This is a genomic window from Micromonospora sp. CA-248089 (assembly GCF_050948515.1).
Lineage (GTDB): Bacteria > Actinomycetota > Actinomycetes > Mycobacteriales > Micromonosporaceae > Micromonospora.
This window is the reverse complement of sequence record NZ_CP192016.1, coordinates 3,797,959-3,912,282: the sequence shown is the minus strand read 5'-3', so window position 1 is coordinate 3,912,282 and position 114,324 is coordinate 3,797,959. Positions and strand designations below refer to the sequence as shown.

At 72.9% G+C, this 114,324-nt stretch carries 102 protein-coding genes and 2 pseudogenes (2 of these 104 cut by a window edge); 44 read left to right on the top strand and 60 right to left on the bottom strand.

All coding sequences use genetic code 11. The features are described from left to right. The 4 genes in view from ACQP26_RS18580 to ACQP26_RS18565 are tightly spaced (each overlapping or abutting the next) and all read right to left on the bottom strand, a layout consistent with a single transcriptional unit that may run on beyond the window. Positions 1-233, bottom strand: the 5' portion of a protein-coding gene (locus ACQP26_RS18580; protein WP_269705449.1) for a lysine N(6)-hydroxylase/L-ornithine N(5)-oxygenase family protein. The gene continues 1,027 nt to the left of window position 1, outside the view; only the first 233 of its 1,260 coding nucleotides appear in the window; its start codon is at positions 231-233; its stop codon lies off the left edge, out of view. Beyond that, positions 230-1,276, bottom strand: a complete 1,047-nt coding sequence (locus ACQP26_RS18575) for an NAD(P)/FAD-dependent oxidoreductase (RefSeq protein ID WP_269705450.1) — start codon at positions 1,274-1,276, stop codon at positions 230-232. Before ACQP26_RS18575 ends, ACQP26_RS18580 begins: the two co-directional genes overlap by 4 nt. After that, positions 1,269-2,627, bottom strand: a complete 1,359-nt coding sequence (locus ACQP26_RS18570; protein WP_433493498.1) for a class I tRNA ligase family protein — start codon at positions 2,625-2,627, stop codon at positions 1,269-1,271. The genes ACQP26_RS18575 and ACQP26_RS18570 overlap by 8 nt, the downstream gene beginning before the upstream one ends. Beyond that, positions 2,620-3,000, bottom strand: coding sequence for a cupin domain-containing protein (locus ACQP26_RS18565; protein ID WP_433493497.1), 381 nt, complete (start codon positions 2,998-3,000; stop codon positions 2,620-2,622). Before ACQP26_RS18565 ends, ACQP26_RS18570 begins: the two co-directional genes overlap by 8 nt. Positions 3,001-3,315: 315 nt before the next feature. On the opposite strand from ACQP26_RS18565, the gene ACQP26_RS18560 reads away from it, so the two are divergent. Further along, positions 3,316-4,224, top strand: coding sequence for an NB-ARC domain-containing protein (locus tag ACQP26_RS18560; RefSeq protein ID WP_281577499.1), 909 nt, complete (start codon positions 3,316-3,318; stop codon positions 4,222-4,224). Between the two features lie 49 nt (positions 4,225-4,273). On the opposite strand, the pseudogene ACQP26_RS18555 reads toward ACQP26_RS18560, so the two are convergent. The 3 genes and pseudogenes from ACQP26_RS18555 to ACQP26_RS18545 form a co-directional block, all read right to left on the bottom strand. Next, positions 4,274-4,947, bottom strand: a pseudogene (locus tag ACQP26_RS18555) (pyridoxamine 5'-phosphate oxidase family protein). Between the two features lie 65 nt (positions 4,948-5,012). Beyond that, entirely contained in the window at positions 5,013-5,786 is a 774-nt protein-coding gene (locus ACQP26_RS18550) for a DUF2470 domain-containing protein (protein WP_433493496.1), read from the bottom strand. A 152-nt stretch (positions 5,787-5,938) separates the two neighbouring features. Then, positions 5,939-6,235: a DUF1540 domain-containing protein gene (locus ACQP26_RS18545; RefSeq protein ID WP_091416833.1), complete on the bottom strand. Its 297-nt coding sequence runs from the start codon at positions 6,233-6,235 to the stop codon at positions 5,939-5,941. Between the two features lie 589 nt (positions 6,236-6,824). Here ACQP26_RS18545 and ACQP26_RS18540 point away from each other — a divergent pair. Then, positions 6,825-7,424, top strand: coding sequence for a VanZ family protein (locus tag ACQP26_RS18540; protein ID WP_433493495.1), 600 nt, complete (start codon positions 6,825-6,827; stop codon positions 7,422-7,424). A gap of 124 nt (positions 7,425-7,548) precedes the next feature. Here ACQP26_RS18540 and ACQP26_RS18535 read toward each other — a convergent pair whose 3' ends face one another. Then, entirely contained in the window at positions 7,549-10,269 is a 2,721-nt protein-coding gene (locus tag ACQP26_RS18535) for a sugar-binding protein (protein ID WP_433493494.1), read from the bottom strand. A 524-nt stretch (positions 10,270-10,793) separates the two neighbouring features. Here ACQP26_RS18535 and ACQP26_RS18530 point away from each other — a divergent pair. The 7 genes from ACQP26_RS18530 (at position 10,794) to ACQP26_RS18500 (ending at position 19,377) form a co-directional block, all read left to right on the top strand. Then, entirely contained in the window at positions 10,794-11,942 is a 1,149-nt protein-coding gene (locus tag ACQP26_RS18530; RefSeq protein ID WP_281577504.1) for an ROK family transcriptional regulator, read from the top strand. Between the two features lie 195 nt (positions 11,943-12,137). Then, positions 12,138-13,190 (top strand): extracellular solute-binding protein, encoded by a 1,053-nt coding sequence (locus ACQP26_RS18525; RefSeq protein WP_269705462.1) that lies wholly within the window; start codon positions 12,138-12,140, stop codon positions 13,188-13,190. Positions 13,191-13,251: 61 nt separating this feature from the next. After that, a complete protein-coding gene (locus tag ACQP26_RS18520; protein ID WP_269705463.1) occupies positions 13,252-14,325 on the top strand; it encodes an ABC transporter ATP-binding protein in 1,074 nt (357 codons plus the stop codon). Then, positions 14,322-16,070 (top strand): ABC transporter permease, encoded by a 1,749-nt coding sequence (locus ACQP26_RS18515; RefSeq protein WP_269705464.1) that lies wholly within the window; start codon positions 14,322-14,324, stop codon positions 16,068-16,070. Before ACQP26_RS18520 ends, ACQP26_RS18515 begins: the two co-directional genes overlap by 4 nt. After that, the gene (locus ACQP26_RS18510; RefSeq protein ID WP_269705465.1) at positions 16,058-16,879 is read left to right on the top strand and encodes a creatininase family protein; all 822 of its coding nucleotides are present in this window, start codon (positions 16,058-16,060) and stop codon (positions 16,877-16,879) included. Before ACQP26_RS18515 ends, ACQP26_RS18510 begins: the two co-directional genes overlap by 13 nt. Positions 16,880-16,927: 48 nt before the next feature. Further along, positions 16,928-18,382 carry an argininosuccinate lyase gene (locus tag ACQP26_RS18505; RefSeq protein ID WP_269705466.1) on the top strand — a complete coding sequence of 485 codons (1,455 nt, stop codon included), beginning with the start codon at positions 16,928-16,930 and terminating at the stop codon, positions 18,380-18,382. A 95-nt stretch (positions 18,383-18,477) separates the two neighbouring features. Continuing rightward, entirely contained in the window at positions 18,478-19,377 is a 900-nt protein-coding gene (locus ACQP26_RS18500) for an ROK family protein (protein WP_269705467.1), read from the top strand. A gap of 70 nt (positions 19,378-19,447) precedes the next feature. Here ACQP26_RS18500 and ACQP26_RS18495 read toward each other — a convergent pair whose 3' ends face one another. From ACQP26_RS18495 to ACQP26_RS18445, 11 genes are read right to left on the bottom strand one after another with little or no spacing between them, the layout of a single operon-like run. Beyond that, positions 19,448-20,197, bottom strand: a complete 750-nt coding sequence (locus tag ACQP26_RS18495) for an enoyl-CoA hydratase (protein ID WP_269705468.1) — start codon at positions 20,195-20,197, stop codon at positions 19,448-19,450. Next, positions 20,194-22,308: an acyl-CoA dehydrogenase family protein gene (locus ACQP26_RS18490; protein ID WP_433493493.1), complete on the bottom strand. Its 2,115-nt coding sequence runs from the start codon at positions 22,306-22,308 to the stop codon at positions 20,194-20,196. The genes ACQP26_RS18495 and ACQP26_RS18490 overlap by 4 nt, the downstream gene beginning before the upstream one ends. After that, complete coding sequence (locus ACQP26_RS18485) at positions 22,305-23,033, bottom strand: co-chaperone HscB (protein ID WP_269705470.1); 729 nt, start codon at positions 23,031-23,033, stop codon at positions 22,305-22,307. The genes ACQP26_RS18490 and ACQP26_RS18485 overlap by 4 nt, the downstream gene beginning before the upstream one ends. After that, a complete protein-coding gene (locus ACQP26_RS18480; protein ID WP_269705471.1) occupies positions 23,030-23,824 on the bottom strand; it encodes a CoA transferase subunit A in 795 nt (264 codons plus the stop codon). Before ACQP26_RS18480 ends, ACQP26_RS18485 begins: the two co-directional genes overlap by 4 nt. After that, complete coding sequence (locus ACQP26_RS18475; protein ID WP_269705472.1) at positions 23,821-24,639, bottom strand: SDR family oxidoreductase; 819 nt, start codon at positions 24,637-24,639, stop codon at positions 23,821-23,823. Before ACQP26_RS18475 ends, ACQP26_RS18480 begins: the two co-directional genes overlap by 4 nt. Next, positions 24,636-26,039 (bottom strand): 3-hydroxyacyl-CoA dehydrogenase NAD-binding domain-containing protein, encoded by a 1,404-nt coding sequence (locus ACQP26_RS18470; protein WP_269705473.1) that lies wholly within the window; start codon positions 26,037-26,039, stop codon positions 24,636-24,638. The genes ACQP26_RS18475 and ACQP26_RS18470 overlap by 4 nt, the downstream gene beginning before the upstream one ends. Then, positions 26,036-27,202, bottom strand: a complete 1,167-nt coding sequence (locus tag ACQP26_RS18465) for a thiolase family protein (RefSeq protein WP_269705474.1) — start codon at positions 27,200-27,202, stop codon at positions 26,036-26,038. The genes ACQP26_RS18470 and ACQP26_RS18465 overlap by 4 nt, the downstream gene beginning before the upstream one ends. After that, positions 27,202-28,536, bottom strand: a complete 1,335-nt coding sequence (locus ACQP26_RS18460) for a phenylacetate--CoA ligase family protein (protein ID WP_269705475.1) — start codon at positions 28,534-28,536, stop codon at positions 27,202-27,204. The genes ACQP26_RS18465 and ACQP26_RS18460 overlap by 1 nt, the downstream gene beginning before the upstream one ends. After that, positions 28,533-29,171, bottom strand: coding sequence for a TetR family transcriptional regulator (locus ACQP26_RS18455; RefSeq protein ID WP_433493492.1), 639 nt, complete (start codon positions 29,169-29,171; stop codon positions 28,533-28,535). The genes ACQP26_RS18460 and ACQP26_RS18455 overlap by 4 nt, the downstream gene beginning before the upstream one ends. Beyond that, positions 29,168-29,998 carry a cyclase family protein gene (locus tag ACQP26_RS18450; protein WP_269705477.1) on the bottom strand — a complete coding sequence of 277 codons (831 nt, stop codon included), beginning with the start codon at positions 29,996-29,998 and terminating at the stop codon, positions 29,168-29,170. The genes ACQP26_RS18455 and ACQP26_RS18450 overlap by 4 nt, the downstream gene beginning before the upstream one ends. Next, entirely contained in the window at positions 29,995-31,149 is a 1,155-nt protein-coding gene (locus tag ACQP26_RS18445) for an acyl-CoA dehydrogenase family protein (protein WP_269705478.1), read from the bottom strand. The genes ACQP26_RS18450 and ACQP26_RS18445 overlap by 4 nt, the downstream gene beginning before the upstream one ends. A gap of 215 nt (positions 31,150-31,364) precedes the next feature. Between ACQP26_RS18445 and ACQP26_RS18440 the strand changes: the two genes are divergently transcribed. Beyond that, on the top strand, positions 31,365-32,132 hold the full coding sequence (locus tag ACQP26_RS18440; RefSeq protein ID WP_269705479.1) for an enoyl-CoA hydratase-related protein: 768 nt from the start codon (positions 31,365-31,367) through the stop codon (positions 32,130-32,132). A gap of 9 nt (positions 32,133-32,141) precedes the next feature. Then, positions 32,142-32,771, top strand: coding sequence for an enoyl-CoA hydratase/isomerase family protein (locus ACQP26_RS18435; protein ID WP_433493491.1), 630 nt, complete (start codon positions 32,142-32,144; stop codon positions 32,769-32,771). Positions 32,772-32,824: 53 nt separating this feature from the next. Here the strand turns inward: ACQP26_RS18435 and ACQP26_RS18430 are convergent, their stop codons facing one another. The 6 genes from ACQP26_RS18430 to ACQP26_RS18405 form a co-directional block, all read right to left on the bottom strand. Continuing rightward, positions 32,825-33,244 carry a GlcG/HbpS family heme-binding protein gene (locus ACQP26_RS18430; protein WP_194799006.1) on the bottom strand — a complete coding sequence of 140 codons (420 nt, stop codon included), beginning with the start codon at positions 33,242-33,244 and terminating at the stop codon, positions 32,825-32,827. Between the two features lie 41 nt (positions 33,245-33,285). Beyond that, positions 33,286-34,491 carry a CaiB/BaiF CoA transferase family protein gene (locus ACQP26_RS18425; RefSeq protein ID WP_269705481.1) on the bottom strand — a complete coding sequence of 402 codons (1,206 nt, stop codon included), beginning with the start codon at positions 34,489-34,491 and terminating at the stop codon, positions 33,286-33,288. 46 nt (positions 34,492-34,537) lie between these two features. Next, the gene (locus ACQP26_RS18420; RefSeq protein WP_269705482.1) at positions 34,538-35,557 is read right to left on the bottom strand and encodes an ABC transporter permease; all 1,020 of its coding nucleotides are present in this window, start codon (positions 35,555-35,557) and stop codon (positions 34,538-34,540) included. Next, entirely contained in the window at positions 35,554-36,480 is a 927-nt protein-coding gene (locus tag ACQP26_RS18415; RefSeq protein WP_433493490.1) for an ABC transporter permease, read from the bottom strand. The genes ACQP26_RS18420 and ACQP26_RS18415 overlap by 4 nt, the downstream gene beginning before the upstream one ends. A 61-nt stretch (positions 36,481-36,541) precedes the next feature. Beyond that, complete coding sequence (locus ACQP26_RS18410; RefSeq protein WP_252447969.1) at positions 36,542-37,648, bottom strand: sugar ABC transporter substrate-binding protein; 1,107 nt, start codon at positions 37,646-37,648, stop codon at positions 36,542-36,544. A gap of 44 nt (positions 37,649-37,692) precedes the next feature. Continuing rightward, positions 37,693-38,538 (bottom strand): ATP-binding cassette domain-containing protein, encoded by an 846-nt coding sequence (locus ACQP26_RS18405; RefSeq protein ID WP_269705486.1) that lies wholly within the window; start codon positions 38,536-38,538, stop codon positions 37,693-37,695. Between the two features lie 336 nt (positions 38,539-38,874). Here ACQP26_RS18405 and ACQP26_RS18400 point away from each other — a divergent pair, with 336 nt between their 5' ends. The 13 genes from ACQP26_RS18400 to ACQP26_RS18340 all read left to right on the top strand — a co-directional run bounded on the left by ACQP26_RS18400 (position 38,875) and on the right by ACQP26_RS18340 (position 50,117). After that, positions 38,875-39,984, top strand: coding sequence for an amidohydrolase family protein (locus ACQP26_RS18400; RefSeq protein ID WP_433493489.1), 1,110 nt, complete (start codon positions 38,875-38,877; stop codon positions 39,982-39,984). Then, a complete protein-coding gene (locus ACQP26_RS18395) occupies positions 39,981-40,358 on the top strand; it encodes a metal-sulfur cluster assembly factor (protein ID WP_269705488.1) in 378 nt (125 codons plus the stop codon). Before ACQP26_RS18400 ends, ACQP26_RS18395 begins: the two co-directional genes overlap by 4 nt. Before the next feature lie 270 nt (positions 40,359-40,628). Further along, positions 40,629-41,837, top strand: a complete 1,209-nt coding sequence (locus ACQP26_RS18390; protein ID WP_269705489.1) for a substrate-binding domain-containing protein — start codon at positions 40,629-40,631, stop codon at positions 41,835-41,837. After that, on the top strand, positions 41,834-42,610 hold the full coding sequence (locus tag ACQP26_RS18385; RefSeq protein ID WP_269705490.1) for an ATP-binding cassette domain-containing protein: 777 nt from the start codon (positions 41,834-41,836) through the stop codon (positions 42,608-42,610). The genes ACQP26_RS18390 and ACQP26_RS18385 overlap by 4 nt, the downstream gene beginning before the upstream one ends. Further along, on the top strand, positions 42,607-43,704 hold the full coding sequence (locus ACQP26_RS18380) for an ABC transporter permease (RefSeq protein ID WP_281577513.1): 1,098 nt from the start codon (positions 42,607-42,609) through the stop codon (positions 43,702-43,704). The genes ACQP26_RS18385 and ACQP26_RS18380 overlap by 4 nt, the downstream gene beginning before the upstream one ends. Then, entirely contained in the window at positions 43,701-44,741 is a 1,041-nt protein-coding gene (locus tag ACQP26_RS18375; protein ID WP_151498808.1) for an amidohydrolase family protein, read from the top strand. Before ACQP26_RS18380 ends, ACQP26_RS18375 begins: the two co-directional genes overlap by 4 nt. Continuing rightward, positions 44,731-45,030, top strand: a complete 300-nt coding sequence (locus tag ACQP26_RS18370) for a NifU family protein (protein ID WP_052166116.1) — start codon at positions 44,731-44,733, stop codon at positions 45,028-45,030. The genes ACQP26_RS18375 and ACQP26_RS18370 overlap by 11 nt, the downstream gene beginning before the upstream one ends. Beyond that, positions 45,027-46,235 (top strand): CaiB/BaiF CoA transferase family protein, encoded by a 1,209-nt coding sequence (locus ACQP26_RS18365; protein ID WP_281577514.1) that lies wholly within the window; start codon positions 45,027-45,029, stop codon positions 46,233-46,235. The genes ACQP26_RS18370 and ACQP26_RS18365 overlap by 4 nt, the downstream gene beginning before the upstream one ends. A 10-nt stretch (positions 46,236-46,245) precedes the next feature. Then, positions 46,246-46,677, top strand: a complete 432-nt coding sequence (locus tag ACQP26_RS18360; RefSeq protein WP_135240666.1) for a GlcG/HbpS family heme-binding protein — start codon at positions 46,246-46,248, stop codon at positions 46,675-46,677. Then, the gene (locus tag ACQP26_RS18355; protein ID WP_433493488.1) at positions 46,674-47,558 is read left to right on the top strand and encodes a hydroxymethylglutaryl-CoA lyase; all 885 of its coding nucleotides are present in this window, start codon (positions 46,674-46,676) and stop codon (positions 47,556-47,558) included. The genes ACQP26_RS18360 and ACQP26_RS18355 overlap by 4 nt, the downstream gene beginning before the upstream one ends. Next, the gene (locus ACQP26_RS18350) at positions 47,555-48,706 is read left to right on the top strand and encodes a CaiB/BaiF CoA transferase family protein (RefSeq protein ID WP_269705495.1); all 1,152 of its coding nucleotides are present in this window, start codon (positions 47,555-47,557) and stop codon (positions 48,704-48,706) included. Before ACQP26_RS18355 ends, ACQP26_RS18350 begins: the two co-directional genes overlap by 4 nt. After that, on the top strand, positions 48,703-49,452 hold the full coding sequence (locus ACQP26_RS18345) for an SDR family NAD(P)-dependent oxidoreductase (RefSeq protein ID WP_269705496.1): 750 nt from the start codon (positions 48,703-48,705) through the stop codon (positions 49,450-49,452). Before ACQP26_RS18350 ends, ACQP26_RS18345 begins: the two co-directional genes overlap by 4 nt. A 29-nt stretch (positions 49,453-49,481) precedes the next feature. Beyond that, the gene (locus ACQP26_RS18340; protein ID WP_013286904.1) at positions 49,482-50,117 is read left to right on the top strand and encodes a GntR family transcriptional regulator; all 636 of its coding nucleotides are present in this window, start codon (positions 49,482-49,484) and stop codon (positions 50,115-50,117) included. A 58-nt stretch (positions 50,118-50,175) separates the two neighbouring features. On the opposite strand, the gene ACQP26_RS18335 is transcribed toward ACQP26_RS18340, so the two are convergent. From ACQP26_RS18335 to ACQP26_RS18215, 25 genes are all read right to left on the bottom strand, one after another. Further along, entirely contained in the window at positions 50,176-51,036 is an 861-nt protein-coding gene (locus tag ACQP26_RS18335) for an HpcH/HpaI aldolase/citrate lyase family protein (protein WP_433493487.1), read from the bottom strand. A gap of 10 nt (positions 51,037-51,046) precedes the next feature. Next, complete coding sequence (locus ACQP26_RS18330) at positions 51,047-52,510, bottom strand: dihydroorotase (RefSeq protein ID WP_194799022.1); 1,464 nt, start codon at positions 52,508-52,510, stop codon at positions 51,047-51,049. A 22-nt stretch (positions 52,511-52,532) separates the two neighbouring features. Further along, a complete protein-coding gene (locus tag ACQP26_RS18325; RefSeq protein WP_433493486.1) occupies positions 52,533-53,939 on the bottom strand; it encodes an MmgE/PrpD family protein in 1,407 nt (468 codons plus the stop codon). Beyond that, entirely contained in the window at positions 53,932-54,771 is an 840-nt protein-coding gene (locus ACQP26_RS18320) for a cyclase family protein (RefSeq protein ID WP_269705500.1), read from the bottom strand. The genes ACQP26_RS18325 and ACQP26_RS18320 overlap by 8 nt, the downstream gene beginning before the upstream one ends. 31 nt (positions 54,772-54,802) lie before the next feature. Further along, positions 54,803-56,002: a CaiB/BaiF CoA transferase family protein gene (locus tag ACQP26_RS18315; protein WP_135240659.1), complete on the bottom strand. Its 1,200-nt coding sequence runs from the start codon at positions 56,000-56,002 to the stop codon at positions 54,803-54,805. Then, positions 55,995-56,852, bottom strand: coding sequence for an IclR family transcriptional regulator (locus ACQP26_RS18310; protein ID WP_269705501.1), 858 nt, complete (start codon positions 56,850-56,852; stop codon positions 55,995-55,997). The genes ACQP26_RS18315 and ACQP26_RS18310 overlap by 8 nt, the downstream gene beginning before the upstream one ends. Before the next feature lie 45 nt (positions 56,853-56,897). Continuing rightward, the gene (locus tag ACQP26_RS18305) at positions 56,898-57,887 is read right to left on the bottom strand and encodes an EamA family transporter (protein ID WP_269705502.1); all 990 of its coding nucleotides are present in this window, start codon (positions 57,885-57,887) and stop codon (positions 56,898-56,900) included. Next, complete coding sequence (locus ACQP26_RS18300) at positions 57,874-58,338, bottom strand: Ohr family peroxiredoxin (RefSeq protein ID WP_433493485.1); 465 nt, start codon at positions 58,336-58,338, stop codon at positions 57,874-57,876. The genes ACQP26_RS18305 and ACQP26_RS18300 overlap by 14 nt, the downstream gene beginning before the upstream one ends. Further along, positions 58,335-59,162: an alpha/beta fold hydrolase gene (locus ACQP26_RS18295; RefSeq protein WP_269705504.1), complete on the bottom strand. Its 828-nt coding sequence runs from the start codon at positions 59,160-59,162 to the stop codon at positions 58,335-58,337. The genes ACQP26_RS18300 and ACQP26_RS18295 overlap by 4 nt, the downstream gene beginning before the upstream one ends. Then, the gene (locus ACQP26_RS18290; protein ID WP_269705505.1) at positions 59,159-60,523 is read right to left on the bottom strand and encodes a M20/M25/M40 family metallo-hydrolase; all 1,365 of its coding nucleotides are present in this window, start codon (positions 60,521-60,523) and stop codon (positions 59,159-59,161) included. Before ACQP26_RS18290 ends, ACQP26_RS18295 begins: the two co-directional genes overlap by 4 nt. Before the next feature lie 36 nt (positions 60,524-60,559). After that, positions 60,560-61,306, bottom strand: a complete 747-nt coding sequence (locus ACQP26_RS18285) for an SDR family NAD(P)-dependent oxidoreductase (RefSeq protein WP_269705506.1) — start codon at positions 61,304-61,306, stop codon at positions 60,560-60,562. A 100-nt stretch (positions 61,307-61,406) separates the two neighbouring features. Continuing rightward, positions 61,407-62,267 (bottom strand): ABC transporter permease, encoded by an 861-nt coding sequence (locus ACQP26_RS18280; protein ID WP_013286892.1) that lies wholly within the window; start codon positions 62,265-62,267, stop codon positions 61,407-61,409. 12 nt (positions 62,268-62,279) lie between these two features. Further along, positions 62,280-63,059: an ABC transporter ATP-binding protein gene (locus tag ACQP26_RS18275; RefSeq protein ID WP_269705507.1), complete on the bottom strand. Its 780-nt coding sequence runs from the start codon at positions 63,057-63,059 to the stop codon at positions 62,280-62,282. Positions 63,060-63,135: 76 nt separating this feature from the next. Beyond that, positions 63,136-64,245, bottom strand: a complete 1,110-nt coding sequence (locus ACQP26_RS18270; protein ID WP_281577524.1) for an ABC transporter substrate-binding protein — start codon at positions 64,243-64,245, stop codon at positions 63,136-63,138. 132 nt (positions 64,246-64,377) lie between these two features. Beyond that, entirely contained in the window at positions 64,378-64,764 is a 387-nt protein-coding gene (locus ACQP26_RS18265) for a hypothetical protein (RefSeq protein ID WP_433493484.1), read from the bottom strand. Further along, positions 64,764-65,075: a hypothetical protein gene (locus ACQP26_RS18260; RefSeq protein WP_091417013.1), complete on the bottom strand. Its 312-nt coding sequence runs from the start codon at positions 65,073-65,075 to the stop codon at positions 64,764-64,766. Before ACQP26_RS18260 ends, ACQP26_RS18265 begins: the two co-directional genes overlap by 1 nt. After that, complete coding sequence (locus ACQP26_RS18255; RefSeq protein WP_269705511.1) at positions 65,075-66,151, bottom strand: class I SAM-dependent methyltransferase; 1,077 nt, start codon at positions 66,149-66,151, stop codon at positions 65,075-65,077. The genes ACQP26_RS18260 and ACQP26_RS18255 overlap by 1 nt, the downstream gene beginning before the upstream one ends. 63 nt (positions 66,152-66,214) lie before the next feature. Further along, complete coding sequence (locus ACQP26_RS18250) at positions 66,215-68,242, bottom strand: FAD-dependent oxidoreductase (protein ID WP_269705512.1); 2,028 nt, start codon at positions 68,240-68,242, stop codon at positions 66,215-66,217. 486 nt (positions 68,243-68,728) lie between these two features. After that, entirely contained in the window at positions 68,729-69,313 is a 585-nt protein-coding gene (locus ACQP26_RS18245) for a TetR/AcrR family transcriptional regulator (RefSeq protein WP_269705513.1), read from the bottom strand. A gap of 60 nt (positions 69,314-69,373) precedes the next feature. Then, the gene (locus tag ACQP26_RS18240) at positions 69,374-70,099 is read right to left on the bottom strand and encodes an ABC transporter ATP-binding protein (RefSeq protein ID WP_269705514.1); all 726 of its coding nucleotides are present in this window, start codon (positions 70,097-70,099) and stop codon (positions 69,374-69,376) included. After that, positions 70,096-71,226, bottom strand: a complete 1,131-nt coding sequence (locus ACQP26_RS18235) for an ABC transporter permease (protein ID WP_269705515.1) — start codon at positions 71,224-71,226, stop codon at positions 70,096-70,098. Before ACQP26_RS18235 ends, ACQP26_RS18240 begins: the two co-directional genes overlap by 4 nt. A 135-nt stretch (positions 71,227-71,361) precedes the next feature. Then, complete coding sequence (locus ACQP26_RS18230; RefSeq protein WP_433493483.1) at positions 71,362-71,787, bottom strand: DUF6069 family protein; 426 nt, start codon at positions 71,785-71,787, stop codon at positions 71,362-71,364. Then, positions 71,780-72,247 carry an SRPBCC family protein gene (locus tag ACQP26_RS18225; RefSeq protein ID WP_433493482.1) on the bottom strand — a complete coding sequence of 156 codons (468 nt, stop codon included), beginning with the start codon at positions 72,245-72,247 and terminating at the stop codon, positions 71,780-71,782. Before ACQP26_RS18225 ends, ACQP26_RS18230 begins: the two co-directional genes overlap by 8 nt. Next, the gene (locus tag ACQP26_RS18220) at positions 72,201-72,581 is read right to left on the bottom strand and encodes an ArsR/SmtB family transcription factor (protein ID WP_269705518.1); all 381 of its coding nucleotides are present in this window, start codon (positions 72,579-72,581) and stop codon (positions 72,201-72,203) included. The genes ACQP26_RS18225 and ACQP26_RS18220 overlap by 47 nt, the downstream gene beginning before the upstream one ends. 145 nt (positions 72,582-72,726) lie before the next feature. Beyond that, positions 72,727-74,094, bottom strand: coding sequence for an extracellular catalytic domain type 1 short-chain-length polyhydroxyalkanoate depolymerase (locus tag ACQP26_RS18215; RefSeq protein WP_433493481.1), 1,368 nt, complete (start codon positions 74,092-74,094; stop codon positions 72,727-72,729). A 237-nt stretch (positions 74,095-74,331) separates the two neighbouring features. On the opposite strand from ACQP26_RS18215, the gene ACQP26_RS18210 reads away from it, so the two are divergent. Next, complete coding sequence (locus ACQP26_RS18210) at positions 74,332-75,300, top strand: PaaX family transcriptional regulator (protein WP_281577530.1); 969 nt, start codon at positions 74,332-74,334, stop codon at positions 75,298-75,300. Between the two features lie 9 nt (positions 75,301-75,309). Here ACQP26_RS18210 and ACQP26_RS18205 read toward each other — a convergent pair whose 3' ends face one another. Continuing rightward, positions 75,310-75,984 (bottom strand): 4'-phosphopantetheinyl transferase family protein, encoded by a 675-nt coding sequence (locus ACQP26_RS18205; RefSeq protein ID WP_433493480.1) that lies wholly within the window; start codon positions 75,982-75,984, stop codon positions 75,310-75,312. Positions 75,985-76,086: 102 nt separating this feature from the next. Here ACQP26_RS18205 and ACQP26_RS18200 point away from each other — a divergent pair, with 102 nt between their 5' ends. Continuing rightward, positions 76,087-76,566, top strand: coding sequence for a hypothetical protein (locus tag ACQP26_RS18200; RefSeq protein ID WP_269705522.1), 480 nt, complete (start codon positions 76,087-76,089; stop codon positions 76,564-76,566). A gap of 30 nt (positions 76,567-76,596) precedes the next feature. Here ACQP26_RS18200 and ACQP26_RS18195 read toward each other — a convergent pair whose 3' ends face one another. Beyond that, entirely contained in the window at positions 76,597-78,180 is a 1,584-nt protein-coding gene (locus ACQP26_RS18195; protein WP_269705523.1) for a ricin-type beta-trefoil lectin domain protein, read from the bottom strand. Between the two features lie 517 nt (positions 78,181-78,697). Between ACQP26_RS18195 and ACQP26_RS18190 the strand changes: the two genes are divergently transcribed. The 3 genes from ACQP26_RS18190 to katG all read left to right on the top strand — a co-directional run bounded on the left by ACQP26_RS18190 (position 78,698) and on the right by katG (position 82,559). Continuing rightward, positions 78,698-79,696: a glycoside hydrolase family 11 protein gene (locus ACQP26_RS18190; RefSeq protein ID WP_269705524.1), complete on the top strand. Its 999-nt coding sequence runs from the start codon at positions 78,698-78,700 to the stop codon at positions 79,694-79,696. Between the two features lie 134 nt (positions 79,697-79,830). Then, entirely contained in the window at positions 79,831-80,286 is a 456-nt protein-coding gene (locus ACQP26_RS18185; protein ID WP_269705525.1) for a Fur family transcriptional regulator, read from the top strand. Continuing rightward, complete coding sequence (gene katG / locus ACQP26_RS18180) at positions 80,283-82,559, top strand: catalase/peroxidase HPI (protein ID WP_433493479.1); 2,277 nt, start codon at positions 80,283-80,285, stop codon at positions 82,557-82,559. Before ACQP26_RS18185 ends, katG begins: the two co-directional genes overlap by 4 nt. A gap of 76 nt (positions 82,560-82,635) precedes the next feature. Here the strand turns inward: katG and ACQP26_RS18175 are convergent, their stop codons facing one another. After that, positions 82,636-83,649 (bottom strand): AraC family transcriptional regulator, encoded by a 1,014-nt coding sequence (locus ACQP26_RS18175; protein WP_433493478.1) that lies wholly within the window; start codon positions 83,647-83,649, stop codon positions 82,636-82,638. 192 nt (positions 83,650-83,841) lie between these two features. Between ACQP26_RS18175 and ACQP26_RS18170 the strand changes: the two genes are divergently transcribed. Then, positions 83,842-84,477 (top strand): hypothetical protein, encoded by a 636-nt coding sequence (locus ACQP26_RS18170; RefSeq protein ID WP_433493477.1) that lies wholly within the window; start codon positions 83,842-83,844, stop codon positions 84,475-84,477. 300 nt (positions 84,478-84,777) lie between these two features. Continuing rightward, a complete protein-coding gene (locus ACQP26_RS18165) occupies positions 84,778-86,994 on the top strand; it encodes a carbohydrate-binding module family 20 domain-containing protein (protein WP_269705529.1) in 2,217 nt (738 codons plus the stop codon). Here ACQP26_RS18165 and ACQP26_RS18160 read toward each other — a convergent pair. The 4 genes and pseudogenes from ACQP26_RS18160 to ACQP26_RS18145 form a co-directional block, all read right to left on the bottom strand. Then, entirely contained in the window at positions 86,975-88,246 is a 1,272-nt protein-coding gene (locus ACQP26_RS18160) for an MFS transporter (protein WP_433493476.1), read from the bottom strand. The genes ACQP26_RS18165 and ACQP26_RS18160 overlap by 20 nt on opposite strands. Positions 88,247-88,322: 76 nt before the next feature. Beyond that, positions 88,323-88,795, bottom strand: a pseudogene (locus ACQP26_RS18155) (hypothetical protein). Positions 88,796-88,830: 35 nt separating this feature from the next. Beyond that, the gene (locus ACQP26_RS18150; RefSeq protein ID WP_269705532.1) at positions 88,831-89,019 is read right to left on the bottom strand and encodes a ribonuclease; all 189 of its coding nucleotides are present in this window, start codon (positions 89,017-89,019) and stop codon (positions 88,831-88,833) included. A 41-nt stretch (positions 89,020-89,060) separates the two neighbouring features. After that, positions 89,061-89,870, bottom strand: coding sequence for a hypothetical protein (locus tag ACQP26_RS18145; protein ID WP_269705533.1), 810 nt, complete (start codon positions 89,868-89,870; stop codon positions 89,061-89,063). A 112-nt stretch (positions 89,871-89,982) separates the two neighbouring features. Here ACQP26_RS18145 and ACQP26_RS18140 point away from each other — a divergent pair, with 112 nt between their 5' ends. Both ACQP26_RS18140 and ACQP26_RS18135 read left to right on the top strand, forming a co-directional pair. Further along, positions 89,983-92,643, top strand: a complete 2,661-nt coding sequence (locus tag ACQP26_RS18140) for a cation-translocating P-type ATPase (protein WP_433493475.1) — start codon at positions 89,983-89,985, stop codon at positions 92,641-92,643. Between the two features lie 33 nt (positions 92,644-92,676). Then, on the top strand, positions 92,677-93,555 hold the full coding sequence (locus ACQP26_RS18135; RefSeq protein WP_269705535.1) for a universal stress protein: 879 nt from the start codon (positions 92,677-92,679) through the stop codon (positions 93,553-93,555). 49 nt (positions 93,556-93,604) lie between these two features. Here ACQP26_RS18135 and ACQP26_RS18130 read toward each other — a convergent pair whose 3' ends face one another. Both ACQP26_RS18130 and ACQP26_RS18125 read right to left on the bottom strand, forming a co-directional pair. Then, positions 93,605-93,904, bottom strand: a complete 300-nt coding sequence (locus ACQP26_RS18130) for an STAS domain-containing protein (protein WP_269705536.1) — start codon at positions 93,902-93,904, stop codon at positions 93,605-93,607. Then, entirely contained in the window at positions 93,901-98,049 is a 4,149-nt protein-coding gene (locus ACQP26_RS18125) for a SpoIIE family protein phosphatase (protein WP_269705537.1), read from the bottom strand. Before ACQP26_RS18125 ends, ACQP26_RS18130 begins: the two co-directional genes overlap by 4 nt. Before the next feature lie 312 nt (positions 98,050-98,361). Here ACQP26_RS18125 and rph point away from each other — a divergent pair, with 312 nt between their 5' ends. From rph to mmsB, 7 genes are all read left to right on the top strand, one after another. Continuing rightward, the gene (gene rph, locus ACQP26_RS18120; protein ID WP_433493474.1) at positions 98,362-100,956 is read left to right on the top strand and encodes a rifamycin-inactivating phosphotransferase; all 2,595 of its coding nucleotides are present in this window, start codon (positions 98,362-98,364) and stop codon (positions 100,954-100,956) included. A gap of 48 nt (positions 100,957-101,004) precedes the next feature. Then, positions 101,005-101,373: a MerR family transcriptional regulator gene (locus tag ACQP26_RS18115; protein ID WP_269705539.1), complete on the top strand. Its 369-nt coding sequence runs from the start codon at positions 101,005-101,007 to the stop codon at positions 101,371-101,373. 42 nt (positions 101,374-101,415) lie between these two features. Beyond that, a complete protein-coding gene (locus tag ACQP26_RS18110; RefSeq protein ID WP_269705540.1) occupies positions 101,416-102,510 on the top strand; it encodes a 12-oxophytodienoate reductase in 1,095 nt (364 codons plus the stop codon). Positions 102,511-102,680: 170 nt separating this feature from the next. After that, a complete protein-coding gene (locus ACQP26_RS18105; protein ID WP_269705541.1) occupies positions 102,681-104,057 on the top strand; it encodes an endo-1,4-beta-xylanase in 1,377 nt (458 codons plus the stop codon). Between the two features lie 195 nt (positions 104,058-104,252). Beyond that, complete coding sequence (gene chvE, locus ACQP26_RS18100) at positions 104,253-105,392, top strand: multiple monosaccharide ABC transporter substrate-binding protein (protein ID WP_433493473.1); 1,140 nt, start codon at positions 104,253-104,255, stop codon at positions 105,390-105,392. A gap of 81 nt (positions 105,393-105,473) precedes the next feature. Then, positions 105,474-107,012, top strand: a complete 1,539-nt coding sequence (mmsA, locus tag ACQP26_RS18095) for a multiple monosaccharide ABC transporter ATP-binding protein (RefSeq protein ID WP_269705543.1) — start codon at positions 105,474-105,476, stop codon at positions 107,010-107,012. After that, complete coding sequence (gene mmsB, locus ACQP26_RS18090; RefSeq protein WP_269705544.1) at positions 107,009-108,259, top strand: multiple monosaccharide ABC transporter permease; 1,251 nt, start codon at positions 107,009-107,011, stop codon at positions 108,257-108,259. Before mmsA ends, mmsB begins: the two co-directional genes overlap by 4 nt. A gap of 59 nt (positions 108,260-108,318) precedes the next feature. Here the strand turns inward: mmsB and ACQP26_RS18085 are convergent, their stop codons facing one another. Next, a complete protein-coding gene (locus tag ACQP26_RS18085) occupies positions 108,319-109,974 on the bottom strand; it encodes a glycoside hydrolase family 27 protein (protein ID WP_269705545.1) in 1,656 nt (551 codons plus the stop codon). Between the two features lie 639 nt (positions 109,975-110,613). On the opposite strand from ACQP26_RS18085, the gene araB reads away from it, so the two are divergent. The 4 genes from araB to ACQP26_RS18065 form a co-directional block, all read left to right on the top strand. Beyond that, on the top strand, positions 110,614-112,296 hold the full coding sequence (gene araB, locus ACQP26_RS18080) for a ribulokinase (RefSeq protein WP_281577546.1): 1,683 nt from the start codon (positions 110,614-110,616) through the stop codon (positions 112,294-112,296). Then, positions 112,293-112,964 carry an L-ribulose-5-phosphate 4-epimerase gene (locus ACQP26_RS18075; protein ID WP_433493472.1) on the top strand — a complete coding sequence of 224 codons (672 nt, stop codon included), beginning with the start codon at positions 112,293-112,295 and terminating at the stop codon, positions 112,962-112,964. The genes araB and ACQP26_RS18075 overlap by 4 nt, the downstream gene beginning before the upstream one ends. Before the next feature lie 96 nt (positions 112,965-113,060). Next, positions 113,061-114,056, top strand: coding sequence for an ABC transporter substrate-binding protein (locus ACQP26_RS18070; RefSeq protein WP_269705548.1), 996 nt, complete (start codon positions 113,061-113,063; stop codon positions 114,054-114,056). A gap of 72 nt (positions 114,057-114,128) precedes the next feature. Continuing rightward, a protein-coding gene (locus ACQP26_RS18065; RefSeq protein WP_433493471.1) for a sugar ABC transporter ATP-binding protein crosses the window boundary here: on the top strand, positions 114,129-114,324 show its beginning. Its footprint extends 1,346 nt past the window's final position; the window shows 196 of its 1,542 coding nt (coding positions 1-196); it begins with the start codon at positions 114,129-114,131; the stop codon falls past the right edge of the window.

The following is a 114,324-nucleotide window of genomic DNA, read 5'->3' as shown; positions in this document are numbered from 1 at the left end:
ACCAGGTAGTTGAGGAACGACAGCGGGTGGGTCGGGTCGTAGAGCGAGACCAGGTCCTTGACCCAGCCGGTCTGCATGCGGACGCCGCTGTGCAGCATCCCGTCGTGCCAGCCCGGCCGGTCGCGGGCCTCGAACAGCGCGATGTCGTGCGGCGCGAGGGTGTCGTACATCGCCGCGAGGCTCAGGTTCGCCGGCCCGGCGCCGATTCCCACTGTGTGAAAGGTCTGCGTCATGAGTCTGCCTCTGTCTGGCCGTGGGGGACAGGGATCGCGGTTCGGGTGTTCAGCAGGGCGGTGGCGGCGAGCCGGCTGGCGGCCAGGACCGTCTTGGCGGCACCGCCGCTGCCGCCGGTGAAGGTGTGCACGGCACCGGTCACGTGGCGCAGCGCCAGGCCGGCGGGTTCGCTGTAGCAGTCGGCGGCGCTCACCGGCGACCCGGCCGGCCGCGGGTCGAGCCCGGGCAGCCGCCGCGCCGCCACGGTCAGGACCCTTGCCGCCAGTGCGGCGTCCGGTTCCGGGGCCGGCGGGTCGACGTCCCACCTGTTGCTGGGCAGCCCGAGGAGGAGGCGTCCCGGACCAGCCGGCCGGCCGTAGAGGCCGCTCGACTCGTCCACGAAGCACGGCAGGTCGTCGCGCCCGGTGGCGTAGCGGGCGTACTGGATGTGCTTGGTCCGCAGCGTGGCCGGCATCCCGGCGGCGCGCAGCAGGCGCGGGGTCCAGGCCCCGGCGGCCACGACGACGAGGTCGCCGGTGAGCCGGCGGCCGTCGACCAGCTCGACCACCCCGTCGCCGAGGCGGGCCACCGGTGTCGGCTCGGTCCGGCCCAGGCCACGCAGGACGGTCCGGCGCAGCCGATCCGGCTCCAGGTAGCCGGCCCGGCCCTCCCAGATCCCCACCGTGCCGTCCGGGAGCCCGGCGAAACCGAACCGGCGGGCGACCTCGTCCCCGGTCAGCGTCTCGGCGCCGTCCACGCCGGCCGCCGACGCGGCGTCGAGGAGGTAGAGCGAGCCGGTCCGCCGCCACCCGGCTGCGGTCGCGAGGGACGAGTCGGCCAGCAGTTCGGCGAGGCTCGCGGCGGCGAGGGCCCGGGCGGCCGGGTCGGGCTCGAAGGCCCGCACCAGCCCGCCGGAGGCGGCCGTCGCGTCGGCGGGCCGCCCGTGCGGACCGCCGTCGTGCGGACCGATCAGGACCGCGTCGGCGCCCGCGTCCCGCAGCCGCCGGGCGAGCAGGACGCCGCTGATGCCCGCGCCGACGACGAGCACGCGCGGCTCACCCATCAAAGCCCGCCGGTTCCGCGCCGCCGACGACGCCGAGCAGCCGGGCCGCCCGCTGCGGCGCACCGGGGTACGCGGCCAGCGCCGCCCGCACCGCGGTGGCCGGGTCGAAGTGCTCCGGCCGCAGCGCCTGCTCGCCGCGCGTCAGCTCGGTGTCGGCCAGGACGCCGTCCAGGCCGGGGACGGCGCCGGCCAGTGTCGCGGCGTACCGGGCGGCGAACGCCTCGTACGCCTCCGGCCGGAAGTCCGACTCGTAGCTGTCCGGCCGGTCCCAGCTCAGGAACGCCCGGACCACCGCCGGGTCCTCGGTGGACAGGAACTCGTGCGCCCAGATCGCGTGCTCGCGGCTGGTGGAGAACTTGGCGCCGGTGAGGCGGTAGAACTCGTTGACCACCAGGCCGGTCGGCCGGTCGGGCAGCCCGGCGGCCAGGTGCACCGCCGGGATGAGCAGCGCGTAGTAGAACGCGTTGTCGAGCCCGAGGAAGATCCACTGCTCGTCCACGTCCCGCCACGCGTCCAGGTACCCGGCCAGCGTGTCCGCGTCCGGCCGCAGGTGGCGGGCGGGCAGCACCAGGTTGGCCAGCGCCATCTCGGCCCAGACGTCGATGCGCAGGCCGTCGTCCCACGCGATGCCCCAGTCCGTCGGGTACGCCAGCGGCACCTCCGGCAGCCCGCCGTCGAGGTACGACGCGACGAGACGCCGCAGCCGGGGCGGCAGCACCGCGCGGGACCAGAATTCGGCGAGTCGTTCCCGGTGGTCGTCGAGCCGGAGCACCGGGACCGTGTGCGTGACCGGCTCGGGTGCCGCGTCGCAGCAGGTCGACCGCGCGTCGACGAGGTTCGCGGCGGTGCAGAAGCCACCGCACCCCTCGCAGGTGCCGCCGTTCGCGCCCGCGCCGCAGACCGGGCAGCGCCCGCTGACCCGGACGTGGTGCAGGGTCCGCCCGCAGGCCGCGCAGGCGCCCAGCGACACCGGGGCGACCTCCACCACCTTCGCCTCGACCAGTTCGGTGAGCAGGCCGGCCACCGCCCGGCGGTAGCCCTCGTCGGCCAGCGGGTCGGCCATGACGTCGTACCGGATGCGGGCGGCGCGCAGCGCGGCGTGGATCGACGACCCGTATCGGGCGACGGTGTCCGCGGGGGTCTCGCCCAGCGCCTGCGCCCGGGCGAGCACGTAGTTCTGGTGCGCGTCCAGCCCGCACTGGGTCACCACCGGCCGGCCGGCGGCGCGCAGCGCGCGGGCCGCGATGTCCCCGGCGACGTACGGACCGCTGAGGTGCCCGAGGTGCAGCGGCCCGTTCGGCGTCGGTGGCGGCGTCACCACCAGCACCACGCCGGAGGCGGCGTCAGTCACGGCCGGCTCCGTCGTCCACGCGGGGCTGCGCCGCCTCGTCGGGCCGGGGCATCCAGTAGATGCTGAGGATGGTGAGCGGCTGCTCCGGCGAGGGGTTGTGGATGACGTGCCGTTGCTCGGGTTCGAGCAGGATCACCCCGCCGGTCGGCACCTCGACCTTCTCGCCGCCCGCCTCGTAGATGGCCGTGCCGCGGGTCACCACGGCGAACTCGACCTCGGGGTGGATGTCCTCGCTGCTGCTGCCACCGGGCGGGATCACGCACCACATGGCGTCGAACGGCAACGGGCCGAGATCGCGGTACTGGGTCCAGCGGCCGATCCGGATGCCGTACTCGTCGGTGAGTTCGGCGGTGTCGCTGACGTACCTTCGCATGTTCGTCCTCCTGGTCGGCGCGCTGCCCTCCGGGCCCACGCCGGACGGTTCTGAGGTTTGCGGAGAGTGACCGGAAGTGCTGCTTCTGCGACGCTGCACCGATGCCGGGAACGGCCCGTCTCGTCGACCGTCGATTCGACTCCGGTCGATAGCGTCGGACCCACTGTGGACTTAACCTCGCTTGGCCAACAGGAGCTTCACCGGCAGATCACCGGCAATGTCGCTGCTGACTGCCCGCTCAGCGGTCGCGGCGTCGGTGGTCCACGGTCACGAATCCACCAGAACCGGTACGGAGACGACGCTGTGATCGGCTACATGGATACGCTGGGTCATGAAATCGCTACCGCGCGGCGGCTGGCCAACCTCACCCAGGAGGAGCTGGCCGCCCGCACCGGGCTGAGCGTCCGGAGCATCCGCAACCTGGAGTCGTCGCGGGTGACACGTCCGCGGCCCGCGACCGTCCGGCTGCTCCGCGAGGTCCTCGGCCTGCCCACCCACCCGGCGCCGTCGGCCCGGATCCGGCCCATGCAACTGCCGCTGGAGGTTCCCGGCTTCACCGGCCGTTCGACACAACTGCGGCAACTCGACCGGCTGCTCGACGGCGGGCCGAGGCGGATGTCGAACGTGGTGGTGTGCGTCCTGTCCGGCCGGTCCGGGATCGGCAAGACGGCGCTGGCGCTGCGCTGGGCGCACCGGTCGGCCGCCCGGTTCGCCGACGGGGTGCTGCACGTCCAGCTCGGTGGCAGCGACCCGGGCGGCCCGGCGGTGGCGCCGGCGGAGGCACTCGGCGGTCTCATCGAGGCGCTCGACGTACCCGGTGGGGTCCCGTGCGGCCCGGCGGCGCGCACCGGGCTCTACCGCAGCGCGCTGGCCGGGCGCCGGATGCTCATCGTGCTCGACGACGCCCGCGACGCCGACCAGGTGCGGCCGCTGCTCCCCGGCGTACCCGGCTGCATGGTGGTGGTGACCAGCCGGAAACGCCTCACCGGTCTGGTCGTCGGCGAGGCCGCGTGCCCGGTCGTGGTCGACGAGCTGGCCGCCGGCGAGGCGTGGGACCTGCTGGCGGCCCGCCTCGGCGAGCGTCGCCTCACGGCCGAACGCGGGGCGGTACGGGAGATCATCGCGCACTGCGCGGGCGTGCCCCGGGCGCTGGCGGTGGTGGCCGCCCGCGCGGCGGTCCAGCCCCGGCTGCCGCTGGCGGAGGTGGCCCGTCAACTGCGGTAGGGGACCGGCGGATCGGGGCGGTCGCGTGGCGGCGCGGCCGCCCCGGCGGTCAGGCGCGGTCGGCGCGGGTGCCGGCGCGCGCGGCGACGTGTGCGGCGCCGTCGCCTCCGGCGGCAGCGCCGGGTCGGTGAGCGGCTGTTCCCAGCGCGCGACCAGCGGAAGCTCGCCGGCCCAGAGCCCGAGGGCGGCGTCCGGGCTGTCGCCGTCGTCCGGCGGGCCGCTGCGCGTCTTCACCGACGCCTCGGCCAGCGGCAGCGCCAGCAGCGCGGTGGCCGCCAGTTCCCGCCGGTTCGGCCGGCGGGCGTGGTCCCACTGGCCGGGGGCGACGTGCTCGGTGAGCAGCCGCAGGCCGTGCAGCTTCTCGTCGGCGTCGGTCACCCACCGGGGCCGGCCGTAGATCATCGCGCTGCGGTAGTTGATCCCGTGCTCGAACACCGAGCGCGCCAGGACCAGGCCGTCCACCACTGTGACTGTCACGCAGACCTCGGTGTCGGTGGTGAGGCTCCGGCTGGCCACCGAGCCGTGCAGGTAGAGGTGCCGGTCGTCGAAGCCGTAGACGGTCGGCACCACCATCGGAGCGTCGTCGACGAGCACGCCGAGGTGGCAGACGAAGGCGGCCCGGAGCACGTCGAACAGGGCGGCGCGGTCGCGGCGCCCCTTCTCCTTCATCCGGCGCAGGGTGGTGCGCGGTGTCGCGGACAACCGCCCGTCGGTATCGGTCATGACTGATCTCCTGTCGGCCCCGCCGTTTCTACCGGCTCCGGCCGCGGTCCTCAAGGGCCGTGGGGTCAGCCGAGCAGCGTCCGCAGCGCCTCGGCCAGGCCGGAACCGGCGGTGACCGGGCGGGCGAAGGACAACCGGGTGTCGGCGTGACCGTCCGGCCGCTCCGTGCGCAGCACGATGCCCTCGGCGTCGAGCGCGACCGGGACGATCCGCGTCGCACCGGCGGCGTCGACGAGCGCGCCGAGCCGGTCGAGGACGTCGCGGTGGCACCGCGTCAGGTGCGCGAGGTGGGCCGCCTCGTCGACGGCGATCGGATCCGGGCGGGCGGCACGGTACGCGCCGAGGTCCATCGCGACGGGATCGGCGGCCCGGTCGAGGACGACCTCGTCCGGCGCGATCGCCCACAGCGCCACCGGGGGCAGGTCGAGCAGCGACATCACGGTGGCCGGGTCGCAGGAGTCGAGGGCGGCCGGGTCGAACCGGCGGGCGGTGCCGAGGATCCGCAGCCGGGCGCGCACCCGGGAGCGCACGGCGACCGGGGCGAGGTGAGTCACGTCGAGGCGTACCGCGCCGGTGTGGCCGCGCGCGGCCACCAGCAGGCCGCCGGTGCGGCTCATCGCGTCGACAGCGAGGACGACCGTGCCGTCGGGGAGGACGGCGTGGGCGGAGAGGAGGTCGGCGGTGCTGTCGCCGAGTGTCAGCCGCAGCGAGGAGGCAGCGCTCAGCACGCACCGGGCGGCGACGGCGTCGCGGGGTGTGGAGGTGACCGCCGACGGCCCGGCGGCGACCGGGGTGACACCGGCCGACGGGGCCGGGCGCCCGGCGGGGTGCAACGCCATGTCTGTCTCCTCGGCCGGGAAGGGGTGAAGTCGGCCCAGGTCAGACGGTAGTAGGTAAGGCTTACCTGTGCAACGGCGGGTGGGGTGCCGAAGACGCGGTACGGGTCACGACGGTGACCGTCGTGACCCGTACGGGCGTGCTGTCCGATTTGTCAGGCGGGCTGGTAGGTGAGGCAGTCGCTGACCGTGGCGCCCGGGCCCACCGTGATCGACTCGGCGGTGCAGGCGAGGTTGGTGTTGTAGACGCACTCGGCCCGCGCGCACGCGCCAACCGCGCCGGTGACCTCCTTCATCCCGCCGCTGAGCGACGACTCGACGAACGTCGCGCAGGAGGCCGCGTCGGCGGTCGCCGCCACGGTGATCGCGGGAGCGTGACAGCCGCTGTCGTTGAAGCTGCACGCGGTGGCGGCGCATTCACGTACCGGCGGAGACTGCAACAGGGTCTTCATGGTGCCTCCAAGTCATGCGGGCCGGCGGACGGAAAGGCCGGCCTCGTGGTGCTCGAATGCCATCTCGTATTTGCCGTGCGGCCCGGTGCTCAAACCCGTCGGCCGCCAGTGAGGATCATGCTCACCTTAACAACGGAATGCGCGGTAGGCAGCCGTACGGTGCCGTTTCCGCGCCGAATTCCTTTGGACGAAGATAAGGCTAACCTTTGTTAGGTGAGTCTTTCTTGACTCGCCGCCACGGCGGGTGCCGGCGCGCGTCAGCCACCCGTCAGACCCGGATTGAACTGCTCGGACGCCGCTGTCGCTCCGCTCGCGGTCGGTGCGCCGGTGACGGAGTGAGCGAGCGCGTGACGACGGCGATTCCGCCCACGGCCGGCGCCATTCGGGTCGCCGCCGGAATGAGCCCGGGAAATCAACGCAACGGCCGGGACTCGGGCCGGCCCGGTGGTCGGAATGCGAATCCGGTGGCCGGAGGCGCAGGCTCCGCATTCGCGATGTCCTCCGGGCGGGGGTCCCCCGTCGGCGTGGTCGTGGCACCCTGAGCGGATTGCGGGCCCGGCGGACGCGGGGCGGGACGGGTGGAGACGGCGTGATCGAGGGGTGGCACGGCTGGTTCGGCACGATCAACGGGGTCGTGCTGCTCACGGTGGCCGCGTTGCCGGCGGCCGCGCTCGTGGTGTGGGTCCTGGCCCGGCGGCGCGGCGGCACGCGGCCGGCGTGGCGGCGGTCGCTGGCCGAGGTGGGCATCGTCTACGGGACCGTGCCGTGGGTCTGGCTGATCATGCTGCCGGGGGACGGCGCCGGCGTGGTCCCCGGCCGGGTGAGCCTGGTGCCGCTGCGGGACCTGCTCACCGTCCTCGCGGGCGGGCCGCTGACGGTGACGGTCCAGATCGTCGGCAACCTGCTGGTGTTCGCGGCGCTCGGGTTCCTCGCCCCGCTGCGGTTCGCGGCGCTGGCGTCGGTGCCGCGGATCCTGGCGCTGGCGGCCGGCTGCTCGGCCGTGGTCGAGGTGGCGCAGTACGTCCTGCGGCTGGACCGGGTGTCCTCCGTCGACGACGTCCTGCTCAACACCGCCGGCGCCGGGCTGGCCGCGCTGGCGTCGCGCCGCTGGTGGCGCGAGCCGGCCGAGGTGCAACCGGCCGCGACCGGTCCCGGGGCCGGCCCGCTGAGCGGGGCGCGGCCCGGGTAGCCGGGACGCACGATGGGCCGGGACGCACGATGGGCCGGGACGCACGATGGGCCGGGACGCACGATGGGCCGGACCTGCCGGCCCGGCCCATCGCGTGCGTCAGGTCGACGCGATCAGTATCCGCTCAGGAGATCTTCTTCGCCAGAGCGGTGGTGGCGCCGCCGTGCTCGTACGAGACGAGCAGCGAGGTGCCGGCCGGGAGCGACCCGCTCAGCGGCAGGACGAGCGTGCCGTCCTTCCGCAGGCTGGCCTGGGTCTGCGCCACGACCTGGTTGCCGTCCCAGAGGAAGGCCCGGGCGGTGCCGGCCTTCTTCACCTGGAGCTGGACGGACACCTTGCTCGCGTTGCGGGTGACCTTCTTGATCTTCACGGTGTTGTCCGCCAGCTTGGCGTAACCACCCGGTGCGACCCCGTCCGACACGGACTGCAGCAGGGTCTGCGGCGAGTCCACGCTCAGCGCCGCGGTGTCGGGCATGATCGGAGCCTTCGGCGCCGACGGCTTCGCCGGCAGGTCCGGCAGCAGCGCGTTGCCCCAGCGCCACGGGTCGGCCCGTACGCCGCTCCAGGTCGACCAGCCGACCCGGGTCTGCGAGCTGAGGTCCTGCGTGTCCGAGTCGTTGACCAGGATGTTCAGGCCCATCCGGCTCGGGTCGATGGTGTCCGGCAGCACGCTGAACGGAATCTTGACCTCGATCCGGTACCCGGTGTACGGGTTGCTGGTCACCACGGAGGCGATCTCCACACCCGGCGCGGTCTCCGGGCCGCCTTGGTGGTTGTCCCGCTCCCGGGCGAAGCACGGCGGGTTCCCGTTGGCCGGGTCGTTCGTGGCCGGGAAGAGCGCCATGTTGAACACCGTGGACGTGTTCGCCGAGTTGCCGCGCGGGTCGATGCCGAACTCGATGTTGTCGTTGCGCCGCGGACGCTTGCAGTCCTCCGGCGGCAGGACGGTGCCGAGCACGTCATCGGTGATGTTGAAGATGGCGTACAGGGCGTCGTCGGTGTGGGTGAGCTGGGCGGTGCCGGAGATGTCCGACGCCGGGGCGGCGGTGCCCTCCCAGCGGGTGGAGATGTCGATGACCTCGCCGGTGTACTCGTGGTCGTGACCGTGACCGTCCACCGTCGGCGCGGTGGCGGCCTTCGGGATCGTGGTGGTCGGCACCAGGTTGAACGCGCCCGGCTCGTTCGCGCTGCCACCGGTGTAGCTGGTCTCGATCTGCACCCGGTAGGCGCCGTTGTCCGGGGCCCGGTTGGCCGTCGGCAGCGACGTGTCGGTGTTGGTGACGGTGAACGTCACCGAGGTGGTGGCGCCCGGCTGGAGCCCGCTGTACGGCACCTGCTGCTCGGCCACCGAGAAGCCGGCGGGGACGTTCAGCTTGACCGCGCCGGACTCGACCCGGGTGCCGTGGTTGGTCAGGTTGACCTTGACACTGCGGGTGCCGCCACTGGAGATGTTCAGCAGGGACTCGATGAGCGCGTCGAGCTGCTGGGTCTTGTTGCGTACGGTCCAGGCGCGGAAGTCGGCGATCTCCTCCAGCGGCTCCAGGGTGCCGCGCACCGGAGCGGTGCCCTGCACGCGGGCGCTGCTGGTGCCGCTGCCGTCCTTCTTGCTGGTCAGCGTGGCGTCGAGCTTGAAGCGGGTGCCCACCTCGACCTGCGCGGGCGGGGTGACCGTGAAGGTCTTCACGACCTCCTTGCCCGGCGTGAGCGTGCCGACGTTGCCGTTACCGGTCACCGTCCAGCCGGCCGGGACGTCCAGGGTGACCTTGGCGCCCGGGATGGCCTTCTCGGCGTAGAGGACGGTGTCCACCTTGATGGGCTGGCCGCCGACGGCCTCCCAGGTGCGCGGACGCACGTGGACCTCGGTGCCCAGCGGCAGGCCGCCCGGGGCACGCAGGGTGGCGCCCTGCAGCGCGCCGGTGCCGGCGCCCACGTTCGGGTCCGGGTACGGGGTGCGGGTGTCGATCAGCGTCAGCCGGTTGCAGCCGATGGCGTCCGGGTTGGTCGTCGGGAAGGAGCTGTTGCCCCAGCCCTGCGACACGTACTCCCGGCGGGCCCAGGTCTGGACCGTGTTCCACCGGTTGCCGTCGTGGCGCGCCGACTCGTAGCCCTGCCAGGTGCCGAAGATGACGTTGCTGGCCTCGGCCGGCGTGAACGTGGTCTCGCAGGCGGGGCCGTTGGTGCCGGTGGTGCCGCTGCCACCGGTCTGGAAGATGCGGGAGACCCGCCAGGGCTCGAGCCCTTCCTTCTTGATCTGCTCCGGGAACGCCTTCGGGTCGGCCGCCGCGTAGAAGGCCTCCACGGCCAGCATGGCCGCCTTCTGGTGGTTGCCGTGGTTGCCCTGGGTTGCCGAGGGGTTCATCGTGAGGATGACCTCGGGCTTGGTGGTCCGCAGGACCCGCACGATCCGGGACAGCGTCTCCTGGTGGCCCCAGACCTCCTCGGTCAGGGGAGCGCTGGCGGTGTACCAGAAGTCCAGCGCGTCCAGGTTGTAGATGTGCTCGATGCCGGCCCAGCCGACGGCCTTGCGCTCCTCGGCCTCCCGCAGGATGCCGAGTTCCGGGCCCTCCTCGAGACCGGTGGCGTTGCCACCGCCCTCGCCGCGGGTGGTGGTGATGACGCCGGCCTTCATGCCGTGATACTCGTTCCAGTATCCGAGCATGCCGAGCTGGCCGGCCTCGTCGTCCGGGTGGGCGCCGATGAACATGATGTCCAGGTCGACCGGCTTGTCGGACTTCTTGGCCTGGGGCTTCGGTGCTGCTTGCTGGGGGTTGGCCTGGGCCGGAGTGGCCAGGCCCAACGACAGCAGACCGCACATGGCGATCGCTGCGCTGGTGCGCCATCTCATGGGCATACCTCTTCGTCTCGAAGCGAGAGTGCTGCGGCTGGGGACGGTCGGCCCGGCACGGGCCGGCTGACACGTGGCTCGTGCCGGGCCGTGATGCAGACAGCTGTCCACTGAGGACCGTCAGATCCTCGTGGGTCGTGGTGCTCGACAACGGGATGGTGGTGCTCGCGCACCGTCACGGGGGTGAGCGGTTCGCACGGTGGTGACGTCGGTCTACCGGAAGGCCTTCGGGCCGTAACCTAGGGATCTTGCGGAGGCGTCGTCAATAGGCTCGGACGACTTTCTTCCTTATCCGAATAAACAATCGCCCCTGCTCAGCGCGATCACGGGGAGGTCGACAGTGACCTGTGGACAGTCTATGTCCCGGTTTGGGACCCCGATGTGAACCACAGGGCTCGTTTTTGCCTGCCATGTCGGGCTGGCCCCGGCCCGCCCCGCTTGTCGGCCGCGGAACTTTCCCTGGTCGGCGGACCGAGATCATCTCGTTACTTGACGGCAGAATTTTTTCTCACTAGGAAGAAAGTGTGTCTGACAAAGCCCCGACCAGCCCGGTCAGCCGTGAGCGGTCCCGTGAGATCAAGCGTCTCTCGGTGATCTTGGCCGCCCGGCAGGCCCGGCGGCTGTCCCGCGTGGACCTGGCCGAGATGACCGGCCTCTCGGCGGCCACGGTGACCGCGCTCGTGCGGGAACTCGTCGCCGAGGGCTACCTCATCGAACGTGGCCCCGGTGCGCCCACCACCGGCCGGCCCCGGGAGATGCTCGAGTTCAACCCCCGCGCCGAGCTCGTCGCGGCGGTGTCGCTGGAGCCGCCCCGGATCAGCTGCGAGATCGCCGACAGCGAGGGCGCGGTCATCGCGCACCGCGTCGCGCGGCTCGGCGCGAACGTGGTGGACACCGTCTGCGAGTTCGTCCTCGACCTGGTCGGCGACAACCTGCCCTCGCTGCGCGGCGTCGCGATCGCGGTGCCCGGCGTGTCCAGCAACGGCGCGGTACGCCTCGCGCCGTCGGTCGGACTGGTCGAGGCGTGGCCGATCGGCGAATCCGTGCAGCGGCGGCTCGGCGTACCGGTGGTCGTCGACAACGACGTCAACCTCATGGCTGCCGGCGAGTGCGTCGCCGGCGCCGGCGCGGACGTGGCGAACCTGCTGCTCATCCACGTGGCCGACGGCATCGGCGCGGGTCTCGTGCTCGACGGCAAGGTCCGCCGCGGTGCCAGCGGCGCCGCGGGCGAGGTCGGCTTCCTGCCGCTGGGCGGCACCGCCGAGCGCCGCTACAGCGGCGTCGGCGAGTTCGAGGCCCGGTGGTCGGTCAACGCCGTCGCGGAGCGGGTCGTCGCGCTCAACCCGGGCCGCCGGCCCGAGTCGCCGGTACGGGAGCTGAGCCGGCTCGCCGCGACGTCGGAGCCCGCCCGCGCCTACCTCGACGAGGTCCTCGGCGCCTGGGCCGGGCTCATCCTCTCCTGCGCCTGCGTGGTCGACCCGGGGCTGGTGCTGCTCAGCGGCGCCGCCGCGGAACTCGACGACGCGGCCCTCGACCAGCTCCAGAATCTCGTCTCCGCGCGGACCCCGGCACCCACCGAGGTGCGCCGGGCCACCCTCGGCGACCAGGCCGTGCTGCACGGAGCGATCAGCTACGCGCTCTCGGCCGCGGTGCCCCGACCCTCGCTTCCCTGACCGAAACCGCCCCCGACGCCCCCGACCCCGACACCCCACCCGCACCCACCACCCACCTCACCGACGCCGTCGCGGCGACCGCGTCCGTACCCACGGACGGCCGGTCGCGGCGCGATGCGTCGCGCCCCGGTCCGGGCGCGACGCGCTGATCTTTCTTCCCGCTTCCGATAGTTCCCCCGCACAGTGGAGGTACCAATGAAACGTCGTTTGGCCCTGGCCGTCGCGTTCAGCGCGCTGCTGGCCGTCAGCGCATGCGGCAGCAGCGACGACGACAAGGACGCCGGCTCCTCCGGCTCCGCGTCGGCCGAGAAGGTCGTCATCTACAGCGCCCGTGACAAGTCGGTCACCGACTACGTCGTCGAGCAGTTCACGACCAAGAACCCCGAGTACAAGGGCAAGGTCGAGGTGCTCAACATGGGCGCCCAGGAGGTGCTCGAGCGGGTCCGCGCCGAGAAGGCCAACCCGCAGGCGTCGGTCTGGTGGGGCGGCACCCAGCAGGGCCTCGCGGCCGGCGCGTCCGAGGGCCTGCTGGAGTCCTGGCAGCCGTCGTTCGCCTCGAAGATCGACGCGCGGTACAAGGACGCCGAGGGCCGCTGGTTCGGCGAGATCCTGCTGCCCGAGGTCATCATGTACAACAACAAGGCGCTGACCCCGGAGACCGCGCCGAAGGACTGGGACGACCTGGTCGACCCGAAGTGGAAAGACAAGATCATCATCCGGGACGTGGCCGCCTCCGGCACCATGCGCTCGATCTACGCCTCGATGATCCAGCGCTACACCCCGGACGGGTCGAACCCGCAGCCCGGCTACGACTGGCTGCGCAAGCTCGACGCCAACACCGTCGAGTACGCCGCCAACCCCAGCGACCTGTACCTGAAGATGTCGCGTGAGCAGGGTGTGGTCAGCGCCTGGAACCTCCAGGACATCCTGCTGCAGGCCAACGAGAAGATGCCGTTCGGCTACGTGATGCCGGCCTCGGGCGCCCCGGTGCTCGTCGACGGCGTGGCCGCGGTCAAGGGCGGCAACAGCGAGGGCGCGAAGAAGTTCCTCGAGTTCCTGTTCGACGACTCGCTGCGGGCCAGCCTGGCCAAGGACTACTTCCAGATCCCCGCTGTCGACATCGCCGAGAAGCCCGAGTGGCTGACCAAGCTCGACCTCAAGCCGATGAACGTCGACTGGGACGTGATCGGCAAGAACGAGACCGCCTGGATCACCCACTGGAACGCCCAGATCAAGGGCAAGGGCTAAGACGCTCGGAACCGGGTCGTGCTCCGGCACGGCCCGGCTTCGTCCTGGAAGGACCCACGAAATGATCGATGTCCGACTGACGGCGGTCAGTAAGCGCTTCGCCAAGTCGAGCGACTCCGCGGCGGTCGATGACGTCACCGTCACCATCGGCGCCGGCGAGTTCTTCACGCTGCTCGGACCGAGCGGTTGTGGCAAGACGACGACGCTGCGCATGGTGGCCGGCTTCTACTTCCCGACCTCCGGTCACATCCACTTCGGCGACGACGACGTCACGCACTGGACGCCCAACAAGCGGGACACCGGCATGGTGTTCCAGAACTACGCGCTGTTCCCGCACATGACAGTGGCGCAGAACGTCGCGTACGGGCTCAAGGTCCGCCGGGTCTCCCGCGCCGACCAGGCCCGCCGGGTGGAGGAGGCGCTCGCCCAGGTGCACCTCGCCGGGTACGGCGACCGGCGCATCGACGCGCTCTCCGGCGGCCAGCAGCAGCGCGTGGCGCTGGCGCGGGCCCTGGTGATCCGTCCCCGCACCATGCTGCTCGACGAGCCGCTGTCCAACCTCGACGCGAAGCTGCGCGAGGAGACCCGCGCCGAGATCCGGCGCATCCAGCGGGAGAGCGGCACCACCTCGATCTACGTCACGCACGACCAGGCCGAGGCGATGGCGATGTCGGACCGGATCGCGGTCATGGAGTCCGGCCGGGTCCAGCAGGTCGGCACCCCGCACGAGGTCTACTACCAGCCCGCGAACGCGTTCGTGGCCCGGTTCATCGGACGCAGCAACGTGCTGAGCCTGCCGGTGACCGGCGCGACGGAGCAGCGCGTCCAGGTACGCCTGCCCGGCGGCGCCACGATCGAGGTGGGTGCCCCCACCGGACACGGCCTCACCGAGGGCGACACCGCACTGGTCTCGGCCCGCCCCGAGCACATCGCGCTCGGCGGCGACGACGACACGGCGGCCATGCGCGGCCGGGTCAGCCACGTCGAGTTCACCGGCATGGCCACCCACGTCACCGTCGACGTCGACGGCGACGAGGTGATGGCCGCCCTGGTCGACGCGCCCGCCGGGATGGCGCTGGGCGACGTCGTGGGCCTGCGGCTCGTACCGGAGCGGCTCTGGGTGGTCAAGCCGTGACCGCGGCGACCCCGACCGCCCCCGGCTGGGCGGCGGCCCTCGGCCGGCGCCTGGCCGGCGGGGCGAACTCCCGATGGTTCCCCTACCTGCTGGTGCTGCCGCTGGTCCTGGTGCTGTGGGGCTTCGTCGTGCAGCCGATGTTCGCCACCTTCCGGGAGAGCGTCAGCGCCAACGGCACCGACAACTACCTCCAGTTCCTCTCCTCCTCCGGGGTGGCCCGCGAGTCGCTGTTCACCTCGCTGTTCATCTCCGCGGCGAGCGTGCTGCTCTGCGGCATCGTCGGCGTGGCGATGGCGTTCCTGCTCAAGCGGTTCCACTTCCGCGGCCGGCGGCTCATCGAGGCGTTCATCCTGGTGCCGGCGGCCCTGCCGCCGCTGATCGGTGCCGTCTCGTTCCAGCTGCTCTACAGCAACATCGGCATCGTGCCGCGCGGCCTGCAGGCGCTGCTCGGCACCGACAAGCCGGTCCTGGCCTTCGACGGCATCGCCGGTGTGCTCGTGGTGCACACGTTCACCATGTACCCGTTCTTCTACCTGGCCGCCTCCGCGGCGCTGGCCGGAATGGACCCGTCGGTCGAGGAGGCGGCGTACAACCTCGGCGCGGGCCGGGTACGCGTGTGGCGCACCGTCCTGCTGCCGATGCTCACCCCCGCGCTGATCTCGGCGTCGCTGCTGGTCTTCATGACGTCGCTGGCGTCCTACACCGCGCCACTGCTGTTCAACGTCAGCCAGACCATGACGATGCAGATCTACATCAACCGCACCAACGGCGACCTGCCGATGGCCTCGGCGTACGCCTCGGTGCTCGGCATCGTCTCGATCATCTTCCTGCTGGCCATGCGCTGGTACGAGGGGCGGCGCAACTACCAGTCGCAGTCCAAGGGCGTCTCGGCGGTGCGGCGGGAGATCACCAACCCGATCGGCCGCTGGCTCGCCCCGCTCGCCTCGGTGCTGGCCACGCTGGTCCTGCTCGCCCCGGTCGGCGCGATCGCGCTGGTCGCGTTCTCCGCGGACCGGTCCTGGACGACCGAGGTGCTGCCGCCGACGTACACGTTCGAGAACTTCGTGACCATCTTCACCGACCCCAAGGCGTTCCAGCCGATCCTCAACTCGGTGCAGATGAGCCTGCTCGCGGTCGTCGGCTGCGTGGTGATCGGTGTGCTCATCGCGTACGCGGTGCGGCGGCTGACGTTCGTCGGACGCGGCCTGCTCGACGTGGCCGTGATGATCGCCTGGGCGCTGCCCGGCACGGTCGTGGCGATCAACCTGATCTCGGCGTTCAGCACCGGCAACGCGTTCAGCTTCGGGCAGGTCCTGGTCGGCACGTTCTGGATCCTGCCGCTGGCCTACTTCGTGCGGTTCCTGCCGATCGTGTTCCGGTCCAGCTCGGCGACGCTGGCGCTGATCGACCCGTCGCTGGAGGACGCCGCGCGCAACCTCGGCGCGTCCTGGCTGCGCGCGTTCTACACGATCACCGTGCGGCTGATGCTGCCCGGTGTGCTCGCCGGCGCGCTGCTGGCGTTCGTGCACGGCGTCGGCGAGTTCGTCGCCTCGGTGCTCATCTACACCTCGTCGACGGTGCCGATCTCGGTGGCCATCAACAACCGCATGTACAGCTTCGAGCTGGGCACCGCGGCCGCCTACGGCATGCTCCAGGTGCTGCTCATCTTCGTGGTGATGTGGTTCTCCGGACGGCTGGAGAGCAGCCGGACCGCGACCCGGAGGGCCGAGCAGTGGACGAACTGATCGAGCGGTGGCGGACCGGGGGAGGGCTGCTCCCGGTCACCCGGGTGCCCGGGCACGCGTTCGCGGCCGTGACCGAGGCGGCCGACCTGGCGGTGCTGCCGGTCGGGGCGGTCGAGTGGCACGGTCCGCACCTGCCGATCGGCACGGACCTGATCCTGGCCGAGGGCTTCGCCGGGGAACTGGCCACCGGGTCCGCCCGGGCCGTGCTCTACCCGGCCGCGCCGTACGCCGCCTGCCCGGGCCAGACCCGGCCGTGGCCGGGCACCGTGGCGCTGCGGCCGGAGATCGCCGTCGGCTACCTCGCCGACGTGCTCGGCGGCATCGTCGAGGCGGGCTTCCCCCGGGTGCTCGTGGTCAACGGGCACGACGCCAACATGTCCACCGTCCGTGCGGCGATGGAGTGGGTGTCCGGCCGGCAGCGGGCCAGCATGATGCTGGTCAACTGGTTCCAGCTCCTCGGCCCGGACGAGACCGCCGACATGTTCGGCGAGCTGCCGGCCCGGGGGCACGGCGGCGCGTACGAGAGTTCCGCGGTGCTCGGCTTCGACCCGGCCGCGGTGCGCCTGGACGCGGCGCCGGACCTGCCGCCGAAGCCGAAACTTCCCACCCCGTACCCGTACGTGCTCGTCGAGTCCCGGCCCGACCCCTGGCAGGGCTGGTCGGGCCACATCTCGCTGGCCGGCGAGGAGGCCGGCGACCGGATCCGCGTCACCGCCGGCGCACGCCTGCGTGAGCTGGTCGAGGCGTGGCTCGCCGCGCCGCTGCCCGGGCCACCCGGCGCCGACGGCGAGGACCAGACGACCGGATGAACCACGTGCGGCACGCCGCACGACAACGCACCACCTCGGGAGGCCACCATGAGCTCGTCACTGACCGTCTACCAACAGCACCATCTCCGCGTCGTGTTCGACCACCACGTCGCAAACCTCTACCCGGCGATGGTCACGGCCAGCAAGGCCCACGTCGTCATGCTCGCCGAGCAGGGACTGATCTCCGACGAGGCCGCCGCGACGATGCTGCGCGGCCTGGTCGCCCTCACCGGTGACCGGCCCGAGGAACTGGAGTACGACGGCAGCGTCGAGGACGTCTACTACACGCTGGAGAAGCGGCTCGCCGCCGCGGCCGGCATCGAGGTGTCGCAGCTGAGCGTGCAACTCGCGCGCAGCCGCAACGACCTCGACGCCGGCGTCTTCCGGATGGTGCTGCGCGACCAGCTGCTCCAGGTGCTCGACGCCCTGCTGGCCACCGGCCGTACCGTGCTGGACCGCGCGGACCGGCACGCCGACGTGGTGATCATCGGGTACACGCACCGCCGCCCGGCCCAGCCGACAAGCATCGGGCACGTCTTCGCCGGCTACGCCGAGGCGCTCGCCGGCGAGGCGGCCGCGTACGCCGACCTGCTGGACGAGATGAACCGCTCGCCGCTGGGCTCGTGCGCCTTCGCGGGCACCGACCTGGACATCTCGCCCCGCCGGCTGGCCGACCTGCTCGGCTTCGACCAGCTCATCGTCAACTCGTACGAGGCGGTGGCCGGCGCCGACCACCTGGTCCGGGTCGCCACGCTCAACGCGCAGGCGCTCGCCACCGGCGCCCGGCTCGCCCGCACGCTGATGGACTGGCTGAGCTGGGGCTGGGTGGTCACGCCCGGCGAGTTCACCCAGGGCAGCAGCATCATGCCGCAGAAGCGCAACCCGGTGGTGCTGGAACACCTCGTCTCGATGGCCGGCGCCGCCGCGGCCGACGCCGCGAGTGTGCTCAACAACGTCGGCGCCGCCTGGTGGGAGGACTCGAACAACGCCACCACCGACGTGCAGGCCCGGCTCTGGGACGGCGACGACCGGGCGTACCGGTTCTTCTCCCTGCTCGGCGGCCTGATCGCGAAGCTGGACCCGCAGCGCCCGCCGTCCGGCGAGGAGATCGTCGCCTCCGGCGCGACCACCACCGCCGCGGCCGACGCGCTGGCCCGCCACGGCGTGCCGTTCCGGGGCGCCCACTCGCTGCTCGGCCGGCTGGTCCGCGGCGGCGCACCCGCCGGCTGGACCGAGGAGTCGGTCCGGTCCACCGCCGCCGACCTCGGTCTGGCGCTCGACGACGCCGCGGTACGGGACCTGCTGGCCGCCGCGGTCCGCCCCGAACTCGTGCTGCGCCGCGCCCAAGCCGACGGCCCCGGCGAGGCGGCCGTCCGGGACCAGGTCGGACGACTGTCTACAATGCTCGACGCGGTGCAGGAGCGGGCGCAGACGTTGCGCGAGCGGCTGACCCGTGCCGACGCGGCTCTCGCCGAGGCGGTCGCGGCGAGGGTAGGCCCGTGACAGGGCGGCAGACGCAGCTGGCCGTGGTCGCGGACGTCGTGTCGCGGCGACCACGTGATCTGGACCGACGGCCCGAAGGGCGATCTGACATCACCATGGAACGACCGGCAATTCCGCGCCTGCTCGGCATCGACTTCGGCGGCACCAAGATGGCCATCGGCGTGGGCGACACCGACGGCCGGCTGCTCGTCTCCGAGCGGCTGCCCACCAATGCCGAGCAGGGCGCGCAGCAGGCCCTCACCCGGGCGCTGGACCGGGCGCGCGAACTCGCCGAGCAGACCGGCGGCACGCTGGTCGCGGCCGGCGTCGCCTCGCCCGGCGTCGTCCACGACGACGGCATCGAACTGGCGCCGAACGTGCCCGGCTGGGAGCAGCTGCGGCTGGCCGACGCGGTCCGCGCCCACCTGAACCTGGCGCACGTGCGGGTCACGAACGACCTGAAGGCCGCCGCCTATGCCGAGCTGCGGCTCGGTGCGCTGCGCGACGCCGATCCGGGGCTCGTCGTCGGGCTGGGGACCGGGGTGGCCGCGGCGGTCACCGTCAACGGCGAGGTGCTTCCGGGCCGCCACGGCGCGTCCGGCGAGATCGCCTACGGACTGACCGATCTCAGCTGGCCGCCGCGCCTGGAACCGATGCTGGAGGCGACGTTCTCCGGCCGGGCCCTGGACGAGCTGGCGCAGCGGCTCGGCGTGGACGGCCGGGCGGCCGGCCTGTGCGCGGCGGCGGAGCAGCCCGGCCCGGTACGCGAGCAGCTCCGCCTGCGCGTCGACGAACTGGCCCGCCAGCTGGTCACCTGCTGCCTGCTGCTCGACCCGCAGCGGATCGTGCTGGTCGGCAGCGTCGCGGGCAACGACCTGGTGCGGGAGTTGCTGACCGAGCGGCTCACGCACACGCTGCCGTACCCGCCGGAGGTCGTGCTGTCGGACTTCGCGCAGGACGCCGCGCTGCTCGGCGCGCTCGCCCTGGCGACCGAGGCGCAGCCCGCGGTGGTCTGACCGCGACCACCGGGAGACGCCGCCGGGCGGGGCGCACGCAGCGCCCCGCCCGGTCCGGTTCCCGGCCGGCTCACCTGCGGAAGGCGGCCACCGCCTCCTGGATCGCCGGCCCGGTCGCCGAGGACGCCTGCGCCCACGACTCGAACTCCAGGGCGGCGGCGAAGTCGGCCGTCTCCGCGGTGCGCACCGACGTCTTGATGTCGCGGGCCAGCGCCGGGTCCAACGCCGCCCACCGTCGGGCGCGCTCGTGCGCGGCGGCCAGCGGGTCGTCGGCGAGCGTCGCGGCGAGCCCGACGCGTACCGCCTCAGGTCCGTCCACGCTCCCGCCGTCGAGCAGCAGTTGCAGGGCGCGTTCCGGGCCCAGCGCCCGGGTGAGGAACCAGGTGCAGCCCCCGCCGGGGTGCAGGCCGAGCTTCGTGAACGAGGCGATCAGCTTCGCCTTCGGCCCGACGATCCGGGTGTCGCAGGCGAGCGCCAGGTTCAGCCCGGCGCCCACCGCCGGTCCCTGCACGGCGGCGATCGTCGGGATCGGCAGCGCCCGTACCCGCAGGAAGCTGTCGTAGACGCGGTGCAGGTCGGCGCGGATCTCCGCGACGCCACGGCCGGGCTCGCCGAACAGGGCGGGCAGGTCGGCGCCCGCGCAGAACGCCGTGCCGGCGCCGGTGACCACGAGCGTCCGGGCGTGCCGGTCGGCCGCCACCTCACTGATCGCGTCGCCGAGCGCGTCGCGCATCTCGGCGCCGATGGCGTTGCGCCGGTCCGGGTCGTTGAGCGTGAGCGTCCAGCGCCCGTCCTCGTTGTGCAGTTCCACGGTGCTCATGACTTCGCCTCCTGCTCGGTCAGCCAGGACCAGACGGCCGCGCTGCCGCGCGGCACCAGCGCCGCGCCGAGCGAGGCGGCCCAGAACTGCTGGGTGCCGTTCTCGTCCCGCCAGGACCAGAGCCTGCGGGTGGACAGATGCAGCGGGTGCTCGCGGGTCACGCCCATCGCCCCGTGCAGTTGGTGTGCGCCGCGCGCCACCAGCGTCGCGGCCCGCCCGGTGAGCACCCGCGCGGCGGCGACCCGCAGCGGGTCCGGGCCGGTCAGCGCGGCGTCCAGCGCGGTGCCGGCCAGCAGCGTGTGCGCCGTCATCCGGGCCAGCGTCTGCCCGACCGCCTGGAACGCCAGCAGCGGCCGGCCGAACTGCTCCCGCGTCGTCACGTGCTGCCGGGTGTGCTCCACGGCGGCCTCGAGCGCGCCGGTCAGCGCGGCGGCGGTCAGCAGCGCCGCCTCGGCGCGTACCGTCGCGGCGGGCGCGACGCCGGTGAGCCGCACGCCGTCGGTGACCGGCACGTCGAGCGTCACGTCGTCGCGCGGCTCGGCGGCCAGGTTGCGGCCGGGCGTGACCCGGACGCCGGGGTGGTCGGCGGGTACCGCGAACGCCTCGTCGCCCGCGTACACCAGCAGTGTGCGCGCGACGGCGGCCCACGGCACGCGGGCGGCCGTGCCGCGCAGCCGCCCGCCGGTCACCGCGATCCCGTCGCCGGTGACCACCGTGGCGACGCCGTCGGGCAGGCCACGGCCGGCGGTGGCGAGCTGCCGGGCGGCCAGCACGGTCTCGGCCAGTGGCAGGGAGACGCCGTGGCGGCCGAGCCCACGCACGAGCGCCACCAGGTCGGTGAGCGTGCCGCCGGAGCCGCCCGCGCCCTCCGGCACCGACACGCCGGTCCAGCCCAGCCGGTGCACTGTGGACCAGAGCGCGGGCAGGCCGTCCGGGTCGCCGCCGTGCCCGCCGAGCACGTCGTCGGCCAGCTCCCGCAGCTCGTCGCCGCCGTGCCGGGGCGCCCGGGCGGCGCCCTTGGCGATGATGGTGCGCAACACCTCGGTGGTGCCGCCGCGGATGGAGAAACCCGGCGCGGCCAGCAGGCCCTGGGCGAGCAGCCCGGCCGGTCCGTCGCCGTCGGGGTCGGGCTCGACGTCGAGCACGGTACGGGCGATCTCGTTGACGTCGGCCTCGAACTCGGTGCCCAGGTCCTTCAGCACCGCCGCCGCGTGCACCGGGGCCTGCCCGGCGTCCAGCTCACCGGCGATCCGCCAGGCCAGCCCGCGCAGCCCGGCAAGCCGGGCCAGCGCCGTACCCAGCGCGGCGTCCGCGTCGCGCCGTGCGGCGCACGCGTCGACGGTGGCGGCCAGCAGCGGGTACGTGCTGAGCACCCGTTCCATCCCGCCGCGTTCGAAGGACAACTGCTCGGTGACCTGCGTCCAGCCGTTGCCGGCGGTGCCCAGCACGTGGTCGCCGTGCACCGGCACGTCGTCGAAGACGACCTCGTTGAAGTGGTGCTCGCCGCGCAGGTCGACGATCGGCCGGACGGTCACGCCGGGCGCGGACATGTCCACGATCAGCTCGGTCAGCCCGTCGTGCCGGTCGTCGCCGGTGCCGGTGCGGCACAGCACGTAGGCGTGCGTGGACCGGTGGGCGTGGCTGGTCCAGATCTTGCCGCCGGTGAGCCGCCAGCCGTCGCCGTCCGGGCGGGCCGTGGTACGCACCGAGGCGAGGTCGCTGCCGGACTCGGTCTCGCTCATGCCGAGGCAGAACGTCACCTCCCCGGCGGCGATCGCCGGCAGGTACCGCTCGCGCAGCGCGGGGGAGCCGTACCGCAGGACGGCCGGGCCGATCTGCCGGTCCGCGATCCAGTGCGCGGCCACCGGCGCCCCGGCGCGCAGCAGCTCCTCGGTGACCACCAGCCGCGCCCGGTTCGAGCGGGCCTGCCCGCCGTACTCGCGCGGCCAGGTCAGGCCGATCCAGCCCCGCTCCGCCAGCGCGCGGCTGAACTCCGTGTCGTACGAGCGCAGCCACGCGTCGCACACCGGCCGGAACCGGTCGCCGTCGCGCCACTCGCCGACCAGCTCCCGCACCTGCCGGCGCAGCTCACCGAGATCGTCGTCAGTCATCCTCTGTCCGTTCCCTTCGCCACTGAGTAGCCGCGCTCGGCGGCCCGCCGCAGCACGCCGACGGCCGCGGCGCGCTCGGTCGCCGCGACCGGCGGTCGGGGGACCGCGTCGTCGACGGGTACGCCGAGCGCGGTCAGGTGGGCGCGCAGCACGTCGCCGTCCGCGGTGACCTCCTCCAGCCGCGGATCCGCGCCGAGCCGCACCACGCCCCACCGGGTGTGCAGCCGCACCAGCGCGTCCGGTGCGGGCGCGGCGGTCACGTGCTCGACCGCGCGCACGATCCGGCGCGGGTCCCGGGCGCCGTGCAGCAGCACCAGTTCCCGCGCCGCCGCCGCGATGTCGGCGGCGCCACCGCCACCGGGGAGCCGTACCGTGGGCCGCTCCCGGGGGCCCAGGTACGACGAGTTGATCCGGCCGCGCAGGTCGACGTTGCCGGCGTCGAGCACCACCCGGTCGAACCGGTGGCGCATCGCCAGCAGCACGTCGGCGGTGCCGCCCAGCCAGCCGAACCCGCCGGCGTACGCCGGGTAGTCGGTGGTGCTCGTGGGCACGTCGGCGCCGGCCCGGTGCGCGCTGGCGCCGGCCTCGAAGACCTGGCTGAACGGTTCGCCGGGCAGCGCGTACGCGCACTGGCCGGCCAGCACCGGCCAGTGGAAGCCGGTGAACACCCAGCCGCCGCGCCGGAACTCCCGCGCCGCCCGGACCAGGAAGTCCGCGGTGCTCACCGCACCTCCTCGGCCAGCCACCGCCGGAAACCGTCGGCGGTGGCCGAGCAGCGGGTGTACCGCTCGTACGCCCGCACGTCGCGCGGGTACCGGCCGACCGCGCCGTCGGGGCGTACCGCGCCGGGGTGTTCGACCACCGCGTCGACGAGCAGCCCGGGGATGCTGATCCCGGCGGCGCGTACCGTCTCGGCGTCGGTGACCTCCTCGGCGACGAGCACCGTGCGGCGGGCCGCCTGGGCGGCGACGAGCACCTCACCCAGCGGGCCCCGGATCACCCCGTTGCCGTCGGCGTCGGCCAGGTCGACGTGGACGAACGCCACATCGGGCCGCTCGGCCCGGACCACCCGCGCCGGCCCGAACGCCGAGTCCACCCGGGACAGCCGGCCCCGGCTCCAGTCCTCGTCCACGTAGCCGGTGCCGGGCAGGTCCGGCACCGGCATGAACGGCACCCGCCAGGCGCCCGCGGTGAGCGCGGCGGTGAGCAGCCCGAGGCTCAGCTCGTGCAGCGTCACGCGGGTGTCGCCGTCCTGCGCGGCCCGCCGGAAGTTCCAGGCCGGCGCCGGGCCGACCGGGCTCCAGCAGTGGCCGTACGTGGCCGAGCGCAGCACCCCCGCGCCGAGCAGCTGGTCCATCAGCAGCCCGCCGGAGGCGATCACCACGTCCACGTCCCGGATCCGCTGCCGGATCATCTCGTGCCCGACGGCGAACAGTTGCGCGCCGAAGTTGCCCAGGTAGACCCGCCGGCCGGGGCGTACGTGCTCGGCCACGACGTCGGCGAGGGCGCGGCTCACCGGTACGCCTCCGCCAGCATGTGCAGCCCCGGGCCCAGGTGCGCGCCGCCGTCGAGCTGGACGAGCTGGCCGGTCATCATGGCGGCGGCCGGGCCGGCCAGGAACGCCACCAGCTCGGCGACCTCCTCGGCGCGGGTCGGGCGGCGCAGCGGCGTGGCCCGGTCCACCAGGTTGTCCCGCACGTGCCGGTCCGCCTCCGCGTCGAGCGCGGCGGTGAGCACCGTACCCGGCCCGAGGCAGTTGAGCCGGATGCCGTCGGCGGCCCACTCCAGGGCCAGCGTGCGGGTCAGCCCGAGCACGCCGGCGCGGGCCGCGACGGCGTGCGCCATGCCCTGCCCGCCGCGTTCCACACCGGACAGCGACATGTTCACCACCGCACCGCGGCTGCGCCGCAGGTACGGGTACGCGGCGGTGGTGAGTTGGAAGACGCTGGTGAGGTTCAGGTCGACCACCGCGGCCCAGCCGCGCGCCGAGATTCGCGCGGCGGGGGCGAAGAACTGCCCGCCGGCGTTGTTCACCAGCAGGTCGATCCCGTGGGCGTCGCCCACCTCGGCGACGGTGGCGGCAGCACGGGCGTGGTCGCGGACGTCGCAGACCGCGTACGCGTATCGGCCGTCCCCGCCGTTGGCCAGCTCTCCGGTGGCGGCGAGCGTGTCGGCGTGCCGCCCCAGCCCGGTCACGTGGGCGCCCAGCTCGACCAGGCGTACCGCCACCGCCCGGCCGATGCCGCTGCCGGCGCCGGTGACCACCGCGTGCCGTCCGGCGAGCACACCCGGGCGCAGCACGCGCACGTCGCTGTCGTCCTCGCGCGTCACCGGGCGGCCCTCGCCTCGCCGATCGCCTGCCGCCGCAGCAGTTGCGCCGGCCGGTAGCGGGGGTCGCCGAACGCGTCGGCCATCGACCGCAGGGCCTCGTACACCGTCCCCGCCCCGGCGGACCGCAGCGTCTCGAACGGCCCGCGCGGATGGTTCATCGCCAGGCGCAACGCCACGTCCACGTCCTCGGCGGTGGCGGTGCCCTCCTCGACCACCATGGCCGCCTCGTTCACCAGGCAGTGGGCGAGCCGGTCGCCGACCAGGCCGGGCAGCGCCGGCACCCGCACCGACGGCGCGCCGAGGTGATCCAGCAGCCGGTCGACGAAGCCGGGCACGGTGATGCCCGCCACCGGGTCCTCGACGACCTCGGCGAACACGGCGTCGTCGGCGCGCCGGTGCAGCCGGATCCAGCCGACCTCCGGGGGAAGCACGTCGGCCCAGCCGGCGTCCGAGCTGTCCAGCACCACGTTCTGCCGGGCCGCCAGCCCGGCCAGCTCCGACACCCGCTGCGGGGTCGGCGCGCCGAGGCTGACCACGGGGGCCGCCGGGCCGTTCGGTTGCCCCGGCTGCCGGACCACCCGGGCGTTGGCGTCGCGTGGCGGCTCGGTGGCGTAGTCGTAGAAGCCGCGGCCGGCCGCCTTGCCGGTCAGGCCGGCCCGGACCAGGCCGCGCACCTGGGGGATGGGCCGGTACCGGGGGTCGCCGAACTCGCGCAGCGCGGTCTCCGAGGAGGCCAGGTGGGTGTGCAGCCCGGTGAAGTCGAGCAGTTGCAGCGGTCCCATCGGGTGCCCGAGCGCGCCCCGGGCGACCGCGTCCACCACCGCCGCCTCGACGCCCTGCGCGAGGAGGAGCTGCGCCTCGTAGTACAGCGGGCGGCAGACCCGGTTGACGATGAAGTTCGGCGAGTCCCGGCACACCACAGCGGTCTTGCCGAGCGACTCCACGAGCGCCAGCGCCCGCCGTACCGTCGCCTCGGCGGTGGCCGCGCCGACGATCACCTCCACCAGGCGCATCCGGGTGGGCGGATTGAAGAAGTGCAGGCCGAGCAGACGTTCCGGGGCGCCGAACGCGCGGCCCATCTCGTTGACGCTCAGCGACGAGGTGTTGGAGGCGACGAGCAGGTCCGGCCCGCCGGCCGCGGCGACCCGGGCGAGCAGGTCGCGCTTGGCGTCCATGTCCTCCACGATCGCCTCGATCAGAACGTCCGCGCCGGCGAGCGCGGTCTCGACGTCGGCGGCGGCCTCGAGGTCGCCGGTCGCGCCGTCGGCGCGGATCCGCTCCAGGCCCGCGCGGCCCAGCTCGGCGGTGGCGTCGACGACCCGGACGGTGAGCCCCGCCGCGGCGAGGACCTGCGCGATGCCCCGGCCCATCGGACCGAGGCCGACCACGACGGCGATCACCGGGTCACCCGCTCGATCACGGCGGCGATGCCCTGCCCGCCGCCGACGCACAGGCTCGCCACGCCGTACCGGCCGTCGCGGCGGGCCAGCTCGTGCAGCAGCGAGACGACCAGCCGGGCGCCGCTCTGGCCGGTCGGGTGACCGAGGGCGATCCCGCCGCCGTTGACGTTCACCCGCTCCTCGTCCAGGCCCAGCGCGCGCACGTTCTGCACGATCTGCGCGCCGAACGCCTCGTTGATCTCGAACAGGTCGATGTCGCCGACGGTCAGCCCGGCCCGGCGCAGGGCCATCGGGATCGCCTCGGCCGGCCCGACGCCCATCATCGTGGGATCCACGCCGACCGCCGCGAACCCGGCGATCCGGCCCAGTGGGGTCAGCCCGTACCGCCGTACCGCCTCGCCGCTCGCCACCACGACCGCCGCGGCGCCGTCGGCCATCTGGCTCGCGTTGCCCGCCGTGACCGTGCCGCCGTCGGTGAACGACGGACGCAGCCGGGCGAGCCGGTCCGGTGTGGTGTCGGGGCGTACCGTCTCGTCGCGGTCCAGCTCGTCCAGCGGCAGCACCTCCCGCGCCATCGCGCCGGACTCCCAGGCCCGGGCCAGCCGCTGGTGGCTGCGCGCCGACCAGGCGTCCTGGTCGGCGCGGGACACCCCGAACTCGCGGGCCACCTTCTCCGCCGTCTCGCCCATGCTCATGCCGCAGATCGGGTCGGTGCCGCCGTCGCGCCAGCCGTCCTGGAGCAGGACGTCGCCGCGCCGCACCCCGTCCCAGCGCAGCGTGTACGGCGCCAGGTACGGCATCGTGCTCATGCTCTCCGCGGCCACCGCCAGCGCCACGTCGGCCTCGCCGGACCGCACCGACCGGTGCGCGAGCTGCACCGCCTTGAGGCCGGAGGCGCACGCCATGTTGATCGTCTGTGCCGGCACCGGCACCGGTACGCCCGCCGCGAGCGAGACCTGCCGACCCGGGTTCGGGCCGTTGCCCGCCTGGCGGCAGTTGGCGACCACCGTCTCGTCCACCGCCTCGGCGGGCACCCCGGCCCGCGCCAGCGCCTCGGCGCCGGCCAGCCCGCCCAGGCGCACCACCCGTACGTCGCGCAGCGCGCCGCCGTACCGGCCGTGCGGGGTACGCACAGCGCCGACCAGGAACGCTTGCCTGTCCATCACGGAACCTTCCGCTCGGCGCGTACGACGCGCTTGCTCTTGTGGGTGCTGCGCGGCAGCGTGCCCTCGGCAACGGTCTCCACCACCGCCCGCACGGTCAGCTCGGCGCGCACGGCGTGCGCCAGCTCGCGGGCCACCCGCTGGTCGTCGCCGGTCACCTCGACGCGCAGCTTGATGCCGGTGAGGTAGCCGGTCGCCGGGTCGGTGACGTCGTCGTCGAGGACGATCAGGTACTCGCCGCAGGTGCCGGGGGTGGCGCGGACCACCTGCTCGACCGCGGACGGGAACAGGTTCACCCCGCGTACCACGAGCATGTCGTCGGCCCGGCCGACGACGCCGCCGGGCAGCCGGGCGAGCGTGCGCCCGCACGGGCAGGCCGTGCTGTCGCGGACCACCACGTCGCCGGTGGCCCACCGCACCAGCGGCGTCGCCCGCTTGTCCAGGTGGGTGAGCACCAGCAGGCCGGGGGTGCCGTCGGCCACCGGCTCGTGGGTGTACGGGTCGAGCACCTCGGCGTACGCGAAGTCCTCGGCCAGGTGGCCGCCGGCCTGTTCCTCGCACTCCCAGGCGATCGGCTGGAACTCCAGGCTGCCGTAGCCGTCGAAGCACTTCGCGCCCCACCGCTGCTCGATGTGCGCGCGGGTGGCCGGCACTCCGGCGCCCGGTTCGCCACCGACCTGGATCCGCCGCACCGGCGAGTCACGCAGCGGTGTGCCGGCACGTTCCGCGGTCTCGGCCAGGTGCAGCATGAACGACGGTGTCCCGCCGACGGCCGTGGTGCCGTACCGGAAGATGGTGTCGATCTGACGCTGGGTGTCGCCGGACCCGGCGGGCAGCAGCGTCACGCCGATGCGCTGGTAGCCGGCTGTCGCACCGAGCCCGCCGACGAACCAGGCGTAGCTGAACAGGCACTGGTACACGTCGGTGTCCCGGACGCCCTGGCTGTACGCGGCCCGCGCGTACAGGTCGGCCCAGCGGTCCAGGTCGTGCGCGGTCCACAGCACCGGGGTCGGGTTCGAGGTGGTGCCGGAGGAGAAGTGCACCCGGCGGCGGTCGGCCACCGGCGCGGCGACGGCGCTGCCCCACGGCGGGTGGGCGGCCAGGTCGGCCACGTAGTCGGCCTTGCCGACCAGCGGCAGGCGGCGCAGGTCGGCCAGGTCCCGGACGTCGCCCGGGTGGAAGCCGAGCGCGTCCCACCGGGTGCGGTAGAAGTCGCTGGCGGCGTACACATAGGACAGCTGTGCCTTCAGGCGGGTGAGCTGGTACGCGGCCAGCCGCTCGCGCGGCCACGTCTCGGCCTCGTGCCAGTGGCGCGCGGAGAACGGCCCGGTCATCGCGGGCTCCGGCGCAGCCCGCCGACGATGAAGTCGGCGTACTCGTCGGCGAGCCGCTGGCGGGTGTTGTAGTCGCCGCGCTGCGGGTCGTACCAGAGGCTGATCCAGTTCAGCGCGCCGAGCAGCGGCTTGGTGGCCAGCCGGCTGTCCACCTCGCGGAACACCCCGGCCTCGCGACCCTCGTCGATGACGTCGGCGAAGATCTGCTCGTACCGGTCGCGCATGGCGATCACGGTCTCCAGGGCCTGCTGCTGCGCCGGGGCCTCGCCGAGGCGGCGCATCTCGACCGCGCGCATCGCCACCCGCTGGAACGAGTTGCGGGTCATCATCAGCCCGGCGTGGTGGTGCGCCATTCGCCAGAGCCGGGTGGCCGGGTCGAGGCCGCCGTTGCCGGCGATCGGCTCGATGCCGTCGATCAGCTCCTGCATCCCGGTGGTGACGATGTCCAGGAAGACGTCCGCCTTGGCGCGGTAGTAGTGGTAGACGCGCCCCTTGGTGGCGCCCATCTCGCGGGCGATGTCGTCGATGGTGGTGGCCGCGTACCCGTTGCGGGTGAAGGCGGTGGCGGCCGCCTCCAGGATGTCCCGCCGGCCGGGGGCGGGCGGGCGCGTGGTGGTGTCGTCGTCGGCGCTCATGCCGCGGTCTCCGGTGCGGTGTCGGGTACGACGGCGAGCGGACGGATCGGTGACCCGGTGCCGCCCCGGATGGACAGCGGGGCGGCGATGAAGAAGAAGTCCCAGACCTCCTCGGCGGCCAGCGGCGCGAGGTTCATCGCCTCCATGATCGGCACGCCGTGGTCGACGAGCAGGTGGCAGTGCACCGCCAGCGCGGGGCTGGGCATGTGCTCGAACGCGATGGTGTCCGCGCCGGCCGCCACCACGCCGTGGTCGGTGAGCCAGCGCGCGCCGCTGACGTCCACGCCGGGTGCGCCGGTGGCGACACCGAGGTACGCGGCGTTGTCCGTCCACTTCTCGTCCCAGCCGGTGCGCACCAGCACCACGGCACCGGGGCGGGGGCGGGGCCGGTCGGCGAACCAGCGCTCGAACAGCTCCGCGCCGACGCCGTCGGCGGGCGTCAGCGGCCGGCCGAGCGCTACTGTCGCGTCCACCAGGTGACCTGGTGCCAGCATGGGCGGCAGGTCGTGCACGGACACGTCCGGCACCCCGCCGGCGTACGACTGGCTCGCCGTGACGTCCACGCCGCCGTACACCTTGCCGAGCCGGGAGACGTGCGCGAGCCCGTCGACGTGGGTGCCCACGTGCCCGCCCGTGGTGATCATCTCGGCGGCGGCGGAGACGCCGTCCGGGTACATGATCTCGCCGTGCCGCTTGGTCAGCGTGAAGCTGTACGGCGGGTGGTTCGGGTGGTGCGGGATGCCGGTGTACATCTGCTGCGCCAGGTCGAACACCCGGCTGGCGCCGGACGCGGGCCAGTCGACGCTCAGCCGCCAGGGCGCGCTCATGCCGCCACCGACGCCTTGATCGCCCGGCCCAGCACCAGCCGCTGGATCTCCGAGGTGCCCTCGTAGATCTCCAGGATCCGCTGGTCCCGGTAGAGCCGCTCGGCCGGGCAGGGCTTGCAGAAGCCGTCCCCGCCGAACACCTGCACGGCGGTGTCGACCGCCCGGTGCGCGACCTCGCTGGCGTACAGCTTGGCCATCGCGCCGAGGATGCCGACGTCGCCGCCCTCCTGGTGCGTCCGGGCCGCCTCGAAGGTGATCATCCGGGCGGCGGTGATGCCGGTGGCGACGTCCGCCAGCGGGAACGAGATGCCCTGGTTGTCGATGATCGGCCGGCCGAACGTCTCCCGCCGGACCGCCTCCCGCGACGCGACGTCGAAGCCGGCCAGGGCGACGCCGAGCGACTGGGCCGCGACGCTGATCCGCCCGGCGGACAGCGTCTGCATGGCCAGCCGCATTCCCCGGTTGAGGTCGCCGAGCACGTCGCCGTCGGGCACCCAGGTGTCCAGCTTGAGGTTGCTGGTGAGCGTCCCGCGGATGCCCATCTTGTCCTCGTACCTGTCGATGACCACGCCGTCGGCGTCCTTGTCCACCAGGAACGCGGTGATGCCGCGGGTGCCGGCCTGCGGGTCGGTGAGCGCGAAGACCACGTAGTACCGGGACGCGCCGCCGTTGCCGATGTAGATCTTCTCGCCGCGCAGCCGCCAGCCCGCTCCCTCGCGTTCGGCTGTGGTGCGGATGCGGGCGGCGTCGCTGCCGGCGCCCTCCTCGGTCAGCGCGAAGCTGATCGCCTCGCCCCGGGCCAGACCGCCGAGGTAGCGCTCGCGCTGCGCGGGCGTGCCGGCCAGCACCAGAGGGGTGGCGCCCAGCGCGTACGCGGTGAGGATCGCGCCGGTCGACGGGCAGGCGCGGGAGACCTCCTCGATGACCGCGCAGGCGGTGACGAACGACGCGCCCCGCCCGCCGTGCTCGCGCTCCACGAGCAGCCCGGCCAGCCCTTCGTCGACGAGCACCCGCACGCTCTCCCACGGGTAGCGCTGCTCCCTGTCGAGTTCCTCGGCCAGCGGCGCGAAGTGGCGCGCCGCCACGTCCCGGGCGAGGTCGCGCCAGTGGCGTCCCTCGTCGTCCAGGCGTGGCTCCCAGATCACGGACACGTGGTGCCTCCCGGTTCTCCGGCGCGGGCCGGTCGTTGCGCGCCGCGCCATACCGTTGCGTATGTCGAGATGTCTAGGCGGTGCTCGTTGTCGGTGTCAAGCGGATCCCGGATGCTGTTTCCCCTTGTGTGCGCGGCTTTCGGCGATGGTGGCTCGGATCTTGACGACATACCGATGGGTATGTTCGCCTGGTGCGGACGACAGGGAGGTGATCCGTGGAACCCGTCGGTTACGCGGTACACGACGCGGTGGCGGTCGCCACCATCGACCGGCCGCAGACCCGCAACGCGCTCAGCGCCGACGTCCTGCGCGCGCTCGCCGCGGCCATGGACCGGGCCGAGGCCGACCCGGAGGTACGGGTGCTGGTGCTGACCGGCGGCCCGCGGCTGTTCGCCTCGGGCGCGGACATCCGCGAGCTGCGCCGGACGTCCCCGGCCGACTACCTGCTCTCCGAGCGGCTGGAGTGCTGGAACCGGTTCGCCCGCTTCGGCAAGCCGGCCGTCGCCGCGGTCGCCGGATACGTCCTGGGTGGCGGGTGCGAGCTGGCCATGACGTGTGACGCGGTGGTCGCCGCCGACTCCGCCGTGTTCGGCCAGCCGGAGATCAACCTCGGCATCATCCCGGGCGCCGGCGGCACCCAGCGCTGGGCCCGCGTCGCCGGCCGGTTCCGGGCCGCCGAACTGGTGCTCGGCGGCCGCCTGGTGGACGCCTGGACCGCGCAGCGGATGGGCCTGGTCAGCCAGGTGGTACCTGCCGAACGGGTGGTCGAGGCGGGGATCGTGCTCGCCGCCTCGATCGCCGCCCGCAGCCCGGTCGCGGCCCGGCTCGGCAAGCAGGCGCTGCGGACCGCCGAGGAGGTCGGCCTGACCGCCGGCCTCGCCCACGAGCGTTCGCTGCTGCTGACGCTGCTGTCCACCGACGACCACATCGAGGGCATCGACGCGTTCCTGGAGAAGCGTCCGGCCCGATTCACCGGCCGATAGGAGAGAGACGTGACGCAGGTACACGAGGCCACCGACCCGGGCGCGGGCGAACGGCTCGGCCCGGCCGCCCGCGCCGCCCTGCTCGACGCGCTCAAGCGGCACGCCCGTACGCCGGGGGAGCCCCTGCTGATCCGCGTCCAGGGTGACGCGTGGCGGCACGAGCCGGACGACCTGGCCCAGCCGGTGGTGAGCGGGCAGTTGCACGAGCTGGTGCTGCGGGTGCACGCCGCGCCCGGCCCGGTGATCGTCCACGTCGACGGCGCCGTACGCGGCCTCGGGCTCGGCCTGGCGCTCGCCGCGGACCTGCGCGTCGCCGCGCCCACCGCCACGTTCGGCACCGGCTCGCCCGCGGCGTTCCTGGCCGGCGGTGCCGGACGGCTGCTCGCCGGTGTCGCCGGCACCGGCGTGCTGGCGCACCTGGCCTGGACCGGCGCCACGCTCGACGCCGAGGAGGCGCTGCGGCACGGCCTGGTCGGCTCGGTGTCCGCCGACCCGGACGCCGGGGTCGTGCTCGCCGCGCGGGTCGGCGCGATCGGCGCGGGCACGGCGTCCGCGCTGGCCCGCGCGCTGCGCGGCCGGGACCGGCCGGAGCTGACCGGCGCGCTGGACTACGAGTCCTGGCTGGCCGGCGTCGGGTGAGCCGGGGCGGGGGACCGCCGCTGCGGCGGTCTCCCGGGCCCGGTGCCGGAGCATCAGGCCACGGCCTCCAGGCCGGCGCGCGCGACCTCCATGTCCTGCGTGTAGTGCCCGCCGCTGACCCCGATGCCGCCGATCACCGCGCCGTCGGCGGTGATCGGGTAGCCGCCGCCGAAGACGACGAGCCGGTCGATGCCGGTGGTCGCGCCGGTGGCCAGGGGCGCGTCGTCCTTGATGAAGTCGTACCAGCCGTCGGTGGGCATGCCGAAGCCCGCCGCCGTGTACGCCTTGTCCTGCGCGACCTGCACCGACAGCAGCGCGGCGCCGTCCATCCGGGCGAACGCCTTCAGCACGCCGCTCTCGTCGACGACGGCGATGACGCAGGGCAGCGTCATCTGCTCGGCCTTGGCGATCGCGGCGGCGAGGATCCGCTGGGCGGCGCCGATCGTGACCGACGTCTTGGTGAAGTTGTCCATGAGGGGGTTCCTTCCGTGGTGGTGGGTGGGGTGGGACGGGCTCAGACGACGCCCGCGGCGCGCAGGCGGGAGATCTCGTCGCCGTCGAGCCCGGCGACGTCGCGGAGCACCTCGTCGGTGTGCTCGCCCAGCTCGGGCCCGACGCGGCGGATGCCGCCGGGCGTCGCGGTCAGCTTCGGCACGACGTTCTGCATCGGGAACTCGCCGAGGTCCGGGTGCTCCAGCCGGACGATCGCCTCCCGGGCGGCGAAGTGCGGGTCGGTGAGCATCTCCTTGGCGGTGTAGATCCGGCCGGCGGGGACACCGTGGCGGTGCAGCAGCTCCAGCAGCTCGTCCCCGGCGTACCCGGCGCACCACTTGGCGATCAGCTCGTCCAGTTCGCGCTGGTGCCGGCCGCGGCCGGTGTGGCCGGCGAACCGCGGGTCGGCGGCCAGTTCCGGTTGCGCCATCGCCTCGGCCAGCCGCCGGAACACGGTGTCCTGGTTGGCCGCGATCACGACCATGCCGCCGTCGGAGGCGACGTAGACGTTGCTCGGCGCGATGTTCGGCAGGATCGAGCCGGTGCGTTCCCGGATGTAGCCGCCGATCGCGTACTCCGGCACCAGCGACTCCATCAGCGCGAGCACCGACTCGTAGATGGCGCTGTCGACGATCTGGCCCCGGCCGGTCGCCTCGGCCACCCGCAGCGCGCCCATCGCGCCGACGGCGGCGAACGTGCCGGCCAGCGAGTCGCCGATGCTGATGCCGACCCGGCTGGGCAGCGAGTCGGGATCACCCGTGGTGTAGCGGATGCCGCCCATCGCCTCACCGATCGAGCCGTACCCGGCGCGTTCGGCGTACGGTCCGGACTGCCCGTACGCCGACACCCGTACGATCACCAGCCGCGGGTTGATGTCCCACAGCACGTCCGGGCCGACGCCCCAGCGCTCCAGCGTGCCGGGCCGGAAGTTTTCCACCAAGACGTCGGCCTCGGCGGCGAGCCGGCGGAGCACCTCCTGCCCCTCCGGGACGCGCAGGTTGAGGGTGACCGAGCGCTTGTTTCGCCCGAGCACCGGGAACCACAGCGACTTGCCGTACGGGCGCTCGCGTCCCCACTCGCGCATCGGGTCGCCCCGGCCCGGCTCCTCCAGTTTGATCACGTCGGCGCCGAGGTCGCCGAGGATCTGGCCGCAGAACGGCCCGGCCAGCAGGACCCCGGCTTCGATCACGCGCAAGCCGGACAGTGGGCCGCGGGCATAGTCGTTCATGTCGTCCCTGTTCTCTCGTCGGTCGTTCCGGTGGTGCGGGTGGAGGTCAGGCCGGCACGGTGTGCGGCCGGGCCTCCGGCTCGGGTTCCGGCGCGGGGGAGTGCCGCTGCGTACGCTGGCGGATCCAGCCCAGCGACACCGCGCCGAGCAGCGTGACGCCGAGCAGGATGTCGCCCAGCGGCAACGGCATGCCGCGCAGCCGGAAGATGTTCAGCACGATGCTCAGCGAGAGCAGGCTCAGGAACGCCGTGATCGGGTTCCCGTGCCCGCCGCCGGCCAGCCGGAACCCGGCGATAAGCAGCGCGCCGTAGACGTACAGTTCGGTGCCCTCGCCGAGGGTGACGGCCGAGGCGCCGGTGCGCATCACCTGGATGCAGCCGGCGACCGCCGCGGCGGTGCTGGTCAGCACGAACAGCGCCAGCTGGACCCGGCCGGCCCGGATGCCGGCGCGGGCGGCGACCACCTCGTCGCCGCCGGTGGCGCGCAGGTGGGTTCCCCAGCGGGACCGGCGGACCAGCGCGCCGCACACCAGGGCGAGCCCCAGCACCACCAGGACCGGCACCGGCAGCGGCCCGATCGTGGTCTTCAGCGCGGTGCTGAGTTCCGGGGTGTACGCGGCCACCGAGCTGCCGTCGCTGATCACCTTCGCCAGGCCGCGGGCGGCGACGAGCATGCCCAGCGTGGCGATCAGTGGCCAGACGCCGAACACCAGCGCGAGGCCGCCGTTCGTGAGTCCGGCCAGCAGCCCGGTGCCGAGCGCGGCGAGCACGCCGATCTGCCACGAGCCGGAGGCGGTGTAGACGGTGGCGTAGACGACCGCGCCGAGGCCGAGGACCGAGCCGACGCTGAGGTCGGCGACGCCGCCGGTCATCGCCAGGCTCGCCGCGAGCAGGACGATCGCCGGGGCGAGCATGTCGCCGAGCATGCTGGAGATGTTGGCGCGGGTGGCGAAGTCGGGCGCGAAGCTCAGCGCGGCGGTCACGGCGACCACGAACAGCAGCACACTCGTGGTGGACGGGCGGCTGAGCAGGGTGGCCCATCCGGGCCGGGTACCCGTTGTCGTCATGGCGTGCTCCTGACGCTGTTGACGGCGAGCGCGACCGCGAGCACGACTCCCTCGACGACCGGCTGCCAGCTGGACGAGACCCCCCAGGTGACGATCGCCGTGGGCAGCGTGTTGAGCAGCAGCAGCGCGACGGCGACGCCGACGAAGCTGCCCCGGCCGCCGGTGAGCGCCATGCCGCCGAGCAGCAGGATCGAGATCACCCGGAACTCGGTGCCGGGGGTCAGCGTGGACTGGACGATGTCGCCCTGGGACGCGAGGACCAGCCCGGCGAGGCCGGCGATCAGGCCGCAGAACACCAGCGCGCCGGCCTGGATCCGGTCCGGCCGCAGGCCGCGCACGAGCGCGGCCTCCCGGTTGCCGCCGACCGCGACGAGGTGCCGGCCCAGGCGGGTCCGGCCGGCCACGAACGCGACGGCGGCGAGCAGCACCAGCATGATCCAGAAGACCCGCGGTACGCCGAACAGGTCGCCGGCGACGTGCCGGCGCAGGAAGCTGTCGCGCGGGATCGGCACGAACTCGATGAACAGCCGGGTGGTGCCGCTTACCAGGAACATCGTGCCGAGCGTGGCGACGATGGGGTGGATGCGCACGCGCACGATCAGCGCCGCGTTGACGACGCCGATCAGCGTGCCGAACACCAGCACCGCGACCAGCACCATGGCGAACGACGCGCCGTCGGTCAGCAGCTGGGCGGCGATCAGCGCGGCGGCCACCGCCGTCACGCCGACGGACAGGTCGAACTCGGCGCCGCTGAGCATCACCAGGCTGACGCCGACGACCAGGATGCCGATGAACGCCATGTTGAAGGCCACGGCGATGACGGTCTGGTGGGACAGGAAGGCCGGCGACTTCACGGCGGTGGCCAGCACCAGCGCCACCCAGAGCGCGGCCAGGGCGAGTGTGGCGCCGTGGCGGCGGAGCACGGGAAGGCCCGTGCTCCGCCGGACGGCTGCCTGCGGGGCAGACACGGACATGGTCAGGTGCTCACTTGCCGAGCCCGTACGTCTCGGTACCCGCGGGACAGTACTGCTCGGCGGCAGACTTGGCCGGGGCGTCCTTGGCGTAGAGCGCGTCGATCCGCTCCTTGAGCGGCGGGATGGACGACACGGCGTCCTTCGGGAACGCGCAGACCGGGTTGAACAGCGCGTTCGGGTCCTTCGGCGAGTCGACCACGGGGATCTTCTCGCCGCCGACCATCCGGTCGAGGATCGTGTAGATCTGCTTGGCGTAGCCCTCGTACCAGAACGCGGTCGAGCCGCCGAGTCCCGGCGTGTCGACCCCGAACAGCATGAGGTCGGCGCCGAGGCCGTAGCCGTAGATCTCACCGGCGCGGCTGAGCTGCTCCGCGGCGTTGATGGTGCCGATGATCATGTTGTCGTTGCCGCCGAGCGCGAGGATCTTCTTCGCGTCGGGCTTGGAGACCAGGATGTCGCGGGCGACGCCCTGGGCACCGTCCGGCGTGGTCGGCGAGTTGCGCCGGGTGATGACGCCGTCGATGTCCGGGCACACCTCCTTGAGTCCCTTGAGGATGCCCTCGGTGCGCAGCAGCGCCACGTCACCGGACTCCTCGTTCTCCAGCACCGTCACGAGGTCCGGCTTGCAGCCCCACTTCTCCTTCGCGTACGTCCCGCCGGCCCGGCCGGACAGCCGTCCCGACTCGACGTTGTTGATCCCGAAGAAGTGCGCGCCCGGGTGGGCGATGTCGATCGCGATGACCGGGATCCCGGCCTTGTTGAAGATGTCCATGATCTGCGGCGCGACCTTGCCGTCACCCTGGAACTCCACCACGTGGGTGACGCCGCGGGAGACCATGGTCTCGGCGTTCGCCACCGCGGTCGGCCCGTCCCGGTCGTTGTTGAGCACGAGAATCTCCCACCCGCGCTTCTCGGCCTCCTTGCGCATGCCGACGTCGATGGCCCCCAGCACGGGGCTGGCCGGCTCGGCGAAGTTGGCGAACCCGATCCGGACGTCCTTGGCCTCCATGGCCTTGCCCTCCGTGGGGGCCGCCGGGGCCGCCCCCTCGGTGGAACATGCCGCCGTCATGCCCAGCGCGACGACGAGCGCGGCGCTCGCGAACGATCTGCGTCTCACTCTGATCCCTTCTCTCGGGCTTGCTTCGGCCGGTGCGGCCGGTGTCAGGACTCGGTCACCGGTGTGGCGGGCGCGGCACCGGTGATCAGGGCGACGATGTCGCCGGAGGACGCCTCGGCGGTGGTCAGCTCGCCGACGGTGCGTCCCTGTCGCATGACCGTGACCCGGTCGGCGACGCGGAAGACGTGTTCGAGGTTGTGCGAGATCATCAGCACCGCGATGTCCTGCTGCTTGAGCGCGGTGATGATCTCCAGGACGTGCCCGGACTCGGTGACGCCGAGCGCCGCGGTCGGCTCGTCGAGCATCACGATGTTGCGGCCCCACATGGTGGCCCGAGCGACGGCGAGCGCCTGGCGCTGTCCGCCGGACATCGAGGACACGTGCGAGGACAGCGAGGGCAGCCGGGCGCCGATGCGGTCGACGGCCTTCTGCGTCCGCTCCGCCATCGCGCGGCGGTCCACCAGGCGCAGCAGCCGGGACATCGGGCCGCGGCCCAGCGGTTCCCGGCCCAGGAAGACGTTCTCCGCCGCGCTCATCGAGTCGATCAGCGACAGGTCCTGGTAGACGGTCTCGATGCCGGCGTCGAGCGCGTCGGCGGGGCCGGCGAAGCGGCGGGGCGCGCCGTCGACCAGGATCTCGCCGCGATCCGGCGTGACCACGCCGGCGAGCGTCTTCACCAGCGTCGACTTGCCGGCGCCGTTGTCGCCCATCAGCGCCATGACCTCACCCCGTCGCAAGGTCAGTGACGCGTCGCGCAGGGCCCGTACGGCGCCGAAGCTGCGGGCGATGCCGCGCGCCTGCAGGACCGGTGTGGTGGTGGGGGGTGGGACGTCGTCCCGGCGGCGCTCGACGTCCCCGGGACGAGGGACTGCCGCTGCCTGCTCTGTCATGGCGAGAGAGTCAAGCAATGTATGCAATCACTGTCAAGGATTCGCGGCGAGCCAATGGTTCCGGTGCTCGCCGCCGGGTCTCATTCGACCCGACGTGTCGAGAAAATCGGGAAAACCACGAGGTGGCGACGCCGGTCGTGGCGTGTGCCGACGGCTCGAGTGGACGACGAGGGCATCTTGACCGCTCCGATCTGCGCCCCTATGTTGTGTACATTCTCGGGCCGATGGTGGCCGCGATCACATACCGCGCACTGCCGCGACGGGCGGCCGGCGCGGTGACCGGCCGCGCCCGTCCACCGCTCGTCACGCTCCCGTCGACAGGAGAACGGAGTTGACATGATCAATGGGATGGTCGTGGTGGACGGTGTCGTCCACGGGTACGACTTCCGGCCCGCGAACCGGGCGCCGCACTGCTCCCAGGCCGCGTACGACGGCATGGTGAACGCGCTGTACCGCATCGGCCACACCTCGGTCGAGTCGCCGGCGCCCGGCTACCTGATGACGCGGGACGAGTTCACCGCCGGCTGGACCGCCGAGGAGCTGGCGGACATCGTGTTCGTGGAGAGCGCCGTCGACGTGATGATCTACCACGGCGTGGAGATCGACGGCTTCTTCGACGGCGGCGCCTCGCCGTACGAGCTGGGCCGCGAGCTGAAGCGGCGGTACCCGGACCGGGTGCTGCTGTTCGCGCCGGTGGACCCGCTGCGCGGCCCTGCCGAGCTGGACCTGATGCAGCAGCGCGCCGAAGAGGACGACATCGACGGGTTCAAGTTCTATCCGACCAACGGGCTGATCGACCCGGAGGTGAACTCCTCGAAGCTGATGCTGCTGGACGACCGCGAGCTGGCGTTCCCCTACCTGCAGAAGGCGCTCGACCTCGGCGTCCGGCACATCGGCGCGCACAAGGCGGTGCCGGCCGGAGCCGGTCCGCGGGTGCTCAACCACGTCGACGACGTGACCTGCGCGGCGATCGCCTTCCCGGACCTGACGTTCGAGGTGGTGCACAGCGGCTGGGCGTTCCTGGAGGACTGCGCGCTGCAACTGCGGACGCACCCGAACATCTGGGCGACCATCGAGTCGGTGTCGAACATGATCGTGCGCAAGCCGCGCCGGTTCGCCGAGATCGTCGGCATGCTCATGATGCACGGCGGTACGGATCGCATCATGTTCGCCACCGGCGTGCCGTCCGCGCACCCGCAGCCGATCATCGAGGCGCTGACGACGTTCGAGATGCCCCGGGACATGGTCGAGGGGTGGGGCTTCCCCGAGTTCACCCCGGACGTGCTCGCCAAGCTGATGGGCGGCAACGCGCTGCGCCTGCACGGCCTGGACGAGAGCGCGGCGCGCGCGGCGGTGGCGGGTGACGACCTGGCCCGGCGCCGCGAGGACTACCTCGCGCACGCGCCCCGCCCGTGGGCACTCCACCGGGAACGGCTGGCGGCATGAGCGGCGCGGACCCGGTCGCCGCCGACCTGCGGTCACGCCTGCTGACCGCGTGCAACACCGTGTACGACCCCTGCGGGCTGGGCGTCGGCCGGCGGGTGGGCATCGTCGACATGGGGCTGGTACGCGACGTGCGGGCGTACCGCGAGCCGGACGGCCGGCTGCGGGTGACACTCGACCTGATCACCACCGGTCCGTTCTGCATGTACACGCCGTTCTTCGAGCAGAGCGTGCGCCGGGAGATCGGACGGGTGGCGCCGGAGGTCGACGACGTCGAGGTCGAGTGGGGCGACAGCACCGACTGGTCCGAGGCGCTGATGACCGAGCACGGCCGCGCGATCCTGCGCATCGGGCGTTCCGCAGCACCCGTCCGCTGACGCGTACCCCGAGAGCTTCACGTCGGAAAAATACAATTTCTCCGCCCGGTCGGGGCGAGCGCGCCTCCCTCGCGGGCTGGCGAAACGCCCGCCAACAGGGCTTATGTTTCGGCATTGTGAACTATTGACTGTCGATGTTGATCGTGTTGGACTGCGATTGCATGCAACCCGAAGCGCCCGTCACGCGCCGGGTTTGTTTTCGCCCCTCCCTGCGCCGACTCATCGACGTGCTTCTTTTCGACGCCTGCCACCCACCGAGGGAGTAGCACCGTGACACACACTTTCGGAGCCCGCCGGCTCCGCGCCGCCGCCGCCGCGTTCGGGGTGGCCGCCCTTCTGCTCACCACCGCCGCCTGCGGATCGGGTGAGGACAGCGCGGCCTCCGACACGCCCGCCGCGGTCAACGACGAGTACACCGAGATGGCCCGCAAGCTGATCGCCGCCGGCACCGGCGGGATGCTCTACTTCGAGGGCAAGGAAGCCGACATCACCCTCGACAAGATCAAAATCTACGAGGAGTGGTCCGGGCCGACGACCTCGGTGAAGCCGCCGGCGAACGGCAAGCTCAACATCATCGTCTGCAAGATCGGCACCTCCTGCGAGGAGGTCGGCAAGCGGGCCACCGCCATCGCCGAGAAGCTCGGCTGGAGCGCCGAGATCCTGGACGGCCAGGGCACCCCGGAGGGCTACCAGAAGGCACTGGCCACCGCCGCCGCCAACAAGCCTACCGCCGTCATCACCGTCGCCATCCCGGAGAACCAGGTCGCCGACGGCATCGCCGAGCTGCAGAAGGCGAAGATCCCGGTGGTGGGCGTCTCCGCCGTCGCCGAGGGCGGCGCGGTCGGCTACGACGCGCACGTGTCCAGCCGGGAGACGTTCCAGGCGGTGCTGGCCACGGCGAAGGCCGTCGCCGACTCCAACGGCAAGGCCAAGGTCGTCTTCCTCTGGGACGTCGGCTACCCGCACCTGGTCGAGGCGCTCAACGCCAGCAAGCGCGTGCTCGCCGGCTGCACCGGCTGCGAGCTGCTGGAGGTCCGCGAGCGCACGCTGGCGCAGGCGGTCGACCCGATCGAGATGCAGAACATCACCACCTCGCTGATCCAGAAGCACGGCGACAACCTGCAGTACATCCTCACGCCGTACGGCAACGGCGTGGAGTCCGTCATCGCCGCCATCCGGGCCGCCGGGCGCAACGACATCAAGGTGCTGTCCAAGAACGCCGAGCCGGAGCGGCTGGGCAGCGTGGCCGCCGGTGACCAGCTCGCCGACTTCGGCGCCATCCGCGGCTGGAACGCCTACGCCGCCATCGACCAGGTCGGCCGGCTCGCCGCCGGTCAGCCCGCGCTGCCCGACGCCGAGCAGGGCATCCCGGCCACCGTCTTCGACAAGTCGAACGCGCCCAAGGACGGCGCTGTCGACTGGAACAGCTACGTGAACTACGCCGAGCGCTACGAGAAGATGTGGAGCGAGGCCCGATGAGTGCCGCCCCGGTGCTGGAGGCGGTGGGCGTCAGCAAGTCCTACGGCCGGGTACGCGCCGTCACCGACGTCTCCTTCGACGTACGCCCGGGCGAGATCCTGGGCGTCGTCGGGGACAACGGCGCCGGCAAGTCCACGCTGATGAGCATGGTCAGCGGCGCGCTGGCGCCGGACTCCGGCCGCCTGCGGGTGGCCGGCCGGGACCTGACGCCGCACACCATCGGCGCGGCCCGTACCGCCGGAATCGAGATGATCTACCAGGACCTCGGGCTCTCCGACAACCTGAGCATCGTCGAGAACGTCTTCCTCGGCCGCGAGTGGACCGGCGGCGTACGCGGCCTGCCGGTGCTGCGCAAGCGGGCGATGCGCGAGCGCACCCGGGCGGTGCTGGAGGAGCTCGGCATCGACCTGCACGACATGAACGTGCTGGTCGAAGGGCTCTCCGGCGGGCAGCGGCAGATGGTCGCCATCGCCCGCGCGCTGGTCACCGAGAACGAGCCGCGCGTCATGGTGATGGACGAGCCGACGGCCGCGCTCGGCACCACCGAGTCCGACGGCGTCAACGCGCTGATCCGGAGGCTGCGCGACCGCGGCTACGCGGTCATCGTGATCAGCCACCGGATCCCGGAGATCCTGTCGATGGCCGACCGGCTGCTGGTGATGAAGGGGGGCCGCAACGTCTACCACGGCCCCACCGAGGGGCTCGACGTCGAGCGGTGCGTGCAGCTGATCGTCGCCGGCACGCTCGCCACGGCGGGGGAGGCGGTCCGATGACCGCCGCCACCACGCAGACGCCCCCGGGCGGCGGCCGCACCGTCGTCAAGCAGAGCGCCGACCGGTCCCGCGCCGGGGCCGGGGAGCGCGCGGTCGAGGGGGTGAGCCGGTTCGGGCTGCTCGGCATGCTCGCCCTGGTGATCGCGGTCTTCTCCGTGCTCACCCCGGACACCTACTTCACCACCACGAACTTCCGGCTGATCCTGGTCAACCAGACCGTGACGGTGATCGTGGCGATGGCCGCCACACTGCCGCTGCTGGCGCACTACCTGGACGCGTCGGTCGGCCCGATGCTGGGCCTGGCGCAGGGCGTGAGCATCTGGCTGATCGCGGTGCAGGGCGTACCGATCTGGCTGGCCCTGGTGGCGGTGCTCGCCGTCGGCGTCGCCGTGGGCCTGCTCAACAGCCTGCTGGTGCTGAAGTTCGGCATGAGTTCGATCATCGCGACGCTCGCCGTGGGCAGCCTGCTGATGGGTCTGCTCTACATGGTCACCGGTGGCCGGGTGCTGTACCAGAACGTGCCGCCGGCGTTCACCGAGATCGCCCGTGGCGACCTGGGCGGCATCCCGCTGCCGCTGATCTACCTCGTGGTGCTGGTGCTGGCGCTGGAGTTCATCGTCGTCTGGACACCGTTCGGGCAGCGGCTCTACGCGATGGACGGCAACCTGCGCGGCGCCGCCCGGGCCGGCATCGACGTCCGCAGCTACACCATCCGCGCGTTCGTCGGCGCGGCGGTGCTCGCCTCGCTCGCCGGGGTGCTGCTGGCCTCGCGGATCGGCTCGGCCCAGCCCACGGTCGGCGAGCAGTTCCTGCTGCCGGCCTTCGCCGCCGCCTTCCTCGGCGCCGCCGCGCTGCGACCCGGCCGGGTCAACATCCTCGGCACCGTGATCGCCGCGTACTTCATCACCTTCACCATCGCCGGCCTGCAACACCTCGGCGCCGCGACCTGGATCGAGCGCGTCTTCAACGGCCTCGCCGTCATCGCCGGCGTCTCGGTCGCCGCCTGGTCGGTACGGCGCCGCCGCCAGCTCGCGGTCCGGCACGTCGAACGCCTGGAACACGACACCACCCCGAAGGGACGCCCCACCCCATGAAGAACGGCTTCTTCGTCCTCGACAACGCCATCCACATGTACAAGCTCACCGACGAGAACATCGACTTCAACCACGGCGGGAAGAAGTCGACGAACGCGCTCGTCGAGTACGCCCGCAAGTACTCCGCACCGGGCTACCCGTACGACGACATCTCCGGCCGCGAACTGTCCGTCGAGGACGCGTACCGGCTGATGTTCGAGGAGTCCGACACCGACATGGCGATGGCCCAGACGGTGCCCAGCCACGGCGGCTGGAAGCTGGGCTTCTCACCGGCGGAGAACAACTACAAGCTCAAGGAGGCGTACCCGGACCGGGTGCTGTTCTGCGGCGGCGTCGACCCGATCACCCACGGCCGCTACGGCGCGGTGACCGAGATGATCCGGCAGATCGAGGAGTGGGGCGCCACCAGCTTCAAGTTCTACCAGGCGCACTCCGGCGGCCTGTCCTGGAAGATCGACGACCGGCAGGTCGCGTACCCGCTGTGGGAGACCGCGCTGGAGCACGGCGTGACGAACGTGCAGTTCCACAAGGGGCTGGCGTTCAACACCCAGCACATCGCCGACCTGGCGCCGTACGACCTGGAACGCGCGGCGCAGGACTTCCCCGAGATGACGTTCATCGTGCACCACCTCGGTGAGCCGTTCATCAACGAGACGATCAACATCGCCGCCCGGTACGAGAACATCCACCTCGCGCTCACCGCCTGGATCAACCAGTACCCGGTCGCGCCCCGCGCCGCGCTGCACGCCATCGGCAAGTGCCTGCTGCACGTCGGCCCGGACCGGCTGCTGTGGGGCTCCGAGGCGTTCGTCTGGCCGAAGGTGCAGGCGTACATCGACCTGTTCGCCGAGATGCAGATGCCGGAGGACCTCCAGGACGGCTACGGCTACCCGGAGCTGACCGACGAGATCAAGGAGAAGATCTTCGGCCTGAACTTCGCCCGGGTGCTCGGCATCGACGTGAAGGCCAAGAAGAAGGAGCTGTACGGCAAGAGCGGCAAGAAGTCCGCGAAGAAGGGCCGCAAGGATGGGCGCTGACAAGACGGCGAAGGCCGCCGACCGCGCGCTCGACGGCAAGGTACGCCAGCTCGTCGAGGCGCACGGCGGCGGCGTCACCGTCGACGTGGACGCCGACGGCGACGCCCGGGTGACGTTCCACGGCCGCTGCGCGGCCTGCCCGTCGGCGCCGGTCACCATGGGCTCGCTGGTCCGCCCGGCGCTGCTGAAGATCGAGGGCGTCCGGTCGGTGACCCGGGCGGGCGCGGTGTCCCGGTTCGCCGAGGCGCGCATCGAGAAGATGTTCGGACTGTCGGAGCCGGCCGGATGACCGGCGGCTTTCCCGACGGGCCGCTGACCGGCGTACGCGTGGTGGAGGCCGGCGTGCTGCTGGCCGGACCGTTCTGCGCGCAGCTGCTCGGTGACTTCGGCGCCGAGGTGATCAAGGTCGAGCAGCCGGACGGCGGCGACCCGATGCGGCAGTGGGGGCGGGAGAAGCCGCACGGCAAGTCGCTGTGGTTCCCGGTGGTGGCCCGCAACAAGAAGTCGGTCACCTGCAACCTGCGGGTGCCGGAGGGGCAGCAGCTCATGCGCGACCTGCTCGCCGGCGCCGACGTGTTCGTGGAGAACTTCCGCCCGGGCACGCTGGAACGCTGGGGGCTCGCGCCGGAGGAGCTGCACCGGATCAACCCGCGGCTGGTCGTCGTGCGGGTCACCGCGTTCGGGCAGGACGGCCCGTACGCGTCCCGCGCCGGCTACGGCTCGATCGGCGAGGCGATGGGCGGGATCCGGCACGTCACCGGCGACCCGTCCACGCCGCCGAGCCGCATCGGCGTCAGCCTCGGCGACTCGCTGGCCGGCACGTTCGCCGCGCTCGGCGCCATGATGGCGTTGCGGGTGGCGGGCAGCACCGGCCAGGGCCAGGTGGTGGACAGCGCCATCTACGAGTCGGTGCTGGCGCTGATGGAGTCGCTGGTGCCGGAGTACGCGCTCACCGGCTACGTCAGGGAGCGGACCGGCTCGATCCTGCCCAACGTGGCGCCGAGCAACGCGTACCCGACGCGCGACGGCGCCACCGTCCTGATCGCCGCGAACCAGGACACGGTGTTCCGCCGCCTGGCGGCGGCGATGGGCCGCCCGGACCTGGCCGACGACCCCCGGTACGCCACCCACGCCGCCCGCGGCGCGCACCAGGCCGAACTCGACGACCTGATCGCGGCGTGGACCGTCACGTTCGAGCCGGCCGCGCTGCTGCGGCTGCTGCATCTGAGCGGCGTACCGGCCGGGTCGGTCTACACCGCCCGGGAGATGCTGGCCGACGAGCACTTCGCCGCGCGCGAGGCGATCGTCGAACTCGACCACCCGGAGATGGGCGCGTTCCCGATGCAGAACGTCGCGCCCCGGCTGTCCCGCACCCCGGGCCGGCTGCGTTCGGTGGGCCCCCGGCTGGGCGAGCACACCGACGAGGTCCTGCGCCAGGTCCTGTGCCTGGCCGACGACCGGATCACCGAACTGCGCGCCGCCGGCGCGATCTGAGGAGGCAGTCATGGCGAAGAACCCGCACGTGGTGAAGAAGCGCTCGATCTCCGCGCCGGCCGCGCGGGCGATGGTGGCCGCCGCCGTCGCCCGCGCCGAGGAGATGGGCTTCGCGGTCACCGTCGCGGTGTGCGACGAGAGCGGCGTGCTCAAGGCGTACGAGCGGATGGACGGCGCGCCGCTGGTGAGCGTCCAGCTGGCGCAGGACAAGGCGTACACGGCCGTCGGTTTCGGCCTCAGCAGCGACGGCTGGTACGACTTCATCAAGGACGACGGCCCGCTGGCCATGGGCGCCCCGCCCGCGATCGACCGGCTGGTGACCTTCGGCGGTGGCTATCCGGTGAAGGTCGACGACGTGCTGGTCGGCGGCATCGGGGTCAGCGGCGGCCACTACACGCAGGACATGGAGGTCGCGCAGGCCGGACTGAAGGCGCTGTCTTGAACGTCGAGATCGTCGAGGTCGGCCCCCGGGACGGCCTGCAGAACCACCCGGCGGAGCTGACCACCGGGCAGAAGGCCGAACTGGTACGCCGGGCGGTCGCGGCGGGCAGCCGGCGGGTCGAGGTGACGAGCTTCGTCAACCCGGCGAAGGTGCCGAAGCTCGCCGACGCCGACGCGCTGATGGCACTGGTCCGTGACGAGCCGGGCCTGGCCGCGATCGGCCTGGTGATGAACGGGCGCGGACTGGACCGGGCGGTCGCCGCAGGCGTCACCGAGGTCAACTTCGTGGTGGTCGCCACCGACACGTTCTGCCGGCGCAACCAGGGCACGACCACCGCGGAGGCGGTCGCGGAGGTGCGGCGGCTGCTGCCCCGGGCCCGGGAACAGGGGCTGCGCGCGTCGGTCACGGTCGGGGCCGCGTTCGGCTGCCCGTTCGAGGGGGAGACGCCGCCGGAGCGCGTGCTGCGCGTCGTCGACGACCTGGCACCGGTGGCGCCGGACGAGGTGGCGCTCGCCGACACCATCGGCGTGGCCGTGCCGTCCCAGGTGGAGCGGCTGTTCACGGCCGTGCGCGAGCGCACCGGCGCGAGCCTGCGCGGGCACTTCCACAACACCCGCAACCTGGGCCTGGCCAACGTCCTGGCCGCCGTCGGGGCCGGGGCGCGGGCGATCGACGCCAGCGTCGGCGGCATCGGCGGCTGCCCGTTCGCGCCGGCCGCCACCGGCAACGTGGCCACCGAGGACGTGGTGTACGCGCTGGAACGCTCCGGGACCCGGACCGGGGTGTCGCAGGATGCGGCCATCGGCAACGCCAGGTGGCTGGGCGAGGTGTTCGGCGCCGAGCTGCCGGGCATGCTGAGCCGGGCCGGTGGGTTCCCGTGACCGGGCCGCTGGCCGGACTGCGGGTACTGGACCTGACCAGCACGTTCTCCGGTCCGTACTGCACGCTGATGCTGGCCGACCTGGGCGCCGAGGTGATCAAGGTGGAGCCGCCGGGCGGCGACATCGCCCGCCAGCTCGGCGCCGCCCGCACCCCCGGCATGGCGGCGGTGTTCCTCAACATGAACCGGGGCAAGAAGAGCGTCCTGCTGGACCTCAAGGCGCCCGCCGACCGGGCCGCGTTCGACCGGCTCGTCCCGACGGTGGACGTGCTGGTGCACAACATGCGCCCGGCCGCCGTGGCCCGGCTCGCGCTCACCTACGACGACGTACGCGCGCTGCACCCGGCGATCGTCTACTGTGCGATCCCGGGGTTCCGGAGCACCGGCCGGCACGCCGACCGGCCCGCGTACGACGACGTGATCCAGGGCGCCTCCGGGATCGCCCGGCTGCAGAGCGTCAACCAGGACCAGCCCGGGTACGTCGTCACCCCGCTCGCCGACAAGATCACCGGACTCACCGCGTCCACCGCCGTGCTCGCCGCGTTGCGGCACCGCGACGCCACCGGCGAGGGGCAGCGCGTCGAGGTGCCGATGTTCGACACGATGGTCGCCTTCGGCCTGCTCGAACAGCTCGACGGCTGGACGTTCGACCCGCCCACCGGGCCGCCGCTCTACCCGCGTACCGCCGCGCCGAACCGCCGTCCGTACGCCACCGCCGACGGGCACCTGTGCGTGCTGATCTACACCGGCCGGCAGTGGGAACGGTTCCTCACCCTGGTCGGGCGCGCCGACCTGCTGCGCCACCCCGACTACGACACCGTCGGCAAGCGGATCGCCAACGCCGACGGGCTCTACCGGGTGGTCGCCGACGTGCTGCGCGGGCGTACCACCGCCGAGTGGCTGGCGGAGCTGTCGGCGATCGACGTGCCGTGCGCGCCGCTGGCGGGCTACGAGGAGATCCTGCGCGAGGAGGAACGGGCCGAAACGGGTCTGGTGTCGATCGTCGAGCACCCGGTGGCCGGGCGGCTGCGCAGCATCGCCCCGCCGATCGTCATGTCGGCCTCGCCGCTGCCGGCCGGTCGGCTCGCGCCGACGCTCGGCGAGCACACCGACGAGGTGCTCGCCGGCACTGAGGGGAGCAGCGGATGAGGGGCAGGGTCGCCGTCGTCACCGGCGCCGGATCGGGGATCGGGCTCGCCGTCGCCCGGCGGCTGGCCGACGAGGGCGCCGAGGTGGTCTCCGCCGACCTGGACGTGTCCGCGTGCGTGGGCGTCCCGGTCACCGCCGACCTGGGCACCCCGGCCGGCGTCGCCGCCGTCGTGCGGGAGGTGACCAGCCGGTACGGCGGCGCGGACGTGCTCGTCAACAACGTGGCGCTCGCGCCGTACCGGGACGCCTTCACCGACATCGACGACGCGGCCTGGCAGCGCACCTGGGACGTCAACGTGATGTCCTGCGTGCGGCTGTGCCGCGCGCTCGTGCCGCTCATGGTCGAGCGGGGCGGCGGCAGCGTGGTCACCATCGGCTCCGAGGCGGCGCGGCACCCGAAGCCGCACATGCTCGACTACGCGGTCAGCAAGGCCGCGCTGCTCAGCCTCGCCAAGGGCCTGGCCCTGGAGTACGGCTCCCGGGGCGTGCGGGTGAACACCGTCGCGCCCGGCCCGACGCGGACCGCGACCATGGACGCCTACCTGGAGTCGGTCGCGCTCCGGCTGGGCATCGACGTCTCCGCCGCCGCCGACCACGTGGTGCACGAGCTGCGCCGGCTGCCGCTGGGCCGGATGAACGAGCCGGAGGACGTCGCCGAGGTGGTGCTGTTCCTCGCCGGGGACCGGGCCCGGCAGGTGACCGGTTCGGAGTACGCCGTCAACGGCGGTTCCACCGCGTCGATGTAGGTTCACCATCGGTGAACAGAGGGGGACGCATGGGCCGGGCCACGCAGTCGGCGTACGAGTCGATCAAGACGCGCATCCTCGGCGGGGCGTACGAGCCGGGGAAGAAGCTGTCCGAGGAGGATCTCGCCGCCGCGGTGGGGGTGAGCCGCACCCCCGTACGGGAGGCGCTGCGCCGGCTGCACGCCGAGGGCCTGGTGGACTGGGAGGCCAACCGGGGCGCCACCGTACCGGCCTGGCGCGAGCAGGACCTGGAGGAGATCTTCGAGCTGCGCGCCCTGCTGGAGGGGTACGGCGCCGAGCTGGCCGCGACCCGGATCACGCCGGAGGAGATCGCCCGGCTGCGCGAGCTGTGCGCCGAGATGGAGGGCTACGCGGCCGGTCAGCGGCGGGACCGGGCGGACCGGATCGCGGTCTGCAACGCGCAGTTCCACGAGATCATCCTGGGCGCCGGGCGGAACCGCCGGTTGAGCGCGCTGCTCGGGGCGGTGGTGCAGACGCCGCTGGTGAACCGCACGTTCCGCCGGTACGACGAGGCGGCGATGGCGCGCAGCATGTCGCACCACCGGGAGCTGATCGACGCGTTCGAGGCACGCGACCGGGCCTGGGCCGGCTCGGTGATGCGGGCGCACATCCTGGCCGCGCGCGCCACCCTCGGCACGCCCTGACCCACGCCGGGCCGGGGACACGTCGTAACCCTCGACGGTCCCGGCCCGGCGGCACGGGTCATTCGGCGGACGCCTCGGCGCGGCGCACCACCTCGGTGGCGGCACGCACCACCGCCCGGTCCAGCAACCGCCCGTCGGCGTCGGTGGCCACCCCGGAGCCGCCACGTTCGGCCCGCTCCAGCGCCGCCAGCACGGCCCGGGCGGAGGCCACCTCGGCCTCGCTGGGGGTGAACACCTCGTTGATGGTCGCGACCTGCCCGGGGTGGATGGCGCTGCGGGCCCGGAAGCCCTGCCGCAGCAGCGCCCGGGTGGTCCGCTCCAGCCGTTCCGGGTCGCGCAGCGTGGTCTCCACCGGCCCCACCGCGGGGGCGATGCCGGCGGCCGCCGACGCGACCACGACCTGGGAGCGGATCGGGGCGAACTCCGCCCGGTCCGGCCCGGGCTGCAACCCCAGCTCACCGGCGAGGTCTGCCTCGCCGAGGCCGAGCCGCAGCACCCGTGGCGCTTCGGCCACCCGCGGCGCGGTGAGCACGCCCCGGGCGGTCTCGATCAGCGCCACCACCCGGAACGCCGGGGCGTCCGGACCGAGCCGCCGCTGTACCCGGGTCAGCGCGGCATCGACCTCGGCGAGCAGCTCCGGCTCGGCCTTCGGCACCCACACCCCGGCCGCGGCGGGGGAGAGGACCTCGACGTCCGCCTCGAACTGGTCGCTGTTGATCCGCACCCAGAGCTCGGGTGCGGACGGCGCGGCGGCGCCCAGGAACCCGGCGACCGTCTCCCGGGCCTGCGCCTTGCGGGCCGGCGTGACCGCGTCCTCCAGGTCGAGCACGAGCGCGTCCGCGCCCCGCCCGGCCGCCTTGTCCAGCAGGTCCGCCCGGTCGCCCGGCACGTACAGGTAACTGCGCGCCACCGCCGTCATGTCGTTCCCCCTACCGCTGCGGGCGGGCGAGGTAGCGGCCGGCCGGCTCGCCGGTCACCTTGCCGTCGACGAGCACGTGCTGCCCGCGCACGAAGGTGTCGGTGACCCGGGCGGTCAGCTCGAAGCCCTCGAACGGCGTGTACTCCTGCGTCGACTCGGAGTCCTCGGCGCGCACCGTCCAGGTCGAGTCCGGGTCGACCAGGCAGATGTCGGCGTCGTAGCCCTGCAGCAGCGCGCCCTTGTTGCGCAGGCCGAAGCGCTGCGCCGGGTTCCACGAGGTCAGCTCCGCCACCCGCTGGTACGACAGACCGCGCCGGTTGCCCTCGGTGACCAGGCCGGGCAGCAGGTACTCGGCGCCGCCGAAGCCGGACTTGGCGACGAAGATGTCGTCGCGCGGCTCACCGAACTTGACCTCGTCCTTGCAGCAGGCGTGGTCGCTGACCACCCAGTCGATCTTGCCGTCCAGGACGTACCCCCAGAGCGCCTCGACGTCGGCGCGCGGGCGCAGCGGCGGGTTGACCTTGCCGCCCAGGCCGTGCGCGGTGTCGATGTCGGCGACCAGGTGACCGATGGTCACCTCGCGACGGAAGTCGATGTGCGGGAACGCCCGCGCCATCCGCAGCGCCGCGTCGACCGCCTTCTCCGAGGTCAGGTGCAGCAGGTTGATCTTCGGCAGCCCGGTCTCGTGCGCCAGGTACGACGCGATCGACACGGCCAGTCCCTCGGAGTGCGGCGGCCGCGACGCGTGGTACGCCTCCAGCCCGCGCAGCGTGCCGTCCTGCTCGACCTGCTTGGTGTACGCGCTCATGATCTCGGCGGTCTCGCAGTGCAGCGACAGCGAGATCTCGTCGGCCAGCTCGGGGAAACGCTCCCGGGCCGCCTGGACGCCCCGCATCACGAACTCGAAGTGGGCGTAGTCGTACCGCTCGCCCTCCGGGATCATCAGGAACGAGTTCTGGTCGGTGGACCGGCCGTGCAGGCCGTGGCTGCCGTAGAACATGAAGATCTTGAACGAGGTGACCCCGTGCTCCTCCACCAGCGACGGCACCTCACCGATGTGCTCCCGCGACATCGGCGCCAGGTGGAAGCCGTAGTCGATGTAGGAGCGGCCCTCGGTCGCGGCCAGCACCTCGGGGAAGAAGTCCGCGTACCGGCCGCCGCGGTTGAGGTAGTACTGCCCGGTGCGCATGTAGTTCAGCGCCGTGGTGACGCCGCCCTGCACCGACGCGCGGCTCTCCGAGACGGCGTCCTCGCTCAGCGGGTTGTAGATGCCCCAGTGCTGGTGGGCGTCGACCACGCCGGGGAAGGCGAGCCGGCCGCCGCCGTCGACGACCTGGGCGGCCTCCGCCCGGTCGATCTGCGGGGCGACGCGGCTGATCCGCCCGTCGGTGACGCCGATGTCCATCAGCTCGGGTTCGGGCCGGTCGTGCCGGACCACGCGGACGTTCGTCAGCAGCAGGTCGTAGGTGCTCATGGTGTTGCTCCTCGTGCTCGGTTCAGCGGCGGTTGATCAGGCCCATCAGGCCGTGGACGTCGGGGGCCCGGTCCAGCCGGTGGACCTCCTCGGTGATGCGGTCGGCGGTCGCCTCCGGCAGGGCGGCGGCGTTGGTGCGGAACTTGACCGCCAGTTCGGCGTCGCTGAGCGGACGCTGCGGCCCGCCCCGGTTGGCGAGCACCTCCTGCACCCACTCCCGCCCGTCGCGGGTGACCACCCGCAGCACGGCCGGGAACTGGTGCGGGAAGATCGCGTCGCACCGCTCGTCGCCCACCACGTCGACGCGCGCCATCAGCTCCCGCCGCTGCGGGTCGTGCGCCAGGGCGTCGGTGAAGTCGGCGAGGTCCACGCCGAGACCGCCGCCGCCGATCAGGCCGGCGACGACCGCGTACGGGCCGCTGAACTGCGCCTCGTAACCGGTCTGCGGTGCGCGCTTGCGCTCGATGGGCTGGCCGATGGTGCGTACCGTCGGCGTCGGCACGCCGAGCGTGATCGACTCGATCTGGTCCAGCGGCAGCCCGCGCTCGCGCAGCGCGATCGCCGCGTCGATGGCCGCGTGGGTGAAGTGGTTCGCCGGGTACGGCTTGAAGAAGATGCCCGGTACCGCCCAGTCGGTGCCGAGCCCGCGGACGATCTCGTCGCCGTCGAACTCGCCGCGCAGGAACGCCTGGAAGAAGCCGAAGCGCCCCTCCAGCACGGTCGGCGGGCCGGTCACGCCGTGCCGGGCCAGCTGCGCGGCGCTGACCGCCGCGTGCGCGGCCCAGCCGCAGTGGATCCGCTTGACCGTGCCGCCGTTGCGGTTGGACTCGATCAGCCCGGCCGCCATCGAGGCGGACACCCCGAGCGCGTCGAGCGCGCCGTCGGCGTCCAGCTTCAGCAGCCGGGCCGCGGCGACCGCGCCGCCGAGCGTGCCGCAGATCGAGGTGGCGTGCTGCCCGTGCTCGAAGAAGACGGAGTTGCCGGCGGCCGGGTCGTAGCCGGCCATGCCGAGCCGGACGCACACCTCCAGGCCGACGGCGATGGCCGCGACGGTCTCCTGCCCGGACGCCCCGGACGCCTCGGCGGCGGCCAGCGCGGCCGGCACCACCGACGCGCTGGGGTGCAGCACCGACGGCAGGTGCGTGTCGTCGTAGTCGAGCGAGTGCGCCAGCACGCCGTTGGCGAACGCGGCCAGCGCCGCCGGCGCCTTCTCGTCCAGGCCGACCACGGTCGCCTGGCCCCGGCCGCCCTGCTCGGCGACGTAGGCGAGGGCCGCCTGGCTGGTCGGCAGCGGCCGGGCCGCCACGCAGAGCCCGAGCACGTCCAGGACGCGGGCCCGGACGCTGGCGACCACCTCGTCGGGCAGCGTGTCGGCGGCGGTGTCGGCGGCGAAGGTGGCCAGGTGGCGGCCCAGTGTCGGTTCAGCCACGGCTGATCACCGCCAGCGGGCGCACCGGGGAGCCGGTGGCGCCGTACAGCGGCAGCGGCGCCATCACGAAGGTGAACTCGTGCACCCCGTCGCGGGCCAGCTCCTCCAGCGCCATCGTCTCGATCAGGTAGATGCCGTGCTCCACCAGCAGGATCCGGTGCGCCGGCAGCGAGCTGTGGCCCTTGCCCGGGTGCAGGCACTCGAAGGCGATGGTGTCCGCGCCGGCCGCGTGCACCTGACGCTGCGCCAGCCAGGTCGCGCCGTCCGCGCCGACTCCCGGTACGCCGGAGTCCTTGCCGATGTACTGGTTGCGGTCCTCGTGGTCGAACAGCCGGCCCCACCCGCTGCGGATGAGCACCACGTCGCCGGCGCCCACCGGCGTGCCCTGCCGGGACTCCGCGGCGTCCAGGTCGGCCGGGGTGATCTCGTAACCGGGCTCGCAGGCCTCCACGCCCAGCGCGGCGGGCACGTCCAGCAGCACGCCCCGGCGGACCATCGGCGCGACGGTGTGCACGCCCAGCTCGTCGAACCGGCCGCCGACCTGCGCTTCGGCGGCGTCGGCGCCGCCGTGCAGCCGGCCGTCCTGGGAGACGTGCGCGAGCGCGTCGACGTGCGTGCCGACGTGCGTGCCCATCACCAGCAGGTCGTTGGCGGCGGAGCCGCCGTCGGCGCGCACCATGTCGCCGTGGCGGCGGGGCAGGGTGAGCCCGAACGCCGGGTGGTTCGGCGACTGCGGCATGCCGACGGTCAGCCGCCGGCCCAGGTCGTAGATCGTGACACCGGCCTGCACGGCGTCGAGCAGGCGGTCGGCGGTTCTGGCAGTGGTGCCCACGGGGTTCCTCGCGTTTCGGCTGTCGGCGTCGTCAGGCGACGACGCCACGGGCTTTCAGGTCGGCGATCTCGGCCGGATCGCAGCCGAGTTCCTCGACGAGCAGGGCGTCGGTGTCGGCGCCGGGGGAGCGGCCGGTGAACCGGATCCGGCCCGGCGTCTCCGACATCCGCCACATGACGTTGTGCATCCGCATCGGGCCGAGGTCCGGGTCGTCGACCGTGGTGATCATCTCGGTGGCCTGGACGTGCGGGTCCTCGACGATGTCCTTGGCGCTGTAGACCGGTGCGACGGCGGCGCCGGCCTCGGCGAACGCCGTGGCCACCTCGTCGCGGGTCCGCTCGGCGATCCACGACCCCACGTACTCGTCGAGCAGGTCCGCGTGCGCCACCCGGCCGACACCGGTACGGAACCACGGCTCGTCGATCACCTCGGGGTGGCCCACCAGCCGCAGCACCCGCTCGGCGATGGCCTGGGCGCTGGTGGAGATGGCCACCCACGACCCGTCCTTGGTCTGGTACGTGTTGCGCGGCGCATTGTTCGTCGAGCGGTTGCCCTGCCGCTGCTCCACCACGCCGAGCTGGTCGTAGACAGTGGGGCCGGGACCGACAGCGGTCATGATCGGCTCCAGCAGGCTCATGTCGACGACCTGGCCCCGGCCGCCGGAGCGCTCCCGGTGCCACAGCGCCATCATCACCGCCGACGAGGTGGCGATGCCGCAGATGCTGTCGGCCAGCCCGAACGCGGGCAGCGTGGGCGGGCCGTCGGCCGTACCGGTCAGGTGGGCGAACCCGCTCATCGCCTCGGCCAGCGTGCCGAACCCGGCGCGGGAGGCGTACGGGCCGGTCTGCCCGAAGCCGGTGATCCGGGCGATCACCAGACCGGGGTTGACCCGGTGCAGTTCCTCCGGGCCGACGCCCCAGCGCTCCAGCGTGCCCGGCCGGAAGTTCTCCACCAGCACGTCGGCGCGCTCGGCCAGCCGCAGCAGCAGCGCCGCGCCCTCCGGCGCGGACAGGTTCAGCCCGACCAGCCGCTTGTTGCGGGAGATCTCCTTCCACCACAGGGGATGGCCGTCCTTGGCCTTGCCGTGGCCGCGCATGCTGTCACCCATGGTCGGGTGCTCGATCTTGATCACGTCGGCGCCGTAGTCGCCGAGGATCTGACAGCACAGCGGCCCGGCGAGGATCGTCGAGACGTCCAGCACCCGCAGGCCCGTCAGCGGTCCGTCACTCACCTGTTCCACCTCCCCAGTTCTGTTCCTGACCCGTCCGGCCGGCGACACGCTGCGCCGGCGGCCGGAAACCCAGTTCGGCGGAGATCTCCGCCGCCGCCGCGGCGACCAGTGCCCCGTGCGCCGCGCACACCTCCGGGGTGAACCGGTTCTGCGGCCCGCACAGCGAGATCGAGCCGAAGACCTGCCCGGTCGCGTAGCGCACCGGAGCGGCCACGCTTCCCGCGCCGTTCTGCCGTTCGCCCATGCTCACCGCGTACCCCTGGCGCCGGACCCGGCCCAGTTCGGCCCGCAGCTTCGCGGTGGAGGTGATCGTGACCGGGGTGATCGCGTCCAGCGGATGGTGGCCGAGGTAGTCGTCGACCTCGGCGTCCGGCAGCGCCGCCAGGATCGCCTTCGACGACGACCCGGAGTGCAGCGGGTGGCTGGTGCCCAGGGACACCGACATCCGGACCTCGTGCGGCGAGAGCACCTGGTCGATGTAGACGCGCGACCAGCCCTGCCGTACCGACAACGTGGCGGTCTCGCCGCTGTCGCGGACCAGCCGGACCAGGTACCGGCGCGCGATGTCCGGCACGTCCAGGGCGCGCAGCGCGGCCAGGCCCACGGCGAGCGCGCCGGTGCCGAGGCGGTACCGCTTGGTCTCCTCGTTGAAGGTGAGGAAGTTGTCGGCCACCAGTTCCTTGAGGATCCGGTGCGCGACCGCCTTCGGCAGACCCAGTTCCCGCGCGATCGTCGACACGCCGAGGGTCTCCGGGGCCCGTTCGGCGATGATGTTGACGATGTCGAGGGCGCGTCCCAGACCGGAGCGGGTCCGGCCGGCGGTGCTCTCGACAACCGCTGTCGTGATCATCTCTCATCCTCCACAGTCGACGTGCGTGCGCGGGGTCGCCGGGCGTCAGGCGGGCGCGACGGGGGTCTTCCCGGGTGGCAGGCCGCCGGCCTGCCGGGGTCGCTCCCGCGCGATGACGAGCGCCACCGAGGCGAGCACCACGGCACCGGCGAGCACCTGTCGTCCGGACAACGATTCATCCAGCACCATCATGCCGAGCAGGACCGCCACCACCGGGTTGACGTACGCGTAGGTGGACGCGAGCTGAATCGGCGCGTTGCGCAGCAACCAGGTGTAGACGCTGAAGCCGACCACCGTGCACACCAGCATCAGGTAGGTCCACGCCAGCCAGGACCGGCCGGTGACGCCGGCCGGGTCGAACCGTCCCAGCTCACCGCTGACCACGCTCGCCACCGCCACCGCGACGCCGCCGACGAGCATCTGCCAGCCGGTGCCGACCAGGTGGTCGGCCGGCATGTGCAGCCGCTGCGACAGCGTCGAGCCCAGCGCCCAGACCATCGTGGAGACCACCAGCAGCAGCATCCCGCCGAGGTGCCATCCCTTCGTCGGCACCGAGAACAGCAGCGCCAGCCCGGCCACACCGCCCAGTACGCCCACCGCCGCGAGTGCCGACGGCCGTGGGCCGACCGCCAGCCGCAGCACCAGCACCCACAGCGGCATGCCGGCCACCACCAGCGACGTCAGCCCGGTCGGCACGTACTGCTGGCCCAGGGCGAGCAGTGCGCTGCCCGCACCGACCATCAGCAGCCCGCTGGCGCCCACCCCGCCCCACTGCCGCCGGGGCAGCAGCAGCCCGGCCGGTCCCCGGCGCAGCGCCGCCACCGCGAACAGCAGCAGCGCCGCGGCCAGGAACCGGGCCGACGTGGCGACCAGCGGCGGGATGCTGTCCAGGGCCACCCGATTGCCCAGGTAGGTCGAGCCCCAGATCAGGTAGACCGCGCCGAGCCCGACGGCCAGGGCCATCGGGCCGGCGGGCCGCGGCGGATCCGCCGGGTGGCGGACCGCTGCGGGCTCGGTCAGGTCAGCGGTGGCCATCGACCCGGATCGCCACCGCGGTGTTGCCCCGCAGGGCGTTCGAGTAGGGACACATCTGGTCGGCCAGCTCCACCGCGCGTTCCAGGTCGGCCTGCGGGCACTGCGGCGCGGACACGTCCAGCACCACGGCGATCGCGTACCGGCCGTCCTCGGTCTGCCCGAGGGAGACCGAGGCGGTCACCGTCGTCGGGCCGGGCTTGACGCCGGCCTGCCGGGCGGCGACGGCGAGCGCGCTGTCGAAGCAGGCCGCGTAGCCGGCCGCGAACAGCTCCTCCGGGTCGGTGCCGGGCGCGTCCGGACCCCGCTGCGCGGGGCGGGTCAGGTCGACCCGCAGCGACCCGGTCAGCGACCGGGCGCTGCCGCCCCGGCCGCCGGAGACCTCGACGGCGGCGGTGTAGAGCGTGTTCGCCGGTACGACCTTCGCCTCGGAGACCGGGGTGCCGGCGCTCACGCCGCCACCTCCCGTCCCAGGTCGGCGTGCACCTGCGCGGCGACCGCGTCGGCGAACGCCTCCGGCTGCTCGTCGGCCACGAAGTCGGTGCCGCCGGGGATGGTGACCAGCTCGGCGCCGGGCAGCGCGGCCCGCACCTGCGGCGTCATCCGGTCCAGCAGGTCGTCGGCGCCGTGCAGCAGCACGATGGGCAGCGCGTCCAGGGCGGCGGTGTCCACGTGGTGGTCGAACACCGCCCGGTACGCGGTGGCGTAGTCCGGACCGGTCAGCAGGTACTCGGTGACCTGGCGGTCCGCCTCCTCCGGGGTCAGGCGCGGGTACAGGCCGTACACCCGGTCCCAGATGACCTTCAGGTGCCCGCCGTCGCGGTCCGGGGAGTAGCCGGGCGCGTACGACCGCTTCTTCTCCGCCCGCTCCTGCTCGTCGTAGAGCGGGATGCCCTGCAGGATCAGCCGGTGCACCCGCTGCGGCGCCGACATCAGTGCCTGGGCGCCGACGATCGCGCCGGTGTGCTGCCCGAGCAGGTGTACCCGGGACAGCCCGAGGGCGTCGGCGAACTGCCACACCCCGGCCGCGTACTCCGGGATGGACCACGGGCGCGGCGGCGCGTCGGACATGCCGAACCCCGGCGTGTCCGGGGCGATCACCCGCAGGCCGCGGCGGGCCAGCGGCTCGATCACCGCGTCGTAGGTGGCCGAGGAGAGCGGGGACTGGTGCAGCATCAGCAGCACCGGGGCGTCGGCGTCGCCGCCGTGCCGGTAGTGCACCTGGCCCCACGGCACGTCGACGTAGGCGCGGCGGGCCACGCCGCGGGCCCGGGTCACTCCGTCACCGCCAGGGCCGCCATGACCTCGATGACGTGCTTGATGCCGGCCTTGTAGTCGTCCAGCCGGATGTTCTCGTTCGGGCCGTCCACACCGGAGTCGGCGCGGGACACGCCGACGCCGACGATCGGTCGGTCGGCGATCACGCCCTGGTTGCCGATCCACTGCGTGTACGGCTCGATGACCGGCTCGGTCCCGTACACCCGGCGGGCCGCGTCGGCGACCAGCGCGACGAACGGGTCGCGGTGGTCGGTGAGGTTGGGCCGGCTGGTCGCCATCACCTCGATGCGCAGGTCACCGAAGCCGGTCGCGGCCAGGTGGTCGCGGATGCAGCCGAGCACCCGGTCCGGGTCCTGGCCGGGCACCAGCCGGATCTCCAGCTTGGCCGAGGCGGTCGACGGGATGCCGAGCGTCACGTCGTCGCGCATGTCGCCGCCGGCGAAGCCCGCGACGGTGAGCGTCGGCACGGTACGGATGGCGACCGCGGCGGCCTGGTCGTCCAGGTCACCGGTGAAGCGGTCGACCTGCGCCCGCTTGCGCAGGAAGTCCCCGTCGAACGCGACCTTCTCCAGCAGCGCCCGCTCCTCGTCCGTCGGCGGCCGGGCGTCGTCGGCGAAACCGGGGATCGTCACGGTGCCGTCGGGCTGCTGCAGCTGCGCCAGGGCGGCGGCCAGCCGGGCCGTGGCGGCCGGCAGCAGCGCGGTGTTCTGGCTGGTCAGGTCGCGCGGCAGGGTCTGCGCGGTGAGGCGCAGGTAGAGCACGCCCTTCTCGGCGAGCTTGAGCAGCAGCCGGTCCTCGCCGTCGAGCCAGGAGTTCTCCCACAGCGCCGCGTCGCTGGCGAGCCGGTCGGCGTGCGCCTGCACGAACGAGCCCAGACCCGGGCTGTGCAGCCACTTCTTGCCCTCGAAGATGATCCGGTTGGTCACCGGCGGGGTCAGCCCGGCCAGCTTCCAGGCCGCCGCCGCGTGGATGCGGGACATGACGACGCCCTTGTCGTCGGCCACGCCCCGGGCGTACAGCCGGCCGTCGTGGATCTCCGCCGCGTACGGCGGGCTGATCCAGTCGGCGTCGTCACCGGCCGGCTCGACCTCCACGTCGTAGTGGGTGAAGTGCAGCAGCGCCTTGTCACCCTCGCCCGGCACCTCGGCCAGCACGTACGGGTACGACTGCTCCCACGGGATGATCTCGGCTTCGCCGCCCCAGCGGCGGACCGACCCGGCGATGAACTCGGCGGTGGCCTCCATCTGCTCCGGCTCCTGGCGGCGGCTGCGGATGCGGCACAGCTGCTGGAGCTCCTCGACGAACTCGTCGAAGTGCTTGTCGACGGCCGCCAGAGCGGCCGCGGTATCCGGTTTGGGCATGGTGGTCCTCACAGAAGGGGTCGGAGAGGGGGAAGTTCAGTGGATGGTGACGCCGCCGTCGACGAAGATCGTCTGCCCGGTGGTCATGGCGGCGGCGTCACTGAGCAGGTAGGCGACCGCGTTCGCGACGTCCTGCGGCAGCGCCATCCGGCCCAGCGGGATCGAGGCCATCTTGTCGGCCAGGTACGCGTCGTCGCCGCGTACGTCGGCGGTCATGTCGGTGGGCACGATCGTGGGTCCGACGGCGTTGACCCGGATCCGGTCCGGCGCCCACTCCAGCGCCAGCACGCGCGCCATGTGCATCACGCCGGCCTTGCTGACGCAGTACCCGAGCGTGTTCAGCACCGCGATGTGCCCGTTCGTGGAGCCGATGTTCACCACCGCGCCGCCGGCCTGCCGCAGCGCCGGGTACGCGGCCTGGCACATCCGGAAGGTGCCGGTCAGGTTGACGTCCAGGACGGTGGTGAAGTCCTCCTCGGACATCGTCGCCGCCGGTCCGCGCCGGACGATCCCGGCGTTGTTCACCAGCAGGTCCAGGCGGCCGTGGGCGTCCAGGACCTCGGCCACCAGGCCGGCGCAGGAGGCGGCCGACCGGACGTCGACCCGGTGCCGGGTGTGCGGGCCGCCGGTCAGCTCGGCCTCGGTCCAGTCGTCGAGCAGGTCGGCCTGGGCCACCGTCGCGCCGCGCTGCGCCAGGGTCGCGGCGATGCGGGCGCCGATGCCGCGGGCCGCGCCGGTGACCACTGCCACCCGCCCGTCGAACCGGTTCGGATCGGTGTTCATGTCTCGTGTCCTGCCTTTCCCGTCCGGCCACCGGCCGGGCGGGCGTGAACCACGCCCGGCCGGTGCTCCGCACGCGTGACGACGGTCCCGTCAGCTGTCGTCACGCGCCGATCACCTTCGTGTCCTCGGCCCAGAAGGCCAGCCGCTTCTGCAGCAGCCGGATCACGAAGTGCGCCACCAGACCCATCACCGACAGCACCACCAGGACGGCGAACATGCCGGCGATGTCGAAGTTGTAGTTGGTCTGCAGCAGCAGGTAGCCCAGGCCCTCCTTGGCGCCGATGAACTCGCCGACGACCGCGCCGAGGATGGCGAAGACGATGCCGATGTCCAGGCCGGCGAAGATGAACGGCAGCGCGCTGGGCAGCCGGACCATCCGGAAGATCTGGGTCTTGCTCGCGCCGAACACGGTCAGCATCTGGATCTTGTCGGCGTCGGCCGCCCGCAGGCCCTCGATGACGTTGACGAGCATCGGGAAGAACGAGATCACCGCGGCCATGACCACCTTGCTGGTCAGGCCGAAGCCGAACCAGACCACGAACAGCGGGGCCAGGGCGACCTTCGGCACGGTCTGGAAGGCCACGATGTACGGCATCAGGGTGGCTTCCACGATCTTGATCTGGGAGATGAACGTGCCGAGGACCAGCGCGGCCCCGACACCGATCACGAACCCGAGCAGCGCCTCCTGGGTGGTCACCCAGAAGTGGCCCCAGAACTGGTCGTCGCCGAGCTGCTGCCACAGCGACTCGACCACGCTCGACGGCAGCGGCAGGACGTACTCGTCGACGCCGATGAGCTGGACGCCGTACTCCCAGGCCAGGACGACCACGACGAAGACCGTCGGGACCAGCCAGAGCTGGGGCTTCTCGCGGAGGTCGAACTTGCGCCGGGCGGGCTTGGCGGGCCGGGCGGACGGCGCCGGTGGCTGGGCCGGCTCGCGGACCAGATTGCTTGTTGCCATGGCTGTCCCTCGTCAGTCGATAACGCCGGCGGCGTTGAAGTGTCGGCGGATCCGCTCCACGTAGACCCCGGCCCGGTCGGACGACATGACGCCGAGGTCACGTGGCCGCTCCAGGTCGATGTCCAGGACCTCCGCGATGCGGCCCGGCCGGGGGCTGAGCACGACCACCCGGTCGGAGAGGAAGACCGCCTCCGGGATGGAGTGCGTGACCAGCACGATCGTCTGGTTGCTCTCCTGCCAGATGCGCAGCAGCTCCACGTTCATGTACTCGCGGGTCATCGCGTCGAGCGCGCCGAACGGCTCGTCCATCAGCAGAACCGCCGGGTCGTGCACCAGGGCCCGGCAGATGCCGGCCCGCTGCTGCATGCCGCCGCTGAGCTCATGCGGATACTTCTGCTCGAAGCCGTTGAGACCGACCATGTCGAGCAGTTGCTGGGCGCGTTCCCGGTGCCGGCGGGGATCCAGTCGCTGGATCTCCGCCGGCACCATCACGTTGTCGAAGATGGTGCGCCACGGCAGCAGCGTCGGTGCCTGGAACACCATCCCGACCTCGGGAAGGGGCTTCGTCACGTCCCGCCCGGCGATCCGTACCGCGCCGCCGGACTTCGGGCTGAGCCCGGCGAGGATCTTCAGCAAAGTGGTCTTGCCGCACCCGGACGGTCCCACGACCGAGATGAACTCGCCGCGACGTACCGTCAGGTTGATGTCGCTCAGCGCCTGGGTCGGTGCCGACTTACGGGGCCGGTACTCCTTGTCCAGCCCGTCGATCTCGATCCAGGAGTCTTCCGACACCGATGCCGGAGCCTGCGTCTGCGCCCGGCGGGCCGTCGCCTTGATGGCCATCGAAATCCCTTCCGCTGTCCGCTGCCTAGGCGGTGTAGTTCGCGGCCTTGCTCAGCACCGCGGCCTTGTCGAAGTTGTTCGCGCCGGAGAGCAGGCTCGGGTCCCAGAGCTTCTTCAGGTCGACGTCACCGGTGATCTGCCCGGCCTCCTTGGTGTACGCCTGGGTCTTCGCCCACTCCTCGTCGCTGATCGCGCCCCAGTCGCCGAACTGCTCCGGGTCGCCGCTGGCCGGGGTGGCCGTCTTCAGCCAGGCGGCGAGGCTCTCGGTGTCGGCCTTGAGGCGCTCGTCGGCGGACTTGCCGGCGAGGATCTGCGGGAAGACCTTGTAGCCGATCTTCATGGCGGCCTCGGGGTTCTTGGCCGAGAAGAGCATCGCCTTGTACGCCGCGCGCAGGAACCGCTCGTACGAGTCCTTCTTGGCGTCGAAGTCACGGGCGCCGACGCTGAAGGTCAGCGACCGGATGCCGCTGAACACGTCCGGGTTGGTCAGGTACTTCAGCTCGGTGCCGGCGTTCTCGATGACCGCGTACGCCTGGGTGTAGAGCGCCAGCATGTCGACCTTGCCGTCGTTGAGCGCGGCGGCGGCCTGCGCGCCGACGCCCACCGGCAGCAGCTCGACGTCCTTGGCCGGGTCGAGACCGGCGGCCTTGACGTAGGCGCGGGCGTACGGGGCCGAGCCGGAGGCCAGGCTGATCACGCCGATCTTCTTGCCGCGCAGGTCCGCGCCGCCGGTGATCGGGGAGTCCGGCTTGACCGCCATCACCCACGGCCAGTTCTGCACCAGGCCGCCGACGGCCTTGATCGGCACGTTCTTCTCCACCGCGCCGAGCGCCGAGCCGGCGTCGGCGGGGGTGATGTCACCGCTGCCGGACGCGACCGCCTGGAGGGCGGCGACCGAGCCGTCGGCGTTGATCGTCTCGACGGTCAGCTTCTCCTCGGCGAAGTAGCCGAGTTCCTTGGCGACCGCGTAGACGGCCACCTCCTCCTTCGGGCCGATCACGGCGGAGGCGATGGCCATGGTCAGCTTCGCCTCCTTGCCCTCGCCGCCGGCCTCGTCGTCGGAGCCGCCGCCGCACGCGGCCAGGACCAGCGTGGCGGCCAGCGCCGCCGGGAGCAGAGCCCACTTTCGTTTCATATGCACACACCTCGTCGTGAGTCGGGGGAGACCGCCTCCGCCGCCGTGACGGCGGAGGCGGGGGAATCAGCTGTCGCGCTGCTGCGCGACAAGGGCCAATCAGGCGTCGCGCAGCGACGCGACCAGGGCCAATCAGGCGTCGCGCTGCTGCGCGACCAGGGCCAGATCGTTGTAGACGTGCTGCTCGACGATCAGTTCGCCGTCGAGCACGAACACATCCGCGTAGCGGATGTCCTCGAACGGAGTGCCGTCGAGCCATTCCCCGTACAGCCGCCCGAGCGAGGTCACCGTGACCCGCCCGTCGGTGTCACCCACCAGGTAGCGGTCCCGGTGCTTGCGCACCCACCGGTAGGTACCGGTGGACGCGGCCGCCATCTCCCGCAGCGAGGAGTACTCCCGGCCGCCCGGGAAGACCAACCGGGCCTGCGCGGCGAGAAAGCGTCCTGCTTCGTCCAGCTCGCGGTCCTCGCACAGTTGCAGGTACCTGTCGATCAGACCGGGCGCGTCCGGTGTGCCCATCAGCCGGTCTTCTCGCTCAGGGCCGCCTCCCACTGGTCCCGCAGCGGGTGCTCCGCGGGGCCGTGCTCGGTGAGGATGCGCATCAGGCGGGCCAGCAGCGCGTCCCGCTCCCGGTCGAGGACCTGCTGCTCCTCCTCGGTGGAGACGAACTCGTCGACGGCGCCCGCGGTGAGCGCGCCGGAGCGCGTCAGCAGCGCCTCGACGACGCGTACGCGCTGGCGGGTCACGTGCAGCTCGGTGGAGAGCTGCAGCACCAGGTCGAGCAGCTTGCCGACCTTGGGGTCTCCGAAGTAGTCGAACTCGGTGCTCATCACGCCTCCGGCTTGGTCGCGGCCAGTACGGCCCAGGGGAAGTGCCACTCGGGACGGTCGCCCCAGCCCTGCGGCTGGACGCCGTTGCGGCGCTCGTCGAACGGGGTCCACGACACGTCGGTCAGACCGGCCTCGGCGCAGACCTCGATCAGGTCCGAGCCGAACAGGTCGTGGAAGAACGGCTCGTTGTTGCGCTCGGCGTGCTCGTAGACGGTGGCGTCGCGCAGCGGGTCGCCGGTCAGCATGAACTCGAGGAAGCGCAGCGAGCCGCCCGGCTTGAGCAGGCGCGCGGCCTCCACGATCGTTTCCCGGATCGCGGCGGCCGGCATCTCGTGCAGCACCATCGTGCCGGTGACCACGTCGCAGCTGTCCGACTCGATGCCGGTGGCCCGGCCGTCGGCCTGCCGGTAGTCGATCGCGAGTCCGGTCGCCTCGGCCTCGGCGTGGGCCAGGCGCAGACCGGGTGCGGCCAGGTCCACGCCGATCACCTGCGCGGTCGGGTACTTGGCCGGCAGCGGGCGGGTGCTCTTGCCGAAACCGCACCCGATGTCGACGATCCGGGTCGCCGCGGGCAGCTCGGGCAGCGCGGTCTGGGCGAACAGCGTGTGGAACTTGTAGCCGTCGTTGTCGCGCAGCATGACGATGCGCGCGCCGAACTCGTACACGTAGGCCGACATGTCGTCGGAGAAGAAGCTGCCGGGCTGGATGTGGATGTCGTAGTCGGTGTACCAGTCGGGCAGTTCCAGGTCGGGGTTCAGCTCCAGCGAGCCCTTCGGCTGCTCGGGCAGCGAGGTGAGCTGGTCGGTCAGCTCCTCGCGGCGGCTGAGCACCGCGTCGCCGGCGACCTTCCACAGCATCTTCTGCTGCACCCGCTCCAGGTGGCTGAACCACGGGTAGAGCGGAAGACCACGCAGCACCTGACCGGCGTCGGCGATCGTCGTGGCCGACGCCCCGGTGGCGCCGTACTCGTCGCGCAGCGCCGGGTAGACGGTGTCCGCCCATCGCTTGCGCAGGCCGAGGACGAAGTCCACGGCGGAACGCTCATCCAGGGTGAGGCGCTCCTCGATGTCCAGCATGCTTGTCTCCTCTACAGGTGGGGGAGGTCCGGTCCGCGGTGCACCGCGACCGGGGTGGACGGGTCAGTGGGCGTACCGCACGCGCTGGGCGGACGCGGTGTCGTAGGCGCCGAGGAACGCGCCGGCCATCCGCCCCTCGTAGACAGCCTCGAAGGCGGTGCGGGGGGCGTTCGCGTCGCCGACGACGTGGATGCGGGGGCCGTCGGGCAGCGCGTCGAGCTGCCGGTACAACTCGTCCGCGGCCTGCGCCGAACCGCCGTCGACGACTGTGGTGACGTCCTCGACGATCGTGTCGCCGCCGGCGAGCGGGCCGCCGAGGGCCACCGTCGTGGCGCCCGCGGCGCGGGCGGTCCGCATCGGGTGGACCGCGATCCCCAGGTCCGCGAAGCGCTTGAGCAGCGCCAGCCGCGAGTACGTGGTGATCTTGGCGCTGACCGTGGCGGTGGGGGACACGACGTGGACGCGGGCGCCCCGGCGGGCTAGCGCCTCCGCGACCGACGCCGCCGACCAGGTGCCCTCGTCGTCCAGCACGACGACGGCACCGGCGGGCCGGTAGCCGGGGTCGGCCAGGTTGTCGACGGCCTGCCAGATGTCGATCACCGGCGGGCCGCCGGGCAGTTCCCGGCGGGCGGGCCGGGAGCCGGTGGCGAGGACGACGTCCTGGTAGCCACCGGCCAGCACGTCGTCGACGCCGGCGCGCCGGCCGAGCCGGACCGGGATGCCGGCGGCCTCGACGTCGCGGGCCAGGTCGCGGGTGAGCAGCCCGAGCCGCTCCCGTCCGGGTACGCGCGCGGCCACCTCCACCTGTCCGCCGAGGTGGTCCCGTGCCTCCACGACGGTCACCCGGTGCCCGGCCCGGTGCGCGGAGAGGGCGGCCTCGAGGCCGGCCGGTCCGCCGCCGACGACCAGGACGTTCCGTGCGCCGGACGGCCCGGGCAGTTCCGGCCAGGCGTCGGCCCACTCCTGCTCCGCGCCGACCTCCGGGTTCACCACGCAGGAGATCGGCAGGCTGGTCTCCAGCCGCCCGATGCAGCCCTGGTTGCAGGCCAGGCAGGCGCGCACCTCGTGCTGGCGGCCCTGCTCGGCCTTGCGGACCAGGTGCGGGTCGGCGATGTGCGGGCGGGCCAGGCCGACCAGGTCGGCCTCGCCCGCGGCGACGAGTTCGGCCGCCTCCGGCAGGCTGTCCAGCCGGCACACGGCGAGCACCGGCAGGTCCGGGAACTCCTGCTTGAACAGCGCCGCGTGGTGCCGGAACGGGGCGTGGCCGAAGCTCATGTCCGCCATCTGCGTCGCCAGCGACCAGCTGCCGTGGTAGGCGGAGTGGCTGACGTGCACGTAGGCGAGGGGGAACTCGGCGCGCAGCTTTCCGACGATCTCCAGCACCGCGGCCGGGTCGAGCCCGCCGGGCAGGAACTCGTCGGCGCTGACCCGCAGCCCGACGGGCAGGTCGGGGGCGGCGGCCAGCACCGCCGTCAGCACCTCGCGGGTCAGGCGCATCCGGTTGTCGAGGCTGCCGCCGTACGCGTCGTCGCGGGTGTTCGTGTGCGGTGAGAGGAACTGCTGGAGCAGGTGGCCGTGGCCGGCGTGCACCTCGAGGCCGTCGAAGCCGGCCTCGCGCATCCGCCGCCCGGCGGCGGCGAACGCGGCGACGACTGTCGCGATGTCCCGGCGTCCCATCGCGTGCGGGACGTGCGAGCCGGCCGCCCACGGCACCGGCGACGAGGACCAGGCGGCGGTGCGGGTCGCGTCGCCGTTGGCCTGCCGCCCGGCGTGCATGATCTGGGCGAACATGCGGGCGCCGTGCTCGTGCACGGCCTCGGTCACCGCCGCGTACGCCGGGATCGACGAGTCGTCGAAGCTGCCGAGGCTGATGCTGCGGCCCGCGCTGGTGGGGTGCACGCGGATCGCCTCGGTGATGATCAGGCCGGCTCCGCCGCGCGCCCGCTCCGCGTGGTAGGCGACGTGGCGGCGGGTGGGCACATTGTTCAGTCCGAAGTTGGTGGTGTGGCCGGGGACGAAGACCCGGTTCCGCAATGTGAGACGACCGAGCCGGGTGGGGGAGAGAAGGGCGAGGAGCTTGTCGTCGGGCATGCTCGGACTTCCTGTTTCGGGCCGCACTCGGCGAGGCCGAGGGCGTTCGGATGAACCGTACGCCGTTCGATTGAGTGGAACGGTAGGGCCGAGTTCAACATGCCGTCAACGGGTTACTGGTCAGTAATTTAGGCCGCCGAACCGCCTCTGAGCTGCTGTTCCACTAGGCGGAACGCTGACCGATGATGACCGTCGATGGCGCGGTCGATCGTTCGGATGCTCCTGATCGGACGACGGTGTCGGCCGCCGATCGACTGTCGGCGGTTCCTGCCCATCATTCGGACGGCCCGCCGGACCGTGCCGGTGGCCGTCCCGGGCGGCGGCGGTGCGTCCTCTCGGGCGGCGACACCGCGCCGGGTGCGCGGCGGCCCGGGCCGCCGCCGGGTTGCGCACGTGAGGTGCGGCGCCGGCGACGACCCGGGCCGTCGTTCGGTCTGCGGATGTGGTGGTGGACGGGACGCCGTCGGGCGTCCCGGTCGCGCGTGGTCAGCCGGTGTGCGGGCGCAGGTACGGCGTGAGCAACTCGCGGGCGAGCCCGGTGGCGGCCGGAAGGTCGAGACCGTTCTCGATCATCCGGCTGAGCGCGTAGACGACCGACTGGACGAGCTCCGCCATCCGGTCCGGGTCGCTCGCCCCGTGTTCGGTCAGCGCGGCGCGCAACGGCGCCTCGAGGCTGTCGTGCAGCAGCCGGCTGGACGTCGCCAGCACCTCGCTGTTGCCGGCCGACGCCAGCGCCCGGGCCAGCGCGTGGTCGCCCCGGGCAACCAGTTGCAGGTTGGCCTCGACGTACGCCAGGATCCGCGCGCCCGGCGTGCGGGCCTCGGCCATCTGCTCCTCGACGAAGGCCGACCACCGGGGGAAGGTGTCGGCGACCAGCACGTCGAACATGTCGGTGCGGGACTTGAAGTACGAGTACGCGCTGGACCGGGCCAGCCCGGCGTGCCGGGCCACGTCGGCCAGGCTCGGGATCTGCTCCGGATGCTCGGAGAGCAGGGCGCGGGCGGCGTCGAGCAACGCCGCCCGCTGTGCGGCCCGGTGTTCCGCGACGGTCGAGGCTTGGATCTTCGGCACCGCGACCTCCCCGTGTCTCCCGCCGTCCGTGTCCGGTCCGCGTCGCTCCCTGGTCGTCGGTCAGCTGCTGGTGGCGAGCTTGCCGTCGATCATCTCGTAGATGGTGTCACAGTATTGCAGGACGTCGTGATCGTGAGTGACCATCACGACGGCCACCGAGCGCTCCCGCGCCTCCTGGGCGAGCAGCTGGACGATGTCGTGGCTGCGGGCCCGGTCCAGCGCCGCGGTCGGCTCGTCCACCAGCAGGACCGACGGCTCGGTCATCAGCGCCCGGGCGATGCCGACGCGCTGGCGTTCGCCGCCGGAGAGCTGGTGCGGACGCCGGTCGGCCTTACCGGACAGGCCGACGTGCGCGAGCATCTCCAGCGGGTCGCGCCCGGACCGTTCCCGCCGCCCGCCCAGCCGCAGCGGCAGGCGCAGCTGGTCGGCGGCGGTCAGCGCGGGCAGCAGGTTGCCCGACTGGAACACGAATCCCACGTGCCGGCGGCGCAGCTCGGTGCGCGTCCGGCGGCTGGACACGGTCATGTCGTGCCCGGCCACGGTGACGGTGCCCTCGTCGGGGCGGGCCAGCCCGCCGGCGACCGCCAGCAGGCTGGACTTGCCCGCGCCGGACGGCCCGACGATCGCGGCCAGTTCGCCCCGGGCGACGGTCAGGTCAACCGCGTCCAGCGCGTGCACCGTCTCCGCGCCGTCGCCGTGCCGCAGGTGCACGCCGCGCATGACCAGGCCGAGGTCGTCCCGGGCGGTGCCCGGTGCCGAGGGGGACGGGGTGGTCCGGCTGCTCATCGGTTGCCTCCCAGGGCGGTCGCCGGGTCGATGGACGTGAGGCGGACGACGGCGGCTGCCGCGCCGACCAGGCCGAGCACGAGCAGTCCGGCCGCGGCGGCGGCGATGCTCTGCGGGTGCAGCGCGAACGGAACGTTGCCGCCGGAGATCAGCGCGCCGAGGCCCAGGCCGATCCCCATGCCGACGGCGATGGCGACGGCCAGCAGGATCAGCGCCTGGGTGAGGGCGTCACGCAGCACCCACCGGGTCGAGGCGCCGAGCGCCCGCAGCACCGCGACCTCCTGCTTGCGCTGGATCGCCCAGACCGCGAAGAACGCGCCGGCCACCAGCGCCGAGATCGCGTAGAGGAAGCCCTGGATCAGCTGGAGCGTGGTCGTCTCGGCGGTGTAGCCCGGCGAGGCGCCGTAGGACTCCTCGAGCGTCATGCTCTCGGTGCCCGCAGCCTTGTCGCCCGCGGCGAGGTCCACCGAGTCGCCGTCGGCCGCGCGGACCGCGACGGCGGTGATCTCCTGAGCCGCCTGGGCCGGCACCTGCGCGCCGGCCGGGGTGCCGGACTTGATCGCCTGCCACGTGGCCAGCGGCACGTACGCCACGTCGACGTGGCCGAAGGTGTCCTGCTGCTCGGTGACGCCGACGACGCGCAGCCGCGTACCCAGCCGGTCCACCGTCACGGTGTCGCCGACGCGCAGGCCCGCGTCGATCGCGGTGGGGCTCACCACGATCCCGTCGGCCGGACCGAGCCGGTCGCCCTCGCTGGCGGCGGGCGACAGGAACGAGTCGGTCTCGACGCCGAACAGCGCCAGGTCGACCTCGGTGCCACCGTCGGTACGCCCGTTGATGAGCGTGTTGCCGAACGGGGTCGCCTCCGCCACGCCCGGCTGGTCGCGCCAGGTGTCCACCGCCGAGGCGTCCACCACGCTGCGCGAGAACGCCGAGTCGTGCTGCACGCCGTGCGCGAACGCGAACGAGGTGACCGGCAGGTTCTGCAGGCCGGAGACGCCGTCACGGACCAGCCCGACGGAGAGGCCGGACAGCATCACCATCAGCACCGAGATCAGTGCGATCACGGCCCCCATCAGGGCGAATCGCAGCCGCGCGAACCCCAGTTCGCGAATGGCCAGGAACATCAGCCGCCACCTCTCAAACTTGTCGACACCATGTCGCCATGTTAACAACGCGGTGTCGGTAAGATGGTGGTGGTGGTGGTCTACCCGGCCACATTCCGTGACGGGGCCGGTGATGCGCGGCCTGCCGCGCCGGCGTCAGGCGGCGACCGGGCCCGCGGCGGCGCGGCGTGCGCGCCGGCCGAGGGCGGTCACCGCGACCACGATGATCGGGGCGAGTGGGAGGTGACAGACCGCCAGCGTGATCGTGCTGGTGGTGTCGAGGTCGGCGGGCAGCGTCATGGTGGCGATCGTGAGGACCGCGAGCGCCGGGCCGATGATCAGCGCCGCCCGGACCACCCACGCGAATCGGGGCGCCAGCACGGCGACGGCGGTGAGCCCGAGCGCCAGCGGCAGCGCGCTGAAGCCCGCGACGGTCACCGCGTCGACCTCGACCCGCCGGTCGTCGGCGGTGAACAGGAAGCTGCCGCCGGCCGCGCGGCCGATCGCGTACACGATCAGGTTGACGACCACCGCGACGGCGGTGGCGAGCGCGACGACGGCGGTACGGGACAGGTCAGCCACGGGAGGTCTCCTCCGCCTGCACTCGGATCAGATAGGCCTCGATGCGGGCGAACGCCCCCACCCAGACCTCGCCGGCGAAGAAGTCGCGCAGCTGCGGGGCCGGGAAGCCGCTCTGCACCACTGTCATCAGCGTGCCGCCGTCGCGCGCCTCGAACGTCACCTCGATGCGCGTGGTCATGGTGGTGCCGTCCGGACCGCTGCCGATCGACTCGGTGACCAGCCGGTGCGGCCGGTCGATCTCCAGGAACGTCTGCGTCTCCCGGAACAGCGCGTCGGGCGAGGGACCCCAGACCGCGGTCTGCGTCCCGCCGACCCGCAGGTCGACGTCGATCTCCACGATACCGGGCTCCTCGTCGAGGATGCCGAACCAGATCTTCTGCTTGCCGGCGTCGGTGTAGGCGTCGAAAACCTGCTCAGGTGTGCCCGGGAGGTGTCGTGTCACGCGCAGGTCGAGTGTCATGGTCGCGGTCCTCCGTGGTGAGTGTGAGGTAGGCGTCGAGCCCGTCGAGGCGGCGCGCCCAGAGCCGTTGGTAGAAGGCGATCCAGGCCATGGCCGAGTCCAGCGGGGCCTCGCTGAGCCGGCACTGCCGGGACCGGCCGACCTTGCGCGTCACCACGAGGCCCGCGTCCTCCAGCGCGCGGACGTGCTTGCGCATGCCGGTGAGGCTCATCCCGGTGGGCTCGGTGAGCTCGCTGAGGGTGGCCGGGCCGGTGCCGAGCCGGATCAGGATGGCGCGTCGTGTCGGGTCGGCCAGGCTGGCGAACACCCGGTCGAGCGTCTGTTGCTGAACCACGTGGTTCACCGTACGACACTGAACCATTCGGTTCAACGTTATCCGGAGGCCGGCGTGGCGTACGCGCGAAACGGCCCCGCGACCTCGAGGATCGCGGGGCCGTCTCCGGCGCCGTGGGAAGGAACGCCGGAGTGTGGGGTGCCGGTCAGGCGAGCGTGCAGGACGCGCCGTTGAGGCTGAACGCGCTGGGCCGGGCGGTGTTGCCGGTGTGCGTGGCCTGGAAACCGATGGTGGTCGAGCCGCCGGCCGGGATGGCCGCGTTGTAGGAGACGTTGCGCGCCGTCACCTGGCCCGAGGAGGGGGAGTACGAGGCGTTCCAGCCGGAGGTGATGGTCTGGCCGCCGGGCAGCGTGAACGCCAGCGACCAGCCGTTCACCGCGGCGGTGCCGGTGTTGCTGATGGTGATGTTCTCGGTCAGGCCGTTGTTCCAGGCGTTCAGCTCGATGCGCACCGAGCAGGCACCGGTGCCGGGCGGCGGGGTGGTCGGTCCCGGCGGCGGCGTGGTCGGGCCGGGCGGGGGAGTGGTCGGTCCCGGCGGGGGCGTGGTGGGGCCGGGCGGGGGAGTGGTCGGTCCCGGCGTGGTGGTGAGGCCGAAGAAGGCCACGGCGGCCGCGGCCATGCCGGCGGACGGCAGGCTGTGCCCGGCGCCCTGGATGCTGTACGCCTCGACCTGCACGGTGCCGGTGGAGTCGGCGTAGCGGCGCCGGTTCCAGCCGGACTGCGGCGTGTCGGTGGACGTGGGCGTCTGGCTCAGGCCGAACACGTTCGTCCACTGCTCGATCGTCTCCTGGAGCAGCGAGTACGGCACCAGCGTGTCGTTGGTGCCGTGCCACAACTGCACCCGGGGCCGGGGCCCGGTGTAACCGGGGTACGCCTGGCGGACCGCGTCACCCCACTGCTGCGGGGTGCGGTTCATGTTCCCGCCGGTGCACTGGCTGGAGCCGGGCGGATAGTCGGCGGCGCCGGCGAAGCAGTTGAACGGAACGCCCATGAACGCCGCGCCGGCCTTGAAGACGTCCGGGTAGAGCGCCAGCATGTGGTTGGTCATCATGCCGCCGGACGAACTGCCGGTGGCGTACACCCGGTCCGGGTCGGCGCCGTACTGCTGCTGGACGTAGCGGACCATCGAGATGAGCGACACCGGGTCGCTGCCGCCGCCGCGCCGCTTGGCCGCGTCGGACCAGGTGTCGAAGCAGTTGCCGAAGCCGGCCTGCTGGGTGGCGCTGGGGTAGATGACGATGAAGCCGTACCGGTCGGCCAGCCCGGCGAACTCGCTGCCGGAGTAGAAGCCGGGGCCGGAGCCGCCGCAGCCGTGCATGGCCACCACTGTGGCCGGCCGGGCCGGGCGGGCGTCCGGCACGTAGACGTGCATGCGCATCCGGCCGGGGTTGTCGCCGAAGCTGGTCACCTCGGTCAGCGACGCCGCGTACGCGGGTTGGACGGTGGGGATCACCAGGCCGGCCGCCGCCAGCGACGCGGCCAGGGCCACCACCATCTTGGCTCTGATTCTCACGGAATCTCCTTCGATCGCCCTGTGCGGGCGGTGACGGGCGGGTGCGCGCCGCGTCGGCGGCCCGGACCGCCGCGGTGTCGCGTCTCGCCCACTGACGTGTCTCGCCCGGCCCTGGCTCCGTCGTGTGGCACATAGTGTTCCCGCCGGGCGCTGAAGTGTCAATCGATGTGCTCCGATGAGCTGCGGCGGCGTTCGTCTACAGTCGGTGCACCGTCCCTGAGCCGAGCCGGAGCGCGTGTGGCAAACCCGTTCGACATCGAGGAGATCTACCCGGACGAGGGGCCCGCGGCGCGGCTGCCCCGACGGCAGGCCGGCACGTCGCCGCAGAGCGTCGCGGTGACGGTGCTCGCCGACTACACGCTGCGTACCCGCGCCGCCCTGCCGTCCGCGGCGATCGTCGCCCTGCTCGGCGAGGCCGGGGTGACCAGCGCCGGAGCCCGTACCGCGATCAGCCGGCTGGCCCGCCGTGGGGTGCTGGAGGGCAGCCGGCAGGGCCGCAACAGCTTCTACCGGCTCAGCCGCGCCGCCGCCGAGTACCTGTCCGCCGGCGGGAACTGGATCATCGCCTCCACGACCGACGTCCAGACGTGGGACGGATGCTGGACCATCGTGGCCTTCTCGCTGCCGCAGGACCACGGCGCGCAACGCCGGGCGCTGCGCGGCCAGTTGCGCTGGCTCGGCTTCGCGCCGCTCTACGACGGGCTGTGGATCTCGCCGTACGAGCTGGCCGCGCCGGGGCGGGCCCGGCTCGCCCCGCTCGCCCTCGGCGCGGTCACGGTGTTCCGGGGACGGCAGGACGCGCTGGACGCGATCGGCCAGCGCGCCCCCGTCGACGCCTGGGACGTCGACGCGATCAGCGGGCACTACGAGGCGTTCCTGCGCCGGTGGACCCCGCTGGTGTCGCGGCTCGGCTCGGTCGACGGTGCCGCCGCCGTACGGGCCCGTACCGAGGTGATGGACACGTACCGGCGGTTCCCCACGCTCGACCCGCGGCTGCCGCTGGAACTGCTCCCGGCCGGGTGGCCGCGCCGGGCGGCCCGGGACGTGTTCGCGGCCGTCTACGACGGCCTGGCCGAGGCCGCCGAGACGCACGTCCGGGCGGTCGTCGCGCGGTTCGCCGACCCGGTGCCGCCCGGCATCCGGGCGCACACCACCGCCGACATGCTCGCCGGCGTGGGCGAGGACGGGTGCGGCGCCGCGGGCTGACCGCGACCGTCACCCGCCGACGGCGCAGCGGCGCTCGACCGTGTACGGCCCGGTGCCGGCCAGTGCGACAGCCAGCGCGACCCCGGCGGGCGCGGGCAGGTCGGCGAGCCGGTGCGGGCCGACCGGCCGGACGCACTCGACCGTGTCACCCCGGTGCACCGGCATGCCGAGGTTGGGCCACAGCGGGCCCCCGGCCGCTTTGACGGCGGCCTCCTTGCGGGCCCACAGCCGGGTGAACCGCAGCGCCCGGTCGGCGTGGCCGGCCCCGGCGGCGACGTGCCGTGCCTCCTGCGGATGGAAGAGACGCACGGACGCGGCCACCGGGTCCCCGCCCGGCGCGACGTGCTGGATGTCCACCCCCACCGGCCGGTCCTCGCTCAACGCGACCGCCACGAGATCGCCGGAGTAGGACAGGCTCGTGTGCAGGCCGGCCCACGGGCCGGTCAGCGCCGGTTTGCCGTACCGGCCGGGCCGCCAGGCCAGCGCCGCCGGTGACGCGCCGGTGGCCTGCCCGGCCAGCAGACGCAGCGCGCCGTGTGCCACGGTGAACCGGTCCCGCAGCGTCTCGGCGCCCAACCGTGCCGCCCGGCGCCGCTCGTCCGCGTCGAGCACCGCCCGGTAGCGGGCCAGCTCGTCCGCCGGCACCGCGGCGGCGACGATCCAGACCCGGACGGTGTCCCGCATGGACGGCAGCGTAACCGCGCCCGTCACGCCGGCACCCGCCTGCGGCGCCGCGGGCTGACCGGCGAAGATCGACGGTTGGCGGAGCCGTGCCAGAATCTGGCCGTGTCCTACCTCCCCTCGCAGCCGTATCCGCCGATGCCGGGCGGCGTCAGCCCGCTGATCGCCTACCCGCACCCGATCTCCCCGCCGCCGGGCTGCGGGGTGCTCGTCGTCTCGGTGAACCGCGGGCCGTACCTGATTCCCGTGCCGGTGACCAGCCGCTTCAAGATCGACCGCCAGGTGGTCGCGATCCCCGGCGAGGGGACGTGGCACGTCGCGGTGCCGGCCGGCACGCACGACGTCCGGTACACCGACTTCCTGGGTGTCCCGATCGTCACCACGGCGCTCGCGGTGCAGCCGGGCGCCGCGCACCACCTCGCGTTCCGCTTCGGCGGGTGGCGCAACCGGGTCTACGACGGGTACGGCACCGACGTCACCCGGTTCGGCCTGTGGTCCAACTACAGCATCATGCTGATCGTGCTGGCCGTCTTCGGCCTGGCCTGCTGCGGGGTGTTCGGGCTGGCCCTGGGCTCGAACCCCTGATCCGTCCGGCCGGCGGGCCTGGTCGCGCGGTCAGCGCAGCGACCAGGTCTGCTTCACGTTGAACACACAGGTCCAGGCGTTCAGCGGAGCACCCGCCGCGTGCCCGTCGACGTCCAGGCAGCGGTCGGTCGCCCGGTTGAACAGCGACCGCCGGCCCTGGCTCTCGATCCACTCCCACTTCTGCGCCGGGTTGCCGCTGCACCACGCGGTCTGCACCGGCACGCCGTCGCGCTTCTCGCCCCAGGCCACGTCCAGGCAGAGGCCGCCGTCGACCCGGACGCTGCCGTCGGACGCGAACGTCCACCACTGGGAACGCTCCTCCCGGCAGGTCCGCAGCACGACGCGTACGCCGTCCCCGCTGCCGCCGCTCGCGCACAGGCCGGTCTCCTTGCCGACGAGTTGCTTCGCGCCGGCCGGACGGACCGGTGCGGACGGCTTCTCCGACCGGTCCGGCTCGCCGGACGCCAGTGGCGGCGTGGACGGCCGCGCGGCCGACGAGGCCGTCGGCTTCGGCGAGCGCGTGGTGGCCGGGGGCGAGCCGGAACTCGCCGGCGTGCCGCGCAACCGGCCGTCGAGGGCGTAGAAGTCGGTGAACTCCCGGACCGTGCGCAGGAACGCCTGCGTGCCGGCGTCGAAGTCGCCGCCGGTGTGGCGCACGGCGTCGGTCCCGTTGCGGTACGCCGCCAGCGCCAGCAGATCCGGGTCGCCGTCGAGCGCGGCCAGTTCCCGTCGCAGCGCGCAGAGCGCGGCCCCGGTCGCCGGTACGGCCGCCTGCGGCTCCCACGGCGAGGCGCCGGACGGGCCGTACGCACGCCACAGCTCCGGCCGGAACTGGGCGATGCCCTTGCGACCACCGTCGCCGAGCAGGTTCGGGTCGAAGCCGGACAGGGTCATCAGCTGCGCGGCCACCGCGGCCGGCGGCACCTGCGGGCACACCGAGCCGGCCCGTACCACCAGGCGGACGTACGCGGCGGGGACCGCCTTGGGCTGCCGGCGCTCGCCCTCGGCACCGGCCGCGACGGCGTCGGTGAAGCCGTCCTGCCGCCCGTAGTAGGCGGCGTACCGGTTCACCTCGTCGACGTACGGGACCGCCGCCGAGGGCACCCCTGCGGCGCCGCGGACCTCGTCGAATCCGGTGTGGAAGGCAGCGAGCGACAGCCGCCACGGGTCGCCGGGGACTTCCGCCGTGCGCAGTTGCCCGGCCAGGTCGCACATGTGGTGGGCCAGCGCGAGGATGTTGGCGGCGGCGTCCGTGCGCGGCGCGTCCGGCCACGGCGCCCAGGTCCGCCATCGCTCGTCGTCCAGTCCGGCCAGGCCCCGGCCGCCGGACGCGGTCCGCTCGGCCCGTCCGTCCAGACCCGACTCGGTCATCAGCTGCCCGGCCAGCCGCGCCGGGGTCAGCGTGGGGCACGACCGGGCCGCGGTCCGGATGGCGGCGAGCTGCTCGGCGGAGACGGTCCGGCCGGCCGACTCACCGTCGCGGGCGGTGGCGACGCTCCCGCTGAGGGCGGCGACCACCAGGCTGAGCGCCGCCAGTCCGGCGGCACCGGCGGCGACGACTCCGCGCGGGATCCGGCGCGGGCGGGTGTCCGGGCCGGGGACATCGGGTGTCACAGGGCGGTCCTTCCGGTGATGACGTACGCCGGACGGGTGCGCGACGTCCTCGGTTCACCCGGCCGGAGCCGGGTCCGACTCCGGTCCGGCCGCCATTGAACCGATCGACCGGCGAGCAGTCAAATGTGGACGGTCCGGCCGGGACCGCCCGTGCGGGCGGAGCGGCGGTGCCGGTGTTGATCCGGAACGGGACCGAAAAGTTTCGGAATCTCGTTGCCTCCGTCGGCGACAGTGCACCGGTGGCCGAGCCGTCCACGCTGATCGGAGGCCCTTTCCGGCAGCCGTAACGCCCGTTCAGGGCCCCGCTGCGGTTACCACAACATTTCCGGAACTTGTTGACAGGATGAACCGGGGCTCCAATACTGTGGCCATCGGCGCATCTCGATTGACGTCGATGTCCGACCACCACCGTGGCGCGGCTGTCGCCCCGGTCCCGCCGTCCGCGGGCGGGCGAGCACCCGCGGCTCGCGCCACCCGGTTGGCCGCCCGCCAGCCGTCACAGGGAGGAAACCCGTCCATGAAAGACGCCCCCGTCCGCACGGGCATCCGCAGGCGCGGACGCCTCAGGATGGTCCTCGGCGGCGCCTGTGCCGTGGCGCTGATCACCGCCGGGGCGACGGCGGTCACGTCAGCTCCGGCTTACGCCCAGACCGTCACGTCGAACTCGACCGGCACGCACAACGGCTACTTCTATTCCTTCTGGAAAGACAGTGGCAACGTCTCCATGACCATGGGCAACGGTGGTCAGTACAGCACCCAGTGGAGCAACATCAACAACTTCGTGGCCGGCAAGGGCTGGAACCCGGGCTCACGCCGGACGGTCAGCTACTCCGGCAGCTTCAACCCGTCCGGCAACGCGTACCTGACGCTCTACGGCTGGACGCGCAACCCGCTCGTCGAGTACTACATCGTCGACAGCTGGGGCAGCTGGCGCCCGCCGGGCAGCGGCTACATGGGCTCGGTGACCACCGACGGCGGCACGTACGACGTCTACCGCACCCAGCGCGTCAACGCCCCCTCGATCGAGGGCACCCGGACGTTCTACCAGTACTGGAGCGTCCGCCAGCAGAAGCGCGTCGGCGGCACCATCACCTCCGGCAACCACTTCGACGCCTGGTCCCGCTACGGCATGAACCTCGGCACCCACGACTACCAGATCATGGCCACCGAGGGCTTCCAGAGCAGCGGCAACTCCAACATCACGGTCGGCGGCACCAGCGGTGGCAACCCGACCACCCCGCCGCCGAACAACGGTGGCTGCACGGTCAGCGTCAGCCGGGCCGAGGAGTGGGGCGACCGGTTCAACGTGACCTTCTCGGTCAGCGGCACGAGCAACTGGGTGGTCAGCATCCAGACCCAGGGCGGGCAGAGCCTGCAGAACAGCTGGAACGCGTCGGTCAGCGGCACCAGCGGCACGCTCACCGCACGCCCGAACGGCAACGGCAACAACTTCGGCATCACGCTCTACAAGAACGGCAACAGCAACACACCGACGGCGACCTGTTCCGCCGCCTGAGCCCTTTTCCGGGGAGGGGGTGCCGCGCCTGGCGCGGCACCCCCGTTTCGTGTGCCCGGACGGTCATGATGTGATGGCCGACACACCTGGGCGAAAACTTGATTGATTCCAGAAGACCGGACTAAGGTCGTCGCATGACGGCCGACTTCGAGACGCAGCTCCGGGCGGTCTCGTTGCGGGTGACCCGGCCCCGCCTGGCGGTGCTGGCCGCGCTGCGCGACCATCCGCACGTCGACACCGACACGGTGATCGCCCTGGTCCGCGCCGAGCAGCCCACCGTGTCCCACCAGGCGGTTTACGATGTGCTCCGGGCACTCACCGACGCCGGGCTGATCCGGCGCATCCAGCCGGCCGGCGCGACGGCCCGCTACGAGTCGCGGGTGGGAGACAACCACCACCACGTCGTGTGCCGTTCCTGCGGCGCCATCGCCGACGTCGAGTGCGCCGTCGGCCGCGCCCCCTGTCTCACCGCCTCCGACGACCACGGCTTCGTGGTGGACGAGGCGGAGGTCGTCTACTGGGGCACCTGCCCCGGCTGTGCGGCCGACCGTACCGCCCAGCGATCCGCCAGTTCGGAAGGAAACAGATGAGCGACACCCAGGACAACCGGCCCGTCAGCCCGCAGGGCGTGGACGCCAAGGAGGCGGCCGGCTGCCCGGTCGCGCACGACTCCGTGACCGCGCACGGCAGCGAGAGCGAGAACCCGGCGATCGACTCGCCGACCCCGAAGACCGGCGGTCGTCCGCGCAGCAACCGCGACTGGTGGCCCAACCAGCTCGACCTGTCGGTGCTGCACGCCCACTCGCACAAGGGCAACCCGCTGGGCCCGGAGTTCAGCTACGCCAAGGAGTTCGCCAAGCTCGACGTCGAGGCGCTCAAGCGGGACATCACCGAGGTGCTCACCACCTCGCAGGACTGGTGGCCGGCCGACTTCGGTCACTACGGCGGCCTGATGATCCGGATGAGCTGGCACGCCGCGGGCACCTACCGCATCGAGGACGGCCGCGGTGGCGCCGGTGACGGCGGGCAGCGGTTCGCCCCGCTGAACAGCTGGCCGGACAACGCCAACCTGGACAAGGCCCGCCGCCTGCTCTGGCCGGTCAAGCAGAAGTACGGCCAGAAGATCTCCTGGGCCGACCTGCTGGTGCTCGCCGGCAACGTGGCCCTGGAGTCGATGGGCTTCAAGACCTTCGGCTTCGGCTTCGGCCGGGAGGACGTCTGGGAGCCGGAGGAGATCTTCTGGGGTCCCGAGGACGCCTGGCTGGGCGACGAGCGCTACGCCTCCGAGAAGGAGATGGTGGCCGGCGTCGGCGCGACCGAGATGGGTCTGATCTACGTCAACCCGGAGGGCCCGCGCGGCAACGCCGACCCGCTCGCGGCGGCGCACTTCATCCGTGAGACGTTCCGCCGGATGGCGATGAACGACGAGGAGACCGTCGCGCTGATCGCCGGCGGCCACACGTTCGGCAAGACCCACGGCGCGGGCCCCGCCGACGCGCACGTCGGCCCCGAGCCGGAGGCGGCGCCGCTGGAGGCGCAGGGCCTGGGCTGGCTGAGCACCTACGGCGAGGGCAAGGGTGGCGACACGATCACCAGCGGTCTCGAGGTGACCTGGACCGACAAGCCGACGCAGTGGAGCAACCGGTTCTTCGAGATCCTCTTCGGCTACGAGTGGGAGCTGACCACCAGCCCCGGTGGCGCCAAGCAGTGGGTCGCCAAGGACGCCGAGGCGATCATCCCGGACGCTCACGACCCGTCGAAGAAGCACAAGCCCACGATGCTCACGACCGACCTGTCGCTGCGCGTCGACCCGGCGTACGAGAAGATCTCGCGCCGCTTCCTGGAGAACCCGGACGAGTTCGCCCTGGCGTTCGCCAAGGCCTGGTACAAGCTGCTGCACCGTGACATGGGCCCGGTCAGCCGCTTCCTCGGCCCGTGGGTGCCGGAGGCCCAGCTCTGGCAGGACCCGGTGCCGGCCGTCGCGCACGAGCTGGTGAACGACGCCGACGTCGCCGTGCTCAAGGCGAAGGTGCTGGAGTCCGGCCTCACCACCGCCCAGCTGGTCTCCACCGCGTGGGCCTCGGCCGCGAGCTACCGCTCCACCGACAAGCGCGGTGGCGCCAACGGCGCGCGGATCCGGCTGGAGCCGCAGCGCAACTGGGAGGTCAACCAGCCGGAGCAGCTCGCCACCGTGCTGAGCACCCTCGAGGGTATCCAGCAGGAGTTCAACGCCGCCGGCGGCGCCCAGATCTCGCTCGCGGACCTGATCGTGCTGGCCGGTTCGGCCGCGGTCGAGCAGGCGGCGCGGGACGCCGGCGTCGAGGTGACGGTGCCGTTCCACCCGGGTCGTACCGACGCCACGCAGGAGCAGACCGACGTCGAGTCGTTCCGGGTGATGGAGCCGCGCGCCGACGGTTTCCGCAACTACCTGCGGCCGGGGGAGAAGACCCAGCCGGAGGTGCTGCTCGTCGACCGCGCGTACATGCTGAACCTGACCGCGCCGGAGATGACCGTCCTGGTCGGCGGCCTGCGCGCGCTCGGCAACAACGTCGGCGGCGCCGCGCACGGCGTGCTCACCGACCGGCCCGGCGTGCTCACCAACGACTTCTTCGTCAACCTGCTCTCCCCGGGCACCCGGTGGAAGGCGGCGGAGTCCGAGGAGCACGTGTACGAGATCCGGGACCTGGCGACCGACCAGGTGAAGTGGACCGCCACCTCGGTCGACCTCATCTTCGGCTCCAACTCGCAGCTGCGGGCGCTGGCCGAGGTCTACGCCAGCGACGACGCGCGGGAGAAGTTCGTCCGCGACTTCGTCGCCGCCTGGACGAAGGTCATGGAGTTGGACCGCTTCGACCTGGCCTGATCCGCCGTACCTCCCCGGGCCCCGGTCCGTCGCGCCGCGACGGGCCGGGGCTCGCCCCGTTCGCGGGCCGTTCCGGTCAGCCGTGCAGCGTACGGCTCGGTGGGATGCCGAACACGGACCGGTAGTGGGCGGTGAACCTGCTGTGGCTGAGGAAACCCCATCGGGTGGCGATCCGGCTGACTGTCTCGCGTCTCGGATCGCCCATCCGCAGCTCCTGGTGTGCCCGTTCCAGCCGGATGCGCCGCAGGTGGGCCGCCGGTGTGCTGTCCAGATGGCGCCGGAAGGCCAGTTGCAGGGATCGCACGGACACGGCGGCGGCGACTGCCACGTCCGCCGGGCTGATGTCCCGGTGTGCGTTCTCCTCCATGAAGGCGATGGCCCGGCGGAGCGTCGACGCCGAGGCGTCGCGCCGGTCCTGGCGCCCCGGGTCGGTCAGGGCGGTGTTGGGGAAGACGGCGAGCGCGGCCGCCGCGAGGATGCGCGCCGCCGTGCCGAGCACCAGCGGGTGGCGGCTCGCCTCGGGATTGCCCAGCACGGCGTGGCGGACGTAGCGGGCCGTCGACCGCCAGTGCTCGGCCAGGACCGGCGAGGCCGGCTGGAGGTCGGTGAACCGGACCGGCACGGGCCGCCGCCCGGGAACGGGAAAGGCGACCTGGCGGAGCAGGCCCGTGTCCAGCTGGACCAGGAGCACCTCGCCGCAGCGCCACCGGAGCCGGTACGGATGGCCCGGGTGCGCGTTCAGGAATACGTCGCCGGGGCGGAAGGAATGCGGTTCGCCGTCGACGACGCGGTTCACCATGCTGCTCGCGCTCTGGCAGACGACAACGGAATCGATCTGCTCGACGTCGATGCGCAGATCGCCGGACTGCGCGACCCGGTCCATCCGGAACGCGCCGGCGTTGAGCCGGCGGTGACTGAGCCGGTATCCGGCATTGCCACGGATGCGCATGCCTTGCGTGCCATACGCCTCGGAGAGGTAATGGTGAATGAGGTCGGGCTGACGGCTCCGGAAGTGATGACTGACGATGGGGCTGTGCCTCACGTCGTCCCCCTGCCGTATTTGTCCGGAGAGTGGAGCGGAAGTCGTCACCGCGGGGAGCGAGGGAATCTCACCTCTCCGGATGCTATTACCCGATGGGATTCCTGCATATCCCGAATCCCATCAATGGCTTTTGCGCTAAGCGATCAATGGCATGCCTTCCGTGCGCTGACGGGACTAGCCCGGCGTCCGCCGGTGCGGAAAAGTCGACGCCGGCTTGCTGCGGTGGTCGAGGGGGCGCAGATGGACATCGCGAATGCACGGGAGGTGGCCCGGAAGGCGGCGGCGGCGTCGCTCCGGCAGCTCACAGCGGATCATCGGGTGGCCGGGCGGCTCCGGGGACACGAGCCGACCCTGGCAACGGCGGTGCGGGAGACGCTCGAGGAGGCCCTGGGGCGTCCGTCCGACGCCGACGGCGGTGCGCTGCACGAGTTCTGCCGACGGCGGGAGTGGACGCTGGACGAGTTCGACGCGTTGGGGCATCACCTGCTCACCGCCGTGCTGGCCCAGCGCGTGGGGGTGGAGGCGCTGGTGCGGGTCGGCGCGGCGCTGACCCGGGTCCGCCGGCGACTCGCGGGGCCGGCTGCCGTCACCGCACCGGCCCGCCCGGACCGGCGGAGCCGCAACAGCGCGTCCCGCCGTTACGCCCCGCCCGCGCACCTGCCGCTCGCGCCGAGCTGGCAGTGCAGCGGCTGCGCCGCCGCCTGGCCGTGTCCCACCAAGCAGAGTCAGCTGCTCGTCGAGTTCGGCGGTACGACAGCGGGGCTCGCCGTCTATCTCGGCGCCTGCCTCGTCGCCGCCACCAAGGACCTTCCGGCCCTGCCGCCCGCCCAGGCCAGGGCTCGCTTCCTGGGGTGGCTGCCGCGCCGGCGGTTCTGACCCGGCCGCCGGTCGCGACCGCAAACGTTGGAAAATTTGTTCGGAAGTTGCGGTCGTCCCGCGCAGCGGGTCCGCTCGTCTCGAGCGGCGGGAACTGCCCTCGGCGCTCGATCGCCGGGTCCAGCGTGGATCGTCGCTGGTGGAGCGGATTATGGGTCCGTTCGTGTTGCCTGCGGGTTTCAAAACTTTGCCGCAAGCTCTTGCAAAGACTTTCATGGATGGCGCATGGTGTTCGCTACCCGGGACGGCCGCCCCACCCCCCGCTCGCCCTTTCGAACCCACGGAAGAGGTCCCCCGACCATGCCATCCGCCAGGCCACACCCCCGTGGCCGCGCCGGTCGCCTGCTGCTCGCCGCCGCGCTCGTCGCGGCCGGCGGCACAGTGGCCGTCGCCGCTGCCACCACCGCCCCCACCCCCGCCCGCGCCGCCGTCGTCCTCAACGACAGCGAGGTGACCGCCAACCTCTGGGAATGGAACTGGGCCTCGGTCGCCGCCGCCTGCACCGACCACCTCGGACCGGCCGGCTACGGCGCGGTGCAGGTGGCACCGCCGCAGGAGTCGGTGCAGCTGCCCACCAGCGCCGACGGCGCGTACCCCTGGTACGAGGTGTACCAGCCGGTGTCGTACAAGCTGGACAGCCGGTTCGGCAACCGTCAGCAGTTCGCCGCCATGGTCACCGCGTGCCACAACGCCGGTGTGCGCGTCTACGTCGACGCGGTGGTCAACCACATGGCCGGCACCAACAACCCCGCCGGTACGCGCGGCTACGCCGGCACCGAGTTCTCCGGCTACAGCTACCCGGCCGTGCCGTACGGCGCCGGGGACTTCCACCGCCCCGGGGACAACTGCCCGACCGGCGGCGCGATCAGCGACTGGAACAACGAGTCCCAGGTGACCAGCTGCGAGCTGCTGTCGCTGTCGGACCTCTACACCGAGAAAGAAGCGGTCCGCAACAAGATCGCGGCGTACCTCAACGATCTGATCGGGCTCGGTGTGGACGGCTTCCGGGTCGACGCGGTCAAGCACATCCGCAAGGACGACTTCGCGGCCATTCTCGGCAAGCTGAACAACACCGTCGCCGAGGGCCGGCGGCCCTACGTCGCGCAGGAGATCTTCGACGGGGCGAGCAACCCGGCGTTGCAGGCGCGCGCGTACATCGGCAACGGCGACGTGCTCGACTTCGCGTACGCCAAGGGCATCCGCTCGGCGTTCCAGGGCTCGATCTCGGCGCTGGCGAACGTGCCGAACTGGAACCTCGACGCGCCCGGCGCCAACGTCTTCTCCATGGTCACCAACCACGACCTGGAGCGCGACGGTGTGGTGCTGTCGTACAAGAACGGCACCGACTACGTGCTGGCCAACTACTTCGCGCTGGCCTACCCGCACGGCAAGCCGTCGGTATACGACAGCTTCACCTGGTCCAACCGCAACCAGTCCCCGCCGCACGACGGCACCGGACGGGTCACCGACACGGTCTGCGGCGCCGCCTGGACGTGCCTGAGCCGCACCACCGGCGTCAAGGGCATGGTCGGCTGGGCCAACGCCGCCCGCCCGGTGAAGACCGTATCGGACTTCACCACAGTGAACAGCAACGTGATCGGCTTCCACCGGGGCGACCGGGCGTGGATCGGCATCAACGACTCCGGCTCCGCCACCACCGCCACCTTCGTCACCGGGCTGGCCGACGGCCGGTACTGCGACGTCATCTCCGGCGCCGCCACCGGCAGCGGCTGCACCGGCGGTACGGTGACCGTGTCCGGCGGCCGGGCCACCGTGACCATCCCGGCCAACGACGCGGTCGCCGTCCACGTGAACGCCCGGCCGGGCGCGAGCCCGTCCCCGAGCGCCTCCCCGACGGTCTCGCCGAGCGCCTCCCCGACGGTCTCGCCGAGCGCGTCGCCCACGGTCAGCCCGAGCGACCGGATCGCCACCACGTTCACCGTCACCGCGAACCTCGCCGCCGGGCAGGACGTCCGCGTCGTCGGCAACGTACCCGCGCTGGGGTCGTGGACGCCCGCGAACGGCGTCACGCTCGCCGCGCAGGGCGGCGGCGTCTACCGCGCCACCGTCGACCTGCCCCGGTCGACGGCCGTGGAGTACAAGTTCGTCAAGCTGACCGCCGCGGGCGCCGCCACCTGGGAGTCCGGCGCGAACCGGACCCTCACCACCCCGGCCGGCGGCACGTACGCGGTGACCGAGACGTTCCGCGGCGACACCGTCACCACGGCGGTCGCCACCACCTTCTCCGTCACCGCGACCACCGTCTACGGGCAGAACGTGTTCGTCGTCGGCAACATCCCGGCGCTCGGTGGCTGGAACCCGGCCGCCGCCGTCGCGCTCTCGCCGGCCGCGTACCCGGTCTGGCGGGCCACCGTCGACCTGCCGCCGAACACGGCGGTCGAGTACAAGTACGTCAGGAAGAACCCGGACGGCTCGGTGACCTGGGAGTCCGGTGCGAACCGGACGCTCACCACGCCGGCCGGCGGCACCCGTGCCGTCACCGACACCTGGCGCTGACGATCGTGCGGCCCGTCCCCGTCACCCCCGGGGGACGGGCCGCATCCGGTCCGGCCCGCACCCGGGCCCGGCCGGACTCCGGCACGGCGGCGGGCCCGCCCCGGCGAGGTGCGCCGACGGTCGCCCCCAGCGCGGCGGTCAGGCACACCACGGCGGCGACCACCAGCGGCGGAAGGCCGCCCACGGCGACCGCCGCCGACCCGAGCGGGATGGCCAGCGTGATCGGGCCGAACATCGCCGTGTTCGCCGTCCCGGCCACCCGCCCGAGCATCGCCTGCGGCGTGTACGCCTGCACGGCGGTGACCGCCGCCACGAGCGTCCAGGGCAGACCCACACCGGCCACCACCGAGGCGGCCACGGTGCCCGGCCACCACGGCAGGCAGCGCCCGAGGCATCCGGCGGCGAACAGGACCGCACCCGCGGCACCGACCGCGATCTCACCACGGCGGCGGACGAGCCGGCCGACGACCAGCCCGGCGACCAGCGACCCGGCGCCCTGCGCGCTCGCCAGCACGCCGAGGAACGTCGACGGCATGGCCAGGCCGGTCACCACCACGTCGTACAGCGCCGCGGTGGTGAAGCCGGACATCGCGATGGACACCGCCGCGAGCGCCACGGGTACGCGTACCGCCCGCCGGGCCAGCAGCGCGGCGAGGCCGTCCCGCACTCCCGCCTGACGTGCGGCCGGGGGAGCGGGGACGGCCCGCGTCAGGCGCAACGCGCCGTACAGGGCGGCCGCGAGCACCGGTACGACGGCGGCGAGCACCGCGACGACGTGCCCGCCCCGCCACGCGTACAGGCCCGCCCCGGCCAGCGGCGCCACCAGCTTCATGCCCTCCTGCGCGCTCGACCGCCAGCCGTTGACGTCGGCCAGGCGGGCCGGGGGGAGCGCGGCGGGCAGCAGCGCGGTCTCGCCCGCGTCGACGAGCACGTAGCCGATCCCGTACGCGAGCGAGACGGCGTAGATCAGCCACGCGTCGCCGGGGCCGCGAACCGCCAGCAGGCTCAGCAGCGCGGCGGCGAGCGCGACGTCGACGCCGATCACCAGGGAACGCCGGGGCACCCGGTCGAGCAGGCCGCCGAGCCACGGGCCGGCCAGGGTCGGGGCGTAGACGCACATGCCGGCCAGGGCGGCGAGTCCGGTGGAGCCGGTCAGGTCCAGGATCCAGATGCCGGACACCAGGGCCATGGCGCTGCCGCCGAGGCCGGACAGCAGCGAGACGGCCACGAACAGGAAGGCGTTGCGGCGCATGGGTCCCCCGAGAGTTGAGCCTGGAGGACTCATCCTCGGGACGTGAGCCTGGGCGGAGCAAGACTTCGAACGCGCGTCAATGCCCCGTTGACAGTGCTGTCGCGATCCGCCGGGCGGCGTCGCGTACCGGAGCGGGCAGCCTGCAACCGGCCCCGGCCAGGTCGCCGGCGAGGTGCGCGGCCAGCGCGCACAGCGGCCCGGCGGTGGCGTCGAGGGCGAGCGCGCAGGTGCGGCGCGTCAACGCCGCGCGGGGAAGCGGCCGTCCCACGAGCGGTCCGCCTCGATCCAGCGGTGCAGGTCGGCGACGGCGGCCCGGAGCGCCGGCACGTCGGGGGAGCCGGCCGGGTCGAGCCGGGTCAGGCGGACCCGCCGGGCCGCCACGAGGCGCTGCCGGCGCTGCTCGGCGGCCTGCCGGCTGCGCAGGCCCAGCGCCCGCGCGATCTCGGCCCAGGTGGCGCCGTCGTGCCGGGCCCGGTCGATCAGATCCAGTTCCCGGTCCTCAAGCCGGACCCGCGCCGCGGCGATCTCGGACAGGCCGGCCAGGGTCACCCGTCAACGCTACATTGACAGCCGGGCCCGAAGTATCAGTCCTCCGAGACGCCCGGGCCCACCTCGCCACGCGCCAGGTGCTCGGCGTTGCGGTCGGCCTCACTCTCCGCGTTCTCCGCGCCGGCGCCCGGGTCCCGGGTACGCCGCCCCTCGGCGTCCTGGAACACCTGCCCGCGCTCGAGCGCGCCCTCCTGCTGCCGCTGGAACTGCTCCGGATCAGTCATGACCGTCAGGTGCCCCGGCCGCCGCGCGGCAAACCGGTCCGTCAGCGCGGCGGCGCCACGTAGAGGGCGGTCCGGCAGCCGGTCTCGCCCGGCTCCAGCCAGATCCGGTCGTACCCGGGGGACTCGATCTTCCCGGCCGGTGTGCGGACGAGCAGCAGGCAGTCCCGTTCGGCCGGTACGCCGACGGCGGCGACGAGCGCGCCCTCGTGCACCGTCGTGTCGACGGTGATCCAGTCCTGCGGGAAGGCGGCCCGCACCGCGCCCGCCAGCGTCTCCGGGGTAGCGGTGCGCAGCACGGCAGTGAGCCGCTGCCGCCCGTCCTCGGGCACCCTCGGCACCGGCGCCGCAGTCGGTGGCGAGGGCGCGGCGCCGCTCGGACAGTCGATCTCGTGGTACGTCGTGTAGCGGTAGAGCGTGAACTCGTAGCGGTAGCAGCGAGTGGCCTCACCGGCGGTGTTGCTCGCGCCGCCGATCGACACCGGCGGCCGTTCCGGCACCGTCACCACGAACCGCACGTCGACGGTGGCCCGCTCGTCCCCGGCGGTGCGGCCGGACCACGCCAGCGCCTCCCGCCGGACCGTACCGCCGCCCGACGCGGCGTCCGTCGGCTCCTGGACGATCTCGGCCGCCGCGATCGACCCGGCGTCCCGCACCCGGTTGCGGTGCCCCAGCTGCGTGTTGAGCTGCTTCGCCTCCACCGCCGCGGTGTCGCGCGCCAGCGCGTCGCCGCTCTCCTCTCCGAGTCCCCTCCCGCACCCCGCCGACGCGAGCAGGAGCACCGCGAGCGTCCACCGCACCCACCGGTGACGGGACGGAGGTCTCGGCCCGGTGGCGCTGCGTGTCCGGTTCACCGCGCGGACGTTACCGGCGAGCCGGGCGCCGCGCTGCCCCGTAACGCCGGGGGGCCGTTGGTCCCGGGTCCGACAGGCCCTCGGCCCTGCGACCCACGTAGGGTCGCGCGGCATGCTGGGACTGCCCGGCGCGGGCGGCGACGACATGGAGGACGATGTGGTGATCAACGGCGGGCCCGCTGCGGCGACGACGCCCACCGAGATCTCTCCTGCCCCCGCGACCGGGCTCGGCTCGGCCGAGGCGGCCGCCCGGCTGCGCGCCGACGGGCCGAACACCGTGGCCGCCCCGCGCAAGCGAGGGCTGGCCGGCCGGGTGTTCCGCCAGCTCACCGACCCGCTGGTGGCGCTCCTGCTGGCCGCCGCCGTGGTGACCACACTGCTGCGCGACTACCCGGACACCGCGGTGATCGTGCTGGTCGTCCTGATCAACACGGCGATCGGCGTGGTGCAGGAGGTCCGCGCCGACCGAGCCGTCGCCGCGCTGGACCGGCTCGCCGCACCCACCGCGCGTGTGGTCCGCGACGGCCGTGACCTCGTGCTGCCCGCCGCCGACCTCGTTCGCGGCGACCTGGTCCGGCTGGAGGCCGGCGACGTGGTGCCCGCCGACCTGGACCTCACCGACGCGGTACGCCTCAGCCTGGACGAGTCGGCGTTGACCGGCGAGTCGGTGCCGGTGACCCGGGTCGCGGGGGAGGAGGCGAATGCGGGCACCGTGGTCACCACCGGCCGCGCCACCGGGACCGTGGCGCGTACCGGCGCGGCGAGCGCGCTGGGCCGGATCAGCGCCCTGGTCGCGGCGACCCGCCCCGCGCCCACGCCGCTGCAGCGTCGCCTGTCCTCGCTCGGCCGGGTGCTCGGCCTGACCGCCGTGGTGCTCTCCGGGCTGGTCTTCGCGATCGGCGTGCTCGACGGGCAGCCGGTGACGCAGATGGCGGTCACCGCCGTCAGCCTCGTGGTGGCGGCCGTGCCGGAGTCGCTGCCCGCCGTCGTCACGCTGGCGCTCGCCCTGGGCGCGCGCCGGATGGCCGGCAGCCGCGCCATTCCCCGCCGGCTGCACGCGGTGGAGACCCTCGGGTCGGTCACCGTGATCGCCTCCGACAAGACCGGCACCCTCACCGAGGGCCGGATGGCGGTGCAGCACGCGGTCGTCCCCGGCCGCGACCGCTACGCCGTCACCGGCACCGGCTACGCGCCCGACGGCGAGGTGCACCACCGGGGCGAGCCGGTGAGCGCGCCGGACGAGCTGCGCGCCCTCGCCCGCGCCGGGCTGCTCTGCAACGACGCCACGGTGACGCCGCCGACCGACGAGCGGCCGGAGTGGACAGCGATTGGTGATCCGCTGGAGGCGGCGCTCGTCACGTTCGCCGCCCGGTGCGGCCTGGATCCGGAGGCCACCCGCGACGCCTGGCCCCGGGTGGCGGAGGCGCCCTTCGACCAGGACCTGCGCCGGATGACCACGGTGCACCGCCGCTGCGACGGGCGCTACCTGGTCGTCTGCAAGGGCGCGCCGGAGAACCTGCTGGCCGCGCCGCTGGTCGACGCCGACGCCGGGGAACTGGCCGAGCTGACCGACGCCGCGCACCGGCTCGCCGCCGAAGGGCTGCGGGTGCTGGCGGTGGCCTCGGCCGTGGTGGACACCCTGCCGGACCCGGCCCGGCCGGCCGGCCTGCGCCCGCTGGGCCTGGTCGCGGTCGGCGACCCGCTGCGCGCGGCGGCGCCCGGCATCGCCGCGGGCTTCGAGGAAGCAGGCATCCGGCTGGTCCTCATCACCGGCGACCACCCGGCGACGGCCGCCGCGATCGGCGGGCGGCTCGGGCTCTGGCGCGACGGCGACCCGCTCGCCAACGGCGACGACGGCGACCCGGGCCGCGCCCACCCCGAGACCCGGGTGTACGCGCGGACCCAACCGGAACAGAAGCTCGACATCATCGCCGGCCTCCAGACCCGGGGGCACGTGGTGGCGATGACCGGCGACGGCGTCAACGACGCCCCCGCGTTGCGCCGCGCGGACATCGGGGTGGCGATGGGCGGCGGCACCGAGGTGGCCCGGCAGGCCTCCGACCTGGTGCTCGTCGACGACGACCTGACCACTGTGGCGACCGCCATCGGCGAGGGCCGCCGGATCTACGACAACATCCGCCGGTTCCTGCGCTACGCGCTCGCGGGTGGTGTGGCCGAGATCGCGGTGATGCTGCTCGGCCCGCTGTTCGGCCTGCCGGTGCCGCTGCTGCCGGCGCAGATCCTCTGGATCAACCTGCTCACCCACGGTGTTCCCGGTGTGGCGCTCGGCGCGGAGCCGGCCGAGCCGGGCACGCTGCGCCGGCCGCCCCGCTCCCCGCAGGAGTCGGTGCTCGGCGCCGGCCTGGGCCGGGACGTGCTGGTCACCGGCGCGCTGATCGCGGCGGCGACGCTCGGCGCGGGCGTGTGGGCCGCCGCGTCGGACCGGCCGTGGCAGTCCGTGGTGTTCGTGGTGCTCGGCCTGGCCCAGCTCGGTGTGGCGCTGGCGGTCCGCGCGATCCGTACCCCGGGCTCCCGTGAGCGCAACCTCGCGCTGCCGGTGGCGGTCGCGATCTCCGCGGCCCTCCAGGTGGCCGGCGTGCTGCTGCCGCCGCTGCGCGAGCTGCTCGGCACGTCCCCGCTCAGCGCGCTCGACCTGCTCGCGTGCGCCGCGATCGGCGTGCTGCCCGGGCTGGTGCTGCGGCTGACCCGTCGCTTCCGCGGGACCAACGGCCCTTCGGCCGGGACCCCGGACCCTGCCGGGCCGGCCGCCTGACGGGCAGGCTGAGCACGAGTGAAGGAGGACGACATGACGATCCACTCGCAGGCACCCGTCGTGGTGGGCGTGGACGGCTCCGCCGCCTCGCTGGACGCGGTCCGGGTGGCCGCCCGCGAGGCCGCCGCCCGGAACCGGCCGCTGCAGGTCGTCCACGCGTTCATCTGGCCGCTGACCCGCGCGCCGCTCACCCCGGCCCCGGGGGCGCCCGCCGGCGCCGGCCTGCGCAACCAGGCCGAACGGTGCGTCGCCGAGGCGGTCGCCGAGGCCGGCAAGGTCGCGCCGGACGTACCGGTCACCGGCGTGGTGGTCGACGGCGCCGCGGCGGCGGTGCTGGTCGCCGAGTCCCGCGAGGCGGCGCTGATCGTGCTCGGCCACCGAGGCCTGGGCGGGTTCGCCGGCCTGCTGATCGGCTCGGTCACGCTCCAGGTGTCGGCCCGCGCGCACTGCCCGGTCCTGGTGACGCGCGGCGAGGCGCGCGCCGACGGGCCCGTCGTGGTCGGTGTGGACGGCTCCGAGCTGTCCACCGCGGCGGTCGGATTCGCGTACGAGGAGGCCGCCCGCCGGGACGCGCCGCTGATCGTGGTGCACGCCTGGCTGTACCCCACGCCGATCGGCCCCGGCGACATCCTGCCCCTGGTGTACGACCCGGAGGCGCTCGCCGAGGAGTCCCGGCGGGTCGTCGCCGAGTCGGTCGCCGGCTGGGCCGAGCGCTACCCGGACGTGCCGGTACGGCAGCGGTCGCTGCGCGGTGCCCCGGCCCGGGTGCTGGTGGAGGAGTCGAAGGACGCCCAGCTGGTGGTGGTCGGCGCGCACGGCCGCGGCGCGCTGGGCGGGCTGCTGCTCGGCTCGGTCAGCCACGCGGTGCTGCACCACGCCCACTCGCCGCTGGTGATCGTGCGCAACGCCTGACCCCGCGAACGCGCCCGGTCCCGCGACAGCGCCTGACGCCGCTACGGCGTCAGGCGCTGTGGACCGTGGTGAGGTCGGCCAGCCCGGAGATGGTCAGCAGCGGCTCCAGCAGCGGACCGGCGATCAGCGCGATCCGGTCGGCGTGCGGGAACAGCGCGGCCAGCCCGGCGCTGTCCAGGTACTCCACCTTCGTCAGATCCACGACCAGCGGTTCGCCGTCGGGCCGGACGGCTTCGGCGAGCGCGTCGGCGAAGGCGGACGCGTTGCTCATGTCGATCTCACCGACGGCGGCCAGCACGCGGCCGCCGTCGGGTCGGTCGCTCGTGGTGAGCGTCAGGGACGTGCTCATGGCCTGATCCTCGCCTGCATGTCGACTGTGGTGCCGGTGGCCCCCGGGGTGACGCTGATGCTGTCCATCAGCGCGCGCATGAGCACGAGCCCCCGGCCGCGGTGCGGGTCGGACGGCTGGTCGCGGTGCCGCCAGTGGCCGCTGTCGGTGACGCTCAAGCGCAGGTCCCCGGCGGTGGCGGCGGCACGCAGGCGGATCCGGCCGCCCGGATCGTCGCGGTGCCCGTGCTCGATGGCGTTGGCGCATGCCTCCCCGGCCGCCACCAGGATGTTGTAGGCGTGGGCCGGGGCCAGCCCGCAGCGGTCCAGCCATCCCCGCAGCGCGCTGCGGACCTCGGCCAGCCGGGTCGACTCCGCGGGGAACTCCAGCTCCAGCGGCCCGGGGTGGCGGTAGAGCAGCAGGGCCACGTCGTCGTGGTAGCCGCCGTCGGGAGCGAGCCGGTCCATGATCTCGGTCGCCAGGACCTCGACCGGCGCGTGGTGTCCCTGCTGGATGGCGTCGGTGGCGCGGGCGATGCCGGCGGTGATCGGCTGGCGGCGGCGTTCCACCAGGCCGTCGGTGTAGAGCATCAGGGTGGCGCGCGGCTGCACTGTCGCCTCCGCCTCCGGGCGCTCCTCCCCGGGACGGACGGCGAGCGGCCGGGACCGGCCGTGCCGCAGGAGTTCCGGAGTGCCGTCCGCGCGGACCACGATGGCCGGCGGGTGGCCGGCGCTGGAGTAGCGCATCAGGCCGGTGGCCGGGTCGAGGACGCCGCAGAAGACGGTGGCGCAGGACGCGCCCGGCAGCAGCGCGGCGAAGCGGTCCAGGGCCACCAGCGTCCGGGCCGGGCTCGGGTCCTGCAACAGCAGGGCACGGCAGGCGCTGCGCAGCTGCCCCATCACCGTGGCGGCCTGCAGGCCGTGCCCCACGCAGTCGCCGACCACGATGCCGATGCGCCCGTCCGGCAGCTCCACTGTGTCGTACCAGTCGCCGCCGACCTTGAGCGGCATCGCGGCGGGGGAGTACCGCACGGCGAAACCGGCTGGGAGTTGCGCCGGACCGAGGATCGCCCGTTGCAGGGCCAGCGCGGTCTCCCGCTGCTGGTCGATCTGGTGCACCCGGTGCAGCCCCTGACCGATGTGGCCGGCCAGCAGCGCCAGCAGGGTCTGGTCCTGTTCGGTGAACGGCCGCTTCTCGCCCAGGTCGATCCAGACCGCCATCGTGCCGTGCGGGTGCTCGACGGCGATGCCGGCGCCGTGCGTACGCGCCGCCACCGGGGTCAGCAGCGGAGTGTCCCGCAGCGCGAGCAACGCCTGCCGGCGCTCCGGCGGCAACGTGTCCCAGCGCGCCTCCGGGTCGGTGGCGGTCACGGCGGGGGTGGGCTGGTCACCGAAGACGGCGGTGAGCACGCCGGCGGCCCGCCACAGCTTGCGCAACTCGTCCAGCACCCCGGACAGCGCGTCGGTGAGGTCGTCCGCCTGGGACAGCCGCATGCTGAGCCCGGCCAGGGCAGTCTCCCGCTGCACCGCGTAGTGCTCGGCGGTGACGTCACGGAACGTGCCGACGATCATCCGCCGGCCGCTGTCCGGGTCGTCGACCTGGTTGAACGCGGCCGAGATCCAGATCCGGTGCCCGTCGCGGTGGGTCACCGGCACGGTGTACGTGCCCCGGGTCTGCCCCACGAGCGTCGAGAACGCGGCCGCCACCTGGCGGTGCGCGTCGGGCTCGGCCTCCCGGTCCGGCCACCACGGGTGCACCGCCGGGTAGGGCAGGCCCTCGGTACCGTAGCCGAGGATGCCGGTGAACGCCGCGTTGATCTCGACCACCGCGCCGTCCTCGTCGCAGACGAAGAACGCCTCCTGCAACGAGTCGACGAGCGCGGTACGCCAGCGGGCGTGGTGGTTGCGCAGCCGGGCCAGTTCCACGTTCGCGCGGACGCGGGCCAGCAGTTCGGCCGCCGGGAACGGCTTGACCAGGTAGTCGTCGGCGCCTGCTTCCAGCCCTTCGATCGAGGCCTCCTGACCGGCGCGGGCGGACAGCAGCAGCACCGGGGTGCCGGCCGTACGCTGGTCGGCGCGCAGCGCGGCCACCAGTTGCAGGCCGTCGAGCCGGGGCATCATCACGTCGCTGACCACCAGATCGGGGGTCTGCGCGCGGGCGGCGTCCAGCGCGGCCTGCCCGTCGGTGACCGCCCGCACCTCGTGCCCGGCCGAGCGCAGCAGCCGGGTGAGGTACTCACGCATGTCGGCGTTGTCGTCGGCCACCAGGACGCGGGCCGCCGCCCCGCCGGGCACCGGCTGGACCGGTTCGCCGGCCGGGTCGTCCCCGCCGACGGCGGCTTCCGGGTCGGCGGGCAGCCAGCGCAGCGCCTCCTGCACGAACGGCTCGGCCGACGCCGGCGTCCGGCCGGTGCCCGCCGGAGCGAGCGCGTCGGCGGGAAGGTGCCCGGTGCCGAACGGCAGCCGGATCGTGAAGGTGGTGCCCCGGCCCACCGTGCTCTCGGCGTCGATCTGGCCGCCGTGGAGCGTGACCAGCTCCTTGACCAGGGCGAGGCCGATCCCGCTGCCCTCGCCGGAGCGGGAGCGGGCGTTCTCGATGCGGTGGAACCGCTCGAACAGGCGCGGCATCTCGTCGGCGGGTACGCCGATGCCGGTGTCGGAGATCCGCAGCACCGCCGTGTCGCCCTCGCCGCGCAACTCGACCCGGATGGTGCCCTCGAAGGTGAACTTCAACGCGTTGCTGAGCAGGTTCAGCACCACCTTCTCCCACATGCCGCGGTCCAGGTACGCGGGCTCGGGCAGGGGCGGGCAGTCGACCTCGAAGGACAGACCGGCCCGTTCGATCGCCGACCGGAAGACGCTGGCCAGGTCGGCGGTCACCGCGGCCAGGTCCACCGGCTCGTAGCGGGCCTGCATCCGCCCGGCCTCGATCCGGGAGAAGTCGAGCAGGCTGTTGACCAGCTTGCCCAGGCGCAGCCCGTTGCGGCGGATGACGTCCAGCTCGGCGCGGACCTGCTCGTCGGCGTCCGGCAACCGGCCGCGCAGCTCGTCCAGCGGTCCCATGATCAACGTCAGCGGGGTGCGGAACTCGTGGCTGATGTTGGAGAAGAACGCGGTCTTCGCGCGGTCCAGCTCGGCGAGTTCCTCGGCCCGGCGCTGCTGCGCCTGGTAGCTGCGGGCGCTAGCAATGCCGGTCGCCAGGTGCCCGGCGGTCAGCTCCACAAAGCCGTGGTACCCGTCGTCCAGCGCCCGGTAGCGGTTCAGCCCGGCGACCAGGAACCCGTACGGCGCACCGCCCTGCTGCCGCAGCGGCACCAGCAGCGCCTCGGCCGGCGCGGCGGGCCAGACGCCCGCCGGCAGGTCCGCGAAGGCCGGGCCGTCGAGCGTGACCCGCACCGACTCGCCCTCGCCGACGGCGCCGGCCGGCCACGGGGCAGCGGGGTCGTCGAGGGACAGCGTGGCCGGGGCCGCCGGGTGCCCGGCCGCCAACCCGGTCGCCTCCACCAGCCGGGCGCCGCCGTCGCCGTCGTACAGGTAGGTGAGCGTGAACGGCAGGTCCCGCGGGTTGCGGGCCAGCTGGCGGCTGACGAAGGCGAGCGTCTCCCGCTCGGTGCGGATGACGCTCGGGTCCGACCCGAGGTCGCGCAGCGTGGCCATCCGCCGCTCACCGATGACCCGCTCGGTGTCCTCGCTGACCACGCAGAGCATCCCGACCAGGCTGCCGTCGTCGGCGCGCAGCGGGCTGTAGGAGAACGTGTGGTACGTCTCCTCGCGGTAGCCGGCCCGCTCCAGGAACAGCAGCAGACCCTCGTCCCAGGTCGCCTCGCCGGTGCGCAGCACGGTGTCCACGCGGGGGCCGATGTCGTCCCAGATCTCCGCCCACACCTCGTTCGCCGGGCGTCCCAGCGCCCACGGGTACTTGCGGCCGAGCGTGTCCCGCCGGTAGGCGGCGTTGCAGAAGAAGGTGAGCTGCGGCCCCCAGGCCATCCACATCGGGAACCGGGAGGACAGCAGGATCCGCACCGCGGTCCGCAGGCTCTGCGGCCAGGTGTCCGGCGGGCCCAGGGGGTGCGCCGACCAGTCGATCCGCGCCAGGTCCGGCCCGATCTCACCGTCGACGGCGAAGACGTCGGCGCGCGTACGCGGGTCGGTGTCAGCGCCGCTCATCGCCCGAGTCTCCCCCACCCCGTCCGGTCCCGCTCGTTCAGGCCGGCGTCGCGGCCTCGTGGTCGCTTCTTGCCCCGTCGCGCCCCCGGCACTCCACCCGGGGCGGGGAGATCTGACTCACGTGAGCGCAGCGGGCCAGGGCAGGGGGTTGTGGTGCGGCAAAACGAAAGACTGCGGCATAACGAAAGGCAAGGAGACCGATCTCCTCGCCACTACAAACGTATATCGCACCCCGGGTCTTGCCGCAAGGCCCCGGTGATGCCGCAGAATCATCGGCCGATGCGGACTGAGCTGCGAAAACGGGGGCACGGCATGACCGGACGGTACGTGTGGCAACTGCACGAGGTGGACGAGACGCGGATCGCCGCCGTCGGGGGCAAGGGCGCGCACCTGGGCGCGTTGACGCGGATCGACGGGGTGCGCGTACCCGGCGGTTTCTGCGTCGCGACCGACGCCTTCCGGCTGGTGGCGCGGACGCCGGCCCTCGCCGGACCGCTGGACCGGCTCGCCCGCGCGGACGCGGACGACCCGGCGGCGCTCCGGACGGCCGCCGCCGAGGTCCGCCGCGCCGTCGAGCGGACCGCGCTGCCGGGTGAGGTCGCGGCGGCGGTCACCGGCGCGCTGTCGGAGTTCGGCGCGTACGCCGCGTACGCCGTGCGGTCGAGCGCCACCGCCGAGGACCTGCCGACCGCCTCGTTCGCGGGCCAGCAGGACACCTACCTGAACGTGGTAGGCGCGGCCGAGGTGCTGCGGCACGTCAGCCGCTGCTGGGCCTCGCTGTTCACCGAGCGGGCGGTGACCTACCGGCGGAGGCACGGCATCGAGGACCGGGCCGTGGACATGGCGGTGGTGGTGCAGCTGATGGTCGTCCCGGACGCGGCCGGGATCATGTTCACCGCCGACCCGGTCAGCGGGGACCGGACGGTGGTCTCGGTCGAGGCCGGCTTCGGTCTCGGTGAGGCACTGGTCTCCGGCCTGGTGAACCCGGACGTCTTCACGGTCCGCGACGGCGCGGTGGTCGGCCGGACGATCGGCACGAAGGCGCGGGCGGTGCGCGCGGTGGCCGGCGGCGGCACCCGGGAGACGCCCGTCGACCCGGCGCGGCAGGCGTCTCCCGCGCTGACCGACGCGCAGGCGGTACGCCTCGCCGCGCTGGGGCGGCGGATCGAGGCGCGCTTCGGGTGCCCGCAGGACATCGAGTGGGCGCTGACCGGCGACGACGTCCACATCCTGCAGAGCCGGCCGATCACCACGCTGTTCCCGGTGCCGGCGGCCGGCGCCGACGGGCGGTTCCACGTCTACCTGTCCGTGGGCCACCAGCAGATGATGACCGACGCCATGAGGCCGCTGGGCCTGTCGATGTGGCGGCGCACCGCCATGGCGCCGATGCACGAGGCGGGCGGCCGGCTGTTCGTCGACGCCACGCCGCACCTGTCCACCCCGGCGGGCCGGACCGCGTTCCTGGGCATGATCGGCCGGGCCGACCCGCTCACCCGGGACGCGCTGGAGACGGTCCTCGCCCGGGACGTGGTGCCGGCCGCGCCGGACCCCGCACCGGCCGGCCCGCCCGCGAGCGGGCCGCCGCCCTCGATCGACACCGACCCGGCGATCGTCACCGCGCTGATCGAGCGCAGCCGGGAGTCGGTCGCCGCCCTGCGCCGCGACATCCGGGGCCGGTCCGGGTCCGGGCTGTTCGACTTCCTGGACGAGGCGTTCGCCGAGCACAAGCGGGTGCTCACCGATCCGGTGAGCGCTCAGGTGATCATGGCGGGGATGCAGGCCGCCTGGTGGCTCAACGACAAGCTGGGGGAGTGGCTCGGCGAACGCGACGCGGCCGACACGCTCACGCTGTCCGCGCCCGGCAACGTCACCGCCGAGATGGGGCTGGCGCTGCTCGACGTGGCCGACGTGATCCGCGCGTACCCCGAGGTGGTGGTGTTCCTGCGGGACGGCGCCGACGACGGGTTCCTGGGCGAACTGCCGAAGCTGCCGGGCGGCGTCGAGGCACGCGCGGCCGTCGAGGGATACCTGGACCGGTACGGCATGCGCTGCGTCGGCGAGATCGACATCACCCGGCCACGGTGGAGCGAGCGCCCGGCCACGCTCGTGCCGCTGATCCTCGACCACGTCCGTACCTTCGCCCCGGGCGCCGCCGCACGCCGCTTCGCCGACGGCCGGGAGCGGGCGCGGGCGAAGGCCCGGGAGGTGCTCGACCGCCTGCGCGCCCTGCCGGACGGCGAGCGCAAGGCCGCCGAGACGCAGGAGATGATCGACCGGGTACGGACGTTCGCCGGCTACCGGGAGTACCCGAAGTACGACATCGTCAGCCGCTACGCCGTGTACAAGCAGGCGCTCATGGCGGAGGCCGACCGGCTGGCCCGCGCCGGTGTGCTCGCCGATCCGGAGGACGTCTTCTACCTCACCTTCGACGAGTTCCGCGAGGTCGCGGCCACCGGCCGGGCCGACACCGCGCTGATCCGCGGGCGCCGGGACGAGTTCCGGGCGCATCAGGCGCTCACCCCGCCCCGGGTGCTCACCTCGGACGGCGAGGCGCTGAACGGCTCGTACCGGCGCGCCGACGTGCCGCCGGGCGCCCTGACCGGGCTGGCGGTCTCGGCCGGCGTCGTCGAGGGGCGGGCGCGGGTGGTGACGGACCTGACCGGTGCCGACCTTCAGCCGGGCGACATCCTCGTCACCGCGCACACCGATCCGAGCTGGACGCCGCTGTTCGTGGCCGTCGCGGGCCTGGTGACGGAGGTGGGCGGACTGATGACGCACGGCGCGGTGATCGCCCGCGAGTACGGCCTGCCCGCCGTGGTGGCGGTGCCGGACGCGACCCGGCTGATCCCCGACGGCGGGCGGATCCGCGTGCACGGCACCGACGGGTACGTCGAGCTGCTGTCCTGACCGGCGCGGCATGCTCGATGATGGACGTGCGACGAGCGGGGAGGCGTGATGCGGATCGGGGAGTTGTCGGCGCGTACCGGGGTCAGCGCCCGGTCCATCCGGTACTACGAGCAGCAGGGCCTGCTCGCCGCCGTGCGCACCGCGAGCGGGCAGCGGGTCTTCGCCGAATCGGCGGTGGACCGGGTCCGCCTCATCCAGCGGCTGTTCGACGCCGGGCTGAGCAGCCGCCGGATGGCCGAGCTGCTGCCCTGCGTGACCGATCCGGAGATCCGTACCTCGTGGCTGACCGACCGGCTGCGCGAGGAGCGGGCCCGGATGACCGCCGAGATGGCACGGCTCGCGCACGCCGTCGCGGTGCTCGACGACGTGGTGTCCGACATGAGCGTGACCGAGGACACCCGGGATCCGGCCGCCTGAGCGCTTGCCCTTGACACCGGTGTCAACTTCTAGCTTCGGGTCATGAACACGACCCTGGACACCGCATCGTTGGTGGCGCCGCTGCTGGAACCCGCCACCGTCGCCGGACTGCCGCTGCCGTCCCGTTTCGTGATGGCGCCGATGACCCGTAACCGCGCGCCGGGTGGCGTGCCGACGCCGGAGATGGCCGAGTACTACCGGCGCCGCGCCGCGGCCGGCGTCGGCCTGATCGTCACCGAGGGAGTGCTGGTGGACCACCCCAGCGCCGGCCACGAGGACACCGTGCCGCGGATGACTCCCGGCGCGGCCGAGGCCGGCTGGCGCGGCGTGGTCGAGGCCGTGCACGCCGCCGGCGGCCGGATCGCCGCGCAGCTGTGGCACCTGGGCAGCCTGCGCGAACCGGTGGACGGCGCTCCGGCGTGGACCCCCTCGGGGGTACGCGAGCCGGGCCGCCCGGCGCCGCGCGCGATGACCGCCGCCGACGTCGACGTGCTGCTGGCGGCGTACGCGGACGCGGCCCGGGTGGCGGTCCGGGCCGGGTTCGACGCGGTCGAGATCCACGCCGCGCACGGCTACCTGCTCGACGAGTTCCTGTGGCCGTACACGAATCGCCGGACCGACGTGTTCGGCGGCTCCCCGGCGCGCCGGGCGGCGTTCCCGGCCGCGGTGGTGCGCGCGGTCCGCGCGCAGGTGCCGGTGGGCCGCCCGGTGATCGTGCGGTTCTCCCAGTTCAAGGAGCGGGCGTTCGACGCGCGGATCGCGGACACCCCGGCCGAGCTGGGGCAGATCCTCACCGCGTTCGCCGAGGCCGGCGCGGACGTCCTGCACGCCTCGCAGCGTCGCTTCTGGCAGCCGGCGTTCGCCGGCTCGGCGCTGAACCTGGCCGGCTGGGCGAAGCGCCTCACCGGCCTGCCGTCGATCACCGTGGGCTCGGTCGGACTGCGGCGTGAGTTCCTGCGCCCGGACGGCCCGGAGTCGGTGGCGGGCCTGGCCGCGCGGCTGGCGGACGGGGAGTTCGACCTGGTCGCTCTCGGCCGGGCGCTGCTGGGCAACCCGGCCTGGGTGCGGCACGCCGCCGCGGGGCGGCCGGACGAGATCGTCGACTACCGGAAGGCGCACGAGGACGTCTATCCCTAGCCGGAAAGGGTTGACGCCGGGGGATGTTATCGCTCACAGTCGATGGCAGGGCATGAGCGCCGCAAGGCTCACCGGGCGAGCCGCGCTGGTCGTACCCCGACACCGCCACCGGACGCGGAGTCGGGACGTCGCACCACCACCATCGCGTGACCCCCGGAAGAGGAATCCGCATGAGACGAACGAGAGCCTTGCTCACCACCGGCATCCTGGCCGGCGCGCTCGCCGCCGGGATGGCGGTGGCCCTGGCGCCGACCGCGAGCGCCGGCACCACGCTGCGCGCGGCGGCGGCCGAGAAGGGCCGATACTTCGGCGCCGCGGTCGCCACCAACAAGCTGTCCGACAACACGTACGCCACGGTGCTGAACCGCGAGTTCAACTCCGTGGTGGCCGAGAACGAGATGAAGTGGGACGCCACCGAGCCGCAGCAGGGGCGGTTCACCTACACCGGCGGCGACCGGCTGGTCAGCCACGCCCGGGCGAACGGGATGTCGGTGCGCGGGCACGCGTTGCTCTGGCACCAGCAGCAGCCGTCGTGGGCGCAGGGTCTGTCCGGCAGCGCGCTGCGCAACGCCGCGATCAACCACGTCACCCAGGTCGCCACCCACTTCCGCGGGCAGATCTACGCCTGGGACGTGGTGAACGAGGCGTTCGCCGACGGCGGCAGCGGCGGTCGCCGCGACTCGAACCTGCAGCGCACCGGCAACGACTGGATCGAGGCCGCGTTCCGCGCGGCCCGTGCCGCGGACCCGGGCGCGAAGCTCTGCTACAACGACTACAACACCGACGGCATCAACGCGAAGTCGACGGGCATCTACAACATGGTGCGCGACTTCAAGTCGCGTGGCGTGCCGATCGACTGCGTCGGCTTCCAGTCGCACCTGGGCACCACGCTTCCCGGTGACTACCAGGCCAACCTCCAGCGCTTCGCCGACCTGGGCGTGGAGGTGCAGATCACCGAGCTGGACGTGATGACCGGCGGCAACCAGGCGAACATCTACGCCGCCGTCACCCGGGCCTGCCTGGCGGTGTCGCGCTGCACCGGCATCACGGTGTGGGGCGTGCGGGACTGCGACTCGTGGCGCGGCTCGGACAACGCGCTGCTGTTCGACTGCTCCGGCAACAAGAAGGCGGCGTACAACGCGGTGCTCGACGCGCTGAACTCCGGCACCAACAACCCGCCGCCGACCACCACCCCGCCGCCGAACAACCCGACCACCCCGCCGCCCAACAACCCGACCACGCCACCGCCCGGCCAGGGCGGGTGCACGGCCTCGGTGACGCTGAACTCCTGGACCGGTGGCTTTGTCGCCAACGTGAAGGTGACAGCGGGCTCGTCGGGCACCCGGGGATGGACCGTCACCATGACGCTGCCGGCCGGCGCGAGCGTCACCAACACCTGGAGCGCCACCGCGAGCGGTAACAGCGGCACGGTGCGGTTCACGAACGTCGACTACAACGGCCAGCTCGGCGCCGGCCAGAGCGCCGAGTTCGGCTTCCAGGGCAACGGAAGCGGATCGGGCATGACGCCCACCTGCTCCGCCTCCTGAGCGCAGGCGTCGCGGGGGCGGCACGACGTGCCGCCCCCGCGACGTCCGGTCGCGTCCTACCTGGAGCGCCGTCTCTGTTACAAGAAAGAGACATGCACATTTCGCGCGATTGGTTGACGGGGCAACTTGTGAGCGTTAACACTCGCCGTGACGGTTACCTGTGTCACAGGGGCCCACGGAGGGGAGAGGACGCTCGTGCGCAGACGAATCCTGGCCGCAGTCAGCGGCGCCGCGCTCGCGATCAGCCTGGCCGCGTGCAGCGGCGAGGGCGCCGGAGGCGGCTCGGACACCAGCTCCGCCACGCCCGGCGACCTGACGATCGGCGTCTCGATGCCGACCCAGACCTCGGAACGGTGGATCGCCGACGGCAACTCGGTGAAGGAGAAGTTGCAGGCCAAGGGCTACAAGGTCGACCTGCAGTACGCCGGGGACGACATCCCGACCCAGTCGCAGCAGATCGACCAGATGATCACCCAGGGCGCGGACGTGCTGGTCATCGCCCCGATCGACGGCACCGCGCTCAGCGGCCAGCTCCAGGCCGCCGCAGCCGCGAACATCCCGGTCATCTCCTACGACCGGCTCATCCGCAACAGCCCCAACGTCAGCTTCTACGTCAGCTTCGACAACTACAAGGTGGGCGTGGCGCAGGCCAACGCGCTCCTGGTCGGCCTCGGGCTGCTCACCAAGGACGGCGCCAAGGGCACCGCCACGGGTCCGTTCAACGTGGAGCTGTTCGCCGGCTCGCTCGACGACAACAACGCCGGGTTCTTCTTCAACGGCGCGATGGACACGCTCAAGCCGTACTTCGACGCGGGGACGCTGAAGGTCAAGTCGGGGCAGACCAAGATCGAGCAGGCCGCCATCCTGCGCTGGCAGCAGGAGACCGCGCAGAAGCGGATGGAGGACCTGCTCACCTCCAGCTACAACGACGGCAGCAAGGTCGACGGCGTGCTGTCGCCCTTCGACGGCCTGTCCCGGGGCATCATCACCGCCCTGCAGAACGCCGGTTACCGCGGCGGCGCCAAGAAGATGCCGGTGGTGACCGGTCAGGACGCCGAGGTCGCGTCGGTCAAGCTCATCAACGACGGCGTGCAGAGCTCGACCGTGTTCAAGGACACCCGGCTGCTGGCCGAGCAGGCGGTGATCGCCGCCGAGGCGTTCCTGCGCAAGGAGGAGCCGAAGGCCAACGAGACCAAGGCGTACAACAATGGCGTCAAGGTCGTGCCCGCCTTCCTGCTGCCGGTGCAGACCGTCTACAAGGAAGACATCAAGTCCGTCCTCATCGACTCCGGCTACCTGACCGAGCAGGAGGTGGCCGCCGGCCGGGCCGGCTGACCCGCGGCGACGGGCCCGGCGGCCACCCGCGCCACCGGGCCCGACCGCTCCGGACACCACGACCACGAGCAGGACGGATACATGAGCGATCACATCCTCGAGATGCGTGGCATCACGAAGACCTTCCCCGGGGTGACCGCGCTCCAGGACGTCTCGCTCGCCGTACGGCGCGGCGAGATCCACGCGATCTGCGGTGAGAACGGCGCCGGGAAGTCCACCCTGATGAAAGTGCTGTCCGGGGTCTACCCGGCGGGCAGCTACGACGGCCAGATCGTCTTCGACGGCGAGCCGGTCGGCTTCCGGGGCATCCAGGACAGCGAAGCGCGCGGCATCGTCATCATCCACCAGGAACTCGCGCTGGTGCCGTACCTGTCGATCGCCGAGAACATCTTCCTCGGCAACGAGCGCCGCGGCCGCGGCGGGCTCATCGACTGGCACCGCACCAACGCGGAGGCCGCGGCGCTGCTGCGGTCGGTCGGGCTGCACGAGAACCCGGTCACCCCCGTCATCCAGCTCGGCGTCGGCAAGCAGCAACTCGTGGAGATCGCCAAGGCGCTGTCCAAGAAGGTGCGGCTGCTGATCCTCGACGAGCCGACCGCGGCCCTGAACGACGTCGACTCGGCGCACCTGCTGGACCTGATGCGCCGGCTGCGTGACCAGGGCATCACCTGCATCATGATCTCGCACAAGCTCGGCGAGATCACCGCCGTCGCCGACTCGACCACGGTCATCCGCGACGGCCGTACCGTCGAGACGCTGGACATGTCCGACGGCGCCGTCACCCAGGACCGGATCATCCGCGGCATGGTCGGGCGCGACCTGGCCGCCTTCTACCCGACCCGCAGCGTGACGCCCGGCGACGAGGTGCTGCGCATCGAGGACTGGTCGGTGCGCCATCCGACCCAGGACCGCCTGGTCGTCGACCGGGCGTCGCTGCACGTGCGGGCCGGGGAGGTCGTCGGCATCGCCGGGCTGATGGGCGCCGGACGCACCGAGCTGGCGATGAGCGTCTTCGGCCGGGCGTACGGCCGGGACATCCGCGGCCGGATCTTCGTCCGGGGCCGCGAGGTACGGACGCGCACGGTGGCCGAGGCCATCGCGAACGGCATCGCGTACGCCACCGAGGACCGCAAGCACTACGGCCTCAACCTCATCGACGACGTCCGGGGCAACATCTCGGCCGCCGCGCTCGACAAGCTCGCCCGCAACGGCTGGATCGACGGCAACCGGGAGATCCAGGTCGCCGAGCGGGGACGGCGCGACATGAACATCAAGGCGCCGACGGTGATGTCGGTGGTGGGCAAGCTCTCCGGCGGCAACCAGCAGAAGGTCGTGCTGGCGAAGTGGCTGTTCACCGACCCGGACGTGCTGATCCTCGACGAGCCGACGAGGGGCATCGACGTCGGCGCGAAGTTCGAGATCTACACGATCGTCAACCGGCTGGTGGCCGAGGGCAAGGCGGTGGTCCTCATCTCCTCCGAACTGCCCGAGCTGCTCGGCATGTGCGACCGCGTATACACCCTCGCGGCCGGCCGGATCACCGGGGAGATGCCGGTGAGCGAGGCCACCCAGGAGAACCTGATGGAACTCATGACCAAGGACAGGGATCTCGTCCGATGACCAGCACCAAGCCTCCCCCCGCCACGAAGATCGCCACCCCGGACACCGGCGCGGCGGCGACCCTGCACACCGGCACCAGCGATCCGCGCACGCTGATCCTCGGCAACCTGCGGCAGAGCGGCATCTACATCGCTCTGGTAGTGATCGTCGCGCTGTTCGCGGTCCTCACCGACGGCGTCTCGCTCAGCCCCGGCAACCTCACCAACATCGTGCTCCAGTACTCGTACATCCTGGTGCTCGCGATCGGCATGGTCATCGTGATCATCGGCGGGCACATCGACCTGTCCGTGGGATCGGTGGTGGCGCTCACCGGAGCGGTCTCCGCGGTGCTCGTCATCCGCGAGGGCATGCCCTGGTGGGCCGGCGTGCTGGCCGCGCTCGCGGTGGGCGTCGCGGTCGGCGCGTGGCACGGGCTCTGGGTCGCGTACGCCGGGATCCCGGCCTTCATCGTCACCCTGGCCGGCATGCTCCTGTTCCGCGGCCTCACGCTGCGGGTGCTGGACAACATCTCGCTGTCGCCGTTCCCCGAGGAGTACCAGCGGGTCGCCGCCGGTTTCCTCAACGGACTGCTGGGCGGTGAGGGCTACGACGCCTTCACGCTGTTCATCGGCGCGTTCGCCGTCGTCGGGTACGCGGTGGCCGTGTTCCGGACCCGGGTCGCCCGGGTGCGCCACGAGCAGCCGGTGGAGTCGTTCCCGCTGTTCGTCCTGCGGATCGTGGTGGTCGGCGCCGTGGTCATGTGGTTCGCCTGGCAGCTCGCCAACGCCCGCGGCCTGCCGATCGTGCTCATCGTGCTGGCCGTTCTGGTGCTGATCTACGGCCTGCTCACCCGCCGTACCGTGTTCGGCCGGCAGGTGTACGCGATCGGCGGCAACCTGCCCGCGGCGATGCTGTCCGGCGTGCGGGTGAAGCGGGTCAACTTCTGGATCTTCGTCAACATGGGCTTCCTGTCCGCCGTGGCGGGCGTGATCTACTCGTCCCGGTCCAACGGCGCCCAGCCGGCCGCCGGCAACATGTTCGAGCTGGACGCGATCGCGGCGGCCTTCATCGGCGGCGCGGCGGTCACCGGCGGGGTCGGCACCGTGGTCGGCGCCATGGTGGGTGGCCTGATCATGGCGGTGATGAGCAACGGGATGCAGCTCATGGGCATCGACCAGTCCGTCCAGTCGGTGGTGAAGGGTCTCGTCCTGCTCGTGGCGGTGGCGTTCGACATCTGGAACAAGCGCCGGGCGGCCGGCGCCCGGTGACGGCCGGCCGGACGCTCGCCCCTTCGTCCGGCCGACCGCCGTTCACCGGCCGCAGCCGCTCACGCCCGGCTCCACCGCTGGTTGGTGTTGCCGTGGCAGGTCCAGACGATCACCCGGGTGCCGTTGGCGGTGCCCGCGTTGTCGACGTCCAGGCACAGCGACGGGAAGCGCACGTTGCTCACCGTGCCGTTGCCGTTGATGGTCCACTGCTGGTTGGTGCCGCCGTTGCAGTCCCAGATCTGTACCCGGGTCCCGGCCGTCGCGCTGGTCGGCACGTCCAGGCACTTGCCGAGCACCTGCAACGCCTGCCCGTTGGCGGTGAACTGCTGGTTGGCGTTGCCGTGGCAGTCCCAGATCAGCGTTCCGGTGCCGTTGGCGGTGCCGGCGTTGTCGACGTCGAGGCATCGGCCGGACGACTCGCTGCGCAGCCGGAACGTGGTGGGGACCGGCGGCGGGGTGGTGGTGCCGCCTCCGCTGACCCGGTAGACCACCGTGCCGTGCGCGGGCACGCTGGCGGAGATCGTGCCGGTGCTGGTGAAGGTGGCGTCGGTCCACGCGTCGCGCAACGTGAACGAGCTGCCGCTCTTGCCGATCGCGGCCGCCGTGGTGGAGACGGTGGTGGTCGAGCCGCCCTGGTTGAACAGCGCCACCGCCACGTCGCCGTTGGCCAGCGGCTTGGCCAGCACCCGCCGGGTGCCGTCGAAGGAGACCTGGACCGCCTGGCGGCCGAGCGTGTCCTGGTTGATGGCGACCAGGTTGGCGTTGCGCAGGATGGCCAGGGTGGCCGCGCTCGCCGAGCGTACGTCGTTGCCCATCATCAGCGGCGCGGCCAGCATGGACCAGAGCGCGAAGTGGCTGCGCATCTCGGTGTCGTTCATGCCGCCGTTGCCGACCTCGAGCATGTCCGGGTCGTTGAACCCGCCGGGCGCGGCGTATCCGGCCAGCGGCACCGTGACGTCGACGATGTTCTGGATGCCCATCGGGTACCCGTTGGTCTGGCCGGTGTTCCACGCGTTGGTGATGTCCTCGGTGGTCCGCCAGAGGTTCGCCACGTCGCTCCAGTTGCGCAGCGGCCCGGTCTTGGCGTGGTAGCTGTTGGGGTTGATGCTGTAGACGATCGGCCGGCCGGTGGACGCCAGCGCGTCGCGCATGATGCCGAACCGCGCCACCTGGTCGTTTATCGTCCCGGTGCCGGAGCACCAGTCGTACTTGAGGTAGTCCACGCCCCAGGCGGCGAACTGCCGCGCGTCCTGGTACTCGTGGTTGAGGCTGCCGGTGGCGCCGGGGAACGTGCCGCCGACCTGGGCGCAGGTCTTGTCCAGCGGCACCTGGTAGATGCCGAACAGCAGGCCCCGGGCGTGCAGGTAGTCACCGAGCGCCTTCATCCCGCTGGGGAACCGCTGGGGGTGCGCCTGGAGGTTGCCCTGCGCGTCCCGGTTCGGGTTGAACCAGCAGTCGTCCACGACGACGTACTTGTAGCCGAGGTCGCGCAGGCCGTTGGCGACGATCGCGTCGGCGGTCTGGCGGATGAGGGTCTCGTTGATGTTGCAGCCGAAGGTGTTCCAGGTGTTCCACCCCATCGGCGGGGTGCGGGCGACGCCGTTGTCCAGCGCCCGGGCCGGGCGTGGGGCCATGGCCTGGTCGGTGACGGTGGCGGCGAGCGCCACCGCCGCGACGCCCAGGACGGCCAGCGTCCGTCGGGTCCATTTGCGCACGGGTCCTCCTCGGTGGCCGGGCGCCGTCCGTGCCGGTGCCCGGAAGGGAGCGGCCCGCCGGTCGCACGGCGTCGCCCGTGGTCCACGGGGACGGACGCGGCACGGCAGTTCCAGCGGCCGGTCGGTGCCGGCGGGCGCTCGTGGGTGGTGGGGGTTCCGGCGGTCGACGGGGTCGCCGTCCGTCGCCGCCCGGCTGCGGCGCCGGGGTTTCCCGGACAGCGGCGCCACAGTGTGGGGATGGCGAAATGTTATCGCTGACATCAAACACTGTAAATAGGCTGACGACCCCCGGGCGGCCCGCGGCCGCCGGTCGCCGCGGGCGTCGCGGCGAGAAAAAGAGCCGCTGAGCGGCCCTCTGAGCGGCTCGGCGGCGGTGTCTGGACGCCTGGGCCCGGGGCGGCGGGAGCGCCGAGAGAATTTCCGGAAGTTCCATCGATTGTTGTCGTTAACAGGTCGTCGGCCCGCGGTTCGGCCGCGCCGTCGGCGTGGATCTCCCGGCCGGCGGCAGGGCCGGTCCGCGCGGGGCGGCGGACGCCGGTTCCGGGTGCCGCCGCTCGTTACGCAGCTGTTGCCCGGAGGTGTCTTGACGGATGTATATGTGAGCGCTAACACTAACCCCGTGACACGGCGGAGGTGCAAATGAGCGAAGTGGACGCGTCGGATCGGTACGTGATCGGGGTCGATTTCGGCACACTGTCCGGGCGGGCGCTCGTGGTCCGGGTCCGTGACGGCGCCGAACTCGGTACGGCGGTGCACGAATACCGGCGCGGGGTCATCGAGACCGCGCTTCCCGACGGCGGCCCGGCTCTGCCCCCGGACTGGGCCCTCCAGGACCCGGACGACTACCGCGACGTGCTGCGCCACGCGGTGCCGGCCGCGCTCGCCGAGGCCGGCGTGGACCCGTCCCGGGTGGTGGGCATCGGCACCGACTTCACCGCCTGCACCGTGCTCCCGACCCTCGCCGACGGCACGCCGCTGTGCGAGATCCCGGACCTGCGCGACCGGCCGCACGCCTGGGTGAAGCTCTGGAAGCACCACGCCGCGCAGCCGCACGCCGACCGGATCAACGCGCTGGCGGCCGAACGCGGCGAGTCGTGGCTCGGCCGCTACGGCGGCAAGATCTCCGCGGAGTGGCAGTTCGCCAAGGGCCTGCAGATCCTGGAGGAGGATCCGGAGGTCTACCGGCGCGCCGAGCGTTTCGTCGAGGCCGCCGACTGGATCGTCTGGCAGCTGTGCGGCGCCGAGACGCGCAACGTCTGCACCGCCGGCTACAAGGGCATCCGGCAGGACGGCCGGTACCCGTCGCCGGACTACCTGGCCGCGCTCGCCCCCGGCTTCGCCGACTTCGTGACCAAGCTGGACGGTCCGCTGCTGCCGCTGGGCGCGCGGGCCGGCACCCTCAGCGCCCGCGCCGCCGCCTGGACCGGTCTGCCCGAGGGCATCGCGGTCGCGGTCGGCAACGTCGACGCGCACGTCACCGCCGCCGCCGCCCAGGCGCTGCGGCCGGGCCGGCTGGTCGCCATCATGGGCACCTCCACCTGCCACGTGCTCAACGGCACCCACCCGGCCGAGGTGCCGGGCATGTGCGGCGTGGTCGACGGCGGCATCAGCCCCGGCGCCTGGGGCTTCGAGGCCGGGCAGAGCGGCGTGGGGGACATCTTCGGCTGGTTCGTGCGGCACGCCGCCCCGGCCGGGTTCGACTCGCACGAGCGGCTCACCGAGGCCGCCGCCGCCCAGCCGGTCGGCGCGCACGGCCTGGTGGCGCTGGACTGGTGGAACGGCAACCGGTCCCTGCTGGTCAACCACGACCTGAGCGGGATGATCGTCGGGCTGACGCTCGCCACCCGGCCGCCGGACGTCTACCGCGCGCTGCTGGAGTCCACCGCGTACGGCACCCGGATGATCGTCGAGGCGTTCGCGCAGGCCGGGGTGCCGGTCGACGACCTGGTGGTGGCCGGTGGGCTCACCTCCAACCGGCTGCTCATGCAGATCTACGCCGACGTGACGAACCGGCCGCTGAGCATCATCGGCTCCGCCCAGGGCCCGGCGCTCGGCTCGGCCATCCACGCGGCGGTGGCCGCCGGGGCGTACCCGACGATCCACGAGGCGTCCGCCGCGATGGGACGCATCGACGAGGCCGTCTACCGGCCCGTCCCGGAGAACGTGCGGGCCTACGACGCCCTCTACGCCGAGTACCGCGCCCTGCACGACCACTTCGGTCGCGGCGCGAACGACGTCATGCTCCGCCTGCGGGCGATCCGCAACGCGGCAGCCGACGCCGCCGCGGACCGCACCGCCGCGACCCTGGAGGTGGTCGGATGAACAGCCAGGTGACCGCGCTGCGCGAAACCGTGGCCCGCCTGCACCGCGAACTGACCCGCTACGACCTGGTGGCCTGGACCGCCGGCAACGTGTCGGCCCGCGTACCCGGTCAGGACCTGATGGTCATCAAGCCGAGTGGTGTCGACTACGACGACCTGACCGCCGAGGCCATGGTGGTCTGCGACCTCAACGGCGCGGTGGTCGACGGCGACGGCGCCCCGTCCAGCGACACCGCCGCGCACGCCTACGTCTACCGCGCCATGCCCGAGGTCGGGGGCGTCGTGCACACCCACAGCGGATACGCCACCGCCTGGGCGGCCCGCGGTGAGGCGATCCCGTGCTGGCTGACCGCGCAGGCCGACGAGTTCGGCGGGGAGATCCCGATCGGGCCGTTCGCGCTGATCGGCGGCGACGACATCGGCAAGGGCATCGTCAGCACGCTGGCCGGGCACCGCTCGCCCGCGGTGCTCATGCGCAACCACGGCGTCTTCACCATCGGCCGCGACGCGCGGGCGGCGGTCAAGGCCGCGGTGATGTGCGAGGACGTCGCCCGGACCGCACACCTGGCCCGGGCGCTCGGCCAGCCGGTGCCGATCGCGCAGGCCGACATCGACTCGCTCTACGACCGCTACCAGAACGTCTACGGCCAACGTCCGCCGGCGCCCTGACCCCGGACCGGGCGCCGCGCATCCACCCCACCACCACACCCGGCCGCACCGGCTCCCCGCCGCGCGTCCGGAACTTCCAACCCCGGAGGAGAACCGATGAGTACCAGGAGCACGGCCCGCAGGGCCATCGCCGCGCTCGCCGGCGTGCTGCTCGCCGGCAGCATGGCGGCCTGCGGCAACAGCGACACCGGCGGTGACGCCGGTGGCGGCAACGACAAGATAGTCCTGGGTTTCTCCCAGGTGGGCGCCGAGAGCGGCTGGCGCACCGCGAACACCACCTCGATCAAGGAAGCGGCCGCCGAGGCCGGGATCGAGCTGAAGTTCGACGACGCGCAGCAGAAGCAGGAAAACCAGATCAAGGCGATCCGCAACTTCATCCAGCAGAAGGTCGACGTGATCGCCTTCTCGCCGGTGGTGGAGTCGGGCTGGGACACTGTGCTCAAGGAGGCCAAGGACGCGAAGATCCCGGTCATCCTGACCGACCGCGCGGTCGACTCGGCCGACAAGTCGCTCTACAAGACGTTCCTCGGCTCGGACTTCGTCAAGGAGGGCCGCCTCGCCGGCGAGTGGCTGGTGGAGCAGAAGAAGGCGGCGTCCGGCCCGGTCACCATCGTGGAGCTGCAGGGCACGACCGGCTCGGCGCCGGCCAACGACCGGAAGAAGGGCTTCGCCGAGGCGATCGCCGCCAACCCGAACCTGAAGATCGTCGCCTCGCAGTCCGGTGACTTCACCCGCGCCGGTGGCAAGCAGGTCATGGAGCAGTTCCTCAAGGCCAACCCGAAGATCGACGTGCTGTTCGCGCACAACGACGACATGGGCCTGGGCGCGCTCGAGGCGATCACCGCGGCGGGCAAGACGCCCGGCAAGGACATCACCATCATCACCGTCGACGCGGTGAAGGACGGCATGCAGGCCCTCGCGGACGGCAAGTTCAACTTCATCGCCGAGTGCAGCCCGCTGCTCGGCCCGCAGCTGATGGAGCTGGTCAAGAAGGTCAAGGCCGGCGAGGAGGTGCCCGCCCGGATCGAGACCGAGGAGACCACGTTCACCCAGGAGCAGGCCAAGGAGGCACTGCCCAACCGCAAGTACTGAGTCACCCGGGGGTCGCCGTCGCAACCGACGGCGGCCCCCGCACCACCACCGCAAAAGAAGAGGTCCGATGGGATGACGGGTAGCCGTCCGGTCCTGACCATGACCGGTATCAGCAAGACCTTCCCCGGGGTCCGCGCGCTGCACGACGTGGACTTCCGGTTGTTCCCGGGCGAGGTCCACGCCCTGATGGGCGAGAACGGCGCCGGCAAGTCCACCCTGATCAAGGTGCTGACCGGCGTCTACGGGACCGACGCGGGCGTCGTCACGC

Excerpts from the sequence above, each read along its gene's own strand:
- ACQP26_RS18575 (WP_269705450.1), bottom strand. The coding sequence starts at position 1,276 with ATGGGTGAGCCGCGCGTGCTCGTCGTCGGCGCGGGCATCAGCGGCGTC.
- ACQP26_RS18565 (WP_433493497.1), bottom strand. The coding sequence starts at position 3,000 with ATGCGAAGGTACGTCAGCGACACCGCCGAACTCACCGACGAGTACGGC.
- ACQP26_RS18560 (WP_281577499.1), top strand. The coding sequence starts at position 3,316 with ATGGATACGCTGGGTCATGAAATCGCTACCGCGCGGCGGCTGGCCAAC.
- ACQP26_RS18550 (WP_433493496.1), bottom strand. The coding sequence starts at position 5,786 with ATGGCGTTGCACCCCGCCGGGCGCCCGGCCCCGTCGGCCGGTGTCACC.
- ACQP26_RS18545 (WP_091416833.1), bottom strand. The coding sequence starts at position 6,235 with ATGAAGACCCTGTTGCAGTCTCCGCCGGTACGTGAATGCGCCGCCACC.
- ACQP26_RS18535 (WP_433493494.1), bottom strand. The coding sequence starts at position 10,269 with ATGAGATGGCGCACCAGCGCAGCGATCGCCATGTGCGGTCTGCTGTCG.
- ACQP26_RS18525 (WP_269705462.1), top strand. The coding sequence starts at position 12,138 with ATGAAACGTCGTTTGGCCCTGGCCGTCGCGTTCAGCGCGCTGCTGGCC.
- ACQP26_RS18520 (WP_269705463.1), top strand. The coding sequence starts at position 13,252 with ATGATCGATGTCCGACTGACGGCGGTCAGTAAGCGCTTCGCCAAGTCG.
- ACQP26_RS18505 (WP_269705466.1), top strand. The coding sequence starts at position 16,928 with ATGAGCTCGTCACTGACCGTCTACCAACAGCACCATCTCCGCGTCGTG.
- ACQP26_RS18500 (WP_269705467.1), top strand. The coding sequence starts at position 18,478 with ATGGAACGACCGGCAATTCCGCGCCTGCTCGGCATCGACTTCGGCGGC.
- ACQP26_RS18495 (WP_269705468.1), bottom strand. The coding sequence starts at position 20,197 with ATGAGCACCGTGGAACTGCACAACGAGGACGGGCGCTGGACGCTCACG.
- ACQP26_RS18490 (WP_433493493.1), bottom strand. The coding sequence starts at position 22,308 with ATGACTGACGACGATCTCGGTGAGCTGCGCCGGCAGGTGCGGGAGCTG.
- ACQP26_RS18465 (WP_269705474.1), bottom strand. The coding sequence starts at position 27,202 with ATGGACAGGCAAGCGTTCCTGGTCGGCGCTGTGCGTACCCCGCACGGC.
- ACQP26_RS18460 (WP_269705475.1), bottom strand. The coding sequence starts at position 28,536 with ATGACCGGGCCGTTCTCCGCGCGCCACTGGCACGAGGCCGAGACGTGG.
- ACQP26_RS18455 (WP_433493492.1), bottom strand. The coding sequence starts at position 29,171 with ATGAGCGCCGACGACGACACCACCACGCGCCCGCCCGCCCCCGGCCGG.
- ACQP26_RS18450 (WP_269705477.1), bottom strand. The coding sequence starts at position 29,998 with ATGAGCGCGCCCTGGCGGCTGAGCGTCGACTGGCCCGCGTCCGGCGCC.
- ACQP26_RS18430 (WP_194799006.1), bottom strand. The coding sequence starts at position 33,244 with ATGGACAACTTCACCAAGACGTCGGTCACGATCGGCGCCGCCCAGCGG.
- ACQP26_RS18425 (WP_269705481.1), bottom strand. The coding sequence starts at position 34,491 with ATGAACGACTATGCCCGCGGCCCACTGTCCGGCTTGCGCGTGATCGAA.
- ACQP26_RS18420 (WP_269705482.1), bottom strand. The coding sequence starts at position 35,557 with ATGACGACAACGGGTACCCGGCCCGGATGGGCCACCCTGCTCAGCCGC.
- ACQP26_RS18405 (WP_269705486.1), bottom strand. The coding sequence starts at position 38,538 with ATGACAGAGCAGGCAGCGGCAGTCCCTCGTCCCGGGGACGTCGAGCGC.
- ACQP26_RS18400 (WP_433493489.1), top strand. The coding sequence starts at position 38,875 with ATGATCAATGGGATGGTCGTGGTGGACGGTGTCGTCCACGGGTACGAC.
- ACQP26_RS18395 (WP_269705488.1), top strand. The coding sequence starts at position 39,981 with ATGAGCGGCGCGGACCCGGTCGCCGCCGACCTGCGGTCACGCCTGCTG.
- ACQP26_RS18385 (WP_269705490.1), top strand. The coding sequence starts at position 41,834 with ATGAGTGCCGCCCCGGTGCTGGAGGCGGTGGGCGTCAGCAAGTCCTAC.
- ACQP26_RS18380 (WP_281577513.1), top strand. The coding sequence starts at position 42,607 with ATGACCGCCGCCACCACGCAGACGCCCCCGGGCGGCGGCCGCACCGTC.
- ACQP26_RS18375 (WP_151498808.1), top strand. The coding sequence starts at position 43,701 with ATGAAGAACGGCTTCTTCGTCCTCGACAACGCCATCCACATGTACAAG.
- ACQP26_RS18370 (WP_052166116.1), top strand. The coding sequence starts at position 44,731 with ATGGGCGCTGACAAGACGGCGAAGGCCGCCGACCGCGCGCTCGACGGC.
- ACQP26_RS18365 (WP_281577514.1), top strand. The coding sequence starts at position 45,027 with ATGACCGGCGGCTTTCCCGACGGGCCGCTGACCGGCGTACGCGTGGTG.
- ACQP26_RS18360 (WP_135240666.1), top strand. The coding sequence starts at position 46,246 with ATGGCGAAGAACCCGCACGTGGTGAAGAAGCGCTCGATCTCCGCGCCG.
- ACQP26_RS18345 (WP_269705496.1), top strand. The coding sequence starts at position 48,703 with ATGAGGGGCAGGGTCGCCGTCGTCACCGGCGCCGGATCGGGGATCGGG.
- ACQP26_RS18340 (WP_013286904.1), top strand. The coding sequence starts at position 49,482 with ATGGGCCGGGCCACGCAGTCGGCGTACGAGTCGATCAAGACGCGCATC.
- ACQP26_RS18335 (WP_433493487.1), bottom strand. The coding sequence starts at position 51,036 with ATGACGGCGGTGGCGCGCAGTTACCTGTACGTGCCGGGCGACCGGGCG.
- ACQP26_RS18330 (WP_194799022.1), bottom strand. The coding sequence starts at position 52,510 with ATGAGCACCTACGACCTGCTGCTGACGAACGTCCGCGTGGTCCGGCAC.
- ACQP26_RS18310 (WP_269705501.1), bottom strand. The coding sequence starts at position 56,852 with ATGATCACGACAGCGGTTGTCGAGAGCACCGCCGGCCGGACCCGCTCC.
- ACQP26_RS18305 (WP_269705502.1), bottom strand. The coding sequence starts at position 57,887 with ATGGCCACCGCTGACCTGACCGAGCCCGCAGCGGTCCGCCACCCGGCG.
- ACQP26_RS18290 (WP_269705505.1), bottom strand. The coding sequence starts at position 60,523 with ATGCCCAAACCGGATACCGCGGCCGCTCTGGCGGCCGTCGACAAGCAC.
- ACQP26_RS18285 (WP_269705506.1), bottom strand. The coding sequence starts at position 61,306 with ATGAACACCGATCCGAACCGGTTCGACGGGCGGGTGGCAGTGGTCACC.
- ACQP26_RS18280 (WP_013286892.1), bottom strand. The coding sequence starts at position 62,267 with ATGGCAACAAGCAATCTGGTCCGCGAGCCGGCCCAGCCACCGGCGCCG.
- ACQP26_RS18270 (WP_281577524.1), bottom strand. The coding sequence starts at position 64,245 with ATGAAACGAAAGTGGGCTCTGCTCCCGGCGGCGCTGGCCGCCACGCTG.
- ACQP26_RS18265 (WP_433493484.1), bottom strand. The coding sequence starts at position 64,764 with ATGGGCACACCGGACGCGCCCGGTCTGATCGACAGGTACCTGCAACTG.
- ACQP26_RS18260 (WP_091417013.1), bottom strand. The coding sequence starts at position 65,075 with ATGAGCACCGAGTTCGACTACTTCGGAGACCCCAAGGTCGGCAAGCTG.
- ACQP26_RS18255 (WP_269705511.1), bottom strand. The coding sequence starts at position 66,151 with ATGCTGGACATCGAGGAGCGCCTCACCCTGGATGAGCGTTCCGCCGTG.
- ACQP26_RS18250 (WP_269705512.1), bottom strand. The coding sequence starts at position 68,242 with ATGCCCGACGACAAGCTCCTCGCCCTTCTCTCCCCCACCCGGCTCGGT.
- ACQP26_RS18240 (WP_269705514.1), bottom strand. The coding sequence starts at position 70,099 with ATGAGCAGCCGGACCACCCCGTCCCCCTCGGCACCGGGCACCGCCCGG.
- ACQP26_RS18235 (WP_269705515.1), bottom strand. The coding sequence starts at position 71,226 with ATGTTCCTGGCCATTCGCGAACTGGGGTTCGCGCGGCTGCGATTCGCC.
- ACQP26_RS18225 (WP_433493482.1), bottom strand. The coding sequence starts at position 72,247 with ATGACACTCGACCTGCGCGTGACACGACACCTCCCGGGCACACCTGAG.
- ACQP26_RS18205 (WP_433493480.1), bottom strand. The coding sequence starts at position 75,984 with ATGCGGGACACCGTCCGGGTCTGGATCGTCGCCGCCGCGGTGCCGGCG.
- ACQP26_RS18190 (WP_269705524.1), top strand. The coding sequence starts at position 78,698 with ATGAAAGACGCCCCCGTCCGCACGGGCATCCGCAGGCGCGGACGCCTC.
- ACQP26_RS18185 (WP_269705525.1), top strand. The coding sequence starts at position 79,831 with ATGACGGCCGACTTCGAGACGCAGCTCCGGGCGGTCTCGTTGCGGGTG.
- katG (WP_433493479.1), top strand. The coding sequence starts at position 80,283 with ATGAGCGACACCCAGGACAACCGGCCCGTCAGCCCGCAGGGCGTGGAC.
- ACQP26_RS18170 (WP_433493477.1), top strand. The coding sequence starts at position 83,842 with ATGGACATCGCGAATGCACGGGAGGTGGCCCGGAAGGCGGCGGCGGCG.
- ACQP26_RS18165 (WP_269705529.1), top strand. The coding sequence starts at position 84,778 with ATGCCATCCGCCAGGCCACACCCCCGTGGCCGCGCCGGTCGCCTGCTG.
- ACQP26_RS18160 (WP_433493476.1), bottom strand. The coding sequence starts at position 88,246 with ATGCGCCGCAACGCCTTCCTGTTCGTGGCCGTCTCGCTGCTGTCCGGC.
- ACQP26_RS18150 (WP_269705532.1), bottom strand. The coding sequence starts at position 89,019 with ATGACTGATCCGGAGCAGTTCCAGCGGCAGCAGGAGGGCGCGCTCGAG.
- ACQP26_RS18140 (WP_433493475.1), top strand. The coding sequence starts at position 89,983 with ATGCTGGGACTGCCCGGCGCGGGCGGCGACGACATGGAGGACGATGTG.
- ACQP26_RS18135 (WP_269705535.1), top strand. The coding sequence starts at position 92,677 with ATGACGATCCACTCGCAGGCACCCGTCGTGGTGGGCGTGGACGGCTCC.
- ACQP26_RS18130 (WP_269705536.1), bottom strand. The coding sequence starts at position 93,904 with ATGAGCACGTCCCTGACGCTCACCACGAGCGACCGACCCGACGGCGGC.
- ACQP26_RS18125 (WP_269705537.1), bottom strand. The coding sequence starts at position 98,049 with ATGAGCGGCGCTGACACCGACCCGCGTACGCGCGCCGACGTCTTCGCC.
- rph (WP_433493474.1), top strand. The coding sequence starts at position 98,362 with ATGACCGGACGGTACGTGTGGCAACTGCACGAGGTGGACGAGACGCGG.
- ACQP26_RS18115 (WP_269705539.1), top strand. The coding sequence starts at position 101,005 with ATGCGGATCGGGGAGTTGTCGGCGCGTACCGGGGTCAGCGCCCGGTCC.
- ACQP26_RS18110 (WP_269705540.1), top strand. The coding sequence starts at position 101,416 with ATGAACACGACCCTGGACACCGCATCGTTGGTGGCGCCGCTGCTGGAA.
- ACQP26_RS18105 (WP_269705541.1), top strand. The coding sequence starts at position 102,681 with ATGAGACGAACGAGAGCCTTGCTCACCACCGGCATCCTGGCCGGCGCG.
- mmsA (WP_269705543.1), top strand. The coding sequence starts at position 105,474 with ATGAGCGATCACATCCTCGAGATGCGTGGCATCACGAAGACCTTCCCC.
- mmsB (WP_269705544.1), top strand. The coding sequence starts at position 107,009 with ATGACCAGCACCAAGCCTCCCCCCGCCACGAAGATCGCCACCCCGGAC.
- araB (WP_281577546.1), top strand. The coding sequence starts at position 110,614 with ATGAGCGAAGTGGACGCGTCGGATCGGTACGTGATCGGGGTCGATTTC.
- ACQP26_RS18075 (WP_433493472.1), top strand. The coding sequence starts at position 112,293 with ATGAACAGCCAGGTGACCGCGCTGCGCGAAACCGTGGCCCGCCTGCAC.
- ACQP26_RS18070 (WP_269705548.1), top strand. The coding sequence starts at position 113,061 with ATGAGTACCAGGAGCACGGCCCGCAGGGCCATCGCCGCGCTCGCCGGC.